96 protein-coding genes, 4 tRNA genes, 5 pseudogenes, 1 riboswitch and 1 other annotated feature (2 of these 107 running past the window's edge) are annotated in these 115,343 nt (G+C 52.6%); of the genes and pseudogenes, 42 read left to right on the forward strand and 63 right to left on the reverse strand.

Annotated elements, in window-relative coordinates:
- Both EoCCA6_RS03575 and dcuR read left to right on the forward strand, forming a co-directional pair.
- Positions 1-626, forward strand: the final stretch of a protein-coding gene (locus EoCCA6_RS03575; RefSeq protein ID WP_152081506.1) for a sensor histidine kinase. The gene continues 991 nt to the left of window position 1, outside the view; the window shows 626 of its 1,617 coding nt (coding positions 992-1,617); its start codon lies off the left edge, out of view; the stop codon is at positions 624-626.
- On the forward strand, positions 623-1,342 hold the full coding sequence (gene dcuR / locus EoCCA6_RS03580; protein WP_152081507.1) for a two-component system response regulator DcuR: 720 nt from the start codon (positions 623-625) through the stop codon (positions 1,340-1,342). The genes EoCCA6_RS03575 and dcuR overlap by 4 nt, the downstream gene beginning before the upstream one ends.
- Here the strand turns inward: dcuR and EoCCA6_RS03585 are convergent.
- Entirely contained in the window at positions 1,323-2,285 is a 963-nt protein-coding gene (locus EoCCA6_RS03585) for an FAD:protein FMN transferase (RefSeq protein WP_152081508.1), read from the reverse strand. The two genes, dcuR and EoCCA6_RS03585, sit on opposite strands and share 20 nt — an antisense overlap.
- A 65-nt stretch (positions 2,286-2,350) precedes the next feature.
- Entirely contained in the window at positions 2,351-5,131 is a 2,781-nt protein-coding gene (locus tag EoCCA6_RS03590) for a flavocytochrome c (protein WP_152081509.1), read from the reverse strand.
- Between the two features lie 609 nt (positions 5,132-5,740).
- On the opposite strand from EoCCA6_RS03590, the gene EoCCA6_RS03595 reads away from it, so the two are divergent.
- The 4 genes from EoCCA6_RS03595 to EoCCA6_RS03610 all read left to right on the forward strand — a co-directional run bounded on the left by EoCCA6_RS03595 (position 5,741) and on the right by EoCCA6_RS03610 (position 10,344).
- Complete coding sequence (locus EoCCA6_RS03595) at positions 5,741-7,249, forward strand: anion permease (protein ID WP_194163335.1); 1,509 nt, start codon at positions 5,741-5,743, stop codon at positions 7,247-7,249.
- A gap of 52 nt (positions 7,250-7,301) precedes the next feature.
- Positions 7,302-8,951, forward strand: coding sequence for a class I fumarate hydratase FumA (fumA, locus tag EoCCA6_RS03600; protein WP_152081510.1), 1,650 nt, complete (start codon positions 7,302-7,304; stop codon positions 8,949-8,951).
- 419 nt (positions 8,952-9,370) lie between these two features.
- A complete protein-coding gene (gene mtfA, locus EoCCA6_RS03605) occupies positions 9,371-10,168 on the forward strand; it encodes a DgsA anti-repressor MtfA (RefSeq protein ID WP_152081511.1) in 798 nt (265 codons plus the stop codon).
- A 100-nt stretch (positions 10,169-10,268) separates the two neighbouring features.
- A tRNA-Asn gene (locus tag EoCCA6_RS03610) sits at positions 10,269-10,344 on the forward strand.
- Positions 10,345-10,427: 83 nt separating this feature from the next.
- On the opposite strand, the gene cbl is transcribed toward EoCCA6_RS03610, so the two are convergent.
- Together cbl and nac are read right to left on the reverse strand one after the other, a co-directional pair.
- Positions 10,428-11,378 carry an HTH-type transcriptional regulator Cbl gene (gene cbl, locus EoCCA6_RS03615; protein WP_152081512.1) on the reverse strand — a complete coding sequence of 317 codons (951 nt, stop codon included), beginning with the start codon at positions 11,376-11,378 and terminating at the stop codon, positions 10,428-10,430.
- Between the two features lie 96 nt (positions 11,379-11,474).
- Complete coding sequence (nac, locus tag EoCCA6_RS03620) at positions 11,475-12,392, reverse strand: nitrogen assimilation transcriptional regulator NAC (protein ID WP_152081513.1); 918 nt, start codon at positions 12,390-12,392, stop codon at positions 11,475-11,477.
- Between the two features lie 320 nt (positions 12,393-12,712).
- On the opposite strand from nac, the gene EoCCA6_RS03625 reads away from it, so the two are divergent.
- Both EoCCA6_RS03625 and EoCCA6_RS03630 read left to right on the forward strand, forming a co-directional pair.
- A tRNA-Asn gene (locus EoCCA6_RS03625) sits at positions 12,713-12,788 on the forward strand.
- A gap of 203 nt (positions 12,789-12,991) precedes the next feature.
- Positions 12,992-13,147 (forward strand): annotated as a pseudogene (locus tag EoCCA6_RS03630) (IS630 family transposase); the annotation flags it as partial.
- Between the two features lie 19 nt (positions 13,148-13,166).
- Here EoCCA6_RS03630 and EoCCA6_RS03635 read toward each other — a convergent pair.
- The 4 genes and pseudogenes from EoCCA6_RS03635 to ldtA form a co-directional block, all read right to left on the reverse strand.
- A complete protein-coding gene (locus tag EoCCA6_RS03635) occupies positions 13,167-14,285 on the reverse strand; it encodes a hypothetical protein (RefSeq protein WP_226544155.1) in 1,119 nt (372 codons plus the stop codon).
- A gap of 134 nt (positions 14,286-14,419) precedes the next feature.
- Positions 14,420-14,551 (reverse strand): annotated as a pseudogene (locus EoCCA6_RS03645) (phage virion morphogenesis family protein); the annotation flags it as partial.
- Positions 14,500-14,934: pseudogene (locus tag EoCCA6_RS03650) on the reverse strand (helix-turn-helix domain-containing protein); the annotation flags it as partial. The pseudogenes EoCCA6_RS03645 and EoCCA6_RS03650, both read right to left, overlap by 52 nt.
- Before the next feature lie 283 nt (positions 14,935-15,217).
- A complete protein-coding gene (gene ldtA / locus EoCCA6_RS03655; protein WP_152081514.1) occupies positions 15,218-16,117 on the reverse strand; it encodes a L,D-transpeptidase in 900 nt (299 codons plus the stop codon).
- A gap of 189 nt (positions 16,118-16,306) precedes the next feature.
- Between ldtA and shiA the strand changes: the two genes are divergently transcribed.
- The 3 genes from shiA to EoCCA6_RS03670 all read left to right on the forward strand — a co-directional run bounded on the left by shiA (position 16,307) and on the right by EoCCA6_RS03670 (position 20,942).
- On the forward strand, positions 16,307-17,623 hold the full coding sequence (gene shiA / locus EoCCA6_RS03660; protein ID WP_152081515.1) for a shikimate transporter: 1,317 nt from the start codon (positions 16,307-16,309) through the stop codon (positions 17,621-17,623).
- 73 nt (positions 17,624-17,696) lie between these two features.
- Positions 17,697-19,151, forward strand: coding sequence for an AMP nucleosidase (locus EoCCA6_RS03665; protein ID WP_152081516.1), 1,455 nt, complete (start codon positions 17,697-17,699; stop codon positions 19,149-19,151).
- Between the two features lie 18 nt (positions 19,152-19,169).
- Positions 19,170-20,942, forward strand: a complete 1,773-nt coding sequence (locus EoCCA6_RS03670; RefSeq protein WP_152081517.1) for an aminopeptidase P family protein — start codon at positions 19,170-19,172, stop codon at positions 20,940-20,942.
- Between the two features lie 52 nt (positions 20,943-20,994).
- Here the strand turns inward: EoCCA6_RS03670 and EoCCA6_RS03675 are convergent.
- Together EoCCA6_RS03675 and emmdR are read right to left on the reverse strand one after the other, a co-directional pair.
- Positions 20,995-21,070 (reverse strand) — tRNA-Asn (locus tag EoCCA6_RS03675).
- Positions 21,071-21,150: 80 nt separating this feature from the next.
- The gene (gene emmdR, locus EoCCA6_RS03680; protein ID WP_338031252.1) at positions 21,151-22,593 is read right to left on the reverse strand and encodes a multidrug efflux MATE transporter EmmdR; all 1,443 of its coding nucleotides are present in this window, start codon (positions 22,591-22,593) and stop codon (positions 21,151-21,153) included.
- A gap of 225 nt (positions 22,594-22,818) precedes the next feature.
- Between emmdR and EoCCA6_RS03685 the strand changes: the two genes are divergently transcribed.
- Positions 22,819-22,894, forward strand: a tRNA-Asn gene (locus EoCCA6_RS03685).
- A gap of 105 nt (positions 22,895-22,999) precedes the next feature.
- On the opposite strand, the gene EoCCA6_RS03690 is transcribed toward EoCCA6_RS03685, so the two are convergent.
- The 4 genes from EoCCA6_RS03690 to dacD form a co-directional block, all read right to left on the reverse strand.
- Positions 23,000-23,335 (reverse strand): DUF496 family protein, encoded by a 336-nt coding sequence (locus EoCCA6_RS03690; protein ID WP_152081519.1) that lies wholly within the window; start codon positions 23,333-23,335, stop codon positions 23,000-23,002.
- A gap of 168 nt (positions 23,336-23,503) precedes the next feature.
- Positions 23,504-24,562, reverse strand: a complete 1,059-nt coding sequence (locus tag EoCCA6_RS03695) for an FUSC family protein (RefSeq protein WP_152081520.1) — start codon at positions 24,560-24,562, stop codon at positions 23,504-23,506.
- A 92-nt stretch (positions 24,563-24,654) separates the two neighbouring features.
- Entirely contained in the window at positions 24,655-25,128 is a 474-nt protein-coding gene (gene sbmC, locus EoCCA6_RS03700) for a DNA gyrase inhibitor SbmC (RefSeq protein ID WP_152081521.1), read from the reverse strand.
- 131 nt (positions 25,129-25,259) lie between these two features.
- Entirely contained in the window at positions 25,260-26,426 is a 1,167-nt protein-coding gene (dacD, locus tag EoCCA6_RS03705; RefSeq protein WP_152081522.1) for a serine-type D-Ala-D-Ala carboxypeptidase DacD, read from the reverse strand.
- 198 nt (positions 26,427-26,624) lie between these two features.
- Here dacD and sbcB point away from each other — a divergent pair, with 198 nt between their 5' ends.
- A complete protein-coding gene (sbcB, locus tag EoCCA6_RS03710; RefSeq protein ID WP_373308807.1) occupies positions 26,625-28,061 on the forward strand; it encodes an exodeoxyribonuclease I in 1,437 nt (478 codons plus the stop codon).
- Positions 28,062-28,184: 123 nt separating this feature from the next.
- Here the strand turns inward: sbcB and EoCCA6_RS03715 are convergent, their stop codons facing one another.
- From EoCCA6_RS03715 to EoCCA6_RS03730, 4 genes are all read right to left on the reverse strand, one after another.
- Positions 28,185-29,543 (reverse strand): APC family permease, encoded by a 1,359-nt coding sequence (locus EoCCA6_RS03715; protein ID WP_167515527.1) that lies wholly within the window; start codon positions 29,541-29,543, stop codon positions 28,185-28,187.
- A complete protein-coding gene (gene yoeI / locus EoCCA6_RS03720) occupies positions 29,533-29,595 on the reverse strand; it encodes a membrane protein YoeI (protein ID WP_099458931.1) in 63 nt (20 codons plus the stop codon). Before yoeI ends, EoCCA6_RS03715 begins: the two co-directional genes overlap by 11 nt.
- Positions 29,596-29,814: 219 nt before the next feature.
- Positions 29,815-30,744 carry a LysR substrate-binding domain-containing protein gene (locus tag EoCCA6_RS03725; RefSeq protein ID WP_152081525.1) on the reverse strand — a complete coding sequence of 310 codons (930 nt, stop codon included), beginning with the start codon at positions 30,742-30,744 and terminating at the stop codon, positions 29,815-29,817.
- 41 nt (positions 30,745-30,785) lie between these two features.
- Complete coding sequence (locus EoCCA6_RS03730) at positions 30,786-31,610, reverse strand: SDR family oxidoreductase (RefSeq protein WP_152081526.1); 825 nt, start codon at positions 31,608-31,610, stop codon at positions 30,786-30,788.
- Between the two features lie 175 nt (positions 31,611-31,785).
- Here EoCCA6_RS03730 and hisL point away from each other — a divergent pair, with 175 nt between their 5' ends.
- From hisL to hisIE, 9 genes are all read left to right on the forward strand, one after another.
- Positions 31,786-31,833, forward strand: coding sequence for a his operon leader peptide (gene hisL, locus EoCCA6_RS03735; RefSeq protein WP_001375657.1), 48 nt, complete (start codon positions 31,786-31,788; stop codon positions 31,831-31,833).
- Positions 31,809-31,932, forward strand: a sequence feature (His leader region). (Overlaps the previous gene by 25 nt.)
- 45 nt (positions 31,933-31,977) lie before the next feature.
- Entirely contained in the window at positions 31,978-32,877 is a 900-nt protein-coding gene (hisG, locus tag EoCCA6_RS03740) for an ATP phosphoribosyltransferase (RefSeq protein ID WP_152081527.1), read from the forward strand.
- A gap of 97 nt (positions 32,878-32,974) precedes the next feature.
- A complete protein-coding gene (gene hisD / locus EoCCA6_RS03745) occupies positions 32,975-34,279 on the forward strand; it encodes a histidinol dehydrogenase (protein ID WP_152081528.1) in 1,305 nt (434 codons plus the stop codon).
- A complete protein-coding gene (gene hisC / locus EoCCA6_RS03750) occupies positions 34,276-35,337 on the forward strand; it encodes a histidinol-phosphate transaminase (protein ID WP_152081529.1) in 1,062 nt (353 codons plus the stop codon). Before hisD ends, hisC begins: the two co-directional genes overlap by 4 nt.
- The gene (hisB, locus tag EoCCA6_RS03755) at positions 35,334-36,401 is read left to right on the forward strand and encodes a bifunctional histidinol-phosphatase/imidazoleglycerol-phosphate dehydratase HisB (RefSeq protein WP_152081530.1); all 1,068 of its coding nucleotides are present in this window, start codon (positions 35,334-35,336) and stop codon (positions 36,399-36,401) included. The genes hisC and hisB overlap by 4 nt, the downstream gene beginning before the upstream one ends.
- The gene (gene hisH / locus EoCCA6_RS03760) at positions 36,401-36,991 is read left to right on the forward strand and encodes an imidazole glycerol phosphate synthase subunit HisH (protein WP_152081531.1); all 591 of its coding nucleotides are present in this window, start codon (positions 36,401-36,403) and stop codon (positions 36,989-36,991) included. The genes hisB and hisH overlap by 1 nt, the downstream gene beginning before the upstream one ends.
- Positions 36,991-37,728 (forward strand): 1-(5-phosphoribosyl)-5-[(5-phosphoribosylamino)methylideneamino]imidazole-4-carboxamide isomerase, encoded by a 738-nt coding sequence (gene hisA, locus EoCCA6_RS03765; RefSeq protein WP_152081532.1) that lies wholly within the window; start codon positions 36,991-36,993, stop codon positions 37,726-37,728. Before hisH ends, hisA begins: the two co-directional genes overlap by 1 nt.
- Positions 37,710-38,486, forward strand: coding sequence for an imidazole glycerol phosphate synthase subunit HisF (gene hisF / locus EoCCA6_RS03770; protein ID WP_152081533.1), 777 nt, complete (start codon positions 37,710-37,712; stop codon positions 38,484-38,486). Before hisA ends, hisF begins: the two co-directional genes overlap by 19 nt.
- The gene (gene hisIE, locus EoCCA6_RS03775; RefSeq protein WP_152081534.1) at positions 38,480-39,091 is read left to right on the forward strand and encodes a bifunctional phosphoribosyl-AMP cyclohydrolase/phosphoribosyl-ATP diphosphatase HisIE; all 612 of its coding nucleotides are present in this window, start codon (positions 38,480-38,482) and stop codon (positions 39,089-39,091) included. The genes hisF and hisIE overlap by 7 nt, the downstream gene beginning before the upstream one ends.
- Before the next feature lie 39 nt (positions 39,092-39,130).
- Here hisIE and wzzB read toward each other — a convergent pair whose 3' ends face one another.
- Positions 39,131-40,111: an LPS O-antigen chain length determinant protein WzzB gene (gene wzzB / locus EoCCA6_RS03780; RefSeq protein WP_152081535.1), complete on the reverse strand. Its 981-nt coding sequence runs from the start codon at positions 40,109-40,111 to the stop codon at positions 39,131-39,133.
- A gap of 193 nt (positions 40,112-40,304) precedes the next feature.
- Between wzzB and EoCCA6_RS03785 the strand changes: the two genes are divergently transcribed.
- The gene (locus EoCCA6_RS03785) at positions 40,305-41,309 is read left to right on the forward strand and encodes an NAD-dependent epimerase (protein WP_152081536.1); all 1,005 of its coding nucleotides are present in this window, start codon (positions 40,305-40,307) and stop codon (positions 41,307-41,309) included.
- A gap of 39 nt (positions 41,310-41,348) precedes the next feature.
- Here EoCCA6_RS03785 and ugd read toward each other — a convergent pair whose 3' ends face one another.
- From ugd to EoCCA6_RS03945, 32 genes are all read right to left on the reverse strand, one after another.
- Positions 41,349-42,515, reverse strand: coding sequence for a UDP-glucose 6-dehydrogenase (gene ugd, locus EoCCA6_RS03790; protein WP_152081537.1), 1,167 nt, complete (start codon positions 42,513-42,515; stop codon positions 41,349-41,351).
- 226 nt (positions 42,516-42,741) lie between these two features.
- Positions 42,742-44,148: an NADP-dependent phosphogluconate dehydrogenase gene (gndA, locus tag EoCCA6_RS03795; RefSeq protein ID WP_152081538.1), complete on the reverse strand. Its 1,407-nt coding sequence runs from the start codon at positions 44,146-44,148 to the stop codon at positions 42,742-42,744.
- Between the two features lie 97 nt (positions 44,149-44,245).
- Positions 44,246-44,797 (reverse strand): dTDP-4-dehydrorhamnose 3,5-epimerase, encoded by a 552-nt coding sequence (gene rfbC / locus EoCCA6_RS03800; protein WP_152081539.1) that lies wholly within the window; start codon positions 44,795-44,797, stop codon positions 44,246-44,248.
- Positions 44,798-44,809: 12 nt separating this feature from the next.
- Positions 44,810-45,364, reverse strand: a complete 555-nt coding sequence (locus tag EoCCA6_RS03805; RefSeq protein WP_152081540.1) for an acyltransferase — start codon at positions 45,362-45,364, stop codon at positions 44,810-44,812.
- Positions 45,354-46,634, reverse strand: a complete 1,281-nt coding sequence (locus EoCCA6_RS03810) for a capsular polysaccharide export protein, LipB/KpsS family (RefSeq protein WP_152081541.1) — start codon at positions 46,632-46,634, stop codon at positions 45,354-45,356. Before EoCCA6_RS03810 ends, EoCCA6_RS03805 begins: the two co-directional genes overlap by 11 nt.
- A 22-nt stretch (positions 46,635-46,656) precedes the next feature.
- On the reverse strand, positions 46,657-47,652 hold the full coding sequence (locus EoCCA6_RS03815) for a WaaS/CpsH family glycosyltransferase (protein ID WP_152081542.1): 996 nt from the start codon (positions 47,650-47,652) through the stop codon (positions 46,657-46,659).
- Positions 47,652-48,740: an EpsG family protein gene (locus EoCCA6_RS03820; protein ID WP_152081543.1), complete on the reverse strand. Its 1,089-nt coding sequence runs from the start codon at positions 48,738-48,740 to the stop codon at positions 47,652-47,654. Before EoCCA6_RS03820 ends, EoCCA6_RS03815 begins: the two co-directional genes overlap by 1 nt.
- Positions 48,737-50,176: a lipopolysaccharide biosynthesis protein gene (locus tag EoCCA6_RS03825; RefSeq protein ID WP_152081544.1), complete on the reverse strand. Its 1,440-nt coding sequence runs from the start codon at positions 50,174-50,176 to the stop codon at positions 48,737-48,739. Before EoCCA6_RS03825 ends, EoCCA6_RS03820 begins: the two co-directional genes overlap by 4 nt.
- The gene (locus tag EoCCA6_RS03830) at positions 50,151-50,960 is read right to left on the reverse strand and encodes an NAD-dependent epimerase/dehydratase family protein (protein ID WP_152081545.1); all 810 of its coding nucleotides are present in this window, start codon (positions 50,958-50,960) and stop codon (positions 50,151-50,153) included. Before EoCCA6_RS03830 ends, EoCCA6_RS03825 begins: the two co-directional genes overlap by 26 nt.
- A 69-nt stretch (positions 50,961-51,029) precedes the next feature.
- Positions 51,030-51,911 (reverse strand): glucose-1-phosphate thymidylyltransferase RfbA, encoded by an 882-nt coding sequence (rfbA, locus tag EoCCA6_RS03835; protein ID WP_152084394.1) that lies wholly within the window; start codon positions 51,909-51,911, stop codon positions 51,030-51,032.
- 54 nt (positions 51,912-51,965) lie between these two features.
- Positions 51,966-53,048, reverse strand: coding sequence for a dTDP-glucose 4,6-dehydratase (gene rfbB, locus EoCCA6_RS03840; protein ID WP_152081546.1), 1,083 nt, complete (start codon positions 53,046-53,048; stop codon positions 51,966-51,968).
- Between the two features lie 378 nt (positions 53,049-53,426).
- Complete coding sequence (galF, locus tag EoCCA6_RS03845) at positions 53,427-54,323, reverse strand: GalU regulator GalF (RefSeq protein WP_152081547.1); 897 nt, start codon at positions 54,321-54,323, stop codon at positions 53,427-53,429.
- 174 nt (positions 54,324-54,497) lie between these two features.
- Positions 54,498-55,889 (reverse strand): colanic acid biosynthesis protein WcaM, encoded by a 1,392-nt coding sequence (gene wcaM, locus EoCCA6_RS03850; RefSeq protein WP_152081548.1) that lies wholly within the window; start codon positions 55,887-55,889, stop codon positions 54,498-54,500.
- A 12-nt stretch (positions 55,890-55,901) separates the two neighbouring features.
- Positions 55,902-57,122: a colanic acid biosynthesis glycosyltransferase WcaL gene (gene wcaL, locus EoCCA6_RS03855; RefSeq protein WP_152081549.1), complete on the reverse strand. Its 1,221-nt coding sequence runs from the start codon at positions 57,120-57,122 to the stop codon at positions 55,902-55,904.
- Positions 57,119-58,399 carry a colanic acid biosynthesis pyruvyl transferase WcaK gene (gene wcaK / locus EoCCA6_RS03860; protein WP_152081550.1) on the reverse strand — a complete coding sequence of 427 codons (1,281 nt, stop codon included), beginning with the start codon at positions 58,397-58,399 and terminating at the stop codon, positions 57,119-57,121. The genes wcaL and wcaK overlap by 4 nt, the downstream gene beginning before the upstream one ends.
- Before the next feature lie 17 nt (positions 58,400-58,416).
- Positions 58,417-59,895 carry a colanic acid undecaprenyl disphosphate flippase WzxC gene (gene wzxC / locus EoCCA6_RS03865; RefSeq protein ID WP_152081551.1) on the reverse strand — a complete coding sequence of 493 codons (1,479 nt, stop codon included), beginning with the start codon at positions 59,893-59,895 and terminating at the stop codon, positions 58,417-58,419.
- A gap of 1 nt (position 59,896) precedes the next feature.
- Positions 59,897-61,291, reverse strand: a complete 1,395-nt coding sequence (wcaJ, locus tag EoCCA6_RS03870; RefSeq protein ID WP_152081552.1) for an undecaprenyl-phosphate glucose phosphotransferase — start codon at positions 61,289-61,291, stop codon at positions 59,897-59,899.
- Positions 61,292-61,340: 49 nt separating this feature from the next.
- Positions 61,341-62,711: a colanic acid biosynthesis phosphomannomutase CpsG gene (gene cpsG, locus EoCCA6_RS03875; protein ID WP_152081553.1), complete on the reverse strand. Its 1,371-nt coding sequence runs from the start codon at positions 62,709-62,711 to the stop codon at positions 61,341-61,343.
- A 110-nt stretch (positions 62,712-62,821) separates the two neighbouring features.
- Complete coding sequence (cpsB, locus tag EoCCA6_RS03880) at positions 62,822-64,258, reverse strand: mannose-1-phosphate guanyltransferase (protein ID WP_152081554.1); 1,437 nt, start codon at positions 64,256-64,258, stop codon at positions 62,822-62,824.
- A 3-nt stretch (positions 64,259-64,261) separates the two neighbouring features.
- A complete protein-coding gene (gene wcaI / locus EoCCA6_RS03885) occupies positions 64,262-65,485 on the reverse strand; it encodes a colanic acid biosynthesis fucosyltransferase WcaI (RefSeq protein ID WP_152081555.1) in 1,224 nt (407 codons plus the stop codon).
- The gene (locus EoCCA6_RS03890; RefSeq protein ID WP_152084395.1) at positions 65,482-65,961 is read right to left on the reverse strand and encodes a GDP-mannose mannosyl hydrolase; all 480 of its coding nucleotides are present in this window, start codon (positions 65,959-65,961) and stop codon (positions 65,482-65,484) included. Before EoCCA6_RS03890 ends, wcaI begins: the two co-directional genes overlap by 4 nt.
- 2 nt (positions 65,962-65,963) lie before the next feature.
- Positions 65,964-66,929 carry a GDP-L-fucose synthase gene (gene fcl / locus EoCCA6_RS03895; RefSeq protein ID WP_152081556.1) on the reverse strand — a complete coding sequence of 322 codons (966 nt, stop codon included), beginning with the start codon at positions 66,927-66,929 and terminating at the stop codon, positions 65,964-65,966.
- Positions 66,930-66,931: 2 nt separating this feature from the next.
- Positions 66,932-68,053: a GDP-mannose 4,6-dehydratase gene (gmd, locus tag EoCCA6_RS03900; protein ID WP_025758730.1), complete on the reverse strand. Its 1,122-nt coding sequence runs from the start codon at positions 68,051-68,053 to the stop codon at positions 66,932-66,934.
- Between the two features lie 20 nt (positions 68,054-68,073).
- Entirely contained in the window at positions 68,074-68,628 is a 555-nt protein-coding gene (wcaF, locus tag EoCCA6_RS03905) for a colanic acid biosynthesis acetyltransferase WcaF (protein WP_152081557.1), read from the reverse strand.
- Between the two features lie 16 nt (positions 68,629-68,644).
- On the reverse strand, positions 68,645-69,391 hold the full coding sequence (gene wcaE, locus EoCCA6_RS03910; protein ID WP_152081558.1) for a colanic acid biosynthesis glycosyltransferase WcaE: 747 nt from the start codon (positions 69,389-69,391) through the stop codon (positions 68,645-68,647).
- 16 nt (positions 69,392-69,407) lie between these two features.
- Complete coding sequence (gene wcaD, locus EoCCA6_RS03915) at positions 69,408-70,628, reverse strand: colanic acid polymerase WcaD (RefSeq protein WP_152081559.1); 1,221 nt, start codon at positions 70,626-70,628, stop codon at positions 69,408-69,410.
- The gene (gene wcaC, locus EoCCA6_RS03920; protein ID WP_152081560.1) at positions 70,603-71,820 is read right to left on the reverse strand and encodes a colanic acid biosynthesis glycosyltransferase WcaC; all 1,218 of its coding nucleotides are present in this window, start codon (positions 71,818-71,820) and stop codon (positions 70,603-70,605) included. Before wcaC ends, wcaD begins: the two co-directional genes overlap by 26 nt.
- Positions 71,817-72,308 carry a colanic acid biosynthesis acetyltransferase WcaB gene (wcaB, locus tag EoCCA6_RS03925; RefSeq protein WP_152081561.1) on the reverse strand — a complete coding sequence of 164 codons (492 nt, stop codon included), beginning with the start codon at positions 72,306-72,308 and terminating at the stop codon, positions 71,817-71,819. The genes wcaC and wcaB overlap by 4 nt, the downstream gene beginning before the upstream one ends.
- On the reverse strand, positions 72,308-73,150 hold the full coding sequence (gene wcaA / locus EoCCA6_RS03930) for a colanic acid biosynthesis glycosyltransferase WcaA (protein ID WP_152081562.1): 843 nt from the start codon (positions 73,148-73,150) through the stop codon (positions 72,308-72,310). Before wcaA ends, wcaB begins: the two co-directional genes overlap by 1 nt.
- 21 nt (positions 73,151-73,171) lie before the next feature.
- Positions 73,172-75,334 carry a tyrosine-protein kinase Wzc gene (gene wzc, locus EoCCA6_RS03935; RefSeq protein ID WP_152081563.1) on the reverse strand — a complete coding sequence of 721 codons (2,163 nt, stop codon included), beginning with the start codon at positions 75,332-75,334 and terminating at the stop codon, positions 73,172-73,174.
- Positions 75,335-75,336: 2 nt separating this feature from the next.
- Positions 75,337-75,780 (reverse strand): low molecular weight protein-tyrosine-phosphatase Wzb, encoded by a 444-nt coding sequence (gene wzb / locus EoCCA6_RS03940; RefSeq protein ID WP_152081564.1) that lies wholly within the window; start codon positions 75,778-75,780, stop codon positions 75,337-75,339.
- Positions 75,781-75,786: 6 nt separating this feature from the next.
- Positions 75,787-76,923 carry a polysaccharide export protein gene (locus EoCCA6_RS03945; protein ID WP_152081565.1) on the reverse strand — a complete coding sequence of 379 codons (1,137 nt, stop codon included), beginning with the start codon at positions 76,921-76,923 and terminating at the stop codon, positions 75,787-75,789.
- A 694-nt stretch (positions 76,924-77,617) separates the two neighbouring features.
- Here EoCCA6_RS03945 and EoCCA6_RS03950 point away from each other — a divergent pair.
- The gene (locus EoCCA6_RS03950) at positions 77,618-79,201 is read left to right on the forward strand and encodes a TerC family protein (RefSeq protein ID WP_152081566.1); all 1,584 of its coding nucleotides are present in this window, start codon (positions 77,618-77,620) and stop codon (positions 79,199-79,201) included.
- An 86-nt stretch (positions 79,202-79,287) separates the two neighbouring features.
- On the opposite strand, the gene asmA is transcribed toward EoCCA6_RS03950, so the two are convergent.
- From asmA to udk, 3 genes are all read right to left on the reverse strand, one after another.
- Positions 79,288-81,138, reverse strand: coding sequence for an outer membrane assembly protein AsmA (asmA, locus tag EoCCA6_RS03955; RefSeq protein ID WP_152081567.1), 1,851 nt, complete (start codon positions 81,136-81,138; stop codon positions 79,288-79,290).
- Between the two features lie 22 nt (positions 81,139-81,160).
- Positions 81,161-81,742, reverse strand: a complete 582-nt coding sequence (gene dcd, locus EoCCA6_RS03960; RefSeq protein ID WP_152081568.1) for a dCTP deaminase — start codon at positions 81,740-81,742, stop codon at positions 81,161-81,163.
- A 91-nt stretch (positions 81,743-81,833) separates the two neighbouring features.
- On the reverse strand, positions 81,834-82,475 hold the full coding sequence (udk, locus tag EoCCA6_RS03965; protein WP_152081569.1) for a uridine kinase: 642 nt from the start codon (positions 82,473-82,475) through the stop codon (positions 81,834-81,836).
- Positions 82,476-82,817: 342 nt separating this feature from the next.
- Between udk and EoCCA6_RS03970 the strand changes: the two genes are divergently transcribed.
- Positions 82,818-86,147, forward strand: a complete 3,330-nt coding sequence (locus EoCCA6_RS03970) for a diguanylate cyclase (protein ID WP_152081570.1) — start codon at positions 82,818-82,820, stop codon at positions 86,145-86,147.
- Here the strand turns inward: EoCCA6_RS03970 and alkA are convergent.
- Complete coding sequence (gene alkA, locus EoCCA6_RS03975; protein WP_152081571.1) at positions 86,112-86,984, reverse strand: DNA-3-methyladenine glycosylase 2; 873 nt, start codon at positions 86,982-86,984, stop codon at positions 86,112-86,114. The two genes, EoCCA6_RS03970 and alkA, sit on opposite strands and share 36 nt — an antisense overlap.
- A gap of 130 nt (positions 86,985-87,114) precedes the next feature.
- Here alkA and yegD point away from each other — a divergent pair, with 130 nt between their 5' ends.
- From yegD to yidD, 10 genes are all read left to right on the forward strand, one after another.
- On the forward strand, positions 87,115-88,467 hold the full coding sequence (yegD, locus tag EoCCA6_RS03980) for a molecular chaperone (protein WP_152081572.1): 1,353 nt from the start codon (positions 87,115-87,117) through the stop codon (positions 88,465-88,467).
- A gap of 195 nt (positions 88,468-88,662) precedes the next feature.
- Positions 88,663-89,865, forward strand: a complete 1,203-nt coding sequence (locus EoCCA6_RS03985; RefSeq protein ID WP_152081573.1) for an MdtA/MuxA family multidrug efflux RND transporter periplasmic adaptor subunit — start codon at positions 88,663-88,665, stop codon at positions 89,863-89,865.
- Positions 89,865-92,987 carry an MdtB/MuxB family multidrug efflux RND transporter permease subunit gene (locus tag EoCCA6_RS03990; RefSeq protein WP_152081574.1) on the forward strand — a complete coding sequence of 1,041 codons (3,123 nt, stop codon included), beginning with the start codon at positions 89,865-89,867 and terminating at the stop codon, positions 92,985-92,987. Before EoCCA6_RS03985 ends, EoCCA6_RS03990 begins: the two co-directional genes overlap by 1 nt.
- Positions 92,988-96,065 (forward strand): multidrug efflux RND transporter permease subunit MdtC, encoded by a 3,078-nt coding sequence (gene mdtC / locus EoCCA6_RS03995; protein WP_152081575.1) that lies wholly within the window; start codon positions 92,988-92,990, stop codon positions 96,063-96,065.
- Positions 96,066-97,481 (forward strand): MFS transporter, encoded by a 1,416-nt coding sequence (gene mdtD / locus EoCCA6_RS04000; RefSeq protein ID WP_152081576.1) that lies wholly within the window; start codon positions 96,066-96,068, stop codon positions 97,479-97,481.
- Positions 97,478-98,881, forward strand: coding sequence for an envelope stress sensor histidine kinase BaeS (gene baeS, locus EoCCA6_RS04005; RefSeq protein ID WP_152081577.1), 1,404 nt, complete (start codon positions 97,478-97,480; stop codon positions 98,879-98,881). Before mdtD ends, baeS begins: the two co-directional genes overlap by 4 nt.
- Positions 98,878-99,600, forward strand: a complete 723-nt coding sequence (gene baeR, locus EoCCA6_RS04010) for an envelope stress response regulator BaeR (RefSeq protein ID WP_152081578.1) — start codon at positions 98,878-98,880, stop codon at positions 99,598-99,600. The genes baeS and baeR overlap by 4 nt, the downstream gene beginning before the upstream one ends.
- 168 nt (positions 99,601-99,768) lie before the next feature.
- Positions 99,769-101,130 carry a prephenate-dependent tRNA uridine(34) hydroxylase TrhP gene (trhP, locus tag EoCCA6_RS04015; RefSeq protein WP_152081579.1) on the forward strand — a complete coding sequence of 454 codons (1,362 nt, stop codon included), beginning with the start codon at positions 99,769-99,771 and terminating at the stop codon, positions 101,128-101,130.
- 454 nt (positions 101,131-101,584) lie between these two features.
- Entirely contained in the window at positions 101,585-101,827 is a 243-nt protein-coding gene (locus tag EoCCA6_RS04020) for a DUF4177 domain-containing protein (RefSeq protein WP_167515528.1), read from the forward strand.
- A gap of 46 nt (positions 101,828-101,873) precedes the next feature.
- Positions 101,874-102,035, forward strand: a complete 162-nt coding sequence (yidD, locus tag EoCCA6_RS21750) for a membrane protein insertion efficiency factor YidD (protein ID WP_420841610.1) — start codon at positions 101,874-101,876, stop codon at positions 102,033-102,035.
- 69 nt (positions 102,036-102,104) lie between these two features.
- Here the strand turns inward: yidD and EoCCA6_RS21630 are convergent.
- Together EoCCA6_RS21630 and EoCCA6_RS04035 are read right to left on the reverse strand one after the other, a co-directional pair.
- Positions 102,105-102,215 (reverse strand): annotated as a pseudogene (locus EoCCA6_RS21630) (2-thiouracil desulfurase family protein); the annotation flags it as partial.
- 237 nt (positions 102,216-102,452) lie between these two features.
- The gene (locus EoCCA6_RS04035; protein ID WP_152081581.1) at positions 102,453-103,697 is read right to left on the reverse strand and encodes a DNA-methyltransferase; all 1,245 of its coding nucleotides are present in this window, start codon (positions 103,695-103,697) and stop codon (positions 102,453-102,455) included.
- Positions 103,698-103,825: 128 nt separating this feature from the next.
- On the opposite strand from EoCCA6_RS04035, the gene EoCCA6_RS04040 reads away from it, so the two are divergent.
- From EoCCA6_RS04040 to EoCCA6_RS04050, 3 genes are all read left to right on the forward strand, one after another.
- Positions 103,826-104,068: a helix-turn-helix domain-containing protein gene (locus tag EoCCA6_RS04040; RefSeq protein WP_152081582.1), complete on the forward strand. Its 243-nt coding sequence runs from the start codon at positions 103,826-103,828 to the stop codon at positions 104,066-104,068.
- Positions 104,058-104,948 carry a hypothetical protein gene (locus tag EoCCA6_RS04045; RefSeq protein ID WP_152081583.1) on the forward strand — a complete coding sequence of 297 codons (891 nt, stop codon included), beginning with the start codon at positions 104,058-104,060 and terminating at the stop codon, positions 104,946-104,948. The genes EoCCA6_RS04040 and EoCCA6_RS04045 overlap by 11 nt, the downstream gene beginning before the upstream one ends.
- Before the next feature lie 239 nt (positions 104,949-105,187).
- On the forward strand, positions 105,188-105,616 hold the full coding sequence (locus EoCCA6_RS04050) for a PDDEXK family nuclease (RefSeq protein WP_232623290.1): 429 nt from the start codon (positions 105,188-105,190) through the stop codon (positions 105,614-105,616).
- A gap of 166 nt (positions 105,617-105,782) precedes the next feature.
- Here the strand turns inward: EoCCA6_RS04050 and EoCCA6_RS04055 are convergent.
- Positions 105,783-106,028, reverse strand: a pseudogene (locus EoCCA6_RS04055) (2-thiouracil desulfurase family protein); the annotation flags it as partial.
- A gap of 141 nt (positions 106,029-106,169) precedes the next feature.
- On the opposite strand from EoCCA6_RS04055, the gene yegS reads away from it, so the two are divergent.
- Positions 106,170-107,069 carry a lipid kinase YegS gene (gene yegS, locus EoCCA6_RS04060; protein WP_152081584.1) on the forward strand — a complete coding sequence of 300 codons (900 nt, stop codon included), beginning with the start codon at positions 106,170-106,172 and terminating at the stop codon, positions 107,067-107,069.
- A gap of 51 nt (positions 107,070-107,120) precedes the next feature.
- On the opposite strand, the gene fbaB is transcribed toward yegS, so the two are convergent.
- Positions 107,121-108,173, reverse strand: coding sequence for a class I fructose-bisphosphate aldolase (gene fbaB, locus EoCCA6_RS04065; RefSeq protein ID WP_010433688.1), 1,053 nt, complete (start codon positions 108,171-108,173; stop codon positions 107,121-107,123).
- Positions 108,174-108,424: 251 nt separating this feature from the next.
- Between fbaB and EoCCA6_RS04070 the strand changes: the two genes are divergently transcribed.
- The 3 genes from EoCCA6_RS04070 to EoCCA6_RS04080 are packed head-to-tail and all read left to right on the forward strand — an operon-like array spanning position 108,425 to position 111,653.
- Positions 108,425-109,702 (forward strand): nucleoside permease, encoded by a 1,278-nt coding sequence (locus EoCCA6_RS04070; RefSeq protein WP_152081585.1) that lies wholly within the window; start codon positions 108,425-108,427, stop codon positions 109,700-109,702.
- Complete coding sequence (locus EoCCA6_RS04075) at positions 109,699-110,703, forward strand: ADP-ribosylglycohydrolase family protein (RefSeq protein ID WP_152081586.1); 1,005 nt, start codon at positions 109,699-109,701, stop codon at positions 110,701-110,703. Before EoCCA6_RS04070 ends, EoCCA6_RS04075 begins: the two co-directional genes overlap by 4 nt.
- Positions 110,700-111,653, forward strand: coding sequence for a PfkB family carbohydrate kinase (locus EoCCA6_RS04080; protein ID WP_152081587.1), 954 nt, complete (start codon positions 110,700-110,702; stop codon positions 111,651-111,653). The genes EoCCA6_RS04075 and EoCCA6_RS04080 overlap by 4 nt, the downstream gene beginning before the upstream one ends.
- Here the strand turns inward: EoCCA6_RS04080 and EoCCA6_RS04085 are convergent.
- The 4 genes from EoCCA6_RS04085 to EoCCA6_RS04100 all read right to left on the reverse strand — a co-directional run.
- Positions 111,627-112,373, reverse strand: a complete 747-nt coding sequence (locus EoCCA6_RS04085; protein WP_152081588.1) for a GntR family transcriptional regulator — start codon at positions 112,371-112,373, stop codon at positions 111,627-111,629. The two genes, EoCCA6_RS04080 and EoCCA6_RS04085, sit on opposite strands and share 27 nt — an antisense overlap.
- Before the next feature lie 42 nt (positions 112,374-112,415).
- On the reverse strand, positions 112,416-113,216 hold the full coding sequence (thiD, locus tag EoCCA6_RS04090) for a bifunctional hydroxymethylpyrimidine kinase/phosphomethylpyrimidine kinase (protein WP_152081589.1): 801 nt from the start codon (positions 113,214-113,216) through the stop codon (positions 112,416-112,418).
- A complete protein-coding gene (gene thiM / locus EoCCA6_RS04095; protein ID WP_152081590.1) occupies positions 113,213-113,983 on the reverse strand; it encodes a hydroxyethylthiazole kinase in 771 nt (256 codons plus the stop codon). Before thiM ends, thiD begins: the two co-directional genes overlap by 4 nt.
- Before the next feature lie 35 nt (positions 113,984-114,018).
- Positions 114,019-114,115, reverse strand: a riboswitch (TPP riboswitch).
- 246 nt (positions 114,116-114,361) lie between these two features.
- Positions 114,362-115,343, reverse strand: a protein-coding gene (locus EoCCA6_RS04100; protein ID WP_152081591.1) for an IS3 family transposase whose coding sequence is annotated in 2 segments (ribosomal slippage) — positions 114,362-115,272 and positions 115,272-115,343 — 1,149 coding nt in all; it runs 166 nt beyond the window's last position. Because the reading frame shifts where the segments join, the coding sequence is not laid out codon by codon here.

Genomic DNA, 115,343 nt, shown 5'->3' on the forward strand with positions numbered 1-115,343 from the left:
GCATGGTCAATTACGTCGACGCCCTGCGCGCCCACACGCATGAGTTTATGAACAAACTGCATGTGATCCTGGGGCTTTTACACATGAAGCGTTACGACAAGCTGGAAGAGTACATCCTGCAAACGGCGCATCATTACCAGACCGACATTGGGATTATCCAGCGCAAAATTAAATCGCCAGTGATCGCGGGCTTTTTGCTGGGTAAAATCAATCGGGCTAAAGAAGCAGGATTCACCCTGACACTGGCTGATGAGTGTCAGTTGCCGGATACTGCCAGCGAAGAGCAGGTGGCAGTGCTGATCACCGTGCTGGGTAACCTAATAGAAAACGCGCTGGATGCAATGGAAGGCCAGCCAGAAGGTGAGATCAGCCTTCTGTTGCATTACCAGAATGGCTGGCTCAGTTGCGAAGTCAGCGATGACGGCCCCGGTATCGATCCGGTGCAACTGGAGGCTATTTTTACCAAAGGCTACTCAACAAAAGGTGAAAACCGTGGCGTTGGGCTGTTCCTTGCACGCCAGCAGATCCAGAATCTGGGCGGTGATATTACCGTCGAGTCGGAACCTGGCGTATTTACCCAATTTTTTGTTCAGATCCCCTGGGATAGCGAGAGGAATATCGCGTGATAAATGTTTTAATTGTCGATGATGACGCTATGGTAGCCGACCTCAACCGCCTGTACGTGAACCGCGTTGAGGGTTTTCGCTGCTGCGGCGTCGCCTCCACGCTCAACCAGGCCGAGGCGTTGATCAATAATCCCGACCAGCCCATTGATCTGGTGCTGCTGGATGTCTATATGCAGCAGGATAACGGCCTGGATCTGCTGGCCGTCATCCGGGCTTCAGGCCGCCCGATCGACGTGATTATGATCTCCTCGGCCTCGGATGCCACCACCATCCAGACCTCCATGCACTATGGCGTGGTGGACTATCTGATTAAGCCCTTCCAGTTTCCGCGCTTTGAAGAGGCGCTGAACGGCTGGAAGGCGAAGCACAACATGATGGGATCACACCAGTATTATGAGCAGGCCGATGTCGACAGACTGATCCACGGCGGTGCGCCGGAACTGGCAGACAGCAAGAAATTACCGAAAGGGTTAACGCCGCAAACGCTGCGCACCATTTGCCAGTGGATTGACGCGCACCCGGAAACGGAGTTTTCTACCGATGACCTGGCAAACGCGGTCAATATTTCGCGCGTCTCCTGCCGTAAATACTTAATCTGGCTGGCGCAGATTAACATTCTGTTCACCAGCATTCACTACGGTGCCACCGGGCGTCCGGTGTATCGTTACCGGCTCCAGCCGGAGCAGACAGGGCTACTCAAACAGTATTGTCAGTAACGCGATAGCGGTCATCCAGAAGCGTAAAGCGGAAGTGGTGCATCGATGAGATCACCACTTCTTTGGTTTTAGTCACAAAGATGGCTTCAATATCGGGACGGGCTCGCAACGCAGCACAGCCCTTCTCCACGCCCATGCCGTACAGCAGCGTGGTCCAGATATCACCGTCGATGGACTCTTTTGACAGAATGGTGACGCTATCCAGTTCGTTATCCAGCGGATACCCGGTGCGCGGATCGAGGATGTGGTGGTAGCGTTTGCCGTTCTGTTCGAAGTAACGCTCGTAGGTTCCCGATGTCACGACGGATCGGTTTTCTACCGTCATCGACCCAATCAGCTCATTTTCCGCGAACGGTTTTTTAAGCCCTACGTGCCAGCCCCCTTCCGGCGAGCCTAGCGTCTGAATATTACCGCCCAGGTTAATCAGGCCCAGCGTCGCACCTTCTTTACGAAGATAATCCCGCACGCGGTCGGCAATATACCCTTTAGCGATAGCCCCAAGATCAATCTCCATCCCGGCTTTTGCCAGAAACACGCTGCCGGAGGTTTCATCCAGCACCACATCTTCCGGACGGGTAATGCTAAGTAACGCGGCGATTTCATCGGCTGGCGGCACGCTGTCACCCTTAAAACCGATCTTCCAGCGCTTCACCAGCGGCCCAATCGCCAGGTTAAATGCGCTCTCTTTGAACAGGCTTGCCGCTTTTGCGCAGCGGATCAGTTCAAACACCGGGCGGCTGACGGCAACCGGGTGCTGACCGGCAGCATGGTTGATATCCATGACCTGCGAGTGGGCGCGATTGACGGTAAGCAGATCTTCATACTGCTTGATCAGGCGAAACACGCGGGAGGCGAGCGCCTCGTCATGGGAAAAGAGTTTCAGGAGGATGGGAGAGCCCATCAGGACGGCGGAATAGCTGTAAACGCGATGATCAGAAGACATGGTGCAAGCTCCCTGGTTGAAATGCCGGATACACGACGCGTATCCGGCAAACCATAACGGCTGACTTATGCTCTTTTCGCGCGCATCGCCGCCTGATGTCCGGCAAGCGTACCAAAAATAATGATGTCTGCCACTGCGTTACCGCCGATGCGGTTGCCACCGTGGATACCACCGACCACTTCACCGGCGGCAAACGCCCCTGGCAGCACGTTGTGGTTATTATCCAGCACGCAGGTTTCGGTGTTGATGGTCACGCCACCCATAGTGTGATGAACGCCCGGCGCAATCTGAATGGCGTAGAAAGGCCCTTCGTTGATCGGCGCACGCAGCGCGGTGGTACGGCCAAAGTCATCATCGTGCTGTTTTTCCACAAAACCGTTATAGCGTTCCAGCGTCGCCAGGAAGGTATGGTGATCCATCCCCAGTGCTTCAGCCAGTGCTTTTGGTGAACTGGCGCTGGTGACAAAGCCTTTGGCAATGTACTCATCCGCCGCTTTATTTTTAGTACGAACATGCTCATCAAAGACGATGTAGGCATATTTCTCTGGCAGCGCGATGATTTGCGCGGACACTTTGTCGCGGGTCGACATTTCGTTGTAGAAACGGTTCCCCTGCTGATTCACCAGAATCGCCCCGCCACCGCGGATGGATTCAGAAATCAGGTACGACGTTTTCTGCTCGACGGTCGGGTGGATCTGAATTTCACCCATATCCACGGTGCCCGCCCCGATGCGTTCCAGCAGCGCGATGCCGCCACCGGTGGCCCCTTTGTGGTTGGTGGTAACGAACCCTGCCAGATCGGGACGGTATTTCACCACCATCTGGCTGTTAGCGCTGAAGCCCCCCGTCGCCACAATCACACTTTTGGTTGCCACCGTGATGGCTTCATTCTCTTCGGTGGTCAGACGCACGCCGGTCACTTCACCGTTTTCAAAAATAATATCGCTGACCGAGGTATCAAGCATCACGTCGATGTTACGTTTGTTAACGTTACGTACCAGGCCGCTGATCAGATAGCCACCGACTGCAGAGCCGTCTTTCGGGCGGTGAGTACGGTCGATGCTCATCCCGCCGGTAGTGGTGATGTCGTTCAGCATGATACCGCGCGTTGCCAGCCACTCGATGGCCTCTGGCGCATTCTCCACGAAGCGGCGCAGCAGTTCCGGGTTGTTCTTGTTTCCGCCGCCTTGCAGCGTTTCCTGATAGAACAACTCTTTGCTGTCCTGAATGCCTTTCACACGCTGGAAGCGAGTCTCTGCCGCGTTCATCCCGGCAGATGCTTTGATAGTGTTGCCGCCGATGGTCGGCATTTTCTCGACAATCAGTACGCTCGCACCTTCATCGTGCGCCTGAATCGCTGCCGCCAGACCGGCCCCGCCGCTACCGACCACCACCACGTCCACGCTTTTGGTTTCGTTCGGGTCAACGCCCTCTTCCGCCGCCAGCGCTTTGCTGGATTTCAGCATGGCTTTTGATACCGCTTTTTTCACCGCTTCGCTCTGGCTGGTTGCGCCGGTGATGGCATCCACATGCGGCGTATTCGCATCCAGAATGCGGGTACGGATCTCTTCAAAGCTGGTAACGAACTCAACGTCTTCGCTCGGGCCAGAGGCCAGTTCGATATCGGCAATGCGGTCCGTGTCCAGGCTGACGTTAATCACCAGTTCGTTTGCGTCGTCCTGCACTTTCTCAACGAACATGCCTGGTTTGAATTTTGACTCTCCCATGCTCATGTCGCGGATCATCGCCTCCACCAGCGAGAAGCGCCACAGCGGTTCAGGAATGTTCAGTTCTTCGCGTTTGGTGCTGTCCATAAACAGCTCCAGGTTTTCACCGGCTGCAATACGGTCGGTCCAGTCTGGGTAGGCGATGGTGGCACGACCCACGGCGATCAGGTCGTAACCATGATCCAGCGCTTCATTCACATCGGCTGCATTCACCACGCCGCCCACGCCCATCACCGGAACCTGTGCCAGCGTTTCAGAACGCATTGCGCAGTATTTTTCGATAAGCGGAGTGGGATCTTGCGTGTCGACAATGGAAGGGCGCAGGGTGGCACCGACGGAGAAGTGCAGATAATCGACGCCACGCGCCGCCAGTTTTTCCAGCAGGTACATGGTGTCTTCAAAGCGAATGCCGGGAACTTCCAGCTCCTCAGGGGAGAAACGGTAGCCAATAATAAAGGCATCATCGGCGTACTGGCGCACCATTTTGTGGGTGATGTCCAGCACCGCCAGCGGGAACTTCGCACGGTTGTCGCGACTGCCGCCCCACTCGTCGTCGCGCTGGTTTGAGTTTGGCGAGTAAAACTGCTGGATCAGATAGGTGTTTGCCCCGTGGATTTCCACACCGTCGAAACCGGCCTGAATGGCACGACGCACCGCTTCACCAAACTTACCGATCATGCCCTCCACTTCTGCCGTGGTCAGGGCCACCGGCGTCGCAGCACCGTCACGCGGCGCGGCAACGGCGCTTGGGCCAACCGGCGTGCGGCCACCGATAAGTTTAGGATCAACCATTCGGCCGCCGTGGTAAATCTGCAGAAGGGCTTTTGAGCCGTTGGATTTAATAGCCTCGGCAATTTTCGCCAGCCCGGCGATTTTCTCGTCGCTATCGATACCAATCGCCCCCGGAAACGCGAGGCCGAGATCGTCCACAAAGCAGCACTCCACAATAATGGTGCCAATGCTGCCCGAACGCGCGCGATAGTACTCCACCAGCTCGCTGGTGACTGTGCCATCGTAATAGCCCGTACAGGTTGTCATGGGGGCCATTAACAAACGGTTTTTTAGTTCAGTGCCATTCGGTAATGTGAAAGGGCTTAGAATACGTTCGTTAGTGCTCATAATAGAAACTCCAAACTTTAAAATTAAGAATTCGTTATCGGGCTCAGTTTTATTTCTTTTTTTTATGCCGATGTCATGATAGTAATATAATGATTTTTTTAGTTTCCAAAGATATTACGTTAGTTAAAAAACTATTTAATCCCTGCGATAACATTAATAACACATTGGTGTTAGCAACATAGATTGCATCATTCACAACAATTTAAAATTCGTTAAAATTTTGAAGGTAAGACCAATTACAACAAGACAAATAAACACGATAAATATCAATAATATAGCAAGAAACCAATTTTATCATGTTATCACAATGATAAAAAACAAAGTCGAAAACATCTAATACCCACATACATCCGAGTGGTTATTTGAAAACGAATAAAAATACACCTCAGATTCTATTTATTTGATCGCGATCAACAGATCTGGTCTCCGAAGGCGCAATATATAAACATCATATTTTTTAATTTAGCGCATATAAAAATGCGTCAAACACTATTTACTGAAATAACAAAACCGCACGTTTAATAACTAAAAAAAGCAAAGCAACTAAATAAAGCGGATTTGTCATTTCACCGTACGAACGAATTTTTGACAACTTAAGACGTGAAAACTATGACCACAAAAACTGCTGTAACGCCTCCTGCGGCGAGTAAAGCATCAGACGGAAATGCAAAACGCCTGCTAATGATGGCGCTGCCGATTATCGTCGCCGTGCTGCTGCTGTTTGTTCCCGTTCCTGAAGGGCTGCCGCCTTATGCGTGGCATTACTTCGCCATCTTTGTCGGCGTGATCGTCGGGTTGATCTTCGAGCCGCTGCCGGGTGCCGTCATTGGCCTGACCGGCGTGGTGGCGATTGCCCTGTGCAGCCAGTGGGTGCTGTTCAGCCCGGAGCAACTGGCCGACCCGAAATTCAAGCTGGCAGGAGCCTCCTTTAAATGGGCTGTCGGTGGCTTTGGCAACTCGACTGTGTGGTTGATTTTCGGAGCCTTTATGTTCGCCGCAGGCTACGATAAAACCCGCTTCGGCCGCCGTCTGGCGCTGATTCTGGTGAAATATCTGGGCCGTCGCAGCCTGACGCTCGGTTACGCCATCACCTTCGCGGACCTGCTGCTGGCACCGTTTACCCCATCCAACACTGCACGCAGCGGCGGGACCATCTACCCGATTATCGCTAACCTGCCGCCGCTGTACGGTTCAAAACCGAACGATCCTAGCGCGCGTAAAATTGGTTCGTACCTGATGTGGGTGGCGATCACCGCAGCCTGTATCACCAGCTCGATGTTCCTCTCTGCTCTCGCGCCTAACCTGCTGGCCCTGGCGCTGGTGAAAAGCACCGTAGGGATTAACATCTCCTGGGGCACCTGGTTTATCGCCTTCCTGCCGCTCGGTGTGCTGTTGATTCTGACCATGCCGCTGCTGGCGTACTGGTTCTATCCACCCGAAGTGAAAGTGAACGACGAAGTACCGCTGTGGGCAAGCCGTGAACTGGAGAAACTGGGCAAACTGTCCCGTAACGAAATCCTTCTGCTGGTCTTCGTCTGCTGTGCCCTGCTGATGTGGATCTTCGCGGCCGCGTGGATTGAACCCGCGATGGCGGCCCTGTTGATCGTCGGCCTGATGCTGTGGACCGGCGTGCTGGAGTGGAACGACATCACCAGTAACAAAGCGGCATGGAACACCTTCGTCTGGTTCGCAACGCTGGTTGCGCTGGCAGACGGCCTCTCCTCCACCGGCTTCATCGGCTGGCTGGGTAAAGAGGGGGGCATGCTGATGAGCGGTATCTCTCCGGGTGTCGCCACCATTGTGTTGCTGCTGGCGTTTTATCTGCTGCACTATCTGTTTGCCAGCACCACCGCGCACACCACGGCGCTGCTGCCCGCGATGCTGACCATCGCCTCCACCATTCCGGGCATGAATATGGAAGTATTCGTCCTGCTGATGGTGACGTCGCTAGGTATCATGGGGATCATCACGCCTTACGGTACTGGCCCAAGCCCGATTTACTACGGTAGCGGTTATCTGCCAACCAAAGACTACTGGCGTCTGGGCACCATCTTCGGTGCCATCTTCCTGGCGGCCCTGCTGCTGATTGGTTATCCGTGGATGTCCATGATGTTCTGATTTCTGACCGCCGGGGTAACCCTCCGGCGGTTTTATTTTTGTGGAGCAAGCTATGTCAAACAAACCCTTTTACTACCAGAACCCCTTCCCTCTCGCACACGATGACACCGAATACTACCTGCTGACCAAAGAACACGTCTCCGTTGCGGAATTCGACGGTCAGGAAGTGCTGAAAGTGGAGCCGGAAGCCCTGACCCTGCTGGCACAGCAGGCCTTCCACGACGCCGCATTTATGCTGCGTCCTTCGCATCAGAAACAGGTTGCCGCCATTCTTAACGACCCGGAAGCCAGCGAAAACGACAAATACGTCGCCCTGCAGTTCCTGCGTAACTCTGACATTGCGGCGAAAGGCGTGCTGCCAACCTGTCAGGATACCGGCACGGCGATCATCATGGGTAAAAAAGGCCAGCGCGTCTGGACCGGCGGCGGTGACGAAGCGGCGCTGAGCCAGGGCGTGTATAACACTTACATCGAAGATAACCTGCGCTACTCCCAGAATGCGGCGCTGGACATGTATAAAGAGGTGAACACCGGCACCAACCTGCCTGCACAGATTGACCTCTACAGCGTCGACGGCGACGAGTATAAATTCCTGTGCATGGCCAAAGGCGGTGGGTCTGCCAACAAAACCTACCTCTATCAGGAAACCAAAGCGCTGATCACCCCGGCGAAGCTGAAAAACTACCTGGTTGAGAAGATGCGCACGCTAGGCACCGCAGCCTGCCCGCCGTACCATATTGCGTTTGTCATCGGCGGCACCTCTGCGGAAGCCACGCTGAAAACCGTCAAGCTCGCCTCGACGCGCTACTACGATGCTTTGCCAACCGAAGGCAACGAACACGGCCAGGCATTCCGCGATGTCCAGCTTGAGCAGGAACTGCTTCAGGAAGCACAAAACCTCGGCCTCGGCGCGCAGTTTGGCGGCAAATACTTCGCCCACGATATCCGCGTGATCCGCCTGCCGCGCCACGGTGCCTCCTGCCCGATCGGCATGGGTGTCTCCTGCTCGGCTGACCGCAACATCAAAGCAAAAATTAACCGTGACGGTATCTGGATCGAAAAGCTGGAACACAACCCAGGCCAGTATATTCCTGAAACCCTGCGTCAACAGGGCGAAGGCGACGTGGTCAGTATTAATCTCGATAAACCGATGAGTGAGATCCTGGCGCAGCTTTCTGCCCATCCGGTTTCTACCCGTCTGTCACTGAACGGCACCATCATCGTGGCGCGCGACATTGCGCATGCGAAGCTGAAAGAGCTGCTTGATAACGGCGAAGCGCTGCCGCAGTACGTAAAAGATCATCCGATCTATTACGCGGGCCCGGCCAAAACGCCAGAAGGTTATGCCTCCGGTTCGTTAGGCCCAACCACCGCGGGCCGTATGGACTCGTATGTGGACTTACTGCAATCCCACGGCGCGAGCATGATCATGCTGGCAAAAGGCAACCGCAGCCAGCAGGTAACGGACGCCTGTCACAAACACGGTGGTTTCTACCTCGGCAGCATCGGTGGCCCGGCGGCGGTGCTGGCGCAAAACAGCATTAAGAGCCTGGAGTGCGTGGCGTATCCTGAGCTGGGTATGGAAGCCATCTGGAAAATTGAGGTGGAAAACTTCCCGGCGTTTATCCTGGTGGATGACAAAGGCAACGACTTTTTCCAGCAGATCCAGAATAAACAGTGCAACGGATGTTCACAGCGCTGAGGTTTTCCACTGGTTGGCTGAAGATGAATGCGGCAAACCGTGATCCTGCAGGAAAAGATTCTCTGCACGTTTAGCGCGATAGCGAGAGAGTTGCGTTAGCCGCGAATATGGCCATGGATGGCTCACTGCTCAATATTCGGATCTGAACTTTCTTAATGCATTGCCCATTAATCTGATTAACACTGACAAGACAGAGAGTTGGTGTAAAGCCAGCAATGCTGAATGATTTCTCTACAGCGGTTACAAAGCAAGCTACGACTTACTTCACAAAATGAATGACATAGTGGCAAAGCACTACCTTGAGACAGAAGCGAAGTGGTAACGTGTGTGGCGAGGGTTGCTATCATGCCGGGTTGTTTGGCATGTTAACAGACCTGACCTTTCAATTTTGTTCAAGTGACGAGTTTGCGAGCAAAGCGATGATTAAGTGGCCCTGGAAATCGAATGATACTGGTCGAAATATGGCACTGCCCTGGGATGAGGCGCTGGCGATTCCTGTGCTGGCTAATCTCCAGCCGGAAGAACAGTCAAAGCTGATTCAGCTGGCCGATCGTTTTTTGCAGCAAAAACGGCTGGTTCCTCTTCAGGGCTTCGAACTGGAAGCGTTAAAAAGCACGCGTATCGCCCTGCTCTTCTGTTTACCGGTACTGGAACTCGGTATCGAGTGGCTGGATGGCTTCCACGAAGTGCTCATTTACCCGGCTCCGTTCATCGTGGACGACGAATGGGAAGATGATATTGGTCTTGTGCATAATCAGCGTGTTGTTCAGTCCGGGCAAAGCTGGCAGCAAGGGCCGATCATCCTGAACTGGCTGGATATTCAGGATTCATTCGATGCATCCGGCTTCAACCTGATTATCCATGAAGTGGCACACAAACTGGACACCCGCAATGGCGATCGTGCCAGCGGTGTGCCGCTCATTCCGCTACGTGAAGTGGCTGGCTGGGAGCATGACCTGCATGCAGCAATGGACAATATCCAGGATGAGATCGATCTCGTCGGTGAAAGCGCCGCCAGCATTGATGCCTATGCCGCAAGCGACCCGGCGGAATGTTTTGCCGTGCTGTCTGAGTATTTCTTCAGCGCCCCGGAACTTTTCGCTCCTCGTTTCCCGGCACTGTGGCAACGTTTTTGCCATTTCTATCAGCAAGATCCGCTTCAGCGTTTACGTAAAAATGATGCCCTCGGCGGTAATATAGCCACTCAGGTACACTAAAACAGCAGTTTGCATCTTAATTAACCAGTTGAATCAGCGAGTTAATTTTAGTGTTGACACACATTAGCGAGGCCATTAACATGCGCCTCGTTCACACGATTCCTCTGTAGTTCAGTCGGTAGAACGGCGGACTGTTAATCCGTATGTCACTGGTTCGAGTCCAGTCAGAGGAGCCAAATTTGAAAAGCCTGCTTTCAAAGCAGGCTTTTTGCTTTTGGTGAATAACCCGGTCAGCAGCGCCATCGGGCTTCAGCCGTGTTTAAATCTGATAATCAATCGCCACTTCTTCCGGTTCCATCACCTGGCGCTTGATATCATCGACCGATAATCCCGCATTGCATAGCTCGATAAACCGCCACACGTAGTTGCGCTGCAGTTGACCGCGTTTCAGGCCAAGCCAGACGGTATTCGCATCAAACAGGTGACGGGTATCAAGACGCACCAGTTCTCCTGACTCCTGCTCGCCACCGGATTGCTCCGCCACCAGGCCGATACCCAGCCCTAACGCTACATACGTTTTGATCACATCGGAGTCCTGAGCGCTGAGCACCACATCCGGCGTCAACCCTTTGCGGTTGAAGGCTTCGTCGATACGTGAACGCCCGGTTATACCCTGTCGATAGGTAATCAACGGCCATTTGCTGATCTCTTCAAGCGTCAGCGGTGATACCTGGTTAAGCGGGTGATCGGCTGGCAAAAGCAGGCTGTGGTACCAACGAAACCAGGGGAAAGCCACCAGCAGTGGATCGGTGCTGAGTCGTTCGCTGGCGATACCAATATCTGCTCCACCATTCTGCAACAGCACTTCAATTTCCTGCGGTGTGCCCTGGATAAGCTCCAGACGGACGTCAGGGAAAAGCTCGCGAAATGCTTTAATCACGGGCGGCAAACTGTAGCGTGCCTGCGTGTGAGTAGTGGCGATGGTCAGCACGCCCGAGGCGTCATTGGTGAAGAGATCGGCCAGACGGCGAACGTTGCTGGCCTCGTTGAGAATACGCTCAGCGATAACCAGCAATGCCTTGCCAGGCTCCGTCATCCCCAGCAGACGCTTACCGCGGCGGATGAAAATCTCAATACCGAGCTCTTCTTCCAGCTCACGAATATGGCGGCTCACGCCCGACTGCGAGGTGTAAAGCATATTGGCGACTTCAGTCAGGTTGTAATCCCGCCTGGCCGCCTCACGAATAATTTTAAGTTGCTGGAAATTCACGATTCACTCCGGCGCTTGTGACATGGCTCTATTGTTAGAGTTAGCCAGGCTGCAGAACAAATAATAAAAACCAGCATCTTATGCTTTTATGGAATATCAGCTCACAAGCTGCAGTTCGCGATTCTCCAGCGACGGCTTGCTCACCAGAGACATCAAAATCTCTTTCACCGCCTGCGCCTGTGGTGTCAGCGAGCCGCGCGCGGACATATTCAGCGACAACGGCAAACTCATGGACGGCGTCGTGATACGTGCCATCCAGCCGTTTGCTGCGCTGCATAGCGAACGTGCGGCGGATTCAGGTAATACGGTAACGCCCATTCCGCTGGCAATCGCGGCCGTCAGCGTCGAGATGGAGTCGATTTCACCGATAATTTTAGCCGTCAGGCGACGCAGCGAAAAGGCTTCATCCACGCGCACGCGCACGGCGCTGTAATCACGCGGCAGGAACAAATTCATCTCTGCAACCGCGGTCAGATCGACACTTTGCCCCGGACAGTCGCGGGTACCCACCAGATAAAGATCTTCTTTCAGCAGTGGCTGGCTGGTGATCCCGGCTACCGGAGAACGGTCGTAAAGCACGGCCATATCCAGCTGGCCGTTGAGCAGCTTGTCATTCAGCACAGAACCGCTGTTCTCATGCAGATAAACCAGCACCTCAGGCAGTTCAGATCGCACAGCCTGCAGCAGCGGCATCGTGATAGAAGAGGCAGCGGTTCCGGGAGCCAGACCAATGGAGACGTGCCCGCTTAAGGTCTGCCCTACGTTATTCACCGCCAGTTGCGCCTGTTCACACTGACGCAAAATCGTCCGGGCATGGGTATACAAAATTTTTCCTGCTTCGGTTGGCGTTACGCCGCGCTTGGTGCGAATCAACAGTTGCTGATCCATCTCACCTTCCAGCGTAGCCACCTGCTGGCTCAGGGCAGGCTGCGCAATATGCAGCACTTCTGCCGCTTGAGTCAGGCTGCCGATATCGACGATTTTTACGAAGTATTTCAGTCGTCTTAAGTTCATTTTGCCCCCTGTTGTCATGCTGTGCCGGAACCGGCTGTCATTGTTTAAACAGGTTTTGCAATATGAATGCCAGTTTTGGGAAGAGGTCTGATATGTTCGCTAACTGCCTGAAAATAAGGAAACCTAATTACTGACGCCCCTTTTATTACTGAAACAGCGGTTTATGATCTGCCCCATAAGAGGTATATCTGCACAATAACGGTGCAATCCGTTGCCAAAAAAGCCACTTTGCCTGTTTTGTCAGCAAACGAACCAAATGCGTGGTGCCACCCTTTGACAAGCCCGGCAGACGTCGATAATATGCGCCCCGTTCACACGATTCCTCTGTAGTTCAGTCGGTAGAACGGCGGACTGTTAATCCGTATGTCACTGGTTCGAGTCCAGTCAGAGGAGCCAAATTTAGAAAATCCCGCTTAAGGAAACTTACGCGGGATTTTTGTTATTAATCAACTGGCCCTGCAATTAGCCCATATGCCGACATAGCTCGCTCCATCTGTTTATCGCTGTGGCGAACGGCGTATTGCCCAACAAACAGAGATTAATTTCAGCCCCATTTCCCCTGACTGATCTCCGTGACCCGGTTATACGGGATGTTTACTGTGAACCACGTTGAGCGGTTATGACAGGCGCTACATGACACGATAACCCGGAATCATCAGTGCCGTTCAATGTGGCAGTTGCTAAAAAAAGTTCACCATTTTATGGAAACCGCCAGCCCGTTTTCCGGAGGTCAACATGGGCTGGCAAAAGAGTAGCGTTATTCCGCGCAACTATTTAGCTTTTATTTTCTCTAAGAATATCGAGGTATGAACGCTCTCTCCTATTTATCCATGTTTCTTTTATATGCTCTGACAATTGTGGAATATCGCTTTCTAGCGTAGAAGGCCATAAGCAAGGATTATAATCATAGACTCTTAACATGTGGTCTATATCAAATATAGGTGCAGTACCTTTTGCTCTGATCAAACAGACAGGTTTACTAAAGGCAATCCTCATACCTAATTCAAAAAGCACATTTGGATTGTGTTCAGTTAGATCAACTATCACAAGATCAGCAGCATCAAGATCGTTGACAATCGTAGATTGAATAACTTCACTCCCTGCTTTTTTTGCCGTCTTAGCATTAAATCCAGCCTTCACCGCAGAAGGCGTAATGAGATGTTTAAGTACTTCATCAAAATAACCATGCGGGTAGTTAGACGTTTTTTCTGAAAAAGGCATAGCAACAAATGCAATAAGTTTACTTTGCCCTTGAGATTCACCGAGCATAATGGAACTACTAGCTGTGGCAGTTTTGTCATTAACTGAGTTAGTACTAATGCTATCTTCTCTAGCGACTTTTTCTCGAACGTATTTGAGGTTTTGTTGATATAAGTTATAAAAGTCGTCTTGTAATTGATCATCTATACCGAATTCAGTTTTTAGAGTATTCTTTAAATATTCAATCTCAGGTAGGTTACCACCTTGATAGTAATCATATACTTTCTTAAATAAGTCTATATTTAAGAAGCTACTTAATATTGCATTGCCTTCTTCCTCCTGTGATTTAGGATATACTAAACTCTTCCCTAATTCCGTAAGTTCAATTTTGCTTGTGTCGCGAGTACCCACGGTTATGCCGTAATCTCGAGCAGACGCAGTCATGTAGAAAAAATTTGGCCCTTTACCTAAACCCAGTGCTTTAGCAACTTCACCTGGTGCCCATGGGTTACCGGCGTTAAATTCCTTCAGACAGTCAGCTATTTTTCTACAATCTTCTAGAGAGTATTGAGGGAAGTCACGCTTTGGTTTGGTCGCTTTTTTTCTAGGCTTCCTTACTTTAACTACAGGCGTTGTTTCAGATGCAACTTCTGGAGTGGTTTCATTTTGGGAAATTTCGTTATCTTCAGACATATAAATCCTTTTTAATACTAAGAACAAGACTACGATGAAAAATCAAATTTTACATCGTACCGATGATAGCAATGGGATATATCTCAATTAAATAAAAGCTATTGCCATCACAAAATCAAGTTATTAATTATGATTTATTCAATCTTCCCCATTGTTTCATTATTTATACCCATCAGCGGCCTGGCCTCATACCGCACATCTTCGCCCCCACGCACCAGCCGATCCCGCAACCCATAATGATGCACCCGCGCCATGCGCTGCACCCGTGTAACTGACACCCAGTTATCTCATTGATTTTTATTGCCAGAAGCTCTGAGCTCCAGCGTGATCGCTGGTAGCCAAAATCGCCGGGAGCATGTTTTACCAGCTCACGTAAAAACATGCAGATATGCTCAAAAGGCCAGCGACGGGCACACCCGGCAGGTAATGATTTCAGTCCTGCAACACCCGACAGCGTGAACCAGTTAATCCAGCGGCCGACGGAGGAACGGGCACAGCAAAGCGTTCTGGCAACGTCGCTGACGCGACAGCCGCGGTGCATCATCAGCATGGCAGTCAGCCGACGGGCATAATTTTTATCGTGCGTTTTATGGATCGCTTTCTGCATCAGGCGTCGTTCGTCACGGGGAATTGGTGCTATGATCGGCATCACTCAGTCCGGTCAGTGATATTGGTTGGTTTGGCGATGATCAGATCGCACAATCCGGGCTGAGTTCACTCAAAGTGATCTACTATTCCGCGCAGCTTTTTAGATTTATGTAACCTTCGCCTATTGGTGGTCATTTTGGTGGTCTTGACAGCATCGCAATTCAGGTTTAGCTTACTTATTAGCCACTTAAAGGCAAAAGCGATCCCAGTCAGAGGAGCCAAATTTGAAAAGCCTGCTTTTAAAGCAGGCTTTTTGCTTTTGAAACATTACCGCGCAGCAAGGCTTAAATACCGATCTTCACCGGCATTCCCGACCGGCGTTCCAGTTCCGCATCGGCTCCCTCATTTTTAAGCTGTGTCCGCAACGCGGGCGCGATGGGCAGCGGTACTTTCTCCGACGACTCAAATTCCGCACGATTGCGCGACAACGGTTCGTGAACTTCTATCCAGCGGCTGCCGTCCGGCTCCGTGGTCATTTTCAGTGGCTGATCGATAAGCTGCACGCGCGTCCCGACCGGCACATTGTCAAACAGGTATTTGATATCGCTATTGCGCAGGCGTATACAGCCCTGACTCACGCGCAGCCCAATGCCAAAATTTGAGTTTGTACCGTGAATGGCGTACAGCCTGCCAATATAAATAGCATACAGCCCCATCGGGTTATCTGGCCCAGCGGGAACGAATGCAGGCAGGGTTTTCCCCTCTTTCGCATATGCACGACGCGTATTCGGCGTTGGCGACCAGGTCGGCCCTTCCTGCTTACGCTCAACGGTCGTCACCCAGTTGCGCGGCGTTTCGCGCCCGGCCTGGCCTATGCCAATCGGCAGGATCTCAACGGTATTGCCCTCTTTTGGGTAATAGTAGAGGCGCATTTCCGCGACGTTCACCACAATCCCCTCACGTACCGTGGGGGGCAGAATGATTTGCTGGGGCACCACCAGTTGCGTACCGGCTTTAGGCAGAAACGGATCGACTCCCGGATTCGCTTCCAGCATATTGCTGAGCCCTTGCCCGTGCTGTGCAGCGAACGCTTCGAGCGGCAGCGTGTTGCCATCAGGTACGGTGATGGTTATTGGCGCACCAACGAGGCGGCTCCCTTCAGGCGGCAGAGGATAACTCACCGCCAGCACAGTTTGACTCATGAATAACGCGCTTAAACAGCCCAACAGAATATGACGACGCATAATCCCTTCCTTAGTCGCTCCCGATATTTGATAAACATAGCGTAGCCGCTTTGCATCCCCATCAGGAAATAAAATCAGTTTTCTCTCGCCTCCTGTCGCGGTAGTCTCATACGTTCCATCAATGATGGCTGCAATGTGAGTAACCTTTTCTTATACCAATAATTAAAAATCAGTACAGACAGGACAACTATGGACTCCACCCTCATCTCCGATCGTTCCCGCAAGGAGACATCTTCGCTTAACCGCGCCCGCCGCGCCGCACTGGGTAGCTTCGCTGGTGCGGTTGTCGACTGGTATGATTTTCTGCTCTATGGCATCACCGCCGCGCTGGTGTTTAACCGTGAATTTTTCCCCCAGATCAGCCCCGCGATGGGCACGCTCGCCGCGTTTGCCACCTTTGGCGTGGGCTTTCTGTTCCGCCCTCTGGGTGGGGTGATTTTCGGCCACTTTGGCGATCGGCTGGGCCGCAAACGCATGCTGATGCTCACCGTGTGGATGATGGGGATCGCCACCGCGCTTATCGGTATTTTACCGTCGTTTGCCACCATCGGCTGGTGGGCTCCGGTGCTGCTGGTCACGCTGCGCGCCATTCAGGGTTTTGCCGTGGGTGGCGAATGGGGCGGTGCGGCACTGTTGTCCGTCGAGAGCGCACCGAAAAACAAGAAGGCGTTCTACAGCAGCGGTGTGCAGGTGGGATATGGCGTCGGGCTGCTGCTCTCCACCGGGCTGGTGTCGCTGATAAGCCAGCTCACAACAGACGAACAGTTTTTGAGCTGGGGCTGGCGCATTCCGTTCATCTTCAGCATCGTGCTGGTGATCGCCGCGCTGTGGATACGCAACGGAATGGAAGAGTCTGCGGAATTTGAACAGCAGCAGCGGGAAAAGCCCGCTACCCAAAAACGGCTGCCGGTAATGGAAGCGTTGGTCCAGCACCCTGGCGCTTTTCTGAAAATTATCGCCCTGCGCCTGTGCGAGCTGCTGACGATGTATATCGTTACCGCGTTTGCCCTGAACTATTCCACGCAAAACCTCGGCTTACCACGTGAACTGTTTCTGAACATTGGTCTGGTGGTTGGTGGGATCAGTTGCCTGACCATTCCATGTTTCGCCTGGCTGGCGGACCGGTTCGGCCGTCGCCGGGTCTACATTACCGGCGCGTTAATTGGCACACTCAGCGCCTGGCCGTTCTTTATGGCGCTGGAAGCGCAGTCGGTATTCTGGATTGTCTTCTTCGCCATCATGCTGGCTAACATCGCCCATGACATGGTGGTGTGCGTACAGCAGCCGATGTTCACCGAACTGTTTGGCGCGAGCTATCGTTACAGCGGTGCAGGCGTAGGGTATCAGGTGGCAAGCGTGGTCGGTGGCGGGTTTACACCGTTTATTGCTGCCGCACTGGTGACTTTCTCCGGCGGGAACTGGCACAGCGTGGCGATTTATCTGCTGGTGGGTTGCCTGCTGTCTGCCGCCACGGCGCTGTTTATGAAAGAGACGAGCCACAGCTGATCTCACTTTTGTTTCACAAGCGTGTGACATACTATCGGGTAACGCCGCACACCTGTGGAACAAGGAGACAGACATGAATAATAAGGGCTCCAGCCTGACCCCGGCTCAGGCGCTGGAAAAACTTGACGCGCTGTACGAACAGTCCGTCAATGCACTGCGCAGCGCCATTAGTGAATACATTGAAACAGGGAAACTCCCCGACGAAAAGGCCAGAACCCAGGGCCTTTTTGTTTATCCATCGCTCTCTGTAACCTGGGACGGCAGCGCCAGCACAACGCCAAAAACCCGTGCCTATGCGCGCTTTACCCACTCCGGCTGTTACAGCACCACCGTCACCCGTCCGGCACTTTTCCGGCCTTACCTTGAAGAACAACTCACGCTGCTTTATCAGGATTACGGCGCACATATTTCCGTTGAGCCTTCGCTGCATGAGATCCCGTATCCGTACGTGATCGACGGCTCTGCGCTGACGCTCGACCGCTCCATGAGCGCGGGGCTGACGCGTCATTTCCCAACCACCGAGCTTTCGCAGATTGGCGATGAGACTGCGGATGGTATTTATCATCCGGCGGAATTCTCGCCGCTGTCGCACTTTGATGCCCGCCGTGTGGATTTTTCGCTGGCACGCCTGCGTCATTACACCGGTACGCCAGCCGAACACTTCCAGCCTTTCGTGCTGTTCACCAACTACACCCGCTATGTTGACGAGTTTGTCCGCTGGGGCTGTAGCCAAATTCTTGACCCGGACAGCCCGTACATTGCGCTCTCGTGCGCGGGTGGGATCTGGATCACCGCTGAAACCGAAGCCCCCGAGCAGGCCATTTCCGATCTGGCCTGGAAGAAACATCAAATGCCCGCCTGGCACTTGATCACTGCCGATGGTCAGGGGATCACGCTGATCAACATCGGTGTAGGTCCGTCGAACGCCAAAACCATCTGCGACCACCTCGCAGTGCTGCGTCCGGACGTCTGGCTGATGATTGGTCACTGCGGCGGCCTGCGTGAAAGCCAGCTGATTGGCGACTACGTGCTGGCTCACGCTTATCTGCGTGACGATCATGTGCTGGACGCAGTGCTTCCACCGGATATCCCGATCCCAAGCATCGCAGAAGTGCAGCGTGCGCTGTATGACGCCACGAAAGAGGTGAGCGGAATGCCAGGGGAAGAGGTTAAACAACGCCTGCGCACAGGCACCGTCGTGACCACCGATGACCGTAACTGGGAGTTACGCTACTCCGCCTCGGCGCTGCGCTTCAACCTGAGCCGCGCGGTGGCCATCGATATGGAAAGCGCCACTATTGCCGCACAGGGTTACCGTTTCCGCGTCCCTTACGGCACGCTGCTGTGCGTTTCCGATAAGCCGCTGCACGGCGAAATTAAGTTGCCAGGTCAGGCTAACCGTTTCTACGAAGGCGCTATTTCTGAGCACTTGCAAATCGGTATTCGTGCCATTGATTTACTTCGGGCAGAAGGCGACAAGCTGCACTCCCGCAAGCTGCGCACCTTCAACGAACCGCCATTCCGCTGATATCAGTAAGGAAAAGTTATGCATACCACATCACCGTTATCCGCCCTGCGTCAGTGGCTACAGGAAAACAACCTCGACGGAATGATCGTCCCGCGCTCGGACGCCTGGCAAAGCGAATACTGTGCACCGTACGACGAAAAACTGGCCTGGCTGACCGGCTTCGACGGTTCTGCCGGGCTGGCGCTGGTGCTGAAAGACAAAGCCCTGTTATTCGTCGATGGTCGCTATCAGGTTCAGGCTCGCGTACAGGTCAACATGGATGACATTGCAATTCATCATCTGCATAACGAACCGCTGGCCGAGTGGCTGTTGAAAAATGCGGAAGCAGGAATGCGGATTGGCTTTGAAGCGCTGTTGATGACCAACGCAGAATTCACGCAGCTTTCAGCCACACCGTGCGAGCTGGTGCCGCTGGACCTGTCGCCATTTGATACGCTCTGGACTGACCGCCCTGCCGCACCAGCGGGGCTTATCCGTGAAATGCCAGACGATATCAGCGGCGAAGGCAGTGCCGACAAGCGTCAACGCGTGGCTGAAATCCTGGCCGGGAAAGCGGCCGACTACCTGGCCATCACCCAGCCGGACAATATCGCCTGGCTGCTGAACGTGCGCGGCTCAGATATCTCTACCAGCCCGGTCCCGCTCTCATTTGCGCTGCTTGGCCGCGACGGGCACGTCGAGTGGTTTGTTAACGACAACAAGCTGAGCAATTTACCGGATTCGTTTCGACATACTGTCACGATTGCGCCGCAGGATGCCTTTATCGGACGCTGTCAGCAGCTTGCAAAGGGTAAGCGGGTAATGGTCGACGCCGATTCCGCCCCGGTAGCGTTGCGCTTTGCCATTGAACCCGACGGGGAAATTATCTGGCAGACCGATCCCATCACGTTGATGAAAGCCCATAAAAACCCAGTGGAGCTGGCGGGATATCGTGAGTGCCATCATCAGGACGGTGCTGCGTGGGTCAATTTCCTCGCCTGGCTGAGCCGCGAGGTGCCTAAGCGGCAGGCCGCTGGGCAGCCCCTGACGGAGCTTGAAGTACAGGCAAAGCAGCTGGCTTTCCGTCAGCAGCAACCGGGCTTTATTGAGCAGAGTTTTGCGACAATTTCCGCATCTTCCAGCAATGCGGCGATGTGCCATTACCACTCAAGCGAAGCCAGCAATAAAACCCTCGGTCACGATCATTTTTATCTCAATGATTCCGGCGGTCAGTACCACAACGGCACCACCGATGCGACGCGCACGCTGGCGTGGGGCAAGGTCGACCCGCAGCAGCGCTTACACTACACCGCGGTATTACGGGGCTTTTTGTCTCTGATTACGCTGCAGTTCCCGTCCGGCAGCCAGGGACATCAGCTCGACGCCTTTGCGCGCCGCCCGTTGTGGGAGATGGGGCTGGATTACGATCATGGCACCGGGCATGGCGTGGGACATCAACTCCTGATCCACGAAAATCCGCACCGTTTTGCGAAAAAGGTCAACCCGTGGCCGCTGATGGCAGGCAATATTATGACCATTGAGCCGGGGTATTATCTGGCCGGAAGTCACGGCATTCGCATTGAAAACCAGGTGGAAATCGTGGAAAGCCGTCCGGGATTTTGCGCGTTTGCATCGCTGACGCTGATCCCAATTGATCTAAGCCAGGCTGAGCTACACCTGTTAAACGAGCAGGAAAAACAGTGGCTGGATGAGTATCACCAGAAAGTACGTGAGGCGCTGTCGCCACTGGTGGATAGTGATGCGCGTCCGTGGCTGTTTGAAGCGACCGCGCCGATTCGTGTGAGCCGGTAATCTCTGGCGCAGAAAAGCAAAAAGCCTGCTTTAAAAGCAGGCTTTTCAAATTTGGCTCCTCTGACTGGACTCGAACCAGTGACATACGGATTAACAGTCCGCCGTTCTACCGACTGAACTACAGAGGAATCGTGTGAACGGGGCGCATATTATCGATGCTCACCCATGATGTCAAAGGCAGAATGCAGATTTCTGATCGTTTGCCGATTTATTCTCCACTTCGTGCATTTGTCAGGCATTCTGGCGTTTCAGCGGCAACAGGTTCGGGTTTTATGCGCGGGTATTTCCATAACCAGCGTCCGCTCACCATTCGCCAGTAGAACAGCGCACCGCGCACTGCCCAGTCAAGGAACATCCCCAGCCAGACGCCCACAACCCCCATTCCCAGCATGATCCCCAGCGTATAGCCCGCAACCACGCGACAGCCCCACATACCGAGCATTGATACCCACATCGCAAAACGGGCATCACGTGCCCCTTTCAGCCCGGCGGGCAGAACCCAGGACGCCGCCCAGATCGGCATAAACGCGGCGTTCAGCCAAATCAGAATTTTAACGACTTCTTTTACGTCATTCTCATGGGTATAAAACGATGCCATCAGTCCGGCAAAGGGGGCCGTTCCCCAGGCTATCGCCGTTAGCCCGATGGTCGATAACCAGAAAACATGACGCAGTTGTCGCTCCGCCTGCCCTATCTGCCCTTTCCCGAGACGTTTGCCGGTGATGATGGTGGATGCAGATCCAAGCGCGTTACCTGGCAGGTTAATCAAAGAGGCGATGGAGAAGGCAATAAAATTACCGGCGATAACGTCGGTTCCCATACCGGCAACAAACATTTGCGTCAGCAGCTTCCCTCCATTAAACAGCACCGATTCAATACTTGCCGGAATACCAATCCCCATCACTTCCCAGATAATGGCAAAATTGAGTGGACGGAAATAACTTTTCAATGTGAGGCGCAGGGATGGTGTGATGCCGGTCATCAGTACGCCTACGATTGCCGCCGCACCGATGTAGCGCGAAATGGTCAGCCCAAGCCCGGCTCCCACAAAACCCAGGCCGTCCCAGGAAAAAACACCATAGATCAAAACGCTGCTGATAATAATATTCAGGATGTTCATCCCGCCGTTGATCAGCAGCGGGATTTTGGTATTTCCTGCACCACGCAGTGCCCCGCTGCCAATTAAAGCGATAGCGGCTGCCGGATAGCTAATGACCGTCATTTCCAGATAGGTTAGCGCGAGATCTTTAACGTCATTTGTCGCTTCGCCCGCGACGATGTCGATAATTTCTTTGCCGTAGTAATGAATCACAGCCGCCAGCACGATCGAAAAAAGGGTCATGATCATCAGCGACTGCCGGGCTGCTTCGCGTGCGCGTTTCGGGTCGAGCTTGCCCAGACTGAATGCGACGACAACGGTCGTCCCGAGATCGATAGCGGCAAAGAAAGACATCACCACCATATTAAAGCTGTCCGCCAGGCCGACACCTGCCATCGCCTCCTTCCCGAGCCAGCTCACCAGAAACGTGCTCAGTACACCCATCAACAGGACGCAGGTGTTCTCCAGGAAAATAGGTACAGCAAGGGGGGTGATTTCACGCCAGAACAAAACACGATAGCTTTTACGTTTTGCATACCAGGGAGTGCGCATAATCGCCTGGCGTAGGGGGGCTGTGACGTTCAAAATGGACCTTAGCGAGAAAGTTGAAACTCCATTTCAAATGATGGGGTAGAAATGCCCATCCTGCAAAGTATTTTCCATAAAATATGTTTGGTTTTACAACAAACTGTCGACAGAAACAGCAAACAGCCGCGATTCCCAAAGATCGGGTTTGACAAAACTTTTTTCGCCGCTAAGATAAGCCTCCACAACGATTCCTCTGTAGTTCAGTCGGTAGAACGGCGGACTGTTAATCCGTATGTCACTGGTTCGAGTCCAGTCAGAGGAGCCAAATTTGAAAAGCCTGCTTTTAAAGCAGGCTTTTTGCTTTTCTGCCACCTGCAGATATAAAAAAGGCTCCCTGTCATCAGGGAGCCTTTTTCACAATGCTACGCGATTATTCGCCTTTTACTTCAGCGTTTTTGATTTCGCCCATCACTTTCAGCTTTTTGGAGATGTCGCGACGCTCTTTGGACAGCTCAGCATTCTTGATGATGTAGTCGTCAACACGGTCTTCGTAATCGCTTTTCATGCTGGCGATGATGCCCTGGATAGCCTCAACGCTCATGCCTGGCTTGATGTAGTCGCTCAGGTTGTCCAGCAGCAGAACACGTTTTTGGTTGTCACGGATCTTCTTCTCAACGTCCTGGATTTCACGCTGCAGTTTGTTTTTGCGGCGGAACAGGCGGACGAATTCCAGAACATCCTGGAACGAAGGCTTGGTAGTTTCCATTTTTACACCCCTGATAATGTGAGATTCGGATTCGTTAAAGCAACCGTTGTAACAGTAACCTTACTGACAGCGGCCGCGAATGACAATGAGTATATCGTTTAAAGCTATCATAACCCCAATTGCTGCTGAATCGAAGCAGCAGGCGTCACATATGGCAATAGCTGCTTTTTATTTGCGCAGCGCCCGGCAGATCAGATGCGACAACAGCTCTAGCTGTCGCGCCAGCTCCATGCTCAACCAGACATAACCATGAATCGGCGTTTCTGCCACGTTATCGCCCTGCCGCTCGTTAATCAGTTGTTTCAGCTCGGCGACGATTTCATTCAGACGTTCACTGTTCGCCAGGATTGGCTGTGGGTTGCCTTCATACAGCGCGTGGGCAATGGTTAGCAGCGTTTGCTGCGTCATCTGCTGCGTCTCTTTCAGCGTATGCGCGTTAAGCATTAAGAGATGGCTGGAACGGGATGCCCAGTGAGCATTGATTTGCAACTCCAGCATACAAACCAGATTACGGCTCACAGTCTGAATCGCTTCGAAAATGGCTTTCTGGATGTGGGTCTCTTTGCTGGCCGGCGTGATTAGACCGCGCATCTTAACCACATCACTGAGGATTTTTTGCAGATGTTTTTCCAGCCGCGGCCGTTCGACCAGGTTTGGCGAAAACCCCGCCTGGTAGACCCGATTAAACGCTGTGACATAGTTTGCCATCTGAATACGCCAGTGCAGGAACGCGCGCTGGGGCCAGATGCCGGTAAACAGCATTGCCAGCAGCGAGCCGAGGATAACATCCCCGCTTCGCCATAGCGCGGTCGTCATGTCTCCTGCCGGAGCACCAACAACAACAGAAAGCGTGATACCAATCAGTAAGGCCTGATACGGTTTTTTGCCCAACGCCAACCAGCCGCAGAGGAACATCGCCGCTGCGCACCACAACAGCATGACCGGGAATGAGATCAGTTCGAGTTTCAGGGCGATAAGCCCCAGCACTGAACCGAGGACAGTGCCGCCTATACGCTCAAAAGCACGCGGGACAACATTTCCCCAAAATGAGATGGGCCCCATGATGACCACCAGCGTGATCAGCGGCCATGTTCCTTCAGGGACATCCAGCAAACGGACCAGAACAAAAGTCAGAATAAACGCCAGCGCGATACGGCATCCATGTACCACGCGGTAATGTTTATACAACCGGATTTCAAAAGGCGTTAATGATTTGTCGGGACGCACACCCGCTCTCCAGCTACACGGCAAACCACAATTGTACTGTGTTTTCAGCCGGGTGGATCACACCCGGTTGAAAAACCCTGTTATTTCCAGGCCTAACCCGCTTTGTGCTCAACCGGCACAAACATTTCGATATCCCAGTAGCCATCCGCATTACCGTCGTTCAGGTAGCGTTCAAAACAGGGCTTTGGCGCGATTTGATAGTGTGTGTCTTCAAGAAGGGAATTAAAAAACTGATACCAGGGTGTGGCAAAGTCGTGGTTTTCGACACGCGCCGTTGCCACGGCATAATCCCCCGCAGCGATTTCAGTGAGCATCACCCCTTCACTGTTTTCAGGGATGACAAAATCATCAGGCACCGTGACGGCTGTATCACAGCGTAATTTTTCTGCCGGAACCTCATCGGGATTATCGTAATAAACCGCAACCCACTCCAGAGGTTGAATATGACGACCATCAACCCACATGACCAGCTGTTCGAAGCCTTGTTTGACCGTGTTTTCCCACGGTCCGACAAGGTGAAAACCCGCGATCTTACGTTTCTGTTGCTGTCTGATGCTGTAGTCCATGCTGCCTCCGTTTATTACTGTGTATTTATACACTATAAAGCAGATTTTCGCTGTTCAGCAAACAAGGAATGTTTATTATGCGAGCAGACTCGCAACCCTGCCAGTCTGCTCGTCGCGGCTCATCTGCAGCGTCAGAGTTTATGATGCAGGTAATCACCCATCCGTGAGAAAAATCCACCTTTATCAACGCTTTCCAGCGTCACCAGCGGCCAGTGCGCAACGACTTTGTCGCGGTCAAATAGCTGGATCTCCCCGACGCGCTGATGCGCGGCAATCGGTGCGTCCAGCTCTTTTTTATCCAGGACGTATTTTGCTTTGATATTGGGCACTTCCGCCTTCGGTAAGGCCAGCCAGAAATCCTGATCGGTGCCTAATTTCACCTGCTCTTTATCGCCGTACCAGATGCGCTCGGTGCCCACTTTTTTGCCATTATGCAGAATTTGCACGGTATCGAAATTCTGTTGCCCCCAGTGCAGTAGTTTGCGAGCCTGCTCTTCCCGGCCTTTCGGGCTATCCGCGCCCATAACCACGGCAATCAAACGACGCTGGCCGTCTACCGCTGAGGCGATAAGGTTAAAACCGGCACCTGAGGTATGGCCTGTTTTTAACCCGTCAACGTTCATGGTTTTATCCCATAGCAGGCCGTTGCGGTTTTGCTGGGTGATGCCGTTCCATGTAAGGCTTTTTTCGCTGTACATATGGTAGAACTCAGGCTCACCGTGAATGATCGCGCGTGAAAGTACCGCCAGGTCATAGGCAGAACTGTGTTGCCCCGGTGCATCCAGGCCATGCACGGTTTCAAAATGAGTGTCGCGCAGGTGCAGTTTTTGCACATAGTCGTTCATCATGTTCACGAATTGTGGCTGCCCTCCGGCCACATGGTCAGCCAGCGCCACGCAGGCGTCGTTGCCGGAATCAACAATCAGGCCACGGCTCAGGTCACGCACGGAGACGCGATCGCCCTCTTTCAGGAACATCAACGATGAACCGTCAAATACCGGATTACCTTTTGCCCATGCATCGCGGCCTACGGTAACAATGTCATCAGGACTAATGCGATAGCTATCAATAGCGCGATCGACGACGTAGCCAGTCATCAGCTTGGTCAGGCTTGCCGGGTTGCGCTGTTGATGTTCGTTGCCCGCCGTTAAGATTTGACCCGTGGTGTAATCCATCAGTACCCAGGAGCCAGCCTGGATGGCCGGAGGCTGCGGTGAAAAATCCAGCGGTTCGGCAGCCAGCGCAGATGAAATACTCGAAGCGAGTAAAGAAACAGCAATAAACAGACGGCGTTTCAACGGTATATCCTCAGGTCATTAAAAATCGTTGACCTTTTTACGGGAGTTCTGATGTCCTTACCTGCCTTAATTGCAAAAAAATGTGACAGGAGGCATGTTTTCCCCTGAAGTCAGCTCGCAAATTTCATTGATAAAGGCGCTTTTTATTCGGTCTGTGCATCACGATCGTTTACCATAGCAATGTCATTTTTTAACAGGATGGTATTACTGGTGTCTGACTCTGCCGCGCGCCCCACTTTTTTATTCCACGATTACGAAACCTTTGGCACCCATCCGGCGTTGGATCGCCCTGCGCAGTTTGCCGCCATTCGCACTGACGATGATTTCAATATTATTGGCGAGCCAGAAGTCTTTTACTGCAAGCCCGCCGATGACTACCTGCCACAGCCAGGCGCGGTGTTGGTCACGGGTATTACGCCTCAGGAAGCGCGTGACAAAGGCGTAAACGAGGCCGAGTTCGCCCGCCGTATCCACGACCTGTTTACCGTGCCTGATACCTGCGTGGTGGGCTACAACAACATCCGCTTTGATGATGAAGTGACGCGCAATATCTTCTACCGCAACTTCTACGATCCCTATGCCTGGAGCTGGCAGAACCGCAATTCGCGCTGGGATTTACTCGACATCATGCGCGCGTGCTATGCCCTGCGCCCGGAGGGGATCACCTGGCCGGAAAATGACGAAGGGTTAACGAGTTTCCGGCTGGAACACCTGACACGCGCTAATGGCATTGAGCACAGTAATGCCCACGACGCAATGGCCGACGTCTACGCCACCATCGCAATGGCGAAACTGGTGAAACGCGCGCAACCGCGTCTGTTCGACTATCTGCTGAGCCACCGCAGCAAACATAAACTCATCACCCTGATTGATGTCCCGCAAATGAAACCGCTGGTGCATATTTCCGGCATGTTCGGCGCATGGCGGGGAAATACAAGCTGGGTCGCTCCTCTGGCCTGGCATCCTGACAACCGGAATGCCGTCATCATGGTGGATTTGGCCGGTGATATCTCACCGCTGCTGGAACTTGACAGCGATACCCTGCGTGAGCGGCTCTATACGCCGAAAAATGAACTGGGTGACCTGCCTGCAGTACCGGTAAAACTGGTTCATATCAATAAATGCCCGGTGCTGGCGCAAGCCAATACGCTGCGTCCGGAGGATGCCGACAGACTGGGCATAAACCGCCAGCATTGCCTGGATAACCTCAAAATCCTGCGTGACAACCCTCAGGTGCGTGAAAAAGTCGTGGCGATCTTTGCTGAAGCGGAGCCGTTTGTACCGTCTGAAAATGTCGATGCGCAGCTCTATAACGGCTTCTTTAGCGATGCTGACCGTGCCGCCATGAAGATTGTTTTGCAAACCGACCCGCGCAATTTACCGGCGCTGGATATTACCTTTGCTGACAAGCGCATCGAGAAACTGATGTTTAATTATCGTGCGCGAAACTATCCCGGCACGCTGGATGAAGTGGAGCAGGAACGTTGGCTGCAGCATCGCCGTAACGTCTTTACGCCGGAATTCCTGCACGCTTATGCCCAAGAGCTGGAGATGCTTTATAGCCAGTATGAAGGGGATGCAGAGAAGCAGGCACTGCTGAAAGCGCTGTTCCAGTACGCGCAAGAGATTGTTTGAATGATGGGTACAAAAAAGCCGGAGGCGATGTCTCCGGCTTTTTTTTGCCCGGTGGCGCTGCGCTTTTACGCGTGCCTGCGGGTTTGTAGGCCGGGTAAGGCGTAGCCGCCGCCCGACATAATATTACGCAACGTCTTCGTACTGAGGCACTGGGTTGCGGAAACTTTTGGTAACGCAGGCCAGGTAAATCAGACCGATAGCGCCCCAAATCAGCCCCAGAACCATAGAGCTTTCTTCCAGGTTAATCCACAGCGCACCAACGGTAAGCGCACCACACACCGGCAGAACCAGGTAGTTAAAGTGGTCTTTCAGCGTTTTGTTGCGCTTCTCACGGATCCAGAACTGAGAGATCACGGAGAGGTTAACGAAGGTGAACGCCACCAGCGCACCAAAGTTAATCAGCGCGGTTGCGGTTACCAGGTCGAATTTAATCGCCAGCAGTGCAATTGCGCCAACCAGCAGTACGTTCCATGCCGGAGTACGCCATTTCGGATGAACGTAACCGAAGAAACGGGTCGGGAACACACCGTCGCGGCCCATCACGTACATCAGGCGAGAAACGCCGGCATGCGCCGCCATACCAGAGGCCAGAACGGTTACGCTTGAGAAGATCAGCACGCCCCACTGGAAGGTTTTACCTGCCACGTACAGCATGATTTCAGGCTGTGACGCGTCCGGATCTTTGAAGCGGGAGATGTCCGGGAAATACAGCTGCAGGAAATAAGACGCACCGATGAAGATCAGGCCGCCAATCAACGCCGTCAGGAAAATCGCTTTCGGGATCACGCGCTCCGCGTCTTTGGTCTCTTCAGACAGAGAAGAGATACCGTCGAAGCCCAGGAACGAGAAGCACAGAATGGTTGCCCCGGTGATCATCGGCACCACGTGTGCACCCTCAGACCAGAACGGACGGGTGCTGGTCAGCGTGCCAGCGCCTTCACCGTGGGATACGCCATAAATGATCAGACCCACGATAACCGCAACGATACCCATCTGCAGAATAACAATCAGGGTGTTGAAGTTAGCCACGGTCTTGATGCTGCGCAGGTTAGAGATGGTCATAAAGGCCACCAGCGCCACAACGAAGATCCACGACGGCACGGAAGGCACCAGCGCTTCGAAGTAAATTTTTGCCAGCAGAATGTTGATCATCGGCATGAACAGGTAGTCCAGCAGAGATGACCAGCCCACCATAAAGCCAACCGCCGGGCTAATGGATTTCTGAGCATAGGTGTAGGCAGAGCCTGCAGACGGGAAACGGCGAACCAGTTTACCGTAGCTCAGCGCCGTAAAGAGAATGGCGACCAGCGCAAAGGCATATGCCGTCGCAACGTGACCGTCAGTAAGGCCTGATACGATACCGAATGTATCGAACAGCGTCATTGGTTGCATATAGGCCAGGCCCATCATAACAACCGGAATCAACGTAAGCGTTTTACGTAATTCCACGCGAGAGGTGTTTGGAGTTGCGTTATGCGACATAGTTATTCTCCTTTACGGTGATAACCGCCACGTAAGCGAAAAATTGCCCCATTTCTTTATTCCTCAGCGACAACAACTGTCGGATTTTAGTAAATATCTATCCGGTACGAAGCCCGGCCTCTTGGTTTTTAGTTTCGTTTCGTACATGCAAAAAAAAATAACCGACGCCTTTTATATCGTCGATTATTCATTTGTTTGCAGCGGCGGCATTTTGCCCCACTTTGGATACAAAAGGCAATAGATTGAGAAACTCATCAATAAATTATTTTCACTAACCGTTTGATTTACCAATATCAGCCTGTGTGTAAACGGCAGCGATAGCACTATTTGCTAAAATCTCATCCCGCCACCAGGCGCTGGCGAGGCCAGCGGTTTGTTCATTCCAGCCCACCCATACCGATTCATTACTGCTTTGCGCCATAACCTGTTTCTCAACCAGCGCTCCGCTTTCAATAAACCGTTGCGCTAAATAACGGGGAAGATAACCGCAGCCCAGCCCGCTTATTTGCAGCTCCAGCTTAGTTTTGAAATCGAAAACGGTGATAGCTTCCTGTTCATCCAGCAGTTGCGAGGAGATGGCGCATTCCGGGCGAGAACTGTCACCCACGACGATAGCGCGAAATCCCTTAATAACCCGGCGATTAAGCGGTTCCGGCTCGTTTGCTAAAGGATGATGTGGGGCGACAGCAAAGATCTGCTCAAGCACGCCCAAACGGGCAAAACCAAATTCACTCAATGGGGGCGGCTCCCGCAATGCCCCCACGATAATATCTGCCCGTCCCTGCGTTAAGGCATCCCATGAACCACCCAGCACACCATTAATAAAAATCAGCCGCGTCACGCTATGGCGCTGATAGAAAGCCTCAATAAGCGGGGTCAACAGCGAGAAGGGAAACGTATCATCGACGCCAATTACCAGCTCATTTTCCCAGCCCTGATGGAGTTTCACGGCCTGCTTTTCAAGCTCGCGAACGGTGTGAAGAACGTCGCGCCCTTTTTCCAGCAACATCTGCCCGGTACGGGTAAAACGTGCGCGATGCCCGGAGCGATCGAGGATTTGGATATTAAGATCGCTTTCCAGTTTATGAACGGTATAACTCAGCGCCGAGGGCGTTTTATAGAGCTTCGCCGACGCCGCAGCAAAGCTCCCCTCTTTTTCCAGCGCATCAAGAATAACAAGAACATCCAGCAGCGGTTTCATGTTCGCCCCCTTACGGTGCGCAATCGTCCTCCGCTATGACACTATTCCATGGGCATGACCAGCGGATCGGGATACTGATACTCAAATCCCAGTTCATGGCAAATACGATTACCATCAATGATTTTGCCTTTGCTTTCACCCTGCGCGTCACCAAATACCGGCGGAGCCAGCCCAAGCTGGCGCGCCATCAGAGGGTAAAAGGTACTACGCGCCGGATGAGAAGGCGCACATATATTATAGATGTGCCCTCCTTTCGGAGCCTGTAATAGCAGCTCAATTGCGCCGATAACGTCTTCAAGATGCACAAGATTGACGCCATGTTGTCCGTCCGGAGCCGATTTACCGGCAAAGAAACGGCCGGGATGACGCCCCGGCCCTACCAGCCCTGCCAGACGCAAAATATCTACCTGGGTTCCCGGCAGATTATGCAGCCAGTCCTCCAGCTCTTTCAGCACCCGGCCGCTTGCGGTGATCGGGTGCCGTTCACTATTTTCCTTCACCGTTCCCTCAACATCACCATAGACCGATGTTGAGCTGGTAAAAATAATGCGCGGAATATGGTGCGCCAGCGCGCTATCGACAATCTCCTGCACGGCCTGCAGATAGAACGACTCACCCGGCCCGCTGCGCCGCGCCGGTAAGGTGATGATCAGCGCGTCAACGTTCATTAATTCGTCCAGCTCGTCGGCATCGCAGACAAGCTCTGGCTCAAGACGCAACTGAATACCGTCAATACCGCACATCCGCGCGGCTTCCACCCCGTCCGCCGTGGTTTTACTCCCGGTCACCTGCCAGCCTTTCGCGGCTAATGACATCGCCAGCGGCATTCCTAACCACCCTAAACCGACAATCGCGACCTTTTTCATGCGAATTCTCCAGGCTTACACACGTTTTTATTAAGGCTACGCCAGCACTGGCGAACACTCAATTCATAGAATCAATATGAAATGAATTAATGATTAAAAAAAGCCCTTGCTTTCTGCGGTGCAAGTGGTTTAGGTTAAAAGACATCAAATGAATAAGCATTCATCGAGAATTTATATGACACGCGTTCAATTTAAACACCATCATCACCATCATCCTGACTAGTCTTTCAGGCGATGTGTGCTGGAAGACGTTTGGATCTTCCAGTGGTGCATGAACGCATGAGAAAGCCCCCGGAAGATCATCTTCCGGGGGCTTTTTTTTGGACCGCATTCAGACAGGTTAAAACAGGTTAACGAGGAATAAAGAATGTTAGATAACTCACGTTTACGCATAGCTATTCAGAAATCAGGCCGTTTAAGTGACGATTCACGCGAACTGCTGGCCCGCTGCGGGATTAAAATCAACCTGCATACCCAGCGCCTGATTGCCCTTGCTGAAAATATGCCCATCGACATTCTGCGCGTACGTGATGACGACATTCCGGGCCTGGTGATGGACGGCGTGGTGGATCTGGGGATCATCGGCGAAAACGTACTGGAGGAAGAGCTTCTGACCCGCCGCGCCCAGGGCGAAGATCCTCGCTATTTTACCCTGCGTCGTCTGGACTTTGGCGGTTGCCGCTTGTCGCTGGCAACGCCGGCTGATGAAGCCTGGGACGGCCCGGCAGCGCTGAACGGCAAGCGCATTGCCACCTCTTACCCGCACCTGTTGAAGCGCTACCTGGATCAAAAAGGCGTACAGTTTAAATCCTGCCTGCTGAACGGCTCCGTTGAAGTGGCTCCACGCGCGGGTCTGGCCGATGCCATCTGTGACCTCGTCTCTACCGGTGCGACTCTTGAAGCAAACGGTTTGCGCGAAGTGGAAGTCATCTATCGCTCCAAAGCCTGCCTGATCCAGCGCGACGGCGAAATGGCCGATGCAAAACAGCAACTCATCGACAAGCTGCTGACCCGTATTCAGGGGGTAATTCAGGCACGTGAATCCAAATACATCATGATGCATGCGCCAACCGAACGTCTGGATGAAGTGATTGCCCTGCTGCCAGGTGCTGAGCGTCCAACCATTCTGCCGCTGGCGGGCGATCAGCAGCGCGTGGCGATGCACATGGTGAGCAGCGAAACCCTGTTCTGGGAAACCATGGAAAAACTGAAGGCGCTGGGGGCAAGCTCCATTCTGGTGCTGCCGATTGAGAAGATGATGGAGTAATTCCACGTATGCTGTCCGGTGGCGCTTCGCTTACCGGGCCTACAAGACCCGCAGGCCGGATAAACAACCAGCCATCCGGCAAAAAAGGAAGACGATTATGAGCTTTAATACCATCATCGACTGGAATAGCTGTATTGAAGAGCAGCAAAGTGAATTACTGATGCGCCCGGCGATTTCCGCATCTGAAAGCATCACCCGTACCGTGGCTGAGATCCTCAATAACGTCAAAGCCCGTGGCGACGATGCGCTGCGTGAATACAGTGCAAAATTTGATAAGACGGACGTCGGCGCATTACAGGTTACCGAACAGGAAATCATTGATGCCAGCAATCGTCTGGGAGATGACATCAAACAGGCGATGGCCGTGGCGGTGAAAAATATCGATACCTTCCACACCGCGCAGAAATTGCAGACCGTTGATGTGGAAACCTTGCCAGGCGTTCGCTGCCAGCAGGTAACCCGTCCGGTCGCGTCCGTGGGGCTTTATATCCCCGGCGGCTCAGCTCCGCTGTTTTCCACCGTATTAATGCTGGCGACACCAGCGCGTATCGCCGGGTGCCAGAAAGTGGTGCTTTGCTCCCCACCGCCGATTGCCGATGAAATTCTGTATGCCGCTAAGCTCTGTGGCGTACAGGCGGTATACAAAGTGGGCGGTGCGCAGGCCATCTCTGCCCTGGCGTTTGGCACCGAATCCATTCCGAAAGTAGACAAAATTTTCGGGCCAGGCAATGCGTATGTAACCGAGGCCAAGCGTCAGGTCAGCCAGCGTCTGGATGGTGCGGCCATCGATATGCCTGCCGGACCGTCTGAAGTGCTGGTAATTGCCGACAGCGGTGCCACACCGGACTTCGTGGCATCTGACTTGTTATCTCAGGCGGAACATGGCCCGGACTCACAGGTCATTTTGCTGACGCCGGATGCGGACATGGCGAAACGCGTAGGTGAAGCCGTTGAGCGTCAGTTGGCCGATCTGCCGCGTGCTGAAACGGCACGTCAGGCTCTCTCTTCCAGCCGCCTGATTGTGGCCCGCGATCTCGACCAGTGCATTGCCATCTCCAACCAGTACGGCCCGGAGCACCTGATCATTCAGACCCGCAGCGCGCGCGATCTGGTCGACAGCATCACCAGCGCAGGCTCGGTTTTCCTCGGTGACTGGTCACCGGAATCGGCGGGTGATTACGCCTCCGGCACCAACCACGTCCTGCCGACGTATGGCTACACCTCAACCTGCTCAAGCCTCGGGCTGGCGGATTTCCAGAAGCGTATGACCGTGCAGGAGCTTTCTCGTGAAGGGTTTGCATCACTGGCTTCCACCATTGAAACCCTGGCCGCTGCCGAGCGCCTGACCGCCCACAAAAACGCCGTGACGCTGCGCGTGGCAGCCCTGAAGGAGCAAGCATGAACATTGAAGAATTAGCGCGTGAGAATGTCCGTCGACTGACGCCCTATCAGTCTGCCCGCCGCCTGGGCGGTAACGGTGATGTCTGGCTGAACGCCAACGAATTCCCGACGGCGGTCGCCTTTGAGTTATCGCAGCAAACGCTGAACCGCTACCCGGAGTGTCAGCCAAAAGCGGTTATTGAAAACTACGCGCAATACGCGGGTGTAAAGCCTGAGCAGGTGTTAGTTAGCCGTGGCGCGGATGAAGGCATTGAACTGCTGATCCGCGCCTTCTGCGAGCCTGGCAAAGATGCGGTGATGTACTGCCAGCCCACTTACGGGATGTACAGCGTTAGCGCCGAAACCTTCGGCGTGGCGTGTCGTAACGTGCAGGCGCTGGACGACTGGCAGCTCGATCTGCAGGGCATTGCCGATAATCTTGACGGTGTGAAAGTGGTGTTTGTTTGTAGCCCAAACAACCCGACAGGACAAATTATCAATCCGCAGGATATCCGTACACTGCTGGAAATGACCCGCGGCAAAGCGCTGGTGGTTGCTGATGAGGCCTATATTGAGTTCTGCCCGCAAGCGACGCTGGCAGGCTGGCTTGAGGAGTATCCGCATCTGGTGGTGCTGCGCACGTTGTCCAAAGCCTTCGCCCTCGCGGGCCTGCGCTGTGGGTTTACGCTGGCCAATAAAGAAGTTATCAACCTGCTGCTGAAAGTGATCGCCCCCTACCCGCTCTCGACGCCAGTCGCCGATATTGCCGCCCAGGCACTGGCTCCGCAGGGTATCAACGCGATGCGCGAGCGCGTGGCGCAGATTCTGGTGGAACGCCAGTACCTGGTCAGCGCCCTGAAAGAGATCCCTTGCGTTGAACAGGTGTTTGACTCTGAAACCAACTACATACTGGTACGCTTCACCGCGTCCAGCGCCATATTTAAATCTTTGTGGGATCAGGGCATTATCTTACGAGACCAAAATAAACAACCATCCTTAAGCGGCTGTTTGCGGATTACCGTAGGCACCCGTGCAGAGAGCCAGCGCGTCATTGACGCCCTGAAAGCGGAGAAAGTATGAGTCAGAAGACCCTCTTTATCGATCGTGACGGCACCATTATTTCGGAGCCACCAACCGATTTTCAGGTCGATCGTTTCGACAAACTGGCCTTTGAACCCGACGTGATCCCGGTGTTGCTTAAGCTGCAGAAGGCCGGTTTTAAGCTGGTGATGATCACCAACCAGGACGGCCTGGGGACGGACAGTTTCCCGCAGGCCGACTTTGATGGTCCGCATAACCTGATGATGCAGATCCTCACCTCGCAGGGCGTGGCGTTTGATGAAGTGCTGATTTGCCCTCATCTTCCCGCCGATGAGTGCGACTGCCGTAAGCCGAAGGTGAAACTGGTTGAGCGCTACCTGGCAGAAGAGGTGCTGGATAAAGCCAACAGCTATGTCATTGGCGATCGTGTTACCGATATTACGCTTGCCGAAAACATGGGGATTTCGGGCCTGCGCTACAACCGCGACAACCTGAGCTGGGCGATGATTGGCGAGCAGCTAACCAAACGTGACCGCTACTCGCACGTTGAGCGCATCACCAAAGAGACGCAGATTGACGTGAAGGTCTGGCTGGACCGCGAAGGCGGCAGCAAGATCCACACTGGCGTCGGCTTCTTCGACCACATGCTGGACCAGATTGCCACGCACGGCGGCTTCCGCATGGAAATTACCGTTAAAGGCGACCTGTATATTGACGATCACCACACCGTTGAAGACACCGGTCTGGCGCTGGGCGAAGCGCTGAAGCTGGCGCTGGGTGACAAACGCGGCATCAACCGTTTTGGCTTTGTCCTGCCGATGGACGAGTGCCTGGCACGCTGCGCGATGGATATCTCCGGGCGTCCGCACCTGGAATATAAAGCCGACTTCACCTACCAGCGCGTGGGCGATCTCAGCACCGAAATGGTGGAACACTTTTTCCGTTCGCTCTCCTACACCATGGGGCTGACGCTGCACCTCAAAACCAAAGGCAAGAACGATCACCACCGCGTGGAGAGCCTGTTCAAAGCCTTTGGCCGTACCCTGCGTCAGGCGATCCGCGTTGAAGGTGACGCCCTTCCCTCGTCGAAAGGAGTGCTGTAATGAACGTGGTGATTCTGGACACCGGATGCGCCAACCTGAACTCCGTGAAATCGGCAATCATTCGCCACGGCTATGAGCCGGTGGTAAGCCGCGATCCCGATGTGGTATTGCGCGCGGATAAACTTTTTTTGCCGGGCGTGGGGACAGCGCAGGCGGCGATGGATCAGATCCACGAGCGTGAGCTGATTGAGCTTATCAAAGCCTGTACTCAGCCAGTGCTGGGCATTTGCTTAGGGATGCAGCTGTTAGGGCGGCGTAGCGAAGAGTCGAACGGCGTCGACCTGCTCGGGATAATTGAAGAAGACGTGCCAAAGATGGCTGACCACGGCCTCCCTCTGCCGCATATGGGCTGGAACCGTGTCTACCCGAAAGCGGGCGACCGGCTGTTTCGCGGTATCGAAGACGGCGCGTATTTTTACTTCGTCCACAGTTACGCCATGCCGGTAAATCCGTACACCATCGCCCAGTGCAATTATGGCGAGGCTTTCACCGCGGCGGTGCAGAAAGATAATTTTTACGGCGTGCAGTTTCACCCGGAACGCTCTGGTGCCGCAGGCGCACAGTTGCTGAAAAACTTCCTGGAGATGTGATGATTATTCCCGCTTTAGATTTAATTGACGGCACGGTTGTCCGCCTCCATCAGGGCGATTACGGCCAGCAGCGCGACTACGGTAACGATCCGCTGCCGCGTCTGCAGGATTATGCCGCCCAGGGCGCGGAGGTGTTGCACCTGGTCGATCTGACCGGTGCGAAAGATCCGGCGAAACGCCAGATCCCTCTGCTTAAAAAACTGGTCGCTGGCGTGGATATTCCCGTGCAGGTCGGCGGTGGCGTGCGTACGGAAGAGGATGTTGCCTCGCTGCTGGACGCTGGTGTGGCGCGTGTGGTGGTTGGCTCTACCGCCGTTAACGATCCTGAAAAGGTGAAAGGCTGGTTCCGCCGCTTTGGTGCGGATGCGCTGGTGCTGGCGCTGGATGTACGCATTGACGAGCAAGGAAATAAGCAGGTGGCGATCAGTGGCTGGCAGGAGAACTCCGGCGTGACGCTGGAAGCACTGGTGGATATGTATCAGCCCGTTGGCCTGAAGCACGTGCTGTGCACGGATATCTCCCGTGACGGGACGCTGGCGGGTTCGAACGTCTCTTTATATGAAGAAGTTTGCGCGCGTTATCCGCAGGTGGCGTTTCAGTCGTCTGGCGGCATCGGCGATTTAGCCGACATCGCAGCACTGCGCGGAACGGGTGTGCGTGGCGTGATTGTTGGTCGCGCTCTGCTGGAAGGCAAATTTACGGTAACGGAGGCGATTCAATGCTGGCAAAACGTATAATCCCCTGCCTGGACGTGCGCGATGGTCAGGTAGTGAAAGGCGTGCAGTTCCGCAACCATGAGATCATTGGTGACATTGTTCCGCTGGCAAAACGCTATGCCGATGAAGGTGCAGACGAACTGGTATTTTACGACATCACCGCCTCCAGCGATGGTCGCGTGGTGGACAAAAGCTGGGTGGCACGCGTGGCGGAAGTGATCGATATTCCGTTTTGCGTGGCGGGCGGGATTAAATCCGCCGACGATGCAGCCAAAATACTCTCTTTTGGTGCCGACAAAATTTCCATTAACTCCCCTGCTCTGGCCGATCCTGAGCTTATTACCCGCCTGGCGGATCGCTTTGGCGTGCAGTGTGTTGTGGTGGGTATTGATACCTGGTTCGACGCCGCGACGGGCAAATACCACGTCAATCAGTACACTGGCGATGAAAGCCGCACCCGCGTCACCCAGTGGGAGACACTGGACTGGGTGCAGGAAGTTCAAAAACGCGGTGCCGGTGAAATCGTACTGAACATGATGAACCAGGACGGCGTGCGTAACGGCTACGACCTTGAGCAACTGAAAAAAGTCCGGGCGGTTTGCCACGTCCCGCTGATTGCCTCCGGCGGTGCGGGAACCATGGAACACTTCCTCGAAGCGTTCCGTGATGCGAACGTCGACGGGGCGCTGGCCGCCTCCGTGTTCCACAAACAGATTATCAATATTGGTGAGTTAAAAACGTACCTGGCAGGCCAGGGCGTGGAGATCAGGGTATGTTAACAGAGCAACAACAGGCACAGCTGGACTGGGAAAAAACCGACGGATTACTGCCGGTGGTTGTACAGCATGCGGTTTCAGGCGAAGTGCTGATGCTGGGATATATGAACCAGGACGCGCTGGCAAAAACGCTCGACAGCGGTAAGGTAACCTTTTTCTCGCGCACGAAACAGCGCCTGTGGACCAAAGGGGAAACCTCCGGCCACTTCCTGAATGTGGTTAGCATTACGCCGGACTGCGATAATGACACCCTGCTGGTACTGGTCAATCCGATTGGCCCAACCTGCCACAAAGGAACCAGCAGTTGCTTCGGTGAGGCGAGTCACCAGTGGTTGTTCCTGTATCAACTGGAACAATTGCTGGCGGAGCGTAAAACGGCTGACCCAACGAGCTCATATACTGCGAAGCTGTATGCCAGCGGGACTAAGCGTATTGCGCAAAAAGTGGGTGAAGAAGGTGTTGAAACGGCGCTGGCCGCGACGGTGCATGACCGGGAAGAGCTGACTAACGAAGCGTCGGATCTGATGTATCACCTGCTGGTGCTACTGCAGGATCAGTCGCTGGATTTAACCGCGGTGATAGAGAATCTTCGCAAACGGCACAAATAAAAAAAGACCGGGGAAACCCGGTCTTTTTTTGTCTGCGAATCAGCTTCTTGGCTTGTAGTTCCGCAGTGCGTTGCGTCCTAACACGACGCCGGAACCGATAATCCCGCCGAGCATTACGGCAAGGATCAAGACAATGGCTTTTTTCGGGCTGTCCCGGCGGATTGGCAGATCCGGTTTCATCACGTAACGGTACACATGGATAGTGGCAGGGTCCACTTTAAGTTTTTCAATATCCAGCAAATTCTGTTTAGTCTGATAATACGCCGGGGAGAGAACCAGCGGGCGACTCGATTCGTTTTCAATCATCGATTTCAGCGCTTCGCTTCCCAGAAGGAACATGGTTTCCTGGGTGACATCCTGTGTTTGCTGTACCTGAGGGGTAGAAACTTTCGCCGCATCAGCGAACTTTAAGGCCTCGGAAATCTGCTTAATACGCAGATCCTTTTGCTCCTGGGCAACTTTCTCCTGGTTCTCAAGAGAGTCATTCAGTATCGTAATCTGTTGTTTGATGTTGTCCTTCAGGTCAACGCCCAACTCTTTCGCCGTCTGCTCATCCACCTGCTGAATATACTGTGCCAGTTGCTTCTGCGCAGCTTCTGCACTATCACTGGTGTATGTGATGCTTAAAGGCAAAGGTTGCCCTTTAACGGAAGGTTCAATAGACAGTTTTTCAGGAACTTCCTGATTATCCAGCGCCTGAGAAAGGGCTGAAAATGCAGAGTTGAAACGACCAATAACGCGGGTCTGAACCTCCGTCATGGAAGGCGCAGCATTGCCATACAGAATGTTGAGGGCGTTATTGTAGGTGGCAACTTGTGCAGCATCAGGCTGGGAGATGATTGCCGTTGACGTCCATTTCTCTTTTGCAATGAGCAAATACGCTCCTGCCAACACGATAGCAATGACAACAAACGTAACGATAGTCCATTTGCTGCGCCAAAGTTGCATCACTAAATCAATTAAATCAATCTGCTCTGGGTCATTGCTTCGGTCGACCACGTTATTGTTGCTCTGCGTCATACAATCCTTAAAAGACAAAAAATCGCATAATTATATTTGCTTACTAGTGTATCGCCTGTTGTGAAATTTTCTATAGGAATCCTGTTAGTTATATCGAAAAGATAGGTTTGGTAACCCTGGTACATCGCGCTATCATTAGCCCCATTCCGGTGCGTTTTCGCACCTACAGAGTAGATATATGATGAGGAAAGGTATGAAATTTCTGGTCACCGGCGCTGCAGGCTTTATCGGCTTCCACGTCAGCCAACGTCTTCTGGAAGCGGGCCACCAGGTTGTCGGGATTGATAATCTGAATGACTATTATGACGTCAACCTGAAACAAGCACGCCTTGATCTTCTGTCATCTGACAATTTCACTTTCCAGAAACTGGATTTGGCCGATCGGGAAGGTATGGCGAAACTGTTTGCTGATGAAAAATTCGATCGCGTTATCCATCTGGCGGCCCAGGCCGGGGTGCGTTACTCCCTTGAGAACCCGCATGCGTATGCGGATGCTAACCTGACGGGGCATCTCAACGTCCTTGAAGGCTGCCGTCATAATAAGGTTCAACACCTTCTGTACGCCTCTTCCAGCTCCGTTTATGGTCTTAACCGCAAGATGCCGTTCTCAACGGATGACTCAGTCGATCACCCGGTATCACTCTATGCGGCCACCAAAAAAGCAAACGAGCTGATGTCGCATACTTATTCGCATCTCTATAACCTACCGACGACGGGCCTGCGCTTCTTTACGGTTTATGGACCGTGGGGCCGCCCGGATATGGCGCTCTTTAAATTCACCAAAGCGATGATTGAAGGTAAGAGTATCGACGTCTACAACTACGGGAAGATGAAACGCGACTTTACCTATATCGATGATATCGCTGAAGCGATTATCCGCCTTCAGGATGTGATTCCGCAGGCCGATACGAACTGGACTGTCGAGACGGGCTCACCCGCTACCAGTTCCGCGCCGTATCGCGTTTATAACATTGGCAACAGCTCACCCGTTGAACTGATGGATTACATTACCGCGCTGGAAGATGCCCTGGGCAAAGAGGCAGAGAAAAACATGATGCCGATCCAGCCAGGCGATGTGCTGGAAACAAGCGCCGACACTAAAGCGCTGTATGACGTTATTGGCTTTAAACCACAAACCTCCGTAAAAGACGGGGTGAAGAACTTTGTGGACTGGTATCGTAACTTCTATAAGGTGTAATACAAAAAACCCGGCAACGACGCCGGGTTTTTTATTGTATCAGTCACTGCCGAACAGATCGCGGGTATAGACCTTATCTGCCACATCCGCCAGTTCTTCTGCCATTCGGTTAGAGATAATAACGTCGGCTTCTTTTTTAAAGGCATTCAGATCGCGAATGACGCGAGAGTGGAAAAACTCGTCTTCCTGCATCGCTGGTTCATAAATAATGACCTGAACACCTTTCGCCTTAATACGCTTCATGATCCCCTGAATGGAAGAGGCGCGGAAATTATCAGAACCGCTCTTCATGATCAGGCGATACACCCCCACAACCTTAGGCTGGCGCGCGAGGATAGAATCCGAAATGAAATCCTTGCGCGTACGGTTCGCATCGACGATGGCCGAAATCAGGTTGTTTGGTACAGCCTGGTAGTTGGCAAGCAACTGCTTGGTATCTTTAGGCAGGCAGTAACCACCGTAACCAAATGACGGGTTGTTATAGTGGTTACCGATACGTGGGTCAAGGCAGACGCCTTCAATGATCTGACGGGTATTCAGCCCCAGGCTTTCTGCGTAGCTGTCCAGTTCATTGAAGTAAGCCACGCGCATGGCCAGATAGGTGTTAGCGAAGAGTTTAATGGCCTCAGCTTCGGTGGAATCAGTAAACAGCACCGGGATATCTTGCTTAATGGCACCTTCCTGCAGCAGCGACGCAAACCGCTCTGCACGCTCAGAGCGTTCCCCGATCACAATGCGCGACGGATGCAGGTTATCGTAGAGTGCCCTCCCCTCACGCAGGAATTCAGGTGAGAAGAAAACGTTCTCAATACCCAGCTCTTCTTTGATTGATTTGGTGAATCCCACCGGAATGGTCGATTTGATGATCATTACCGCGTTTGGATTGATAGCCGTGACATCTTTGATCACAGCTTCAACACTGGAGGTATTGAAATAGTTGGTTTTCGGATCGTAATCAGTTGGCGTCGCGATGATGACATAATCCGCATCGCGGTAAGCATCTTCTTTGTCCGTCGTTGCACGGAAATTCAGCGGTTTATTCGAAAGGTAATCCTGGATTTCTTTATCAACAATCGGGGATTTCTTCTGATTAAGCATATCCACTTTGGCCTGCACGATATCCAGCGCGACCACTTCATGGTTCTGCGCAATCAGGATACCGTTTGAAAGACCAACATAACCTGTTCCGGAGATTGTTATTTTCATTCGCTAATGACTTCTGTGAGTTAACTGTACAGATGGTCATCTGACCATCGCGATAAACATAACTGTTGGGCTTTGTACCTCCTGGCCGACAGAACTGTCAAGGCGAAGCGGGACGATTCCCTGCTAATGGGGCGACATTCAGACTACTTCGAATAACAATCGTCAATTTTAGTGTAAAAAAAACCCGGAGAGATCTCCGGGTCTTGATGGCTTAAAGCAAATTAACTTAATCCAGCCATTCGGTGTGGAACACGCCTTCTTTATCAGTGCGTTTGTAGGTATGTGCACCGAAGTAGTCACGCTGCGCCTGAATCAGGTTCGCAGGCAGAACAGCAGCACGGTAGCTGTCGTAGTACGCCACAGCCGCAGAGAAGGTTGGAACCGGAATACCGTTCTGTACCGCGTAAGCTACGACATCGCGCAGTGCCTGCTGGTATTCGTCAGCAATTTTCTTGAAGTACGGTGCCAGCAGCAGGTTTGCAATGCCCGCATTTTCAGCGTAAGCATCGGTAATTTTCTGCAGGAACTGAGCGCGAATGATGCAACCTGCGCGGAAGATCTTCGCGATTTCGCCGTAGTTCAGATCCCAGTTATTTTCATCTGAAGCCGCGCGCAGCTGGGAGAAGCCTTGCGCATAAGAGACGATTTTACCCAGGTAAAGTGCGCGACGAACTTTCTCAACGAACTCGGTTTTGTCACCGGCTGGTTTAGCCTGTGGGCCAGACAGCACCTTAGATGCCGCAACACGTTGTTCTTTCAGAGAAGAGATGTAACGTGCGAATACGGATTCGGTGATCAGGGACAGTGGCTCACCCAGATCCAGAGAGCTCTGGCTGGTCCATTTACCCGTACCTTTGTTCGCCGCTTCGTCCAGAATCACATCAACCAGGTATTTACCCTCTTCATCTTTCTTCGTGAAGATGTCTTTGGTGATGTCGATCAGGTAGCTGTTCAGCTCGCCTTTGTTCCACTCGGTGAAGGTTTCAGCCAGTTCTTCATTGGACAGGTTCAGGCCGCCCTTCAGCAGGGAATAGGCTTCGGCAATGAGCTGCATGTCGCCGTATTCGATACCGTTGTGAACCATTTTCACGTAGTGACCCGCACCGTCCGGACCGATATAGGTCACACACGGCTCGCCATCTTCTGCGACAGCAGCGATTTTGGTCAGGATCGGCGCAACCAGCTCGTACGCTTCTTTCTGACCGCCAGGCATGATAGATGGCCCCTTCAGCGCCCCCTCTTCACCGCCGGATACACCGGTTCCGATGAAGTTGAAGCCCTCAGCAGACAATTCACGGTTACGACGAATAGTGTCCTGGAAGAAGGTATTACCGCCATCAATAATGATGTCGCCCTTTTCCAGGTAAGGTTTCAGGGAGTCGATGGCAGCATCTGTACCCGCACCCGCTTTCACCATTAACAGGATACGACGAGGCGTCTCCAGAGACTCAACGAACTCCTGGACCGTATAGAATGGCACCAGTTTCTTGCCTGGATTTTCGGCAATCACTTCTTCGGTTTTGTCACGGGAGCGGTTGAAAACGGAGACGGTATAACCACGGCTTTCGATGTTGAGCGCCAGGTTGCGCCCCATCACTGCCATACCGACGACGCCGATCTGTTGCTTAGACATTACATACTCCTGTCAGGTGTTTTTTACTGCACATTAATAAATTGATTGAACTCAGATCACTATCTTAACTTATCATGGTAGGAAAACATGAAATAGATTATTTAGTTTTTAGCGTTGATAAAAGCTCTTTTAGTAAAAGTCCATTAGCATCTTTTTCCGACAAGACTGGTTGCTCTGCTGGCCATGAAATGCCCACTTCAGGGTCATTCCATAACAAACAGCCTTCATCTTCAGGATGATAATAGTCGGTACATTTATATTCAAAATCAGCTATTTCAGATAACACATAGAAGCCATGCGCCAGACCCGGTGGAACCCAGAACTGTTTTTTATTGCTTTCAGAAAGGAGTATACCTTCCCATTTGCCAAAAGTAGGGGAATCCGGACGTATATCCACCGCCACGTCAAAAACCTCACCACGAACTACACGGACTAGCTTGCCTTGAGGAAACGTTTTTTGAAAATGCAATCCACGCAAAACATTTTGCCTGGAGCGAGAATAGTTATCCTGTACAAAAGAGATATCTTCTCCGAGGATTTCAGCATAGCGTTTTTTTTCAAAGACCTCTAAAAAAAAACCACGTTCATCACCGAAAACTTTGGGCTCGATAATTTTACAGCCAGCAATTGAAGTGTCATGCACCAACATATTATCTCCAGATTAAACAGGTATCCATTTATTTGTGTCAAAGTCGTATTTCTTGATAATTTTAGCCGGCATACCTGAAATCACGCAATAATCAGGAAAATCACCCTTTACCACCGAATTCGCCCCGACAATACATTGCTTTCCTAACGTCGTACCCGCCAGAATCTTTGCGCCAGCGCCAATAAAACAATTTTCACCTATGATGGTTGTTTTATTATTCATTGACTGCTGATAAATAGGCACATTAATTTCAGTATACCGATGGTCAGAATTAGTGATAAGAACGTCAGCAGATATAACCGTTCCTTTTTTAATAATAAGTTCACTTCCAACTGAAACGAGATGGAAAAACTGCCCTATAGATACGTCATCTTCAATTGTGACAGAACCAAAGTCTGAAATCTCAAACCGCCATAAAGGATAGAGCCTAAACTTATTACCTATACTGACATTCTTCAACCCTTTAAAGTAAATCGGTTTGCCAATATAACTATACAACCCAGCTTTTTTGAAGCAAAATAGCTTATATATATAATTTCTCACGAACCATAAGATTTTAATGTACATTATTACATATCCATTTCGCAATGAAACCTGGCGCTGGCCCGTTTAAATCTCGGAAATGACCAGGAATGAAATAGTGATTGAATAAATAGACCAGACATTTTTTTCTGCGCAATAATTCATCTTCTGTTGGTTCAGATGCAGCGTCGGTGAGCACCTTTTCCAAATTATCACCATTAAATTTGTAGCACAAAGGAAACTGGTCATAGTAGGCATTACCCAGTATCACCACTGGTTTACCAATTTCAATCGACTCAAGGCCTACGGTAGAGTTATTAACAACCACAACATCGGCACTGTTCATCGCATCAAAAAGATTTTTTGAACAATCAAAGTATATATTTTCATTATCATTTATATAAGAATACAGAGAAGGTTCATACAATTGTTTATACAAAGGATGTTCGCGTACAATCAAAACACTGTTATCAGGAAGAGCATGGTGAACAGCTTTGACAATTTCATAGTGGTTAGAAAAATACGGGCTGTGATATATCATATTCACATCGTCAGGAACCTGTAGTACAAGCAAATAGACTCGCTGCGTACTGCCTTCCTTTCCAGGAAAATGGCTTAAACGTAAACGCTGGTAAAGCTCAGTTTCAACAGTTTTTCGCTTAGGCCTGACATGTTCGATAGGTTGTAAAAATGGTAAAAACTTTTCAATTAATACATCGATTAAACGGTATTTTTTGTAACCACTCCATTTTATTTCTTTGTATGGTTTGATTTCATCGCTATCTTCTATACCGTTAATATCAATCGTACTTAGATTCCTGCATGAACAGTTTGCATTGACTCCATTACTATCAAGTACAGTTCGGCCCAGGGGCGCTTGCTCGAAATGCAGGATCTTAATAGAGTGCGTTTTTGCCAGAAATTGTAGTATTTCAACTGGCATTCGGGAATCACCACTAACGATTATCAGGTCAGGATCATAATCATTCAGTAACTTTTCAAAATAATTAAAGTATTTTGCTGCCTGCTGTAAAAGTTTGGTTTGGTCAATGTCTGGGTTTAGGGTTACGTGATATTGAATAAAGCGGTTTAAATCTATATTTCTTCCTTCATTTTTCTCAAACTGCAACTTAGAGGATGCTACAGGGAGGTAAACAGATCTTTGCCCATGCGCTAATGAATAAAGATATCCACTTAAATGCAGGTTTATATGAAAATATGTATAGTCAGCGGATATATTTAATGTTTCAAGTCTGATTTTATTAAAAAACCTGGAAAAATCAGCATAATAACCCACAGTAAGTATTTTCTTCATGATTAATTACATTATTCCACATTTAGTTTACTAACGAATGCACCCAAGAATTTAATTTATATTTTTCTAATATTCCGGGCGCATACGCTTTAAAAGGTGTTTCTAAAAAACTCGAGTCAAATTTTACATTGTATCGATCAATAATATAAACATTATCAGGATGATATAAATCATAGTTGATAATGTCTTTATTAGTTGTAATCAACTTAATTCCGGACGCAAGAACCTCAAAGGTTCTCATAGTTAATCCATTCTGCTTATCGTGCTCAATGTCTATAACCGCCCTGGATGACGAAAAAATATTTAAAATATCACCAACAGTCAATGACTTGAAATGAAAAGTAAAATCCTTATACTGTGAGAAATTGACATCAGTTAATCGCCTGAACCAATAAATCACTCGACTTTGGATGAAAAGGTAATAAAAGAAATTTTTCTTTTCTCGAACAGAGACATCTTTAAAATATTGGACAATCTTCATTCTTTGGCTGTGTACCGTGCCTATAAAAACAAAATCATAATCACGAGTATTTTTTAAACTTATTTTCCCATACTCATCACAATAAAAAAGTGGCAGAAAATGAAGATTATCAGCTTTATTTGCATCCGCACGGTCGAACGTAAAACACTTATTAAAATATTTTAGAACCGGCTTAATAAGTGGTTTGTTATCTATTGAATCCCACAAATATAATCTGATATCAACATCAGGGGAAACTTTCCTCAAATCCTCAAAAAAGCGTTCATTGAAACCTTCAGGGTTTACAAACAGAATTTTAGAGAAATTACCGTTACTAATAACTTCCAGTATACTGGAATGATGTTGTTTTAATCTGTCCCGAATCAGAAAGTGGAAACCAAGTCGTATTAACGACTTAGTAAGAAAAGAGTTTGAAGGTCTTGTGTCAATGAATGTTACATTCCAACCCTGAACTTCCAGTTCTTTTTGTATTTTTTTCTCATAGCCGAAGAACACTGGAGATATTAAAAGAATATTTTTACAACCTGCTTCAGCCATCAATTAACCTCGAACCCTAATACAGATTTATACGGTAGTAAGTTTTTCTCCACCCCTGTCATATAGACAGCAATGAAATAAAGTGAAAAATATAACACCAGAGCTAACAAAAATACTGTTCGCGTTCTATTATTACCACATAGTCTAACAAGGAGAGGTAATGTGAAAACCTTCGCCAATATAAAGTAATATTCGACACGAAGCATTATCCGTAATTCCAAAGCTATAGTCAGAGTGATGAGGGACAAATAGGTTATATTAAATAACACATTTTCGTTCCGGGTAATGACAACTCTTTTTTTATAGTACATCAAAACTATAATAGGTATGCTCTGGTAAACATAACTAAATATCCCTTTTGTACTTAGAGCATTAAGAAATTCGCCATCTCTAAAATTGGCGTAAGTACCGCCGTACCCTGGAATACTACCTATTACCATAAGTAGGCTATTTTTAATAAATGGAACTTCGAGGCTTAGTGTTGCGCCTAAAACAACAAAATAAATAAAGAAACTGCGCCTAATACTCAGGTTTGTTTTGATTACGAAATATAACGGAATTAGAATAAGAGCAGATTTATGGAATAAAAAACCTAAAAAGTTAAAAGCGGAATATCTAAAAAATTGCTGCCGAGTTAAATATACAATCGACAGATAGAAAAGAGCAACCGCCATATTTTGCCGTAGATAATTAAAACCGCCTTCAATTAATCCGTAAGGCATAATTATAAAGATCAACAAATTTAATACGGATAAATTCCTATAGCGGAGGAAAACGCGATAGATGCAATATATATATACAGATGTCAGAAAAAAATAAAATGCTGAAAATGGCAGATCATTTGTCCTGAACAAAAAACCTAACTGACGGAACAGGAATTCTTGAAGGAAAAAATTCTCATTTAAAGAATCATACATAAACTTATATGATTCATAATCTGGCCCCACACTGGCACTAAACGAAACAATGAACCAAATAATCAAAAATGAAAAAGAAACTAATAAGCGTTCAAATTTTTGAAAGACAGGCACTGTTGCTGCCAAAAGTAATAAAACTATGAGCAAACTAATTGCTATATAAATAATCATGCAGCAACCCTTTTATTTCTAATTAACTTTAAAACGTAACATCTTAGCTTTGGATCGCTTAACACAAATATCAGACTTGTAGCACAATAAATACCACATTTAATTAAAAATGAGTGCTCGTGGAAATAAACAGCTATAAAAACACAGAGTAAAACGCGAATGACTTCTAATGGGCCTGCAACGAGTTTCAGTACCGGTCCCTTAAACAGAATGAACAAGAATGCCATTAGCTTTGACATAAATAGCCCAGCACCAAGTGCAAGTGCAGCGCCAGTCAAGCCATACAGAGGTATGAGTATATAGCATAATACTATATTAATCACTGCGCTTAAAATAAGAAATGCGAAGTTATATTTTGCATATCCATTCATCGTCATCCATTCACTTACTGCCCCCCAACAACTAATAAGGATATAAGAAACAGACACCAATAAAAATGCAAAATCTCCTCGTATATACTCTTTACCAAATAAAGACAATATTTCTTGACTGAATGTAATGAAAAATACACCACCTAGGGTGGTAAGCGTCATGGCTAATGAGAAATTTAAGCGGTATGAAGTGTGCTTTTCCGTATGGTTGAAATATTGATACAACCGAGGCTCGAATGACTTTGATAATGCTATATAAGGGAACAAACAAACAATAGCTAAAGAAGTGACGATATCATAAATTGCAACATTCACAACAGTTGATAGTTTTCCGAGTATCAAAACATCTATTTTTCCTGCGATAGCGAGCATTATAGAGTTTACACCCAAGCTCAGAGCGTAACCAAATCGTGTGAAAAAGCTCTTTATGCCCGGAGCACTCCACTTTACAGTATAAAACAGGTAGTACAATAAGATCCCCAAAAGGAGAATCTGTGACAAAATCATACTCCATGCCAAACCAGCAAAGCCATTAAAACCTAAAACAATAAATACGAGTAAAAACGGGAATCGTAGCAATCGTTGCAAGAGGTTAGATAAAATAAAGCTGGAATTAACAAAACCTTTAACCCTTACAACTGGTGTTAAAAGATTATATGCTGCCCACAAAGGGATCATTAATAATGATAAATGATAACTTCCTTTACTAACCTGGTTACTCAATAAAACCCTGATAAAAAAATCATCAAATATGTACAGAACAATACAGCCAGCAATTATCAAGAGGAGGCCACTCATAACCTCTTCGAAGATAACACTATCTTTTTTTTCTTTTTGATAAAAATATAAAACAGAACTATCTCGCCCTAACATCAGGGCCAGAACAAGGATAGAAATTAGAGCGAAGGTTAATCGAAACTCTCCGTAAACATGTTCGCTTACATTGTTTGTTATATATATTGTGGTCAGGAACATAATAACATTTCCGACAAGATTAGTTCCTAATCCGACCACAACGTTATTAAGTTTCTCGATTTTCTCAAGCAAATTTTTTCCTGAACTCATGGATCATCTCAATTAATAGGTCTTCAACTTTTCGCGGAGAGAAATCTAGTGACTTATATTTTTCAATATTAATTACAGGGAAGATGTCTTCGCTATTAACTGGGTGCCAAATAGAAACACATTGAGTATGAGACTCAATAATTTCAACAAGTTTTTTGGCACTAACATTTTCTCCAGACGCAATATTAAACGTGCCAGTGATATGTTTCTGAACTGAATTAACTATAAATTCAACCACATCATCAATGTAGACATAATCCTTTTCATAATTTGGTGAAACGAAAAGATTTATCTCACCTTTTGTTACCGCATCACGGACTAACGATGGCAGAAAAAGGGGACTATTGAATGCTTTGCCATACACATTAGAAGGCCTGATTATCAAAAACGGCTTACTCTGCGCCGCAACAACACTCTCACCCAATAACTTAACCTGATTAAATAAGCAACGTTTATCATTAAATGATAAACGCAAAGCAGCCGTTTCTTCAGAATTATCATTGTCAAGGTAAACACGCGTAGAAGACAAATATACTATCTGAACATAATCTGCTGTGTTAACAATATTACGCAAAGCATCAACGTGAGAATAGATAACATCTTCCGTTCGCCTACAGTCACCCACACCGCAACAATAAACTACTGTACCGAGAGATTGACCGGTAAAATTTTGACACCGCCAGTCTCCTTTCTGAACAGAATATCCAGCTTTTTCAAATCCGGAATATACCGCTGTACCGATAAAACCGCCAGCCCCAAATATGGTGATCTTTTTATTATTCATTTAATGAACCTTACCAGAAAGTAAACTTAAAACTGGCTAATTGCCTGAATATTATTTCCCAGGTATTGATTACAATTCATGCTCAACCATTCGCAGCAAATAAGCACCGTAATCATTTTTACCTAATGGCTTAGCCAAAGCGCGAACCTGCTCGGCTGTAATAAATCCTTTTCGGTAGGCAATTTCTTCTGGACAAGAAACCTTGAGTCCCTGACGTGTTTCCAGTGTTCTGATGAAATTACTCGCTTCAATCAGACTCTCATGAGTACCTGTATCCAGCCATGCATATCCTCGCCCCATAAGTGCGACTGATAATTCATCCTGCTGCATATACAGATTATTAATATCCGTAATTTCCAGCTCTCCACGTGCGGATGGCTTTAATTTTTTAGCCATTTCGATCACCTGGCGATCGTAAAAATAGAGACCTGTTGCTGCATAATTACTTTTAGGCTTTACTGGTTTCTCTTCAAGAGAGATCACCTTTCCCTGTTTATCAAACTCGATAACACCATAGCGCTCAGGATCAGTCACATGATAGGCAAAAACAGTCGCCCCTGACTGACGTTGCATTGCGATTTCTAATTCTTTTGGTAAATCATGGCCATAGAAAATATTATCGCCTAAAATCAAAGCACAGCAATCATCGCCAATAAATTCTTCACCTATAATAAATGCCTGGGCAAGGCCATCCGGGTTATCCTGAACTTTATACTGGAGATTAATTCCCCACTTGCTTCCATCCCCCAACAGCTGTTGGAAGCGTGGGGTTTCAAGAGGAGTGCTAATAATTAGTATATCGCGAATGCCTGCAAGCATTAAAGTGGATAGCGGATAATAAATCATCGGCTTGTCGTACACAGGTAATAACTGCTTGCTAACAGCCATAGTAACTGGATATAAACGCGTTCCTGACCCACCCGCGAGAATGATACCTTTCCGATTTCCCATTTTCATATTCACTTAATCCGATAAATTGATGTTTAAATAACGTTAAATATGTGCTTATCTATTATCATAATTTTCTTTAACCCAATTGAGATATGCACCATTTTTAATGTTATTTACCCAATGCTGGTTGCTTAAATACCATTCAACAGTTTTACGTATCCCACTCTCAAATGTTTCTTCCGGCTTCCAGCCCAATTCCATACCGATTTTACGTGCGTCAATAGCATAACGGCGGTCGTGGCCTGGACGGTCAGCAACATACGTAATTTGGTCACGATAAGAGCCGTCTTTCGGTACGATTTCATCCAGAAGATCGCAGATGGTATGCACCACGTCCAGATTCTGCTTCTCATTGTGCCCACCGATGTTATACGTTTCACCTGGTTTACCTCTGGTGACCACGGTATAAAGCGCTCGGGCATGATCTTCAACATACAACCAATCGCGGATTTGATCGCCTTTACCATAAATCGGCAGCGCCTTACCCTCCAGCGCATTGAGGATCACAAGCGGGATTAATTTTTCCGGGAAGTGGTATGGGCCGTAGTTATTTGAACAGTTAGTTACAATGGTAGGAAAACCGTAAGTACGCAGCCATGCGCGGACAAGATGATCGCTTGATGCCTTGGAAGCGGAATAAGGGCTACTTGGAGCATATGCTGTTGTTTCGGTAAATAGCGGTAAGCCTGTAGATGCAGGACTCTCGTCCGGATGCGGCAGGTCCCCATATACCTCATCAGTCGAAATGTGGTGAAAGCGAAACGCAGCTTTTTCATCATCACTGAGCGAAGCCCAGTAGCCGCGAGCAGCTTCCAACAGAACATAAGTCCCAACAATATTAGTTTCAATAAATGCCGCTGGACCTGTGATTGAGCGATCAACGTGGCTCTCAGCTGCAAGGTGCATAACCGCATCAGGCTTATGCGCAGCGAAAATGCGATCCATCGCAGATTTGTCACAGATATCGGCTTGTTCGAATGAATAACGTGCGTTACCGCTAACTTCAGCAAGCGATTCCAGGTTACCGGCATAAGTCAATTTATCAACATTGACGACCTCATCCTGGGTATTGTTAATAATATGTCGTACCACCGCCGAACCGATAAAACCGGCACCGCCCGTAACAAGAATTTTCACGTGATCTATTCCGTCGTTAGGATATTTCGAGATATTGAAGAAGTAACACTCAGAGAAAGCTCAATAAGCACATAAAATAGGCACGCTACCGCCCCTGGCTTAACAGTTACCAGAGCACTGAGTGGAGTCTAAATAAGGTTTTTGCTGCGGTATGATTTCTGACAGAAACCGCCAGTGTGCAACCACAAAATTTGCTGTTAATTGTCATCCTAAATGGCGACAGACACAAGCACAAATCGTTACAAACCGGTCCAAAACACAGCCAGATAACCCTTTGTTATCTCAGGAATTAATAACAAAAAGCGGCAGTCATCATTCAGGTATGCTGTTACCTAACCAGAATGATCACTGCCGCTTATTCAAATCGATGGAGAAAGATCAGTCGTTAGACAGTAACTTCTCAATCCGGTCCCGGAACTTCGCCCCTTCCTTCAGGTTACGCAGCCCATAGTTCACAAATGCCTGCATATAACCCATTTTCTTACCACAATCGTAGCTGTCGCCCGTCATCAGCATTGCATCAACGGACTGTTTCTTCGCCAACGCTGCAATCGCATCGGTCAACTGAATACGTCCCCAGGCACCTGGCTCGGTTTTTTCCAGCTCGGCCCAGATATCCGCGTTCAGGACATAGCGACCAACCGCCATTAGATCGGAATCCAGCGTTTGTGGCTGATCCGGCTTTTCAATGAACTCAACGATACGGCTCACCTGCCCTTCCGTCTCCAGCGCCTCTTTGGTCTGGATAACGGAGTATTCTGACAGATCACCTTTCATGCGCTTGGCCAGTACCTGGCTACGGCCCGTTTCACTGAAACGCGCAACCATTGCCGCCAGGTTATAGCGCAGCGGATCGGCTGAGGCGGTATCAATGATGATATCCGGCAGCACGACGATGAACGGGTTATCACCCACAACCGGGCGAGCGCACAGTATGGAGTGTCCCAATCCCAGCGGCTGCGCCTGACGTACGTTCATGATGGTGACGCCAGGTGGACAAATGGACTGAACCTCAGCCAGAAGCTGACGTTTAACGCGCTGTTCAAGCAACGCTTCGAGTTCATAAGAGGTGTCGAAGTGGTTCTCTACCGCATTCTTGGAAGAGTGCGTCACCAGAACGATTTCTTTGATCCCTGCAGCAACAATCTCGTCGACGATGTATTGAATCATCGGCTTGTCGACAATCGGCAGCATCTCTTTAGGAATTGCCTTTGTGGCTGGCAGCATATGCATGCCCAGACCCGCTACCGGAATGACTGCTTTCAAATTAATCATTATATCTTCCACCTTAAAATGGTTGACGAATTATAGCTTTTAAACCTGTTTTCGCCAGCATGATTTGCCGTAATTCTGATGTGATGTTACGTTACCGCATCACAAATTACAGTAGTTGTAATCTGAATAGATCGCGATTCTGTTCCAGGAATAGTCGCAAAATGACCAACTCAGTTATCTGTGAGGCAGCGCAAAATTCAGCCGTTCCGTATTCACCACCTGCTGATCCACCCGGTCAATATCCACCGAACTTTGCCCCTTCTCATTTACCGCCTTAATGTTTGCCAGCGACAGCAGTGTCTCATCTTTAGCCATGAACTTACCGCGAACGTCCTTACGCAAATCGAAATTCATTTTCAGTGCAGGTCCAGTCGCCGCCTCCTGCATCACATTAATATTTCTTAAGAAAAGATGCTGGGGCTTGTTATGCAGCTCAAGCGTTGCGCGCTGCATCTCGACGTTGGTGATGGCGACAAACGAGGTGGCATTGCCGGATGAAATCTGTATTCCGCGTAATTTATATGCAAGCTGCCGGTTATCCAGGCGAATATCGTTGAGTTTGAAGTTCTGGGGAATCGACAGATAGTCCCCTTTAATCACGCCGTAGCCAATTAACATTCCGGCACTATTGACCATATCGACATTATCAATGACGAAATTATCACAGCCGTAAATCGCTACCGTCGCGTTGTCTATTCCCGCCTTCTTACTGAAGTCTGGTGTGATATTTTTGGCCTTTATATTACGAATAATAAAGTGTTTGCCGTTTTCAACATGGACTAACTGGCGACAGTTGCTGCCCGTAATATTCGCCACCACGAAGTTCTTTACCGTCTGTTTTTCCGGGTAGTCATTGTCGTAGGTACTCCCAGCAAGACCAATACCAATGCCCCAGTTGATCTTGCCGTTGGTGCAGTTAATGTTGTCGATCGCATGGTCAGAAATCAGAATATTGCGGTCATTGATCGCCACGTTCCACTCAATCGCATCGCCCTGCAGGTGGCTGAATTTACTGTTGGTGATACGCGCGCCGTCCACCTGGTTATGAAATCCCTGACGCAGGATGGCGTAGTTAGCCTGAGACACAGTGATGTTATCGATAAGCAGGTTCCGCATCACTCTGGGCTTCTTGCCGCCGATATAGATTTGTGTGACAGGGCCGAAGCCGCTCATCGCCAGTCCTTTAATCACGCAACCGGAACCGCGAACATCCAGCGTAATATTGTGTGTGCGCCCTTCTCCCTCACCGATGACTTTGCTGCCTTCCTGCAGCACAAACCGCCCGCGTCCGTTGCCTTTCAATGCACCACGGACCAGCAATGTTTTGCCATCGGGGATAAAAATCCCCGTATTGATGTTTTCACAGGTGAGTCCGGCAGGGACAACGACAGTATCACCTTCGCTAAACGCCTGCTTAAAGGCGGCGATCCAGTCGTTATTGTTGTAGTGGTTCACAGAAACCGTCTTGCCGGTCGTCGCCCGTGCAACGCGGGACGACAACAGAGGCATGGCTGCCAGGACGGATAAAGAAGAGACAAAACGGCGTCGGGTAATCTTTTTGAGCATACAACCTCGGCGTTACAACGTTTGCAGCAGGCTTGCTAACTGGCGATTAATCACCTGCTGGTTAAAATCTGCCTCGACTTTTTGTCGGGCATTGCGCAGCACAGGGGCCAGCGCCTGCTGGTCGATATCACTGAATGCCGCCAGACGATCGGCCAGCGCCAGGGCATTGTTTTCAGGCACCAGCCAGCCGGAATAGTCAGATTTGATCAGTTCCGGGATACCGCTGTGTAACGTGGACACCACTGGAATGCCCACCGCCATCGCCTCCATCAGCGCCACCGGAATGCCTTCCATATCGCCATCCGCACCGGTCACGGACGGCAGCAGGAAGACGTCCGCTTCATCGAGCATCGCCTTCACTTCATGGCTCGGCTTGAAGCCAGGCATTTCCACAACGTCGTCCAGTTGATACTGCTCAATAAGCGTGCGCAGGCGGCGCTCCCAGGGCCCTATCCCCAGAATGCGATAGTGGAAATCAACGCCGCGCGCTTTTAACTGACGGCAGGCTTCAATAGCCACATGCAGCCCTTTCTTTTCCGTCAGGCGCGCCACAGAGATGATCTGCAAAGGCTTTCCTGGGGCCTTTACCGGGCGCAGCGTGAAGCGCTCCATATCAACCCCCATCCGCGAGACGGTAATTTTTTCACTCGGACACCCCATCGTTTTCAGGCGTCCGGCCCACAGTTCGCTAATCGGCAGCATCATGTCGCCGCGACGGAAAAGCTGCTGATACTCCGGCGTGTAGTGGTTCAACACTTCACGGCTGGAGATATCAATGCCGTGGAAAATAGTCGCAATCTTCCCCTCAATCACGCCCAATTCACGTAACTTTGCTGCCGTTACGCCCGCCGGACCAAAATGCGCGATAAACACATCAGCGCGATACGGCTGAGCGGTCTGGCCGCAAATGGCGGAGAGGATCAGGTTGCGGGATTCCGCGCCGTAGCGGGACACATTCAGCGCCCGCCACGTTGCTGCGCGGTGAAGCCCGCGCAATGTCTGGCTGGCACGGTAGCGCAGTTTGTTCATCCGTCCGCCAGGCTCATCCTGCAGCCAGCGGGTTTTCGCTTCCAGCCCATACTGGGTATACGCCGCATGGGTGTTTTGCGTATCGCCCTTCTGCAGGGCGATAATCTCCACGTCATATCCCATATCGATAAACGCGGTGATTTGGTTCAGCACAAAGGTTTCTGACGACAGCGGAAATTTCAGTAAGAAGAAACCAACCTTCATTTCCCCTCCCCGACGCGATCGAGTACCGATTTCACCATGCCGATGCCTTTTTCGCGCTCGGCCTTCACCGCCACGGCCAGGCGTTCGTTAATGGCAGGCAGTTGTCCGAGCGTGTCGCCCACCATCGCCCCCAGAGAACCATCCAGCAGATGACGGATATCAACGGCCATTTCCGGCATACCAAGCTGCTGCATAATGCCCGCAGACTTATGCTCATAGTTAATCGCAATGGCTGGCGTGCCGAAGTTCATCGAGATAATGGCCGAGTGCAGACGCGTGCCGACGGTCAGGTCACAGGCGGAGAGCAGTTTGCCCATCTCAAGGTCGTTCAGTTCGTCCATCACCACGTGATAACGGGACGGATCGTTAACCAAATTGCGCAGGTTGAGCGCCACCATGCGGTCATCTTTGTTGTAGCTATCGATACCGGTACAGGTTGAGAGCGCCAGCACCTGGTAACCGCTGTCCAGCACGCGGTTCACCACGTCGGCGAACGCTTTCTCATAGGCCGCCTGCGTGGTGCCGAGACGTTTATCAAATGGCGCAAGCTCGCGCAGGGTAATGGCGACGGTTTTCTGTTTTGCCGCCACGTTCAGCCAGTGCTGCACCGCATAGCTCGGCTGGAAATGCTCTTCCTGGTGATCCACCAGCCAGGCGGTATCCACGCCGTGTTCCACTTTTGACGTGTCGATTTCGCTGCGCTTCATCAGATCAAGGCTCACGGATTCACGCAGGATCAGCGCATCACAATGACCAAATACGTAGTTCGCCAGTTGGTTAAACTGCGGGTCCTGGAATGGCCCCACGCTGTGACCAATCATAAACAGCGGTTTTTTCGCCATAAAGGTGCAGAGCGCATGCTCAAATTGCGGCACGCCATAGAGATCGACGAAGAACGAGCCGCCGACCTGAATAATGGCGTCATACCCCGACAACAGACGAACAAAATCAGTAAAGCCCTGGGCAATCGCGATGTTACGCAGCTTGCCGGTATCGGTCACACGGGAAAGCAGCACCTGGTGCTGGTAGCGACGACGCAACACTTTCTTCACGCGCCCCATCACGCCCGCGGCATTGTTGTGCTGTTTCATCTGGCTGTAGAGCGGGTCGCCCATCACCGGGCGGTTCAGTAACCAGGATGAGCTGACCGGGTAACGGCTCATCACATCCACTTCTGTCTCAGGCTCAAGGGTGTTAATTGCATCCAGTAAACCGCGCAGAATGGCACTGTCGCCACGGTTGCCGCAGGTATGGTTGCCAAGAATTAATAATTTCATAATGGCCTCTTAAATAACTAGCCTGCGCGAAGCAGCGTTTTCATTTTTTCGTTACGGCAAAACTGGCGCTTCATCTCCACCACCAGCGCATTGCGAGACAGCACAATCATCACGCCGAACGCCAGCGCGCCAGCGGCAACCTGCACCGCCAGCAGCGCGGCCAGCGGCAGATGCCCGCTGAGGATAATGCCCAGACCGTAGCTCACCGCCAGGGTCGGCAACGAGAGATAGAACGGCAGCCACAGGCTCAGGATGTACTGCCGATAGCTGGAGCCCAGCACCGGCTTGATCATCACGAAGTAGCTCAATACGGTGTTGATGATCTGCACCAGCAGGAAGCCGAGCGTCACGCCGATTGCCCCCGCCATATGCCCCCCGACGATAATCGCCGGAATAAACAGGAAGGTTTTGAACACATTGAATTTGAAGCTGATATCGACGCGAGCTTTTGCCATCAGCAGGGAACCAATCGGGTTACCCACGGAGCGCAGCAGCCCCACCACGCACAGCAGTTGCAGGATTGGCACAATGCTGTCCCATTTCTCACCGAACACCAGCGGCACAAAGTTACTGGAAACCACCATCAGTCCCAGCAGCACCGGGAAGTTGATGATGCCCACCACGGAGAGCAGCTTGTAGAAGTTAACGCGCAGCTTCTCGGTGTCGTCCTGGATCTTGGCGAAGGCCGGGAACAGCACGCGGGTGATAATCGGGTTCAGCTTCATCGGCGGCACGACCGCGACGTTATAGGCCAGGTTGTAGCCCCCCGCGACGCTCGCCCCCAGAATGCGCGCCAGCACCAGCGTCGAGAGGTTGGTATTGACGTAGTTAATAATGCTGTCGGCGGTCAGCCACGCGCCAAAACGCAGGTTGGATGAGACGGACGCCAGCGAGAAGTGCAGCCCCGGACGGTAAATCTTGCGGCCAAAATAGCCGAACAGCAGCGTGCGCACAGCAGAGTTCACCAGATAACCGAGGATGGCGGTCATCGCCAGCGGCCAGAAATGGGCGCTGACCACGGTGAAGGTAAAGCCAGCCAGTACCGCGCTGGTCTCAATCATGCCGATCTTGTTGAACTCCAGCTCTTTTTGCATCAGCGCGCGGAACTGTTGCCCATGCGGGATCACGACAAAGGCAAACGACAGCGTGCGCATAAGCGGCGCGAGATCCGGATTATGCAACACGCTGGCGATGGTGTCGCTCAGCAGAAACACCAGCACAAACACGAAGATGCCTAACCCGACGTTCAGCCAGTAGAGCGTGGTCAGCTCCAGATGGCTGATCTCTTTACGCTGGATAATTGAGTTGGCAATACCAAAGTCAGACAGCGTATCGGCCAGCGCGATAATCACCAGCGAAACGGTCAGCAGACCGAACTGGTGGTTATCGATAATGCGCGCCAGCACCGTCATCTGCACCAGACCGAGGCCAATGATGACGATGGTCGCCATCGCTGACCACTTCGCGCCGCTGATGGTTTTTTCACGTAAGCTCATCTTAGTACGCCGCTTTGTTCACGAAGCCTTTGAAAATGGTCAGAAAAACAATCTTGATATCGAACCAGAGGCTCCACTCGCGGATGTACTCCAGGTCGAACTCAATACGTTTTTCCATTTTTTCCAGCGTGTCGGTCTCGCCGCGCCAGCCGTTAATCTGCGCCCAGCCGGTAATCCCAGGCTTCACTTTATGGCGCAACATGTAGCCTTCAATCAGCGAGCGATACTGCTCGTTATGCGCGACGGCGTGTGGACGTGGCCCGACAATCGACATTCCACCGGTGAACACGTTAATGAACTGCGGCAGCTCATCGAGCGAAGTTCGGCGCAGGAAGTTGCCCACACGGGTTACACGCGGATCGTTCTGCGTCGCCTGAGTCACCACCTTGTCGTTTTCCATTACCTTCATGGAGCGGAATTTCCACACCATAATCGGCTTGCCATCCATGCCGTAGCGGGTCTGGCGGAAGATAACCGGGCCGGGAGAGCTGATTTTCACCGCCAGTGCAATGCAGCACAGCACCGGGGAGATCAGCAGCAGGATCAGAGAGGAGAGCACAATATCTTCGCCGCGTTTCAGCAGGCGGTTGATACCCGACAACGGCGTGTCATACAGCGGCACAACGGGGACACCGTTCACTTCTTCAATACGTGAATGAAGAATATTAAAGGTAAAGACATCCGGAATGAGGATCACCGAGCAGGTGGTGTCCGCCAGTTCGCGCATCAGTTTTTTGATGCGGGATTCATCCTTCATCTGCATGGCGATATAGACGTTGTGAATTTTTCCGGCTTTCGCGTCGTCAATCAACTGCTCGTAGTTACCCGCCCAGTCTGAAGGCACGCCGCCTGGCTTCGCATCGTGGTAGATACCCACCACTTCAAAACCCAGCCACGGCTCTTTACGGAAGCTGTCGAGCAACACCTGCCCGACCGGCAAATCACCTGCCACGGCGACGAAGCGGCGGTTATAACCGCGATTACGCAGCCAGCCAGCACCAAAGCGAATCAGGGAGCGACACACCACCATGCCGACACTGGTCAACAGATACCAGCACAGGTAGGTCACGAGGCGGTTATCAAAATCATGGCTAAACGCCACCAGCCCGGCGCTGAAAATCAGGCTTAAGGTCCAGTTTTGCAGGAGAAGCATCAGCTCGGTGGTGATTTTTACGCCGCGCCATGAGCGGTAAAAATCCGTCATCCCGCCGATCATCTGAAACACCACCAACGCTATCAACGCCATCAGCAGATGCATGTACAAGAATGATTGCCCGCTGATCCGACACACCGCCCACAATCCGCCGACCATGATGGTGATATCAGAAAAACGCTGCACCATAGAGATTAACGATGCATTCGTTCTCGCTCGCTCGCGCTTTTTTAGATTCGTCATCGTTGTTCCTGTTTTCGGTTCCCCCCTCCCAACGGGAGGGGGGCAAGATTTACTGATTCAACAGCGCCAGAATGTCTTTCGTTCGCGCTTCCATCAGCGCCGCGTCGGCACGGGATTCCACGTTCAGGCGCACCACCGGCTCGGTATTAGAGGAACGTAAATTGAAGCGCCACTGCGGGAACGCCATGCTGATGCCGTCGGTACGGTCAATCTCCAGCGCGTGGAGGGCAAAGTGCTGCTCCACGCGGGCGATAGCCTCGGCAGGTGCCGCCAGCTTGCTGTTAATTTCGCCGCTCGCCGGGAACGCCGCCATGCGGTCGCGCACCAGTTCGCCGAGGGTCTGCCCTTTCAGGCACAGCAGCTCGGTCACCAGCAGCCACGGGATCATCCCGCTGTCGCAATAGGCAAAGTCACGGAAGTAGTGGTGGGCGCTCATCTCGCCGCCGTATATCGCATCTTCTTCACGCATACGTTCTTTGATAAAGGCGTGACCGGTTTTCGACATCACCGGCTGGCCGCCAGCCGCACTCACCACGTCAACGGTGTTCCAGGAGAGGCGCGGATCGTGGATGATTTTTGCCCCTGGGTTTTTCTCAAGGAACGCTTCCGCCAGCAGGCCGACAATGTAGTAGCCTTCGATGAACTGGCCGTTCTCGTCGAACAGGAAGCAGCGGTCAAAATCGCCGTCAAAGGCGATGCCCATATCCGCACCGTGTTCGATTACCGCGTTACGGGTGTCGTCGCGGCACTCCGGCAGCAGCGGGTTAGGAATGCCGTTCGGGAAGTTACCGTCTGGCGTGTTATGGACTTTGATGAAGGAAACCGGCACGTTCAGCGCCTTAAAACGCGCTTCCAGCGCATCCACCACCGGGCCGGCGGCACCGTTACCGGAGTTAATCACCAGCTTCAGCGGCTTAAGGTTCGCCACGTTGATGTAGCCCAGCAGGTGGTCGATATACGCGCTGCGCAGGTCGATCTGCTTATAGCTGCCGCGTTTTGCGTCGTTCACTGGCGGGAAATCATTGGCCTCCGCCAGACGCTGCACGTCGCGCAGGCCGGTGTCACCGCTGATCGGACGCGCGCCCTTACGCACCAGCTTCATGCCGTTGTAGTCCATCGGATTATGGCTGGCGGTCACTTCGATACCGCCGTCCACGCCGAGGTGGAACGTCGCGAAATAGATCTCCTCGGTCCCGGAAAGGCCGATGTCCAGCACGTCCACGCCCGCGTCCTGCAGGCCTTTCGCCAGCGCCAGCTTCAGGGACTCGCTGGTCAGGCGCACGTCGCCGCCCAGTACGATAGTCTTAGGTTTTAAATATTCGCCGTACGCGCGGCCAATACGCCACGCAATGTCTTCATTCAGCTCTTCGCCCAGCTTGCCGCGAATATCGTAGGCTTTGAAACAGGTTAATTTTTCCATGATGACCCCTTTTTCAGGCAACAGTTGGCCCTGACCATGTAATGGCCTGATTTATTTTTGTCATTCGTAGGCCCGGTAAGCGCAGCGCCACCGGGCAAGATGCGTGAGCGCTACACTCGCCCGTATCGGTCCTGGAAACGGACAATATCGTCCTCTTCCAGGTACGAACCGGAGCGCACTTCAATTAAGTCGAGAGGAATTTTTCCTGGGTTTTCCAGGCAGTGCGTCGCCCCCAGCGGAATATAGACAGACTCGTTCTCACCCAGCAGTTTGACCTCACCGTCGATGGTCACTTTGGCGGTTCCCGCCACCACCACCCAGTGTTCCGCACGGTGATGATGCATCTGTACCGACAGCCCTTCGCCCGGCTTCACGGTGATGCGTTTCACCTGGTAACGCTCGCCTGCGTCGATAGAGTCATATTTGCCCCACGGACGGTACACTTCGCGGTGGATATGGTGCTCATGACGGCCATCGGCTTTGATTTGCTCAACGACTTTTTTCACGTCCTGTACGGCGTTACGGTCGGCAATCAGCACGGCGTCTTTGGTTTGTACAACCACCAGATCCTTCACGCCCACCGTGGTGACCAGGCCGGATTCAGCGTAGACGTAACTGTTTTCCGTTTTGTGGCTGATCACATCCCCATGGTGGACGTTACCCTCCGGGGTATGCGCGCTGATCTCCCACAGAGATGACCAGGAGCCCACGTCGCTCCAGCCTGCATCCATCGGCACGACCACAGCATCGGCAGTGCGCTCCATCACCGCGTAGTCAATGGACTCTTCCGGGCAGGCCAGAAACGCCTGTTCATCGACACGGATAAAGTCGAGATCCGGATCAGTCACATCCATCGCTTTTTCGCAGGCGCTTAAGATATCCGGGCGATATTTCTGTAACTCTTCCAGATAGCGCCCGGCGCGGAACAGGAACATCCCACTGTTCCAGTAATATTCACCGCTGGCGACGTAGGCCTGCGCGGTTTCAAGATTCGGTTTTTCAACAAACTGCGCCACATCAAACGCCACACTGTCACCTTCACCCGGCGTCACCGGACCACGACGAATATAGCCGTAGCCGGTTTCCGGCAGGTCCGGCACGATGCCGAAAGTCACCAGTTTGCCGCTTTCAGCGTAAGGGATCGCCGCGCGCACCGCGTCACGGAAGGCCTCTTCCTGCTGAATCACGTGGTCTGCCGCCAGCACCAGCATCAGCGGGTCGCAATCCGGGCTGCTGCGTTTTGCCGCCAGCGCCGCAAGGGCAATCGCGGGGGCGGTGTTACGTCCGGCAGGCTCCAGAATGATATTTTCTGTGAGTTTGTTCAGCTGGCGCAGCTGCTCGGCAACGATAAAGCGGTGCTGTTCGTTACAAATCACCACCGGGCTTTCACACTCCACGCCGTGCAGACGGTTGACCGTCGTTTGCAGCATGGTGAGGTCCCCTTTCAGGCAGAGGAACTGTTTTGGATAGAGCACGCGGGACAGCGGCCACAACCGGCTACCAGAGCCACCTGCCATCACAACCGGATACAAAGTGGTTTGACTCATGATTTATCCCCGTATATCTGCAATAAATTGGCTCAGCACGTTCTCTTTTTCGAGCGTGCGTTCGGCATATTCACGTGCCACCGTGTTCACTTTTGGCATGGCAAGTGCCTGTTCAATGCCGGTCACCAGTGCGGAAACCGATTCCGGCTCCACGCAAACGGCAATACCGGGATAGCTGTCGCACAGCTGGCCTAATTCCGTTTCAGGCTCGGCGGTGATCACTGCGTTACCGCCCACAGCCAGAATGTTGGTGAGCTTCGATGGCAGCACCGCATCCGCCGCGCCGCGCTTTTGCACCACCAGGTGACAGTCGCCCATCTTCAGCAGCGCAGGCAAAGCCTCGTAAGACTGAAGCGGGAAGAATTTCACGTTGGTCAGGCCGCGTTCGCTTGCCATTTTCTCCAGCCGCGCTTTCCCGCCGCCCTGCCCGACAATCACAAACATCCATGAATGTTTGCTAAGCTGTTGTGCCGCTTCAATGACGCTCTCCAGCCCCTGCTTTTCGCCGATGTTGCCTGAGTAAAGAATGATTTTTTGGTCGTCAGGCAAACCGAGCTGAGCACGTAGCGCCTGCGCGTCGCTGTCCGTCACGTCGCGAAAACGCGCCACTTCGGACCAGTTCGGGAAGAAGATCACTTTCTCCGCCGCCACGCCCTTCTCCTGGGCTTTGTTCATCATCGAGCGCGAAATGGTCGAAACGTAATCGACGTTATGCAGGCCGCTTCGCTCAAAGGCGCTGGCGAGCTTCGCCACCTTGCCGCCTTTGCTTTTACCTGCCATTCCCAGGCCGAGCATGGCGTCCACTTCATAATCCTGAATGTGCAGCAGGGTGCGCGCGCCGGAGAGTTTGCCCAGCAGGCGCATGCCTGGCGTGCAAAACAGCGTCGGCACCACGCCGATAATGCGATCCGGCTTCCAGCGACGCTGCGCCATCAGCGGGAAAAAACTGCTCAGGGCAAAGCTGCCCAGATGAATTAAACGTTTCAGCGTCGAAGGCTGCTTCGGCACGTAGAGCGGGCAACGCCATACGGTCGCGGCCCCCTCTTCACGGCGGTAGCGCCAGCTTGAGTAGCGCTCGCCCACCTTCCACTCCGGGTAGTACGGCGGCGCGGTAATGACCCGCACGTCATGTCCCTGGCTCGCCATCCACTCGACCATCTCGCCGGTGTATTTCCCGATACCGGTTAGCTCCGGCGAGTAGTTGATTCCATACACCAAAATTTTCATAAGCCCGGCACTCCGGACTGACGATCGGCCAGGAAATAGGCACGGCTGTTGTCGTGCACATTGTCACTGGCCAGCAACGCCTCTGGCCTCTGCCAGCGGTAGTCGTCATGCTGAGAATCAGGCAGACGCAGGTCTGCCTCACTCACCTTCAGGCGGAACCCCAGCACGATGTAGTGCGTGGAGAATCCGGTGCCCGAAAAGTTATCGTCATAGAAGTGCTGCCAGACCCCGTAAAACTGGCCCGCTGCCATCGGCAGTTGCAGGCCCAGTTCCGCCAGAGTGAGACGCTCAAAAGCATCGGTGAGCGTCTCATCCTTCTGCACGCGCCCGCCGGGCACGAACCAGAAGCCCTGTGCAGGACGGTTGGTTCGTTTCCCCAGCAAGAACTCGCCGCGTTCGTTCTCCACAATCAAATCAATTGAGATAAGCGGAGTGGAACGGACTACCGTGGCAAAATCTTCCTGACTTAAAAACATCATTACCCCCGGAAGCGGTGCTGGTTTTCGAGGAACCACTGCCAGGTGCTGGCCAGCCCCTGTTCCAGTGACACCTCGTGATACCAGCCCAACTGGTGCAGACGCGTCACGTCCAGCAGTTTGCGCGGCGTGCCGTCCGGTTTGGTGGCGTCAAACACCACGCGGCCTTTGTAGCCCACCACCTGCGCGATGGTTTGCGCCAGCTCGCGAATGGTGCAATCCACGCCGGTACCGACGTTAATGTGCGACAGCATCGGCTCGGTGTTCTCCTGCCACACTTCGCGATCCAGCTCCATCACGTGAATGCTGGCCGCTGCCATATCATCCACATGCAGGAATTCACGCATTGGCGTACCACTGCCCCACACCACCACATCTGGCGCGTTTTCCACAGCCGCTTCATGAAAACGACGCAGCAGCGCCGGGATCACGTGCGAGTTGCTCGGATGGAAGTTGTCGTGCGGCCCGTACAGGTTGGTCGGCATCACCGAGCGATAGTCGCGGTTATACTGACGGTTGTAGGATTCGCACAGCTTGATCCCGGCAATCTTGGCAATCGCGTAGGGTTCGTTGGTCGCTTCAAGCGTGCCCTGAAGCAGTTCGCTCTCCGCGATTGGCTGCTTCGCCATTTTCGGGTAGATACAGGATGAGCCGAGGAACAGCAGCTTGTTCACGTTGTGCAGGTGTGCCGCGTGAATGATGTTGCTCTCAATCATCATATTTTCGTAGATGAAATCTGCCGGATAGGTATTGTTAGCGACAATGCCGCCCACCTTTGCCGCCGCCAGATACACCTGGTCAATACGTTCGTTGGCAAAGAAGTCCTGTACCGCTTTGCTGTCGAGCAGGTTCAGCTCGTCGCGCGTGCGGACAATGACCTCCACGTCGCCGCGCTGCTCAAGCTGGCGAACAATCGCGGAACCCACCATTCCGCGATGACCGGCGACAAAAATACGTTGTTTTGTCATTCTTAAGACTCCAGCGCGATGGCAACCTCGTAGCCATGAGACTTAAGCAGGGAGTGTTTTTTCGCTGCTTCAAGATCTTTGGCCACCATCTCAGAAACCATCTCCTGCAGCGTGGTTTCCGGTTTCCAGCCCAGTTTCTCGTGCGCTTTGGTTGGATCGCCCAGCAGGGTTTCCACTTCCGCAGGACGGAAGTAGCGCGGATCAACCTGAACGATAACGTCGCCCGGCTTCACGCCCGGTGCGTCGTGGCCGGTCACGGACACCACAATGCCTTTTTCTTCAACACCGGTGCCTTCGAAGCGCAGTTTGATGCCCAGCTGCGCGGCAGCCATTTCCACGAACTGACGCACGGAATACTGCACGCCGGTTGCAATCACGAAGTCTTCTGGTTTGTCCTGCTGCAGCATCATCCACTGCATTTTCACGTAGTCTTTCGCATGGCCCCAGTCACGCAGGGAATCCATGTTGCCGAGGTGCAGGCAAGACTCCAGACCCTGCGCGATGTTGGCGATCGCACGGGTGATTTTACGGGTGACGAAGGTTTCACCGCGGCGTGGGGATTCGTGGTTGAACAGAATGCCGTTACAGGCGTACATGCCATAGGATTCACGGTAGTTCACGGTGATCCAGTAGGCGTACAGCTTCGCCACCGCATACGGCGAGCGCGGGTAGAACGGCGTGGTCTCTTTCTGCGGGATTTCCTGTACCAGGCCGTACAGCTCAGAGGTAGACGCCTGGTAGAAACGGGTTTTCTTCTCAAGGCCAAGGAAACGAATCGCTTCCAGCAGACGCAGCGTCCCCATGGCATCCACGTCAGCGGTATATTCCGGAGATTCGAAGGAGACCGCTACGTGGCTCATCGCACCCAGGTTGTAGACTTCATCCGGCTGCACTTCCTGCAGGATGCGGGTCAGGTTGGAGGTATCGGTCAGGTCGCCATAGTGCAGGTGGAATTTCGGGTTTGCTGCATGCGGGTCCTGGTAAATATGGTCCACACGTTCAGTGTTGAACGACGAAGCACGACGCTTAATACCGTGTACTTCATACCCTTTTTCAAGCAGCAATTCTGCCAGGTAAGAACCATCCTGTCCGGTAACGCCGGTGATGAGAGCGACTTTAGACATATTTATTTCCTCTGTACTTATCAAAGTTTTTCAGTTTCTACGCGTTCGCGTATCACCACTGCGGGGTTGCCACGGCAAATCTTATTTGCCGGTAGCGATTTAAAAACGCTGCTGCGGGCACCGACTACCGTGCCATCGCCAACAGAAACACCCGGTGCAACAAACACATCTGTTGCCAGCCAGCATTTCTCACCGATCACAACAGGCGAAGCGGTAATATCAAAATGCAGGCTCATAAAATCATGGCTGCCGGTACACAAATAACATTTCTGTGAAATCACCGAATTCGCGCCAATCGTAATATCGCCCAGGGTATATAACACCGCGTCATCCCCTACCCAGGCATAATCCCCAAGCGTTAATTTCCAGGGATACGTAATTTTGACCGATGGACGAATAACTACGTTTTTTCCGATTTTTGCGCCAAACAGACGCAATAAAAAAGCGCGCCAGCGGTAGAGTATTTGTGGCGACCAGGCAAATAATGTTGCCTGAACCGCCCACCACAACTGCACTTTAATACCGTTCCCGCCCCGAAAACCTTTCGGCACGGAGAATCCGTTTAAATCCTGCATTACGTTTCCTTATATTTCAGGCTTTGTTATATAAGGCTTTTGCTTTACCCGTCGTTTTCAGACGCAGAAAATAAGATAATTCCGCCCAGAAGCCCGGCACACGTAATATCTTACGCTGCACGTTTTTTGCATCCTGACATAATTCCAGATTATTAGAGGTTGACACACCACCCATCGAAAATTCAGACACCAGCCCTTTAATTCGACGGAACGGATAACCTGACTTGTACAAACTGGCGGCCAGCGCATAATCTGAAGAGACTTTATACTGCAAATCGTATGGCTGTTTTTTCAGGCCTTTTACCGGGAAGAAAATGGCCTGATGGCTGGCGGGCAAACTGTGGTAAATATACCAACCCGGTTTCGCGCTGCGCAGCACTTTATTCCCTTCACCAAAGTCCAGCAATGCATCACCGATAAACATGGCTTCTTCTTTCTGACGCACCAGCTGGCGGGCAAACTGTGCCACATCATCATGGAACACATCGCCGGAATTCAGGAAGATGGCATACCGCCCCTGCGCCATTGCAATGCCTTTATTCATCGCATCATAGATGCCTTTATCTTTCTCGCTGATATAACGTAAGTTGAACTCACCGTTGAGTTTTTCCAGGAACTCCGCCGTACCATCGTTCGAACCGCCGTCGACCACAATCCACTCAAAGGTGAGGCTTGGATCGCGCGCCAGGTTGCGCAGCGAGCGCCAGGTTTTTACCACCCCTTCGTAGTTACGAAAGGCGACAGTAATGACGCTAAGAAACATAAATCACCTCATTTCGTCATACGCGCGTAATATTCAGCGCTTTGCGCAAAATAAACGGACAGACAATCAAGAAAGCATATTCCGGGCTAAATATTGACCCCGTAAAGAACAACGACACTGGTGTAAAAAGATAAAGCTGAACGCGAAAATTCTGGTTGTCACCAAACGCGTTAATCATCATTTTGAAAACTTTAAACAAATACCACAGCGTCAACAGTACGGCGAACCACGAAAAATAGATAATTAACAGATACAGGCCATTGTCTATGGTTTTACCGACATCCGCACCGTTAAAGATTCCGAATGATGCAACATATTCGTAAAGTGAGCCGAATCTTACTACGCCATCTATATGGGTTAAGGAATAACCCACCATCACCAGTGGCCCAATGATTCGATAATAAGATGACGAACCTTCCGTTCCCAAATCGCCCAGACGTTCTGAGATGTACGGGAAGGCAAATATCACACCCACTAAAAATACCGTCAGGGAGATAATCGCCAGCGGCAGTTTTTTCTTAATCGCATCTTTGTTCAGGTACTGGAACGCCCACTCCAGAAGGTAAAACAGAATAAATGTCATTACCCCTGAGAACGATCCTGACAGAACGATCCCTGCAAGAATCATAGCATCTGTCTTGGGCGTTTTGATACCGAACTGTTTGATGCTGAGCCAAATTGAGATTAATGCCAGAGCAAAAAATGCCGGTTCAAAATAGAGCGCCGTTGTGCGCTTACCCCCAAACTTAATGAAGTTCAGTACATAGCTGTTACTGTAAATGAGATACTTCGAAATTATTTCCATCAGGCTGCTGCCGCCGGTCAAAATAATTTGCGCCATTTCCATCGCAGCAAGCATGACGATGAGACCGACAACAATATAAAAGAACCTAAGGATTTTCCTATAATTGTGCGGAGAAATAGTTTTAAAGCGAATACTCCAGACCATGCCAATAATGATAACAATATAAACAAACAGCATAGTCGAGGTGACGTATTTGCTGGCATCAAGCGACTGACCAAAGATGTAGTTAAATGCCGTCAGGCCGAAACCCAGCCCTAAGGCAATCATCAGCTTCTTCAGATTGATTTTGTCGACATACAGCAGTAGCAATACGGGCAAAAAGGTGACGATGGTAATCGGGAAACTTTCGCCGAGCTGGGCAATTTTGACGTTGACCAGCAGGTAGATCAGCGGCAGCAGCAGATAACTACAGATTCTGATAGAACGAGACATATTCCTCCAGCATCTGTTGTCCACTGTAGGCCTTGCGGCTGCGGTTGCGGAACGATTCCAGGTCAGTGCCAAAAACGGCCTGCGCGATCTCAGCCTTCGGTAACTGCACCAGCGGCAGCACCTCCTGCTCCGCGAACGTTTTTCCGCCCGATTTTTCCAGCACTTCGCGGGCCGCATCACTGTGGGTGGCAATCACCGGCACGCCGATAGAGAGCGCCTCGCACAGGATCAGCGGGTAGTTGTCCACGCGCGAGCTGAACACCAGCGCATCCATCCCGTTGAGGGCACTCATCAGCTTGCGCTTGTCGGTTTCAAAGCCGTGATTCACCACGTTCGCCCCGTCGAACGGGGAAAATTTGCCGAAGGTGTGCAGCTCAATCTTATCGCCCAGCGCCATGATGTCGCGCACCAGCTGCTGGTTAGTTTTGCCGTCGTAGCGCAGATCGTGCGCAACAATGGCGATTTTCGGCTTGCCTGCGGTTTCTGCTACAGGGGTCAGTTCCGCCAGAATCTCTTCTGTCGCCACGTCGATACCGTTATTGATGATTTTGCAGCGCCCTGCCCCGTACAGGCTGTTGAACGCATCTGCCACATGCTGGCTGGGAGAGATAAAGGTACAGCCGAGCGAAAGCATATCGCGGAACAGCTGGCGTTTACCGGCTACCAGCTGGTGCGCGCGGTCCACTTTAACCGGCGGATAATTAGTGAGGGTCGGGCATTTCTGACAGTTAGTCTTCCAGCCTTCACAACCGTCCGTAAACGCACAGCGTCCGGTGACGCTCCAGTGGTCGTGCAGCGTCCAGACAAAACGGGTGTCCGGCTTGTGCGCCTGCACCTTCTCGCAAAAGGCTACCACCTCTTCCAGGTTCAGCCAGTAGCTGTGCAGAACGTGAAAATGCAGCACCACCGGGCCGGACGTGCGGGTCACGGTACGGTAGAGGTTATTGAGATTACCGAACAGATCGCGGTTAAACAGGCGGAACAGGGCAATATTTGCCACCGACGTCAGACGCGGCGTCTGCTTGAGCACCTGCGGATAATTATCATGGCTGACGCTTTTCTTGCCGCCTTTGCCGTAGCCGTAGACAAAGCGCGACTGCAGCCCTTTTTGCAGCGCGCGCTGGTGCAGATCCAGCGCAACACCTGCCGCCCCGCCCTCTGCGAGGCGCACATTAAATTGCAGAATGTTCATTTGATCACCTTCACGCGGGCTTTTTCCCCGACCACCAGCGCGTTATCCGGGATGCTGTCCAGCACCACGCTGCCTGCGCCGATGGTGACGTTATTACCCACAGTAATGTCACCAATCATCACCACGTTAGCGCCCAGCTCGACGTTATTACCGATCACCGGGCAGGCCAGGCTGTCCGGCCCACGGTTGCCGATGGTCACCGCATGGCGAATGGTGAAATCATCACCCGCGACAACGAACTTGTTGATGACAACCGCATAACCGTGGTGAATGGTAAAGCGGCGGCCAATGGTGGCAGCAGCCTGAATTTCATAGCCGAAAAAGCATTCGGTGATGATGCGGTACAGCACCAGAACCGGTGCCGCCCAGAGATTGTTCAGGACGTTTTTCTTACGCCACACCGAGCAAAAGTGCGCAATGCGGTACGCCAGAACCATGCAGCACGGGCGCAGGCTCCAGCTGTTTGCGCGGCAATCTTCCAGAAACATTATTTCCCCCGAAGTCCATCAGCCAGACGCTTGCCGTTACGCACGGAGAAGAGCGTCAGCAGCGTGCGCCAGTTCATGCGCTTGTTGCGGATCTGATAGAGGGTAAAGAGCTGATATTTACGGCTGGCACGGTCGAACTTGTCCTTGTGCTTACGGTAAAAGTGGAAATAGCCCGAAAACTTCTTCGGCGAGGAGGTGATTTGCATCTCCCCGTGGTTGATGTGCAGGATCTGCGTGGCTTCTTCCACTTTCCACGGTTCGCCGTATTCCACCACCATGCGCAGGAAAATGTCGTAATCCTGCGCCGCCTTCAGTTCGGTATCGAACAGGCACTCTTTAAAGCGCCAGGCCCAGGTAAAGACCTGATTACCAATGATGTTGCGCTTGTAAAACAGGCGACGCGAGTACGGTGACTTTGGGTACAACGGCAGGCTCGCCGGCTGCGAGTACACTTCGCCCTGGCAGACATAGTCGTTGGCATACAGGAAAGCGTGCGTGACCAGTTGATGCTTGTGCGACAGGAAGGTCGACAGACGATTTGGCGTCCATTCGTCATCGTCGTCGATCCCGGTCAGGTACTGCCCTTTCGCCTGCATAATCGCCTGATTACGCACCGCGCACGCGCCGGAGTTAATCGCGTTGTGCGTATACACCACCCGCGGGTCGTTGAGATCGTCGACGAATTTTTGCAGTTGCTCGAAAGAGGAGGAACAGTCATCAACGATGATCAGCTCCCAGTTATCGTAATCCTGACGTAATACCGATTTAATCGCGCGGATCGCCAGCTGCTGACGGTTCCATGTCGGCATATAGATAGAAATCAAAGGGCGTTGTGTGGTCATGGTCTTCCCCAAAGCTCACGATTATTGACTGTCAGACTTATATTCGTACTCGTAATAGCCGTAATCCTGATAGCCGGTCGCACGACGGAAGATAGAGTTCAGAATGACCCCTTTCACCTCGATCCCGTTTTGCTCAAAGCGGCTCAGGCTGGTTTCCACTTCCTTCAGCGTGTTCACCGCGTAGCGCGCCACCATCAGGGTAGTGCCCGCGTGGCGACCTACCACGGCGGCGTCAGTGACGGCCAGGATAGGTGGCGTATCGATCAGCACCAGGTCGTAATGCTTACTCGCCCACTCAATCAACTGGGTGAAACGTTCGCTCATCAGCAGTTCCGACGGGTTCGGCGGCACCTGACCGCGTGGGATCAGGTCAAATTTCGGGATCGACGTCGGTTTCGCGCTTTCGCTGATCTCCCCTTTGCCAAGCAGGATTTCCGAGAGACCATTGACGTTGTTGGTGCCCAGCAGCTCGTGGGTGTAACCCTTACGCATATCACAGTCGATCAGCAGCACGCGTTTATTGGTCTGGCTCACGACCGCCGCAAGGTTGGCGCAGACAAAGGTCTTACCAATTGACGGGCTGACACCGGTCATCATCAGGACGTTATTTTTGGCCTGCATCATGGCGAAGTGAAGGCTGGTGCGCAGGCTACGCACCGCTTCAATAGCGAGGTCTGTCGGGTTGCCGACGGCCAGCAGCTGGCTCTGTTTGTAACGCTTAACGCCTTTAACCGTTTTGACGCTGTCACGCGATTTCTGCCACTCCGACAGCGGAATGCTGGCGTAGACGCTGATACCGTTCTCTTCCAGTACCTGCGGGCTTTCGATACCGCGGTTGAACAGGGAGCGCAGCAGCACACCCACGATGGAGAGCATCAGACCGAGGATAATGCTGCCAAGAATAATCAGCGCTTTCTTCGGCTTCAGCACGCCAGGCTGGGTGATCGCCGGGTCAACGATACGCACATCGCCCACGGTGCTGGCTTCGGTGATTTTCAGCTCCTGCTGTTTGTTCAGCAGTTGCATATAAACCTGCTGACCAGATTCCACATCGCGGGTCAGGCGCACAATTTCCTGCTGCGTCTTCGGCATGGCGGTCACACGGTTGTTCAGCCTCGCCTTCTCTTCCTCCAGCGTCTGGCGTTTTTCCAGCAGCGTGCGGTAGGCCGGGTGGCGTTTGGTGTAGAGCTTGGAGATCTCCGCTTCTTTAAAGGTCAGTTCGTTCAGTTGCGCGTCAATGTTGACCATCGAGTCGAGAACCGATTTCGCCTCCAGCGGCAGGTCGACGGAATCTTTATCCTGACGATAGGCATTCAGCTTGTTCTCGGCGGTATCCAGACGCGAGCGCACTTCCGGCAGTTGTCTGGCGAGGAAGGCCAGGCTTTTCGCCGCTTCCGCCGACTTACGCTCAACGTTCTGCTCAAGGTAGTTGCGGGTGATACTGTTGAGAATGTCGCGAATTTTGTCCTTATCTTCACCGGTAAAAGTCATGCTCAGGACACCGGTGTCCTTGCCATTTTCGGTAACGGTCAGGTTGTTTTGCAGGTTGTTGATCATCCCCAGGGTGGAGAATTTGGTGACCGTAAACTCACCGCCTTCCTGGGCATGGATCGCGCTGACCATCATGCTGACACCGTCTTTCGTCAGCATCTGCCCCACCTCACCGCGCGCACTAAAACCTGCGTCGCTGGTCAGCTGATACTGTTTCGGGCCAAGAACGGTCAGGGTGAAGGTCTGCTCAGCCCCGCCTTTCGGCAGCACAAAGTCTGTCACCTTAACGGTATCGTTGCTGCGCCCCATCAGGCGATCCCAGCCTGCACCAAATATCGGGAAGGTATTTTTGGTGACGGCGATATCAAGCCCCAGATCGTGAACGGTTTTACCCAGCACCAGGCGAGACTGGATCAGCTGAATTTCCGCTTCCGATGCGGGCGGCTTATTCGCCAACGCCGAACCGATATCCTGCACCAGTGAATTACCGGTGTTCTGCTCAATCTGCACCAGCGCATCGGCGCTGTAGATTGGCGTTGCAAAGAGCGTGTACACCACGGCCGCCAGTGCAAAGACGGCAGTGATGCCCAGCACCCACCATTTCGCCTCTACAACGGTGCCCACCAGGCGACCAATATCGATTTCATCACTGCCCGAAGTCGGGGCGGCAGAAGGTCTTGTTTTTTCTGTCATTGTTATCCCTGCTGAGCTTTCAGTGCCTGCGCCCACTGACGGGCAGACTGGTCAAGTAAGGTGTAAACCGCCTCAAATGCCTCACGGCTCTTGCGATACGGATCGGGGATTTCGCGTTCATTGTCCCAGTGACCAAACAGCATCACCTTGCCGCGCATCTCCGGCGCGATATCGCACAGTGCGTGAATGTGGCGTTTTTCCATCGCGAGGATCAGATCATATTCCCGGCACATCCGGCCGGAGACCTGACGGGCCGTGTGCCCGTCAAGGGAGATGTTGTGCTCCATTGCAACGCTTGACGCGCGCTCGTCGGCACCTTTGCCCACCAGCGCGCCAAGCCCTGCGGAGTCAACCGTTAACGCAGGCTGATAATTTTTCAGCAGCCGTTCAGCCGTCGGGGAACGGCAAATGTTCCCCACGCATACCACCAGAATTTTGTTAAACATCGCGGATTACCAGGTATGAATGTCGCGCGCCGTATCCGTCATGTAGCGAACGCCACTGATGGTTGGCAGCAACTGGTTGATCAGACGGTTCCAGCGGGCAACCGGCGCGGTAGTAACATAGACCACATCGTATGGCTGGAGACGGAACTCCGTTGCCATGACCAGCGACGTCGCATCGGACATATCCAGCTGGTAGATGTTGGCAATCTTGCCTTTCGCGCCTTCGCCTTTCAGCGGACGGATCACGAAGATACCGCTGGCGTTCGAGGAGGTCAGATCGATGCCTTCCGCGTTACCCAGCGCTTCGGTCAGCGTCATGCCGCTGAAGTCCATCTTGAGGGTGCTCTGTTTCTTCACTTCACCCATCACGAACACTTTCAGATCGTCGTTGCGCGGTACATACAGGATGTCGCCCGGATAGAGCAGACGGTTCTGGGTCAGATCGCCGTTTTGCATCAGCGCCTGCAGCGAGATTCGTTGCTCTCTGCCTTCGTGGGTCAGAACGACGTTGCGCCAGTCGGCACCATCGGTTAAACCGCCGGCGGCGTTGATGGCATCCAGAACAGTCAGCGGTACGTTGGTGATGGCCTGCTGACCAGATTTGTTCACCTGGCCGGAGATATAGGCTTTCTGTGAGCGGAATGCGGCGATATTAACGTCCACCTGCGGGTCAGCGATGTACTGCGCTAAGCGGCCGGTAATATCACTACGGATCTCGGCAAGCGTTTTGCCTGCAACATGCACTTTGCCAATGTACGGATAGAACATGGTTCCGTCAGACTGCACCCAGTTACCGGTGTCGCTTGAGCTACGGTACTGGCCCGCAGGTGTGGTCAGTTCAGGGTGATCCCAGACGGTGACGTTGATAACGTCTCCAGGCCCCACACGGTACTGGTAAGAGGCAATTTCCTGGTCCAGCGACATATTCGGCTGGGCAACATTCGGACGCGGGCGTAATTGTTCGACCAGACGCGGCGTCAATGGATACACATTCACCATTTTGTCGAGATCGAAATCAGCATCCTGTTGTTTGATCACATCCTTGCCCATTGTTGACATATTGCTGCCGGGAAAGACCGTGCAACCACTCATCAAGGTCACAGACACCAATAATGGCATCAATTTCATTTTGGATTTCATCATTGATTATTTATCACTTTGGCAGAGTAATTATCCTGTGCAATTAAATAAGCGCGGGTCGTTTTAGCATTCAGGATGCAGTTAACCAAATAGAAATATAACTGGCATCAGTCCTAAAAAAAGGCTTATTCATCCATTGGCTATTGACAGAATAATCGAGGCTGATTCACACGCTTTCAGGCACGCTACCGCCCTTGGCTTTCAGTTACCAATCCACTGACTAAACAATGTGTTATGGATATACACCCTCTTGGATAAGGTCTTCTGGAAAATATATCAGCCAGTTCTTATACCTGACTGATAATGAATTACCGTCACTAAAGACCGAGACAAAAATAGCAACAAGGATATTTAACATTTGATGCTGGAAGAATTGTTGCAGCTAACCTAATAGCAGGCAAGGAGACAACCATCCGAACCGCGGTTTTTAAGAATAATATTAAGAGCAAATTTTTAAAGTTTTAGGATTTTCTTTATATTGACAAAATGGGTATTAAAACCACTTACTGCGATATATCCTAAATATTGCCATTAATATTTAAATCCTTCTCTTAACCTTATTTACACCGTCAAAAGTATGCTCTCTTTTTTTCAGGATCTATTAAGAGAAATCTCACCCCGGCATTGCAATTTCCGCCAGCTTTATCCATGATCGAAGTGTGACATTAGTCATATAACAGAAGGTATTGCTATTACTATGGAATGGATTGCCGATCCATCAATCTGGGCCGGACTGGTCACGCTGGTCGTCATCGAATTAGTGCTCGGTATCGATAATCTGGTCTTTATCGCCATCCTCGCCGAAAAGCTGCCCCCTTCACAGCGCGACCGCGCGCGCGTCACGGGCTTATTACTGGCGATGGTGATGCGTTTGCTGCTGCTGGCCTCAATCTCCTGGCTGGTCACCCTCACCAAACCGCTGTTCGCCGTTCATGGCCTCAGCTTTAGCGCCCGCGACCTGATTATGCTTTTTGGCGGGTTGTTCCTGCTCTTCAAAGCAACGGTCGAACTGAACGAGCGGCTTGAAGGGAAAGACAGCGAAAACCCTACCCAGCGCCGGGGCGCGAAGTTCTGGCCGGTTGTGGCGCAAATCGTGGTGCTGGATGCCGTCTTTTCGCTGGACTCGGTCATCACCGCTGTCGGGATGGTGGACCATCTGGCCGTTATGATGGCCGCAGTGATCATCGCCATCACGTTGATGGTTATGGCGAGCAAGGCACTGACACGCTTTGTAAACAGCCACCCGACCATCGTTATCCTGTGTCTGAGCTTCCTGCTGATGATCGGCTTTAGCCTGGTGGCAGATGGTTTTGGCTTCCACATTCCAAAAGGCTATCTGTATGCCGCGATTGGCTTCTCGGTGATGATTGAAGCGCTCAATCAACTGGCGATTTTCAACCGCCGCCGCTTCCTCTCCGCGAATCAGACCCTTCGTCAGCGCACCGCCGACACGGTAATGCGTCTGCTAAGCGGACAAAAAGAGGATGCCGAGCTGGACGCCGAATCCTCTGCGATGCTTGCCGACCAGAGTGACAACCCGCTCTTTAACCCGCAGGAGCGGCGGATGATTGAGCGCGTGCTCAATCTGAACCAGCGCTCGGTGAGCAGCATCATGACCTCCCGACACGACATCGAACATATCGATCTGACCGCGCCGGAGGCGCAAATTCGAACCCTGCTGGATAAAAACCAGCACACCCGCGTCGTCGTAACCGGTGGTGAAGAGGAGGAAGAACTGCTGGGCGTGGTACACGTGATCGACCTGCTGCAACAGCAACTCCACGGCGAGCCGCTTAATTTGCGCGCGCTGGTGCGCCAGCCACTGGTGTTCCCGGAGGCGCTGCCGTTACTCTCCGCGCTGGAGCAGTTCCGCAACGCGCGCACGCACTTCGCTTTTGTGGTGGATGAGTTTGGTTCCGTTGAAGGGCTGGTGACGCTGAGCGACGTGATGGAAACCATCGCCGGTAACCTGCCGAATGAAGTGGACGAGATTGATGCCCGCCACGACATTCAAAAGAACGCTGACGGCACCTGGACGGCGAATGGTCATATGCCGCTTGAGGATCTGGTGCAGTACGTGCCGCTACCCCTGGATGATAAACGCGAGTATCACACGATTGCCGGTTTGTTGATGGAGTATCTGCAACGCATTCCGGAACCCGGCGAAGAAGTTCAGGTGGGGGAATATATGATTAAAACGTTACAGGTTGAGAGTCATCGCGTACAGAAGGTGCAACTGATACCGCTACGCACCGAGGATGAAATGGATTTTGAAGTGTAGGTAAAAACAAAACGGCAACCCCGTTGCCGTTTTTAGTGTTTGCACCCTCTCCCACAGGAGAGGGTATCAGGCCGCATCCCACACGCTCACAGCTTGTCTAACAGCTTCTTCACGTCTTTTCCGGTCTGGGAGTCTTTGTTGCGATCCGCCCAGTTGTTCAGCCGACGTTTTGCTTCATCCTGCAGATGCTTACGCAGGATCTGGTCTACCTGCAGACTGTAATTCAGCGCCTGCCATTTTCCATAGACGTTCAGCGGAATGGGTGTCTCTTTCAGGAAGTCCACCAGCTCACCCTCACCTTTCCAGCCGCCGAGCACGCGGACATTAAAGCGGGTATCTGCCGTCTCTTTGATGAGATCAAGCGTTCCCGTACCGGTTAATGCCAGCAGGGATGAGGTTCCCTGCATATCATCCAGAGAAAGTTGCCCTTTCTCCAGCGTCAGCTGGCTGGTAAAGCTATCAAGACGGGTTGCGCTGTCGTAATTCTCACTGGCCTTCACATTGCTGCTGCGTTCAACAGCCTGCTGCACCAGTTGCTGGAAGTTAAGCCCCTCCATGCGGGTATCTTTCAGCTCGACATGTGCCTGACCCTGCCAGTTATGACGGAACGCATCGGCATCAATCTTCATGCCGGAGAAGTCCCCTGCCAGCGTCAGTTGCCCCGTCAGTGCAATCGGGTAATTAAAGGCTTTGAGGATCGTACCAATCTCAACGTTTTCAAGACGCGGCTGGAACTCAGCGCTGGAAATATCTTTACGGACATCCAGCGTCCCCGGCAGAGACAGATGCCCTGCCCCCATCTTGCCGCTCAGTTCAGAGATAACCAGCAGACCATTGTGGTTGAACATCTGGCTGCTGACATCGGTAAAATCAATGCCACGCCAGCGAACGCTGTTGGCTTTCAGCAGAATGTCAGCCGTAAACCCGCGCAGCCCGTTGTAGTCAGGTTGTTCAAGGTTAGACGAGATAACCGGACGCGACTGCGCCATCTGGCTTTGCCCGGTCTGGGCAACATCGCTGTCAGCGGCACTGACCGGTTGAGGCGGGAGCAGGTTCTCCAGGTTCAGCTTATCGAACTGCAGATCAAAGACCCATTTCGGCTTTTCTTCGAGGGAGACGCTCGCCTGTCCTTTCAGACTGCTGTCATTGGCCTGCAGGTTGAGATTATTCAGCGCCAGCTGTTTTTGCTCTTCGCGCCACACAGCCTGCAGCGTCCCCTGGCCCACGATGCCTTTTGTCGGAAGATCGGCCCCCGACAACTGCCAGTTGAGCTGCTGGATATCCGCCGTCAGTTGATGCGGATAGTCTGAGGCGTTCACATTGGCATTCAGCGATAACGTCAGATCGCGCTGATCGCGGTTGACCCGCCCGGAGAATTCCATCGTGCCAATATGGTTCGCATCCTGCTCCATCTTCAGGTTGATGTTGCGCACGGTGATCTGCTCGTCGTCCTCATGCTGGAAGACCAGCACGCTGTCAGCGACTTTCAGGTTACCGATATCAAACGACCAGCCGGTATCAGAAGGCACATCAGGCAAGGTATTTTCGCGCGGGGCGACCGGAGCGTCCGCCTGACGGACAGCTTCCGTTTGCGGCGTAAGCTGGATCACCGCCCCTTTCAGCATCACCTGATCAACCTGCAGCTGGTGCGAGAGGAGCGGGATCAGCGCCACATCCAGACGCATGTTGTCCGCCGACACCAGCGGCTGGGATGCTCCTGGTGCAGTTAACGACATGCGGCCAGAAAGAATGCTAAGTTGAGGCCAGACATGCCAGCGCAGCGGCCCGTCCAGCTTAAGTTCATAACCACTGCGTGCTTCAACCTGCCGCACCATATACGCGCGAAAGTCATTCGGGTTAACCAGTAGCACCAACGCCGAAAGGCCAGCAACCAGCACCACCAGCAAAATCATCAGCGTTGTCAGAACTCTTCTCATGGCATCCTCAGTGGACTAACAATCAGTCTTTATCAATACGACTGGCGACCGCACCCTGCTGGTCGCGATATTTTGCGTCCTGGCGGCGGTTATAAGGCCGATCCGCTGGCCCCGTCAGGGGTTCAAAGCTCAGCGCACCAATCATCATGCCCGGACGCAGTGCCAGCGGCAGCTTACCGGCATTGAAGAACTCCAGCACAATGCGACCCGACCAACCTGGATCGATGCGGTGCGCGGTGACGTGCACCATCAGGCCCAGACGCGCCAGTGAGGAGCGGCCATCAAGCCAGCCAACCAGATCCGCAGGCAGCGTCACAGACTCAAAGGTGACAGCCAGCGCCAGCTCACCGGGATGAAGATAAAAGGCTTCGCCATCGTCGAGAACAATTTCGTCACTCATGACGCGATCCAGCGCAGCACTCACTTCATCTTTTGGCCCGCTAAGGTCAATAAACGGTGCCGTGTGGCCGCTGAACGTGCGGAATTTATTGCCCAGACGCACATCAACGGTAACGCCGTTAATGCGCTCCACGGGCGGTCGCGGGGTGATAGACAGGCGGCCTTCATCCAGCCAGGCTTCTATATCGCGGTCACAAAGACGCATGGCACTTTCTCCTTTCGTGCATCGTGCCCTGCAGCTTTACAGGCTCAGGGCAAAACCAGGTTATCTCTGAACGGTACACAATTCGCGCAGCTTATTCAAAAAACTGACTGATTTTCGCTTTTAAGATATCAATGGCGATACGGTTTTTACCGCCGCGCGGCACGATAATATCGGCGTATTGCTTGGAAGGCTCGATAAATTGCAGGAACATCGGGCGAACCGTTTTCTGGTATTGCGCCATCACCGAGTCCATAGAACGACCACGCTCGTTAACGTCGCGCTTGATGCGGCGCATCAGGCAGATATCCAGTGGCGTATCGACGAAAATCGAGAAGTTCATTGATTCGCGCAGTCGCGCGTCGGTCAGCAGCAGAATGCCTTCAAGGATAATGACCTTCTTCGGCTCAATGCGCACGGTTTCCTGAGTGCGGGTATGTTCTACATAACTGTAGACCGGCAATTCAATCGCCTGGCCGCTCTTAAGGGCTTCTAAATGCTGGAACAGCAGGCTGTGATCCATTGCATTTGGGTGGTCGTAGTTGGTTTTTACGCGCTCTTCCATCGAAAGATGGGATTGGTCTTTGTAATAGCTGTCTTCGGGAATAACGCCGATGTGCTCATCACCAACTTGTTCACGCAGTTCGCGATAAAGCGTACTGGCAATAAGACTTTTACCTGAAGCCGATGCGCCGGCGATGCCTATAATGACGCACTGATGAGACTTATCAGTCATAAATTTAGCGACCTGATTAACCTGGATGTTAAGGAAGGACGACGCCGGAGCGTCAAACGCGGCAATTATAGGGATTTCGCGGGCATGATACCAGTCGAATGCGCAGGTTATGCGAGACGCCCTGAAAAGTGGCTTTTGCTCCCTTAGCGAAATTTAAACGACCACTTTTTCAGCGTTTAACAGGATTTTTTTGCAGAGTAACTATTTAATAAGTCTATGATGTCAAATTCTGAGCAGTCGGCATATGAATTGTAAATTGTTTGTACTAGCATAAACCAAATTCTTAATTTCACGCGCCCGGACCTGGCTCCTGACGGCATGGCGTCCCTGGATAATGCGGTAATGAATAAACAATACCAGCGGGTTTTGGTTACTACCCCCCATCCTTTATTGCGACTTGTCTGCCTGGGGCTGATCACCTTCATTTTTACCCTTTTCTCGCTGGAATTAACCCGCTTTGGCACGCTGCTGGCACCGTTATGGTTCCCCACATCGATCATGATGGTGGCGTTTTACCGTCATGCGGGGAAAATGTGGCCCGGCATTGCACTGGCCTGTTCATTCGGCAATATTTTTGCTTCCTGGATGCTCTTTTCCTGGGAGTCCATCAACCTCACCTATACCTCGATAAACGTTATTGAGGCTTGTATTGGTGCGTTATTGCTACGCAAATTGCTGCCCTGGTATAACCCGCTGCAAAACCTCAACGACTGGATTCGCCTGGCAGCAGGCAGCGCCCTGATACCGCCGCTGGTGGGCGGCGTACTGGTTCATTTACTGGTTCCAAGCGCGGACCCACTGCGTAATTTCCTTGTCTGGGTGTTGTCGGAAACCATCGGTGCGCTGGCGCTGGTGCCGTTAGGCCTGCTGTTTAAACCACATTACCTGCTGCGCCATCGCAACCCAAAACTGCTGCTGGAAACCCTCGTCACCATGGCCGTGACGCTGGTGCTGTGCTGGGCGGCGATAACCTGGCTGCCGTGGCCCTTTACCTGCGTTATTGTCCTGCTGATGTGGAGCGCGGTGCGTCTGCCCCGGATGGAAGCCTTCCTGGTGTTTCTGGTCACGGTGATGATGGTGTCACTGATGATGGCGCGCAATCCTATAACCGTGACGCCGCAAAACCTTCTTGTGACGTTTAATGCTCCGTGGCTGCCATTCCTGATGATGCTGCTGCCCGCCAATATTATGACGATGGTGATGTATGCCTTCCGCGCAGAACGCAAACATATCACCGAGAGCGAAGAGCGTTTTCGTAACGCGATGGAATATTCCGCGATTGGTATGGCGCTGGTCGGCATTGATGGCCAGTGGCTGCAGGCTAACAAGGCCCTGTGTAACTTCCTCGGTTATAGCCAGGCAGAGCTACAGTCCCTCACCTTCCAGCAGCTGACCTGGCCGGAAGATTTGAACACCGATCTGGAACAGCTTGAACAACTGGTCAACGGGGATATCAACACTTACAGCCTTGAGAAGCGCTACTACACCCGCAACGGGGAAGTGGTCTGGGCGCTGCTCGCCGTCTCCGTTGTGCGCCATGCCGACGGCACTCCCCTCTATTTTATTGCTCAGATTGAAGACATTAACGACCTGAAGCACACCGAATGGGTTAACAAGCGTTTGATGGAGCGCATTACACTCGCCAACGAAGCGGGTGGGATCGGCATCTGGGAGTGGGATCTGGTGCCTGACATTATCAGCTGGGATAAGCGGATGTTTGAGCTGTATGAGATCCCGCCGCACATTAAACCCACGTGGCAGCTCTGGCACGAGGCGATAATACCGGAAGACCGGGCACATGCCGAACAGGTGCTCCGGGATTCATTGATGGCGAGGCTGCCGTTTAAGCTCGAATTTCGCATCCGCGTGAAGGAGGGCGTTCGCCATATCCGCTCGCTTGCGAATCGGGTGCTGAATAAACAGGGCGAGGTCGAACGTCTGCTCGGCATTAATATGGACATGACCGAGGTTAAGCAGCTTAACGAGGCTCTGTTCCAGGAAAAAGAGCGTCTGCACATTACCCTCGACTCCATCGGTGAAGCGGTACTCTGTACCGATATCGACATGAACGTCACCTTTATGAACCCGGTGGCCGAGAAAATGAGCGGCTGGACGCAAATCGAGGCAATGGGGCAGCCCATCCTGAAAGTGCTGCACATTACCTTTGGTGAGAAAGGCCCGCTGATGGAAAATATCCACAGCGGTGATATGTCCCGCGCTGATATCGAACAGGATGTGGTGCTCAACTGCCGCAACGGCGGGTGCTTTGACATCCATTACAGCATCACCCCGCTCAGTACGCTGGACGGGCAAAATATCGGTTCCGTTCTGGTGATTCAGGACGTCACCGAGTCACGCAAGATGCTGCGCCAGCTGAGCTACAGCGCGTCGCATGATGCTCTCACCCATCTGGCCAATCGCGTGAGCTTCGAGAGCCATCTCAAACGCCTGCTACAGACGGTTCAGGAGACGCGTCAGCGTCATGCGCTGGTGTTTATCGATCTCGACCGCTTTAAGGCTGTCAACGACACCGCAGGCCATGCTGCAGGCGATGCCCTGCTCCGTGAACTCTCCTCGCTAATGCTCACCATGCTGCGCTCCAGCGATGTGCTGGCACGTCTCGGCGGTGATGAGTTTGGCCTGCTGCTGCCGGACTGCAATATTGAAAGCGCGCGCTACATTGCGGGTCGTCTGATCCACGCCATCAACGATTATCACTTTATGTGGGAGGGTCGCCTGCACCGTATCGGTGCCAGCGCGGGTATCACCCTGATTGACGACACCAATTATCAGGCAGCAGAAGTGATGTCCCAGGCCGATATCGCCTGTTACGCCTCGAAAAACAGCGGTCGCGGCGTGGTGACGGTTTATGAACCCCAGCAGGAAAGAGTCCACAGCACGCGCAGCATGATGTCGCTTGATGAGCAGTGGCACATGATTAAAGACAACCATCTGATGATGATAGCCCGCAGCGTCGCGTCCCCTCGCATCCCGGAGAGCAGCAACTTCTGGCTGATCTCATTACGCCTGTGGACCAGCCAGGGCGAAGTTCAGGAGGAGCACGCCTTCCGCGCCGGACTGGCAGAGCCTGAACTGCTGCATGCGCTCGACAGACGTATTTTCAGTGAGTTTTTCCGCACTTATGCAACACAGGTCGCCGCGAAAGGCATGGGCGTTGCGCTTCCGCTCTCTGAAGCCGGTCTGGCCAGCGTCACGCTGGTTGATGAACTGCTGGATCTGCTGGAGAAAGGCCCATTACCGGGGCGTCTGTTGCATCTGATGATCGCCGTCGATGTGCTGAGCAACCCGGATGAAAACGTCCAGCAAAGCCTGCAAAAACTCCGGCACGCGGGCTGCCGGATAATATTGAGCCAGGTAGGGCGCGACATGAGCGTCTTTAACCACCTCAGCGCCAACATGGCCGATTATCTGATGCTGGACGCGGAAATCGTGAGTAATGTCCACGGGAATCTGATGGATGAGATGATGGTCACCATCATTCAGGGGCACGCTCGCCGCCTGGGGATGAAAACCATCGCCGGACCGGGCAATCAGCCCATTATGATGGACACGCTCTCCGGCATCGGCATCGATTTTATTTATGGTGATACCATCGCCGAACCACAGCCGCTGGAATTACTGCTGAACACCAGCTACTTCGCCATCAACTGAGGGTGACCAGCCCTCGGTGTACCAGATATGTAAAAGCGCATAAGAGCGCCACGGCTGCCAGCGTTCGGCGTAACGACGGATCTGTGCGGGCGTCATGCCGCTGAAGCGTTGTTTAATCAGGTAGTCATCCGGCAGGAAAACATCTTTCGCCTGCCAGCCGCGCAGGGCCAGATAGCTGGCGGTCCAGCGCCCTATTCCGGGACGCTGCTGTAGCGCTTTCATACCCGCGTCGATGTCCGCAGGCGGTGAAAGGGGAAATGTCCCGTCGACCACCGACTGCGCCAGATAAATCATCGACTCCGCACGTTTTACCGGCATCCCGAGTGCTTTTAACGCCAGCGGATCGGCGACAGCCAGCACCTCCGGTGCAGGGAAGCACATATAGCCCGGAGAATCCTTCACCGGTTCACCGTACAGCGCCACGACTCGCGACGTCAGTTTCGCCGCCATCGCCACACTGACCAGTTGCCCGAGTATAGCCCGCACACCCTGCTCCCAGGTATCCATTGCCCCCGGCAAACGTAAGCCAGGCCGCGCCGCGCCCAGTTCGCCCAGCGCGACTGAAATTTGTTGCGGATCGCAGGCGAGATCGAACAGCCGTTCGAGACGGGCAAGGCATGTTTCAGCGACGGGAAGTAACCCTGGGCTGAGCGTCACATTCAGCGTGCGGTTGATGATATCCGGCGTCACGCGGCATATTCCCTGATGCCCGCCAACGGCGAAACTGCGCTCGTAGTAGTCATCCGTCACGGTCTCGACCCCCGCTACCGCACGCGCGCCAAGAAAACCAAACATCCATTGCCAGTCGTAAGGGGGTTGCCAGGTCAGGGTATACATCGCTGCTCCTTCTGTGTTCTCCACAGCATAAACCGAAAGGCCTTGTTTCGCCTTGCTTTCATATTCCAGTTGTCGCCAGGCGGACATTTCGCTAAAGTCTCGCCCCTTCTCACCGGCATGGGGATGTAATGTGTTTATTGGATTCGACTACGGCACCGCAAACTGTTCGGTTGCGGTGATGCAAAACGGGCAACCGCAGCTCCTGAAAATGGAAAACGAGAGCACGCTGCTGCCGTCAATGCTCTGCGCTCCAACGCGCGAAGCGGTAAGCGAATGGCTTTTTCGCCATCATCAAATCCCGGCCACCGCAGCAGAAACCCAGGCATTGCTACGCCGGGCGGTCAGTTTTAACCGCGAGGAAGACATTGACGTCACGCCTTCCAGCGTGCAGTTCGGCCTCGCTTCGCTCGGGCACTACATTGAAGATCCGGAAGAGGTCTACTTCGTCAAATCACCGAAATCCTTCCTGGGAGCCAGCGGCCTGAAGCCACAACAGGTGGCGCTGTTTGAAGATCTGGTGTGTGCCATGATGCTGCACATCCGTAATCAGGCGCAGAGCCAGGTGCCGGAGGCGATCACGCAGGCGGTAATTGGCCGCCCGATCAACTTCCAGGGGCTGGGTGGTGACGACGCCAACCAGCAGGCACAGGGGATACTTGAGCGTGCCGCGCACCGGGCAGGCTTCCGCGACGTCGTGTTCCAGTACGAGCCGGTTGCGGCGGGGCTGGATTTTGAAGCCACCCTGACGGAAGAGAAACGGGTGCTGGTCGTGGATATCGGCGGGGGAACCACGGACTGCTCGCTGCTGCTGATGGGCCCACAATGGCACCCACGTCGCGATCGTGAAAACAGCCTGCTGGGGCACAGCGGTTGCCGCGTGGGCGGTAACGATCTGGATATCGCGCTGGCGTTCAAGAGCCTGATGCCGCTGCTCGGCATGGGCGGGCAAACCGAAAAAGGGATCGCTCTGCCGATTCTGCCGTGGTGGAACGCTATCGCCATCAACGACGTCCCGGCGCAGAGTGATTTTTACAGCACCGCCAACGGCCGCTTCCTTAACGACATGGTGCGCGATGCCCGTGACGGCGAGAAAGTCGCACTGCTGTACAAAGTGTGGCGTCAGCGTCTCAGCTACCGCGTGGTGCGTACTGCCGAAGAGAGCAAAATCGCGCTATCGGATCGTCCTGAACATGCGGTGTCGTTGCCGTTTATCAGCGATGACCTCGCCACGGCGATTTCTCAGGAAGGGCTGGAAACGGCGCTGACACAGCCACTGCAGCGCATTCTGGAGCAGGTGCAGCTGGCACTGCAGAACGGCAAAGACAAACCGGATGTCATTTACCTGACCGGCGGTAGCGCCCGTTCGCCGCTGATCAAGAAAGCGCTGGCAGAGCAGTTGCCGGGCATTCCGATTGCCGGAGGCGATGACTTTGGCTCCGTAACGGCCGGGCTGGCGCGCTGGGCGCAGGTGATGTTTGGCTAATGCCGCTGTGCCGGGTGGCGGCTTCGCCTTACCCGGCCTACAAAACCCTCGAAAGTAGGCCGGGTAAGCGAAGCGTCACCCGGCTACACTCAGACAATTCCAGACAGTCTTCCATATTTCCTCCATTTTTCTGCCGTGTTGCCTGACTAAACTAGTATCATTCCCCGAAGTGTTTCAGGATGAGAACGTATAACGATGAAAGGCAGTAACAAATCCCGCTGGGCAATCGCCGCTGGCATCATTGTGGTGGTCCTTGCCGCCGCCTGGTACTGGCACAGCCAATCCGCGAATTCCACTGCACCCGCAGGTGCCAGCAGCCCGTCACAACGCCCAACCGGGGGTGGACGTCACGGAATGCGCGGCGGTGCGCTGGCTCCGGTTCAGGCGGCGACGGCGGTGAATAAAGCCGTTCCGCGTTATCTCTCTGGTCTGGGCACCATTACCGCCGCTAATACCGTGACGGTGCGCAGCCGCGTTGACGGCCAGCTCATGGCGCTTCACTTCCAGGAAGGCCAGCAGGTTAAAGCGGGCGATCTGCTGGCGGAAATCGACCCAAGCCAGTTTAAGGTTGCCCTCGCCCAGGCACAGGGTCAGCTCGCCAAAGACAAAGCCACGCTCGCCAACGCGCAGCGTGATTTAGCACGCTATCAGCAACTGGTGAAAACCAACCTGGTGTCACGCCAGGAACTGGATACCCAGCAGTCGCTGGTCAGCGAGTCTCAGGGCACCATCAAAGCCGATGAAGCCGCCGTTGCCAGCGCGCAGTTGCAGCTCGACTGGAGCCGTATTACCGCGCCGATTGACGGCCGCGTCGGCCTGAAGCAGGTCGATATTGGCAACCAGATTTCCAGCGGCGATACCACGGGCATCGTGGTCATCACCCAGACCCACCCGATTGATTTGGTCTTTACCCTGCCGGAAAGCGAAATTGCGACGGTAGTACAGGCGCAAAAAGCCGGAAAAGGGCTGGTGGTTGAAGCCTGGGACCGCACCAACAAACAGAAACTCAGCGAAGGCTCCCTGTTGAGCCTCGATAACCAGATCGACACCACTACCGGCACCATCAAGCTGAAAGCGCGGTTTAACAATCAGGACGACGCCCTCTTCCCGAACCAGTTTGTGAATGCCCGGATGCTGGTCGCGACCGAAGAAAACGCGGTGGTGATCCCGACAGCAGCATTACAGATGGGGAGCGAAGGTAACTTCGTCTGGGTGCTGAACAGCGACGACAAAGTCAGTAAGCATCTGGTGAAAACCGGGATTCAGGACAGCCAGACGGTGGTGATCAGCGCCGGGCTTTCCGTGGGCGACCGCGTGGTGACCGACGGCATCGACCGCCTGACCGAAGGTGCCAAAGTCGAAGTGGTACAGCCTGAGAAACAGGGAGCAAAAGCCTGATGCAGGTGATGCCACCAGGCTCTACAGGTGGGCCATCACGCCTGTTTATTATGCGCCCTGTCGCCACGACGCTGTTGATGGTGGCGATCCTGCTTGCCGGGATTATCGGCTATCGCTTCCTGCCCGTCTCCGCACTGCCGGAGGTGGACTACCCAACGATTCAGGTGGTTACGCTCTATCCGGGTGCCAGCCCGGATGTGGTGACGTCCGCCATTACCGCCCCGCTGGAACGTCAGTTTGGCCAGATGTCCGGCCTTAAACAGATGTCCTCACAAAGTTCGGGCGGCGCATCGGTTGTGACGCTGCAGTTCCAGCTGACGCTGTCGCTGGACGTCGCCGAGCAGGAGGTACAGGCTGCAATCAACGCCGCCACTAACCTGCTGCCGTCTGACCTGCCTAACCCACCGGTCTACAGCAAAGTCAACCCGGCGGACCCGCCGATCATGACGCTCGCCGTCACCTCCTCCGCCATGCCGATGACGCAGGTGGAAGACATGGTCGAAACCCGCGTGGCGCAGAAGATTTCCCAGGTGACCGGCGTGGGCCTGGTGACGCTGGCGGGCGGGCAACGTCCGGCGGTTCGCGTAAAACTTAACGCCCAGGCCATTGCTGCGCTCGGCCTGACCAGCGAAACCATCCGCACCGCTATCAGCAGCGCCAACGTCAACTCGGCGAAAGGCTCGCTGGACGGCCCGACCCGCGCGGTAACGCTCTCCGCGAACGATCAAATGCAGTCTGCCGATGAATACCGTCAGCTGATTGTGGCTTATCAGAACGGCGCGCCGATCCGTCTGGGCGATGTAGCAACCGTTGAGCAAGGTGCGGAAAACAGCTGGCTGGGCGCGTGGGCCAACAAACAGCAGGCGATCGTAATGAACGTTCAGCGCCAGCCGGGCGCAAACATCATCGAAACCGCCGACAGCATTCGCACGATGCTCCCGCAACTCATTGACAGCCTGCCGAAATCGGTCAGCGTGAAGGTGCTTTCCGACCGCACCACCAATATTCGCGCCTCCGTAACCGACACCCAGTTTGAGCTGATGCTGGCGATCGCGCTGGTGGTGATGATCATCTACCTGTTCCTGCGTAACGTCCCGGCAACCATCATTCCTGCCGTCGCCGTGCCGCTTTCTCTGGTTGGCACCTTCGCGGTGATGGTGTTCCTGGATTTTTCGATCAACAACCTGACGCTGATGGCGCTCACCATCGCCACCGGGTTCGTGGTGGACGACGCCATCGTCGTGATAGAAAACATCTCGCGCTATATCGAAAAAGGTGAAAAGCCCTTAGCCGCCGCGCTGAAAGGGGCCGGAGAGATCGGCTTTACCATCATCTCCCTGACCTTCTCGCTGATCGCGGTGCTGATCCCGCTGCTATTTATGGGCGATATTGTCGGACGTCTGTTCCGCGAATTTGCCGTGACGCTTGCCGTCGCCATACTGATCTCCGCGGTTGTCTCGCTGACGCTGACGCCAATGATGTGCGCCCGCATGCTGAGCCACGAGTCTTTACGCAAGCAAAACCGCTTCTCTCGCGCTTCTGAACGGATGTTCGAACGCGTTATTGCAGCTTACGGCCACATGCTGGCGAAAGTGCTGAACCACCCGTGGGCGACGCTTGGCGTGGCGCTGGGGACGCTGGCATTAAGCGTGATGCTGTGGATTTTCATTCCGAAAGGCTTCTTCCCGATTCAGGATAACGGCATTATTCAGGGTACGCTGCAGGCACCGCAAACCGTTTCATTTGCCAGTATGGCCCAGCGTCAGCAGCAGGTATCTGAGATCATCATGAAAGATCCGGCTGTGGAGAGCCTGACCTCCTACGTGGGTGTCGATGGCACTAACCCGTCGCTGAACAGCGCACGTCTGCAGATCAACCTCAAACCGCTTGATGACCGCGACGATCGGGTGAACACGGTGATTGAACGTCTGCAACAGTCTGTGGCGCGCGTGCCGGGCATTGAGCTGTATCTGCAGCCCATTCAGGATCTCACCATTGATACGCAGGTGAGCCGTACCCAGTACCAGTTCACGCTGCAGGCCACTACCCTTGAGGCGCTCAGCACCTGGGTGCCACAACTGGTGGCGAAGCTGAACACATTGCCGCAGGTCTCCGATGTGAGTAGCGACTGGCAGGATAAAGGCCTGGCAGCGTATGTGAACGTCAACCGCGACACCGCCAGCCGTCTGGGTATTACCATGTCAGACGTCGACAACGCGTTGTATAACGCCTTTGGCCAGCGGCTGATCTCCACTATCTACACCCAGGCGAACCAGTATCGCGTGGTGCTGGAGCATAACACCGACAACACGCCAGGGCTTGCCGCGCTGGACTCGGTACGCCTGACCAGCAAAGACGGTGGTATCGTGCCGTTAAGCGCCATTGCTAATGTGGAAGAGCGTTATACGCCGCTGTCGATAAACCATCTGGATCAGTTCCCGTCCACCACCATTTCGTTCAACGTACCGGATAATTACTCGCTGGGCGAAGCGGTGGAAGCCATTCTCTCTGCTGAAAAAGATCTGAGCTTCCCGTCCGATATCCAGACCCAGTTCCAGGGCAGCACCCTGGCATTCCAGGCCGCGCTGGGTAACACCATCTGGCTGATCGTGGCGGCAGTGGTGGCGATGTACATTGTGCTCGGCGTGCTGTACGAAAGTTTTATCCACCCAATCACCATTCTCTCTACCCTGCCGACCGCAGGTGTGGGGGCGCTGTTGGCGCTGATGCTGGCGGGCAGCGAGCTGGATGTCATTGCCATTATCGGCATTATCCTGCTTATCGGGATCGTGAAGAAAAACGCCATCATGATGATCGACTTTGCCCTTGCCGCCGAGCGCGAGCAGGGCATGTCGCCGCGTGATGCCATCTTCCAGGCCTGCCTGCTGCGTTTTCGACCGATCCTGATGACCACGCTGGCCGCGCTACTAGGCGCACTGCCGCTGATGCTGAGCACTGGTGTGGGGGCTGAACTGCGCCGCCCTCTGGGGATTGGCATGGTCGGCGGCCTGCTGGTCAGCCAGGTGCTGACGCTGTTCACCACGCCGGTCATCTACCTGCTGTTTGACCGTCTTGCGTTGTGGACCAAAAGCCGCTTCCCGAAACGTGAAGAGGAGGCGTAAGTGAAGTTTTTTGCCCTCTTCATTTACCGCCCGGTGGCGACAATCTTAATCTCTGTCGCCATCACCCTGTGCGGCGTGCTGGGCTTTCGGCTGCTGCCGGTGGCCCCGCTGCCGCAGGTGGATTTCCCGGTGATCATGATCAGCGCCTCGCTGCCGGGCGCATCGCCGGAAACCATGGCATCGTCGGTCGCTACGCCGCTGGAACGCTCGCTCGGGCGAATTGCGGGCGTCAACGAGATGACCTCCAGCAGTTCGCTCGGCAGTACACGCATCATTCTGGAGTTCAGCTTCGACCGCGATATCAACGGCGCAGCGCGTGACGTGCAGGCGGCAATCAACGCCGCGCAAAGTCTGCTGCCAAGCGGGATGCCGAGCCGTCCGACCTATCGCAAGGCCAACCCGTCAGACGCGCCGGTGATGATCCTGACGCTCACCTCAGATACGTACTCTCAGGGCGAACTTTATGACTTTGCCTCCACGCAACTGGCGCAGACCATCGCCCAGATCGACGGCGTGGGCGACGTGGACGTCGGCGGCAGCTCCCTGCCCGCCGTGCGCGTGGGCTTAAACCCGCAGGCGCTGTTCAACCAGGGCGTGTCGCTGGACGACGTGCGTACCGCTATCAGCAACGCCAACGTGCGCAAGCCGCAGGGGGCGATTGAGAACAGCAGCCATCGCTGGCAGATCCAGACCAACGATGAGCTGAAAACCGCCGCCGAATATCAGCCGCTGATCATTCACTATAACAACGGCGCGGCGGTGCGCTTAAGTGACGTGGCCAGCGTCACCGATTCGGTGCAGGACGTGCGTAACGCCGGGATGACCAACGCGAAGCCGGCGATTTTGCTGATGATCCGCAAGCTGCCGGAAGCCAACATCATCCAGACGGTAAACAGCATCCGCGAACGTCTGCCGGAACTGCAGGAGACCATTCCGGCAGCGATTGATCTGCAGATTGCACAGGATCGCTCCCCCACCATTCGCGCCTCGCTCGAAGAGGTGGAGCAAACGCTGATCATCTCCGTGGCACTGGTGATCCTGGTGGTGTTCCTGTTCCTGCGTTCGGGACGAGCAACGCTGATCCCTGCCGTGGCGGTGCCGGTGTCGCTGATTGGCACTTTTGCGGCCATGTACCTGTGCGGTTTTAGCCTCAACAACCTGTCGCTAATGGCGTTAACCATCGCCACCGGCTTTGTGGTGGATGACGCCATTGTGGTGCTGGAGAATATCTCCCGCCACCTTGAAGCGGGGATAAAGCCGCTGCAGGCGGCACTTCAGGGGACGCGTGAAGTGGGCTTTACGGTGCTCTCCATGAGCCTGTCGCTGGTGGCGGTGTTCCTGCCGCTGTTGCTGATGGGTGGCCTGCCGGGCAGACTGCTGCGCGAGTTTGCGGTCACGCTCTCCGTCGCTATTGGCATTTCACTCCTGATATCCCTCACGCTGACGCCAATGATGTGCGGCTGGATGCTCAAACGCAGCAAACCGCACTCACAGCCGCGCCGTAAAGGCTTTGGGCGTCTTCTGATGGCAATGCAGGAGGGCTACGGAAAATCGCTGAAATGGGTACTGAACCACACGCGCATCGTCGGGCTGGTGCTGATCGCCACCATCGGGCTTAACGTCTGGATGTATATCACCATCCCGAAAACCTTCTTCCCGGAGCAGGATACCGGGGTACTGATGGGCGGCATTCAGGCGGATCAGAGCATCTCGTTCCAGGCAATGCGCGGCAAGCTGCAGGACTTTATGAAGATCATTCGTGAAGATCCGGCGGTGGATAACGTCACCGGCTTTACCGGCGGCTCACGCGTTAACAGTGGGATGATGTTTATTGCCCTGAAATCTCGCGACGAGCGTAACGAAACCGCGCAGCAGGTGATTGACCGCCTGCGCGTCAAGCTCGCCAAAGAGCCGGGCGCGAACCTGTTTTTGATGGCCGTTCAGGATATCCGCGTCGGTGGGCGTCAGGCTAATGCCAGCTATCAATACACCCTGCTCTCTGACGATTTGGCCGCCCTGCGCGAGTGGGAGCCGAAGATCCGTAAAGCACTGGCTGCCCTGCCGGAGCTGGCCGACGTCAACTCGGACAGCCAAAACAACGGCGCGGAGATGGCGCTGACCTACGATCGCGAAACTATGTCGCGACTGGGTATTGACGTTGCCGCAGCCAACAGCCTGCTGAATAACGCGTTTGGTCAGCGCGAAATCTCCACCATTTACCAGCCGATGAACCAGTACAAAGTGGTGATGGAAGTTGATCCGCGTTATACCCAGGACATCAGCGCGCTGGACAAAATGTTTGTGATTAACAACGACGGCAAGGCGATTCCGCTCTCGTACTTCGCCAGCTGGCAGCCGTCAAATGCGCCGCTCTCGGTGAATCACCAGGGGCTTTCGGCTGCATCGACCATTTCATTTAACCTGCCAACCGGTTCGTCGCTCTCAGAGGCCAGCGATGCGATCACCCGCGCAATGACGCAGCTCGGCGTACCGTCCACGGTGCGGGGCAGCTTTGCTGGCACGGCGCAGGTGTTTCAGGAGACGATGAACTCACAGGTGATTTTGATCCTGGCGGCGATAGCCACGGTCTATATCGTGCTCGGTGTGCTGTATGAAAGCTACGTTCACCCGCTGACGATCCTCTCGACCTTACCGTCGGCAGGCGTGGGGGCGCTGCTGGCACTGGAGCTTTTCGGTGCCCCATTCAGCCTAATCGCGCTGATTGGGATCATGCTATTAATAGGCATTGTGAAGAAAAACGCCATTATGATGGTCGACTTCGCGCTGGACGCCCAGCGTAACGGCAACCTGACGCCGGAGGAGGCAATATTCCAGGCCTGTCTGCTGCGTTTCCGCCCGATTATGATGACTACCCTGGCGGCGCTGTTCGGTGCCCTGCCGCTGGTGATTTCCGGGGGCGACGGTTCCGAACTGCGCCAGCCTCTCGGGATCACGATTGTCGGCGGGCTGGTGATGAGCCAGCTGCTGACGCTGTACACCACGCCGGTGGTCTATCTGTTCTTTGACCGCCTGCGGCTGCGTTTTTCGCGTAAAACCAGAACCACGGTGACCGAGTAAATGACCGACCTACCCAATAACGTTCGCTGGCAGCTTTGGATTGTCGCTTTCGGCTTCTTTATGCAGTCGCTGGATACGACCATCGTCAATACCGCCCTCCCCTCAATGGCGAAAAGCCTGGGGGAAAGCCCCCTGCACATGCATATGGTGATTGTCTCCTACGTGTTGACGGTCGCGGTGATGCTCCCTGCCAGCGGCTGGCTGGCGGACAAAGTGGGCGTGAGGAATATCTTCTTCACCGCCATTGTGCTGTTTACCGTTGGCTCCCTGTTTTGCGCGCAGGCCAATACGCTCGATCAACTGGTGATGGCGCGCGTATTGCAGGGGGTCGGCGGCGCAATGATGGTGCCTGTCGGCCGTCTCACGGTGATGAAAATCGTCCCGCGCGAGCAATATATGGCGGCGATGACCTTCGTCACCCTTCCCGGCCAGGTGGGGCCACTGCTTGGGCCTGCGCTGGGTGGAATCCTGGTGGAGTACGCCTCCTGGCACTGGATCTTCTTAATCAATCTGCCCGTCGGCATCGTCGGTGCCATCGCCACCATGATGCTAATGCCTAACTACAAGATGCAGACCCGGCGCTTTGATTTCTTTGGTTTTATTCTGCTGGCGGCCGGTATGGCGACGCTGACGCTGGCGCTCGACGGGCAAAAAGGGCTGGGAATTTCGTCCCTGACGCTGGGGATACTGGTCGCCCTCGGAATCACCGCCATTCTCTGGTATTTGTGGCATGCCAGAGGCAACGATAAAGCGCTGTTTAGCCTGTCACTGCTTAAAAATGCGACCTACCGACTGGGTCTGTTCGGCAGCTTTGCCGGGCGCATCGGTAGCGGCATGCTGCCGTTTATGACGCCGGTCTTTTTACAGATTGGCATGGGCTTCTCGCCGTTCCACGCGGGGTTAATGATGATCCCGATGGTGCTCGGCAGTATGGGCATGAAGCGCATCGTGGTGCAGGTGGTGAACCGTTTTGGCTATCGCCACGTGCTGGTCGCCGCCACGCTGGGCCTGGCGCTGGTCTGTCTGCTGTTTATGGCCGTGGCGCTGATGGGCTGGTATTACGTCCTGCCGCTGGTGCTGTTCTGCCAGGGCATCATCAACTCCATGCGCTTCTCGTCGATGAACACCCTGACGCTGAAAGACCTGCCGGATGAACTGGCAAGCAGCGGTAACAGCCTGCTGTCGATGGTGATGCAGCTTTCAATGAGCGTCGGCGTCACCGTTGCCGGATTACTGCTCGGCATGTACGGGCAGCATCATCTCAGCGTCGACACGCCGGTCGCGCACCAGGTCTTTTTATACACTTATCTCAGCATGGCGGTGATTATCGCCCTGCCCGCTTTCATCTTCGCCAGAGTACCGGACGATACGAGCAAGAACGTCGTTATCCGACGCGGCAAAAGGAGTGCACCATGAAATTCTGGCGTCCCGGCATTACCGGCAAACTTTTTGTTGCGATTTTCGCCACCTGTATCGTCCTGCTGATCACCATGCACTGGGCGGTGCGGGTCAGCTTCGAACGTGGTTTTATTGACTACATCAAACATGGCAACGAACAACGGTTACAGGGCTTAAGCGACGCGCTGGGCGAGCAGTACGCACTCCACGGGAACTGGCGTTTTTTGCGCAATAACGATCGCTTTGTTTTCCAGATCCTGCGATCGCTGGAGCACGATACCGATGACGATCGTCCCGGCCCCGGTATGCCGCCTCACGGCTGGCGTACCCAGTTCTGGGTGATCGACCAGGACATGCGGGTGCTGGTCGGCCCTCGTGCGCCGGTACCGCACGATGGCATGAAGCGCGCGATCACCGTGAACGGTGCCCCCGTTGGCTGGGTCATCGCCTCGCCGGTTGAGCGCCTCACGCGCAATACCGACATCAACTTTGACCGCCAGCAGCGCCAGACCAGCTGGCTGATTGTGGCGCTCTCCACGTTATTGGCAGCCCTCGCCACCTTCCCGCTGGCGCGCGGCCTGCTTGCGCCGGTCAAACGCCTGGTGGAAGGGACACACAAGCTGGCCGCCGGGGATTTCTCCACCCGCGTGGATACCCGCAGCCAGGACGAACTGGGGAAGCTGGCGCAGGACTTCAACCAGCTCGCCAGCACGCTGGAAAAAAACCAGCAGATGCGCCGTGACTTTATGGCCGACATCTCCCACGAGCTGCGCACGCCGCTGGCGGTGCTGCGCGGTGAGCTGGAGGCGATTCAGGACGGTGTGCGGCAGTTTACGCCGGAATCCGTCGCCTCTTTGCAAGCCGAAGTCGGCACGCTTACCAAACTGGTGGACGATCTGCACCAGCTCTCTATGTCCGACGAAGGGGCGCTGGCCTACCAGAAAGCCCCGGTGGATGTCATTAACATTCTGGAAGTCGCCAGCGGTGCCTTCCGCGAGCGTTTTGCCAGCCGTAACCTGAAAATCGACCTCTCCTTACCGGACCGCGCCGTGGTATTTGGTGACAGAGACCGTCTGATGCAGCTCTTTAATAACCTGCTGGAAAACAGCCTGCGCTATACCGACGGCGGCGGCGGGCTGCATATCTCAGGCAGGCAGGAAGAGGGCCGTTTTATCCTGACCTTTGCAGATTCCGCCCCCGGTGTACAGGATGCGCAGCTGGAAAAACTGTTTGAACGTTTTTATCGCACCGAGGGCTCGCGCAACCGCGCCAGTGGTGGCTCCGGGTTAGGGCTGGCGATTTGCGTCAACATCGTCGAAGCGCACAACGGCACGATCCGCGCCGCCCATTCGCCTTTTGGCGGGGTTAGCATTACAGTAGAGATACCGCTGGAACGGGATTTATCGAGAGAAGCATGACCGAGTTACCCATTGACGAAAACACGCCACGCATCCTGATCGTGGAGGACGAGCCTAAACTTGGGCAGTTACTGATCGACTATTTACGCGCGGCAAGCTACGCCCCTGTGCTGATTAATCATGGCGATCAGGTGCTGCCGTATGTGCGCCAGACGCCGCCGGATCTGATCCTGCTGGACTTAATGTTGCCGGGCACCGACGGCCTGACGCTGTGCCGGGAAATTCGTCGCTTCTCTGACGTGCCCGTCGTGATGGTGACCGCTAAAATCGAAGAGATCGACCGCCTGCTGGGGCTGGAAATTGGCGCAGACGATTACATCTGCAAACCGTATAGCCCGCGTGAAGTGGTCGCCCGCGTGAAAACCATCCTGCGCCGCTGTAAACCGCAGCGTGAACTGCAGGCGCTTGACGCGGAAAGCCCGCTTATCGTCGACGAGAGCCGCTTCCAGGCAAGCTGGCGCAGCAAACTTCTGGATCTCACACCCGCTGAGTTCCGCCTGCTGAAAACCCTCTCCCACGAGCCGGGGAAAGTCTTTTCTCGCGAACAGTTGCTGAACCACCTGTATGACGATTATCGCGTGGTCACCGACCGCACCATCGACAGCCATATCAAAAACCTGCGCCGCAAGCTGGAAGCGCTCGATGCCGACCAGTCGTTTATTCGCGCGGTGTACGGTGTGGGGTATCGGTGGGAAGCGGATGCCTGCAGGATTGCGTAGTCTGCTGCGGCTCAATTCAGGCCGGGTCGGGCGTAGCCGCCCCCCGGCACAATAACTTTACCTCCCCGCCCCGCAGCGCTACAATGCCCGCCCTTAATGTGGGGGATCTCCCCTTACCGCTGCACCAGGTGTACGCGGATCTGACCTGTCATCAGAACGAGAACAATCATGTTTAAACCGGAACTCCTTTCCCCGGCGGGAACGCTGCAAAATATGCGTTACGCTTTCGCTTATGGTGCCGACGCTGTGTACGCGGGCCAGCCGCGCTACTCACTGCGCGTGCGCAACAACGAATTCAACCACGAGAACCTGCAGCTCGGCATCAATGAAGCGCATGCCCTGGGCAAAAAATTCTACGTGGTGGTGAACATCGCGCCGCATAACGCCAAGCTGAAAACGTTTATCCGTGACCTGAAGCCGGTCGTGGAGATGGGGCCGGACGCGCTGATCATGTCGGACCCTGGTTTAATCATGCTGGTTCGGGAGCATTTCCCGGAGATGGATATTCACCTCTCCGTGCAGGCTAACGCCGTCAACTGGGCAACGGTGAAATTCTGGAAACAGATGGGGCTGACCCGCGTCATTCTGTCCCGCGAGCTTTCCCTGGAAGAGATTGAAGAGATCCGCACCCAAGTGCCGGATATGGAAATCGAAATCTTCGTCCACGGTGCGCTGTGCATGGCTTACTCCGGTCGCTGCCTGCTCTCTGGCTACATCAACAAGCGTGACCCGAACCAGGGCACCTGTACCAACGCCTGCCGCTGGGAATATAACGTCCAGGAAGGTAAAGAGGATGACATCGGGAATATCGTGCACAAACACGAGCCTATTCCGGTCACCAACGTTGAGCCTACCCTGGGTATCGGTGCGCCAACCGACAGCGTGTTTATGATCGAAGAAGCCAAACGTCCGGGCGAGTACATGACCGCCTTTGAAGACGAACACGGCACCTACATCATGAACTCGAAAGATCTGCGCGCCATCGCCCACGTTGAGCGTCTGACCCAGATGGGCGTGCACTCCCTGAAAATCGAAGGCCGCACAAAGTCTTATTACTACTGCGCGCGCACCGCACAGGTATACCGCAAAGCCATCGACGATGCCGCTGCCGGTAAACCGTTCGATACCAGCCTGCTGGAGACGCTGGAAGGTCTGGCGCATCGTGGCTATACCGAAGGCTTCCTGCGTCGTCATACTCATGATGATTATCAAAATTACGAGCACGGTTACTCGGTGTCCGAACGCCAGCAGTTTGTGGGCGACTTTACCGGAGAGCGCAAAGGCGCACTGGCCGCTGTCGCAGTGAAAAACAAATTCACCAAAGGTGACAGCCTGGAGCTGATGACCCCGCAGGGCAATATGAACTTTACGCTGGAGCATCTGGAAAACGGCAAAGGTGAAGCCATTACCGTTGCACCGGGCGACGGACATACCGTCTGGCTGCCGGTCCCGGAAGGCGTTGAACTGGATTTTGCGCTGCTGATGCGTAATTTCGACGGTGAAAGTACCCGTAATCCACACAGCAAATAGTTAAGCAGGGGAATTTTTTCGCGCTGGGATAATTCTTAGAAACGGATCACATACCGCTTCGTTCAATACGGGTATTATCCCTTCCGCTGAAAAACATAACCCATAAATGCTAGCTGTACCAGGAACCACCTCCTTAGCCTGCGTAATCTCCCTTACGCGGGCTTATTTTTTATAGATGCCACTTATTAATTAAAGGCTTAAATCCCGTAAATCAGGACTTTTTGCTATGACTCTAATTCCAGTTGCTCGCATCGTTCGATTTAGGCCACTTCCCTAACTCCCCGTGTTGTTTGAGAATTTCAGGTCCGGCTAAAAATCACTCTGACTTGTGAGTGGTTAGGTATCAGGTAAGTTTCAACGATGATCATATTACCTTGCGGCCATACCGATCCGTTTGAATGATGCGGAGTTAGGCTCTACCATCGGAATCCACCTAAACAACAAGGAGTTTTTTATGTACACGTATAAGATGGTTCAGATACCACCGAACATTTCTGTTAAGGCAAAGGACAATAAGAATGGTATTGCCGCCGCATATTTAGAGCAAGAGGTTAACGCCTGGGCCACTGAAGGTTGGAAGTTCCAGCGCGTTGATACTATCGGTATCGAAGAGCGGCCAGGGTGCTTTGGTGGAAATAAGTCAACGTTGACTCACTATTACGTCATCACCTTCAGAAAAGAAGTTACAAATGCTTAAATGGCTTAGTATACGTTTCGTGCTCATATATCGTGGTCATGCCCCGATGAGTATTCGTAATCGTTGCCGCCATACCCCTTCCTGCTCCAGATACACGCTAATCACTCTGAAGCGTTTCGGTTTTATAAAAGGATGGAAATTGGGATTGCAGAGGATTTATCGGTGTCGGCCACCTAATGGGGGTATTGATTTCCCTCCTCATAAGTAAGCCAAAAAATTAAAGGCCACCGGGTAAGCGGTGGTCTTACTTACCTTTTCATATGGCTTACAAACGCTCTTACGCTGGCTTGTTTTTTCCCACTTCTTTTTCCTCAATCCAGGTAACAAGTTCTGCAATCTGACTCTCTGAAAATACCGCTATTCCATGCTTAGCGAGTAGTGATGCCGCAGTACTATGCTATTTAAACTAACCAATTTAAATTATCAATAAAATTGCACCTCAAAAGATACTAACTTACTTATGGGATACATTTTTTAGAAGATTGAGACAATGAGTTCAGTTTGAAAAAGTTGAGAATGAACCAACTACTAAATCTCTCTCATTACCATTTCACAATTTGTAAGATAGATACAATATTTGGCAGGGAGTGAATACACTCACTGCCAAATAGTCATTCAAATGATACTAATCTTCACTTTGAAGAAAACCTAACTGTTCGCTCTTTTTTTCATCCTTCATTCTTACACTATCTACTGTCCATAACCCCCGTTTCTCCCTTTCTCTTGTTATGGCTGAAGGAAATAAAGAATTAAGCTTTCCACGAAACTCAATTAAGTGTTCCTTATCTTCAGAGATATTATTAAATCTATCTTTAATAATTTCACAATCATCTATTTCAGAACCGAGCCATTTGCGATTTTTGATTTCTGCAATAACATAAGTAGTCCCAGAGCCTCCAAATGGATCAAAAATGAGATCACCTTCTTTTGTAGCCATCTCGATTACTCTATCTAAAATCTTTATACTTAATTCATTCGCCCCATTTCTTTTCTTATATTTTTTGTGCCGGACAGGAGGAACATCATACCAAACATCGGTAAGATTAATGCCAAGTGGATTCATCTTATTTTTGTATCCACCATAATCCTTGAGATCACCAAAGCATTTTGGGCAAGTTTGTGCTGGTAATCTATCCGGTTCAAACACATTAGCTTTTTCACCTTTAATAAAATAAAGTAGAGAATAATGAGAGGGATATAATCGACCTTGAATCGGCATATTATTCTTCATATCGACAGCTATCCAATGCTTGAAATTAAGTCTCCCATGTAAAAAGTTAGCTATTTTACTGTTCCACAAAGGTAAGTTCCATAAGAATAATGAGCCTCCCGGTTTTAAAATTCGAATGCACTCATTTAACCACTGGTGTGTCCACTTGATATACTCTTCTTCTTTTAAATTATCATTCATTTTTGAAGGATAGAGCTTATCAAGATTAAAAGGAGGATCGGCAAAAATCATGTCGACAGAATCAGATTCTATTTTTTTTGAAACATCTAAACAATCGCCATTATACAATTTACCATTTTTGGTTTGCAGAGCTAATTCAACATCAGATCTTTCGATATTATTGCAATAAACATTCTTATTTGAATCTTGAATTTTTTCATGGATGAAAGATGCGTTTTCTTGAATAAGTTCCAATGTATGCATATCCATATGCCCCATTACTAATTGTAAGTAAATTGGCGACAGTTTGAATTCATCACACAGAATTGCCAGATCCGTTCCACTTGGCATAATATTCCTAAGATTATAATACTTAAGTCTATCAATCGGAATTTTTGTGCGTTTGCTAATTTCATTATAAGATTTAGTCGAAACATCAACTACCCCTAAAGCTTTAAGAAATTGATTCGAATAACTCATCTAAGATAACCACACTTTTCTGTATTCATTTGAACATAGCATCTCATAGTCGTGAGAATCTGTCACTCCCCAACTAACCATAGCCTGTTACTATCTTAGCGTAAATCGCTTACGAGGCTGATAGGTGAATGAAAATAAAAAGAAAATCTTTCGCAACTATCATAGGCAGTAGATTGCTTGTTGCAAGAGTGCAGAAGGGGTTTAGTCAAAACGATATCCAAAATGCTACTGGTATTGATAGGGCAACCTTATCACGAATTGAGAATGGCAAACAACACATTGCCCTTTATCAACTGCTCCAGATCCTGGCAGTTTTAGATATGGAAATAGAAGATTTTCTCAAAGATATAGAGGTAGATAATGATAACTAACATTGAGTTAGATGATGGTTTTTTACCATCTAGCATTGCAGGAATAGTTAAAGATAATGTTATTAACTCTTTAAATGGAATAAAAACGATCAATGATAAATTTATTATCAATGATTGTTCATTTATGAGAAAACAGAATAACAACCGGATTACACCTTGCGTCATGAATTCCGCCTCATTCATCTCCAGTAAATTCCAAAAAAATTTAAGTTTATTACCAAATTGTTTAGGTGAGAACAGTATTAATCAACAGAGGATTGATGGTCTAATCACAGCCAAATATAATGGACTAGCATATAAAATAAGAGACAAAACCAAGATCCTGGAAGTTGCATTTAAATATATAGAATCTAAAAAACTCCTTAACAATGTTATATATACCTTATTCCCAATGTTTTATGGAATGTATGTTGACAGATTATGTTTTAGCATACCAGACCTGGATGAGATAGAAAAACTTTTTGATGTTGAAGAAGTTAATTATCATTATAGAATTGGCGTTGAATTCGAAACGGGGAATGTAGCCAGCTCATTTAGAGCGATCAATAAATTAAACAATCTCTTCCATGAAGGATATATTGATGGTGGGTGCTTTATTACAAGTATAGATAAGAAAAACTCAGCAACACGAATTTGGCCTGTATCAAACAGAAATGGATCATTCCAAGAATTAAAAAATAGATCCTATATTTCTCAGATATCTTTGCCACTAATTTGTATAGGTTTTTCTCCAGATGGATTTTCTCACACGGCACCATTTTTAGGAGCCAATGGCGAACTTTATGAATTAGAGAACACTTATAAAAGAGATGATAAAACCAATTTTGAAATATTTAAAAGGAATGATGGCTTAGATTTTCTAAAAGCACCATTTAAGTGAACCCGCAAGTATTAAAATTATTGTCAAGTAGGTTTACTGGGTATTTAAGACTCAATTGGAGATTTTTAATGAAAATAAAAAATGAAACAGTTTTGATTGCAAAAGGTGATTTTGCAAACTCAACAACTGCGATGCATATAAGGGAAGACATATACAATGCAATTCACAAGTCAGTATAGCCTCTGGGTAATATTCGTTTTTCAATAAATCCTGCGCCAAAAGGAAATGGAGTAAAACCTATAAAGTTAGAATGCATGGCTCATTTGCATAGTAAACGCTGGTATTTAGAAAAAAGGCTACACATTTCTTCAGAAAGAAATGCTGGTCCAATCGATGCTGTATATCCTATAAGCAATGATATTTACTTTGCTGTGGAGTGGGAAACTGGAAATATCTCATCTTCTCATAGAGCTTTGAATAAAATTTGCTTAGGTATGTTAAACGGCTCGCTACTTGGTGGAACGTTAATTTTACCGTCCCGTGAGATGTATTCATTTCTAACGGATCGTATAGGTAATTATCAAGAATTATCTCCTTATTTCCATTTATGGAGAAATATTAATATATCCAATGGATACTTATCAGTTATAGAAGTTGAACATGACGAGATTGATGTCAATATTCCTTTGATACCTAAGGGAACTGATGGATGGGCAAAATTCATCTAACTATTTACACCAAGGGCTAATCTAGCGGAGCTATGCTTCTCAAGTTGATCTTGCTTTTTCGCCCCTTGGCTTAAAAAGAAAAACCACCCTATCAAGATAATTATTTACTATCAACCTCATAGCTTCGTTGTTTTATTGGCATTTATCACCAATTAAATATATCTATAACATCCTGCCCGGTATTTTCAATTATTCTGGCTTGCCCGTGCATCACGTCTTTGCCGTCAGCAGACATAATCTCCGCAGGGGGACGAGGTACAGACAATCCGGCTGCAAGTTCAGGGCAGTGGATAACCAGGCGTTGTTCCTGTTCCCAGCGAGCCAGTTGAGCACTCAACTGCGCTTTTTCACTGCCGTTATAACGCACCCTGAAACCCATCAGGCAAGCGCTCACCAGTATTTTATTTCTCATCGATTTCCTGGAATGTCATTTAATGCCTGTTTTCGTATTGTAACGCCCGTTTGCCGTTTTTTCCCCTTTCATCCTGTTCTTACCCGCTTTTTCCGTCTCTGCGATACACTCTTACTAACGCTAAAAAAGGGAGCAGCGCGGATGGCAACCTATCCAGACAGTTTATTGATTCTCAACGGCAAAAGTGCAGGCAACGATCTGTTGCGCCAGGCAATTACGGATCTGCGAGAAGAGGGTGCGCGTATACACGTGCGCGTAACGTGGGAAAAAGGCGACGCAGCACGCTATATCGATGAAAGCATCAGGCTGGGCGTCGACACCATTATTTCAGGCGGTGGTGATGGCACCATTAATGAAATTGCTGGCGCGCTAATCGACCTCCCCTCTTCCAGCCGCCCGGTGATGGGCATATTGCCGCTCGGCACCGCCAATGATTTCGCCACCAGCGCCGGGCTTCCGGAGGAGCTGGGGAAAGCGCTTCAACTGGCAATCCTGGGTAAAGCCACCGCTGTGGATATTGCTCAGGTGAATGACAAAACGTGTTTTATCAACATGGCAACCGGCGGCTTTGGCACGCGCATTACCAGCGAAACCCCTGAAAAACTGAAAGCGGCATTGGGTGGCGTCTCTTACCTGATCCACGGTCTGATGCGCATGGACACCCTGAAGCCTGACCGCTGCGAAATTCGCGGCGAAGGGTTTCAGTGGCAGGGCGATGCGCTGGTGATTGGTATCGGCAATGGCCGTCAGGCAGGCGGCGGGCAGCAGCTATGCCCGGAGGCGCTGATCAATGACGGGCAATTGCAGCTACGCATTTTCACCGGAGATGGCCTGCTGCCAGCGCTGTTTACCACGCTGACGCAGCCAGAACAGAGCCCGAATATCATTGACGGGAAATCCGCGTGGTTTGAAGTCAATGCTCCGCACGGGATGACGTTTAATCTCGACGGAGAACCGTTGAGTGGGACGCAGTTCCGCATTGAGGTTATCCCAGGCGCGCTACAGTGCCGGTTGCCACCGGACTGCCCGCTTCTGCGCTGAGCATTTTGCCGGGTGGCGGCTACGCCTTACCCGGCCTGTATCACAAATCCGTTACGCGATCGTCACTTTACTATCCAGATACACATCCTGAACCGCATTGATCAGCTTCACGCCGTCGGCCATCGTTTTCTTAAACGCCTTACGGCCGAGGATCAGCCCCATGCCGCCCGCACGTTTGTTGATCACCGCGGTACGTACCGCATCGGACAGGTCAGTGTCACCGCCTGCCGCACCACCGGAGTTGATCAGCCCTGCACGGCCCATATAGCAGTTCGCCAGTTGGTAACGCACCAGATCGATTGGGTTATCGCTGGTCAGCTTGCTGTAAACACGGTCGTCGGTGTAACCGAAGTTCACCGCCTTATAACCGCCGTTATTTTCAGCCATTTTCTGCTTCACAATATCCGCGCCAATCGTCGCCGCCAGATGGTTCGCCTGGCCGGTCAGATCGGCGGAGACGTGGTAATCCACGCCGTCTTTTTTGAATGCATTGTTACGCAGATACGCCCACAGCACGGTCACCATACCCAGCTCATGCGCACGCTCGAAAGCAGCAGAAATTTCTTCTATTTGACGACGCGACTGTTCAGAACCGAAATAGATGGTCGCCCCTACCGCCACCGCGCCCATGTTGAACGCCTGCTCGACGCTGGCGTACAGCGTCTGGTCGTATTCGGTTGGGTAGCTGAGGGTTTCGTTGTGGTTCAGTTTGACGAGGAACGGAATGCGATGGGCATAGCGGCGCGACACGGAGGCCAGCACGCCGTAGGTTGACGCCACACAGTTACAGCCCGCTTCAATCGCCAGCTCGACGATGTTTTTCGGATCAAAGTACAGCGGGTTGGCGGCAAAGGACGCACCCGCAGAGTGCTCAACGCCCTGGTCAACCGGCAGAATAGAGAGATACCCGGTGCCGCCCAGACGCCCGGTATTGTAAAGCGTCTGCATATTTCGCAGCACGGCAGGCGGACGGTTATTATCCACCATCACGCGGTCTACATAGTCGTGGCCAGGCAGGTAGAGCTGGTCGGCTGGAATGGTCATACAACGATGCTGTAAAAGGCTGTCGGCGTCTTTGCCAAGCAACTGCGCAATATCAGTCATAGCGATGCTCCCGTAAGTCCGACGTTAAGTCGGAGCGTGTAATCCAAACCCACATTTTTGCGGGCAGACTAAGCCTGGTACCGACTTAACAGATTTTCCACCATCTGCAACTTTTTTAAGCACAATCTGCTGGCTCGTTTCGTGTACAACAATTTTGTTACACTGATCATATATTCGCCTCAAAGGTATTTAAAAGGTATTATTGAATGGTATGTTAAAGGCGTACCCTCTCTGACATGCAGGATTAAACAATGAAAACGAAAGTCCAACTGTCGTTCATGATGTTTGTTGAATGGTTTATCTGGGGCGCGTGGTTTGTGCCGCTGTGGCTCTGGCTGAGCAAAAGCGGTTTTACCGCCGGGGAGATTGGATGGTCTTATGCCTGTACCGCCATTGCCGCCATTCTCTCGCCAATCCTGGTCGGCTCGCTGACGGACCGCTTCTTTGCTGCCCAGAAAGTGCTGGCGATACTGATGTTCGCCGGTGCCGTGCTGATGTACTTCGCCGCCCAGCAAACCCAGTTCAGTACCTTCTTCCCGCTGCTGCTGGCCTACTCCCTGACCTATATGCCGACCATCGCGCTGACCAACAGCATCGCCTTCGCCAACGTGGATGATGTGGAGGCCGATTTCCCGCGCATCCGCGTGATGGGTACCATCGGCTGGATCGCCTCCGGCCTGGCATGTGGGTTCCTGCCGCAGATGATGGGCTATAGCGATATCTCGGATACCAATATCCCACTGCTGCTGACCGCCGCCAGCTCAGCCCTGCTCGGCGTATTCGCCCTGTTCCTGCCGAATACGCCGCCGAAGAGCACCGGCAAGCTGGACTTCAAAGTCATGCTGGGGCTGGATGCGCTGATCCTGCTGCGCGACAGAAACTTCCTGGTGTTCTTCTTCTGCTCGTTCCTGTTCGCGATGCCGCTGGCGTTCTATTACATCTTCGCCAACGGCTATCTCACCGAAGTGGGGATGAAAAATGCCACCGGCTGGATGACCCTCGGCCAGTTCTCCGAAATCTTCTTTATGCTGGCGCTGCCGTTCTTCACCAAACGCTTTGGTATTAAGAAGGTCTTACTGCTTGGTCTTATCACCGCGGCAATCCGCTATGGCTTCTTTGTTTACGGCGGTGCAGACCAATACTTCACCTACGCCCTGCTGTTCCTCGGCATTCTGCTGCACGGCGTGAGCTACGACTTCTATTACGTGACCGCGTACATCTACGTGGACAAAAAAGCGCCTGCGCACATGCGTACCGCCGCGCAAGGCTTGATTACGCTGTGCTGTCAGGGCTTTGGTAGCCTGCTGGGATACCGCCTGGGCGGCGTGATGATGGAAAAAATGTTCGCTTACAAAGAGCCGGTGAATGGGCTGACCTTCAACTGGGCCGGAATGTGGACATTTGGCGGGATCATGATTGCCGTGATCGCCGTACTGTTTATGCTGTTTTTCCGCGAATCGGATAAAGAGATCACCGCAATTGAGGTGGTTGATGGCGATACCGCGCTGACACAAGGGGAAGTTAAATGAAACAAGAACGTATTCTCGGTGCGCTTTACGGGCAGGCCTTAGGGGATGCGATGGGCATGCCGTCGGAACTGTGGCCGAGAAAACGCGTGAAAGCACACTTCGGCTGGATCGACCGCTTCCTGCCCGGTCCGGCAGAGAATAACGCGGCCTGCTATTTCAATCAGGCAGAGTTCACCGACGATACTTCAATGGCGCTGTGCCTGGCCGATGCGATTATCGAGTGCGACGGACAAATTAACGCGGATGTTATCGGCAAACATATTCTGCGCTGGGCGCTCGATTTCGATGCGTTTAATAAGAACGTGCTCGGTCCGACGTCGAAAATTGCCCTCAACGCTATTCGTGACGGCAAGCCGGTGAGCGAGCTGGAGAACAACGGCGTGACCAACGGTGCGGCGATGCGTGCCTCCCCGTTAGGCTGTCTGCTGCCCGCCACTCGTCTGGAGCACTTTGTTGAGCAGGTGGCGCTGGCCTCCAGCCCGACGCATAAATCTGACCTTGCGATTGCCGGTGCGGTCGTGATTGCCTGGGCGATATCGCGCGCCATCGACGGAGAAAGCTGGCAGAACATCGTGGATGCCCTGCCGGGTATCGCCCGCTATGCGCAGGAGGCGAAAACCACCACCTTCAGCGCATCGCTGGCGGCACGCATTGAACTGGCGCTCAAAACCGTGCGGGAAGCCAACGGCATTGAATCGGCCAGCGAGCAGGTGTACCAGCTTGTTGGGGCGGGAACCAGCACCATCGAATCCGTTCCGGCGGCCATTGCGATGGTTGAACTGGCAGGCACCAACCCGAACCGCTGCGCAATATTGTGCGCTAACCTCGGCGGTGATACGGACACCATCGGCACGATGGCGACGGCGATCTGCGGCGCGCTGCACGGTGTGCAGGCCGTTGACCCGGCGCTTAAGGCGGAACTTGACGCCGTTAACTCGCTCGATTTTGGTCATTATTGCGAGAAACTGCTGCACTATCGGGAGCAACGGGAGGGCGTATGAGTTATTTTGCCGAACGCCTTGCAACATTACACGCCACACGCCCGGTGACGGTGCTGGGCGCGGCGGTGATTGACGTCATCGCCGACGCTTATGCCCTGCCGTGGCGCGGCTGTGATATCGAGCTAAAACAGCAGGGTGTGAATATCGGCGGCTGCGCGCTCAATATCGCCATCGCCCTGAAACGGCTCGGGATTGCGGCACAAAACGCCCTGCCCGTCGGCCACGGCGTGTGGGCGGATATTATCCGTAACGCAATGGCGAAGCAGGATCTGCACAGCGCCGTGGAAGCCGAAACGGGCGATAACGGCTGGTGTCTGGCGCTGGTAGAGCCTGACGGTGAGCGCACCTTTATGTCGTTCAGCGGTGTGGAAAATCAGTGGCAGCAGGGCTGGCTGGATGCGCTGAACGTCCCGGCGGAGAGCCTGGTCTATCTGTCCGGCTATCAGCTGGCATCCCCTTGCGGCGAGCTGCTGACGGCCTGGCTGGAAGGGTTGCTGGGCGTCACTGCGTTTATCGATTTCGGCCCGCGCATCGCAGATATTCCCGACGCGCTGATGGCGCGGATCATGGCCTGCAAACCGATTGTGTCGCTCAACCGCCAGGAGGCGGAGATTGCCGCGGAAAGACTGGCTGTGAATGTTGAAAACCTGGGTGCAGAGTGGCAGCAACGATTCGGCTCAGCCCTGATTGTGCGTCACGACAAAGACGGTGCCGCCTGGTATGACGGTGACGCTTCGGGTTACGTTCCGGCGTTTCCGGCAACCGTCGTCGACACTATCGGCGCTGGCGACAGCCATGCGGGCGGTACGCTGGCCGGGCTGGCGGCAGGCTGGTCACTGGCGGATGCGGTACTGCTGGGCAATGCGGTTGCTGCATGGGTGGTCAGCCACCGCGGCGGGGACTGTGCGCCTGGGCGCGAGGAACTACTCCTCGCACACAAAGACGTATAGATCGCTGCGACAGTAGCTGATGCTGTACTCAATCGGCCGGTGCTGTTGGTCAAGCGCAACCTGCTTGATCACCAGCACCGGTATTTTGTCATCCATCTTTATGTGCGCCTGGAACTCGCTGTCCGGCATACGGGCGCTGACGCGCGAACGGGTGCGCTGTGGGAAGATATTCTGGCTGCGGAAGTAATCGTACAGCGAGATGCCAATCGCGTCCGGGTCGGGGATTAAGCCTACCGGAACCCAGGACTCTTCAATCGATACGGCATCATCATCAACGTAGCGGATGCGTTTAAGCAAAAAGACGTCGCTTTCCGCCTCTATCGACAAATGGCTGGCGACCTCTTCCGGGCATTTCACTACCCGTTTGTTGACCCACAGCGTGTTAGGCTTTTGTCCGCGCAGCACCACCTGTTGAGAAAATCCGCGCGCCTCTTTCAGCGAATACTCAAAGATATTATTGATTTGCGTTCCGTAGCCGCGCGCGCGCGTCACCACGCCCTCTTTTTCCAGCGCCTGCATTGCTTTGCGCACGGTAATGCGCGACACGCCAGTTAACTGACTCAGGTCCCGCTCGCCGGGCAGAATATTCCCGTGTTCCAGCACACCGCTGCGCACCGCGTTTTTTACCGTTTCAGCAAATTTCAGGTACAGCGGCGTGTTGTCCGGCGCGGCAATCCGTTCATTCAGTAGAGCGATTAACCGGGTATGCGCTTGTTCCATCTCTGTTTTTCTCAGGCCTGATGTTTCCAGCCAGTATACGGCTTACCACCAGGCATGAAAATGGTGTACCGGTCCAATACCGTGACCAACCTCCAGAGTATCGGCTTTTGCCAGCGCGGCTGAGAGCCAGTCTTTGGCCTCGCGCACGGTATCGGCCCAGTTATCATGCCGTGGACGCAGCGCCGCCAGTGCGGCAGAGAGCGTACAGCCCGTGCCGTGGGTGTTTTTGGTCTGCACGCGCGGGGCAGTGAAACGCAGCTCGCCGTCACGGGTGAAGAGCCAGTCCGGGCTTTCCGCATCATCCAGATGACCGCCTTTCATCAGCACCGCGCCACAGCCCATCACCAGCAGCGCGTTTCCCTGCTCTTTCATTTCGCGTTCGTTTTGCGCGTGCGGCGCATCCAGCAGCGCTGCAGCTTCAGGAAGATTTGGCGTAATGAGCGCGACCTGCGGCAGCAGTTTTTTACGCAGCGTTTCAACGGCGGACGCGGATAACAGCGGATCACCACTTTTTGCCAGCATCACGGTATCAAGCACCACATTTTGCACCTGGTAACGCGTTAGCCGTTCTGCCACGGCTTCCACAATATCGGTCTCCGCCAGCATGCCGATTTTAGTGGTATCGATGCGCACATCGCTGAATACTGAGTCAAGCTGCGCGGCGACAAAGTCCGGCTCAATGCGGTAAACCGACTGCACACCACGCGTATTTTGCGCCACCAGTGCCGTAATCACAGAACAACCGTATGCGCCCAGCGCGGAGAAGGTTTTCAGATCGGCCTGAATGCCTGCCCCGCCACTTGGATCGGTGCCGGCAATAGTGAGTGCGTTAATCCGTTTCATGCCTGTTCCTCCAGGTTATAAAGCGCGTCCAAAAAAGCGCTGGCAAAACTGCCGGGGCCACGGGAGTGCGCTGTAGCAACGCTTCCGGCGCGCTTCATAAATCCACAGGCAGCAACCACGTTATCCAGCCTGTCGCCAGGCAGTGAACAGCTGGCTGCCACAACCGCCGAAAGCGCACAACCAGTGCCCACCACGCGGGTCATCAGCGGATCGCCACCCGTTACCGTGCGGGTTCGCTGCCCGTCGGTGATGTAATCCACCTCGCCAGTGACCACCACAATCGCATTCGTCTGACGTGCCAGCGCCTGGGCAGCAGGCAGCGCCGTGGCGGCGGTGTCGGCGGTGTCGACGCCACGCCCGCCCGCGCTCATCCCCGCCAGCGCGAGAATTTCAGACGCATTGCCGCGAATGGCTGCAGGTTTAAGGGAAAGAATGTGATGGCAAAAACGGGTGCGAAACGTCAGCGCGCCGACTGCAACCGGATCGAGCGTCCAGGGTTTGCCTGCCGCCACAGCGCTTTCAATCGCCCGGCGCATCGACTGGGCGCGCGGCGCGGTGAGTGTGCCGACGTTGATAAGCACCGCATCGGCAAGCGCGGCAAACTGCTCGGCTTCTTCGGCTTCAATCACCATCGCCGGGGATGCGCCAAGCGCCAGCAGAACGTTGGCCGTAAAGGTTTGCACGACATCGTTGGTCATACAGTGCGTGAGCGGGGAATGGGTTCGGAACTGATGTAAAACGTGTAAATCGAGCAGGTCAGGCTGCATGGTATCGCTCCTGCCTTGCGTGAAGAAGCGATGACCGGGAAGGCATCTGACTTCCCTACGCTGGCATTATCCAGATCAGGTAATACGGGTATTTCTCAGCCCATCAGCGATGGGGCACCCCGAGTCATGAAGATTGAATCTCTATACTTTTTGCCAGCTTAGGGGAAGTGGGTTGCTAACGCAAGCCCGCCCTTCCGGTTATCGCTTCTTCACGCTGTACCTCAGTTTGTACCCCATATCTGTATGACAAAATTTATTGATTATCTAAACGTGCTTCTAAAAACGCCTCGCGTAGAAAACGTCACTGAAGAGTTTCGTCAGTGTAGTTCCTAAGTGTTCTTTTTTTCTGGATGCGGCTGGTGAATCGCCACGGATAATCTAGACACTTCTGAGCCGTTGAAAATATTGATTTTCATATTCCGTCGGTGGCATCTGATCACTCGAACCATGCCGACGCTTACTGTTATAAAACATTTCGATGTAATCAAAAATATCGCTGCGGGCTTCTCCCCGCGTCCCGTAGGTCTTTTTCTTTATCCGTTCACGCTTCAGTAGCTGGAAAAAACTTTCTGCAACTGCGTTGTCGTGACAGTTACCACGACGGCTCATACTGCCCTCCAGTCCGTGTGATTTCAGGAACGACTGCCACGCATGGCTTGTGTACTGACTACCCTGATCAGAATGAACCAGCACCTGTTTTTGGGGGTTACGTCGCCACACGGCCATCAGAAGCGCATTCAGGACAATATCTTTGGTCATCCGGGGTTGCATTGACCAGCCGATAACTTTGCGCGAGAACAGGTCAACAACTACGGCCAGATACAGCCAGCCTTCGTGGGTTCGGATGTAAGTTATGTCCGTTACCCAACGTTCATCCGGTGCTTCCGGGTTGAACTGCCGCTGGAGTCTGTTGGGTGTCACGATACTGGCTTCATCTTTACGCGCTCGTGGGCTTCGATACCCGACCTGAGCCTTTATCCCGGCACGCTTCATTAGCCGCCAGACACGGTTAATTCCGCATTGTTGCCCGCTATCTCGCAGGTCGAGATGGATCTTGCGATAGCCATAAACGCAACCGGACTCCAGCCAGAACTGTTTGATTTGTCCTGTCAGCCTGAGATCCGCCTGATGCCGTGGTGAATGCGGCTGTTGAAGCCAGGTGTAAAACCCACTCGGATGAACATTCAGCACCCGACAGAGTAGACGAACAGGCCAATAACAGGAGTTGTCACGGATAAAGACGTACCTCAGTCGGACAGCTTTGCGAAGTACGCCGCGGCTTTTTTTAATATATCCCGTTCGTCAGTAACCCGCTTCAGCTCCTTCTGGAGTCGGCGGATCTCGGCCTGAGCATCTGACT

Source organism: Enterobacter oligotrophicus (genome assembly GCF_009176645.1).
Classification (GTDB): Bacteria; Pseudomonadota; Gammaproteobacteria; order Enterobacterales; family Enterobacteriaceae; genus Enterobacter; species Enterobacter oligotrophicus.

Bases quoted from the DNA above. Each gene is read 5' to 3' on its own strand.
- EoCCA6_RS03585 (WP_152081508.1), bottom strand. From the start codon at position 2,285: ATGTCTTCTGATCATCGCGTTTACAGCTATTCCGCCGTCCTGATGGGC.
- EoCCA6_RS03590 (WP_152081509.1), bottom strand. From the start codon at position 5,131: ATGAGCACTAACGAACGTATTCTAAGCCCTTTCACATTACCGAATGGC.
- EoCCA6_RS03595 (WP_194163335.1), top strand. From the start codon at position 5,741: ATGACCACAAAAACTGCTGTAACGCCTCCTGCGGCGAGTAAAGCATCA.
- fumA (WP_152081510.1), top strand. From the start codon at position 7,302: ATGTCAAACAAACCCTTTTACTACCAGAACCCCTTCCCTCTCGCACAC.
- mtfA (WP_152081511.1), top strand. From the start codon at position 9,371: ATGATTAAGTGGCCCTGGAAATCGAATGATACTGGTCGAAATATGGCA.
- nac (WP_152081513.1), bottom strand. From the start codon at position 12,392: ATGAACTTAAGACGACTGAAATACTTCGTAAAAATCGTCGATATCGGC.
- EoCCA6_RS03635 (WP_226544155.1), bottom strand. From the start codon at position 14,285: ATGTCTGAAGATAACGAAATTTCCCAAAATGAAACCACTCCAGAAGTT.
- ldtA (WP_152081514.1), bottom strand. From the start codon at position 16,117: ATGCGTCGTCATATTCTGTTGGGCTGTTTAAGCGCGTTATTCATGAGT.
- shiA (WP_152081515.1), top strand. From the start codon at position 16,307: ATGGACTCCACCCTCATCTCCGATCGTTCCCGCAAGGAGACATCTTCG.
- EoCCA6_RS03665 (WP_152081516.1), top strand. From the start codon at position 17,697: ATGAATAATAAGGGCTCCAGCCTGACCCCGGCTCAGGCGCTGGAAAAA.
- EoCCA6_RS03670 (WP_152081517.1), top strand. From the start codon at position 19,170: ATGCATACCACATCACCGTTATCCGCCCTGCGTCAGTGGCTACAGGAA.
- emmdR (WP_338031252.1), bottom strand. From the start codon at position 22,593: ATGCGCACTCCCTGGTATGCAAAACGTAAAAGCTATCGTGTTTTGTTC.
- EoCCA6_RS03690 (WP_152081519.1), bottom strand. From the start codon at position 23,335: ATGGAAACTACCAAGCCTTCGTTCCAGGATGTTCTGGAATTCGTCCGC.
- sbmC (WP_152081521.1), bottom strand. From the start codon at position 25,128: ATGGACTACAGCATCAGACAGCAACAGAAACGTAAGATCGCGGGTTTT.
- sbcB (WP_373308807.1), top strand. From the start codon at position 26,625: ATGGTATTACTGGTGTCTGACTCTGCCGCGCGCCCCACTTTTTTATTC.
- EoCCA6_RS03715 (WP_167515527.1), bottom strand. From the start codon at position 29,543: ATGTCGCATAACGCAACTCCAAACACCTCTCGCGTGGAATTACGTAAA.
- EoCCA6_RS03725 (WP_152081525.1), bottom strand. From the start codon at position 30,744: ATGAAACCGCTGCTGGATGTTCTTGTTATTCTTGATGCGCTGGAAAAA.
- EoCCA6_RS03730 (WP_152081526.1), bottom strand. From the start codon at position 31,610: ATGAAAAAGGTCGCGATTGTCGGTTTAGGGTGGTTAGGAATGCCGCTG.
- hisG (WP_152081527.1), top strand. From the start codon at position 31,978: ATGTTAGATAACTCACGTTTACGCATAGCTATTCAGAAATCAGGCCGT.
- hisD (WP_152081528.1), top strand. From the start codon at position 32,975: ATGAGCTTTAATACCATCATCGACTGGAATAGCTGTATTGAAGAGCAG.
- hisC (WP_152081529.1), top strand. From the start codon at position 34,276: ATGAACATTGAAGAATTAGCGCGTGAGAATGTCCGTCGACTGACGCCC.
- hisB (WP_152081530.1), top strand. From the start codon at position 35,334: ATGAGTCAGAAGACCCTCTTTATCGATCGTGACGGCACCATTATTTCG.
- hisH (WP_152081531.1), top strand. From the start codon at position 36,401: ATGAACGTGGTGATTCTGGACACCGGATGCGCCAACCTGAACTCCGTG.
- hisA (WP_152081532.1), top strand. From the start codon at position 36,991: ATGATTATTCCCGCTTTAGATTTAATTGACGGCACGGTTGTCCGCCTC.
- hisF (WP_152081533.1), top strand. From the start codon at position 37,710: ATGCTGGCAAAACGTATAATCCCCTGCCTGGACGTGCGCGATGGTCAG.
- hisIE (WP_152081534.1), top strand. From the start codon at position 38,480: ATGTTAACAGAGCAACAACAGGCACAGCTGGACTGGGAAAAAACCGAC.
- wzzB (WP_152081535.1), bottom strand. From the start codon at position 40,111: ATGACGCAGAGCAACAATAACGTGGTCGACCGAAGCAATGACCCAGAG.
- EoCCA6_RS03785 (WP_152081536.1), top strand. From the start codon at position 40,305: ATGAAATTTCTGGTCACCGGCGCTGCAGGCTTTATCGGCTTCCACGTC.
- ugd (WP_152081537.1), bottom strand. From the start codon at position 42,515: ATGAAAATAACAATCTCCGGAACAGGTTATGTTGGTCTTTCAAACGGT.
- gndA (WP_152081538.1), bottom strand. From the start codon at position 44,148: ATGTCTAAGCAACAGATCGGCGTCGTCGGTATGGCAGTGATGGGGCGC.
- rfbC (WP_152081539.1), bottom strand. From the start codon at position 44,797: ATGTTGGTGCATGACACTTCAATTGCTGGCTGTAAAATTATCGAGCCC.
- EoCCA6_RS03805 (WP_152081540.1), bottom strand. From the start codon at position 45,364: ATGTACATTAAAATCTTATGGTTCGTGAGAAATTATATATATAAGCTA.
- EoCCA6_RS03810 (WP_152081541.1), bottom strand. From the start codon at position 46,634: ATGAAGAAAATACTTACTGTGGGTTATTATGCTGATTTTTCCAGGTTT.
- EoCCA6_RS03815 (WP_152081542.1), bottom strand. From the start codon at position 47,652: ATGGCTGAAGCAGGTTGTAAAAATATTCTTTTAATATCTCCAGTGTTC.
- EoCCA6_RS03820 (WP_152081543.1), bottom strand. From the start codon at position 48,740: ATGATTATTTATATAGCAATTAGTTTGCTCATAGTTTTATTACTTTTG.
- EoCCA6_RS03825 (WP_152081544.1), bottom strand. From the start codon at position 50,176: ATGAGTTCAGGAAAAAATTTGCTTGAGAAAATCGAGAAACTTAATAAC.
- EoCCA6_RS03830 (WP_152081545.1), bottom strand. From the start codon at position 50,960: ATGAATAATAAAAAGATCACCATATTTGGGGCTGGCGGTTTTATCGGT.
- rfbA (WP_152084394.1), bottom strand. From the start codon at position 51,911: ATGGGAAATCGGAAAGGTATCATTCTCGCGGGTGGGTCAGGAACGCGT.
- galF (WP_152081547.1), bottom strand. From the start codon at position 54,323: ATGATTAATTTGAAAGCAGTCATTCCGGTAGCGGGTCTGGGCATGCAT.
- wcaM (WP_152081548.1), bottom strand. From the start codon at position 55,889: ATGCTCAAAAAGATTACCCGACGCCGTTTTGTCTCTTCTTTATCCGTC.
- wcaL (WP_152081549.1), bottom strand. From the start codon at position 57,122: ATGAAGGTTGGTTTCTTCTTACTGAAATTTCCGCTGTCGTCAGAAACC.
- wcaK (WP_152081550.1), bottom strand. From the start codon at position 58,399: ATGAAATTATTAATTCTTGGCAACCATACCTGCGGCAACCGTGGCGAC.
- wzxC (WP_152081551.1), bottom strand. From the start codon at position 59,895: ATGAGCTTACGTGAAAAAACCATCAGCGGCGCGAAGTGGTCAGCGATG.
- wcaJ (WP_152081552.1), bottom strand. From the start codon at position 61,291: ATGACGAATCTAAAAAAGCGCGAGCGAGCGAGAACGAATGCATCGTTA.
- cpsG (WP_152081553.1), bottom strand. From the start codon at position 62,711: ATGGAAAAATTAACCTGTTTCAAAGCCTACGATATTCGCGGCAAGCTG.
- cpsB (WP_152081554.1), bottom strand. From the start codon at position 64,258: ATGAGTCAAACCACTTTGTATCCGGTTGTGATGGCAGGTGGCTCTGGT.
- wcaI (WP_152081555.1), bottom strand. From the start codon at position 65,485: ATGAAAATTTTGGTGTATGGAATCAACTACTCGCCGGAGCTAACCGGT.
- EoCCA6_RS03890 (WP_152084395.1), bottom strand. From the start codon at position 65,961: ATGTTTTTAAGTCAGGAAGATTTTGCCACGGTAGTCCGTTCCACTCCG.
- fcl (WP_152081556.1), bottom strand. From the start codon at position 66,929: ATGACAAAACAACGTATTTTTGTCGCCGGTCATCGCGGAATGGTGGGT.
- gmd (WP_025758730.1), bottom strand. From the start codon at position 68,053: ATGTCTAAAGTCGCTCTCATCACCGGCGTTACCGGACAGGATGGTTCT.
- wcaF (WP_152081557.1), bottom strand. From the start codon at position 68,628: ATGCAGGATTTAAACGGATTCTCCGTGCCGAAAGGTTTTCGGGGCGGG.
- wcaE (WP_152081558.1), bottom strand. From the start codon at position 69,391: ATGTTTCTTAGCGTCATTACTGTCGCCTTTCGTAACTACGAAGGGGTG.
- wcaD (WP_152081559.1), bottom strand. From the start codon at position 70,628: ATGTCTCGTTCTATCAGAATCTGTAGTTATCTGCTGCTGCCGCTGATC.
- wcaC (WP_152081560.1), bottom strand. From the start codon at position 71,820: ATGAACATTCTGCAATTTAATGTGCGCCTCGCAGAGGGCGGGGCGGCA.
- wcaB (WP_152081561.1), bottom strand. From the start codon at position 72,308: ATGTTTCTGGAAGATTGCCGCGCAAACAGCTGGAGCCTGCGCCCGTGC.
- wcaA (WP_152081562.1), bottom strand. From the start codon at position 73,150: ATGACCACACAACGCCCTTTGATTTCTATCTATATGCCGACATGGAAC.
- wzc (WP_152081563.1), bottom strand. From the start codon at position 75,334: ATGACAGAAAAAACAAGACCTTCTGCCGCCCCGACTTCGGGCAGTGAT.
- wzb (WP_152081564.1), bottom strand. From the start codon at position 75,780: ATGTTTAACAAAATTCTGGTGGTATGCGTGGGGAACATTTGCCGTTCC.
- EoCCA6_RS03945 (WP_152081565.1), bottom strand. From the start codon at position 76,923: ATGATGAAATCCAAAATGAAATTGATGCCATTATTGGTGTCTGTGACC.
- EoCCA6_RS03950 (WP_152081566.1), top strand. From the start codon at position 77,618: ATGGAATGGATTGCCGATCCATCAATCTGGGCCGGACTGGTCACGCTG.
- asmA (WP_152081567.1), bottom strand. From the start codon at position 81,138: ATGAGAAGAGTTCTGACAACGCTGATGATTTTGCTGGTGGTGCTGGTT.
- dcd (WP_152081568.1), bottom strand. From the start codon at position 81,742: ATGCGTCTTTGTGACCGCGATATAGAAGCCTGGCTGGATGAAGGCCGC.
- udk (WP_152081569.1), bottom strand. From the start codon at position 82,475: ATGACTGATAAGTCTCATCAGTGCGTCATTATAGGCATCGCCGGCGCA.
- EoCCA6_RS03970 (WP_152081570.1), top strand. From the start codon at position 82,818: ATGAATAAACAATACCAGCGGGTTTTGGTTACTACCCCCCATCCTTTA.
- alkA (WP_152081571.1), bottom strand. From the start codon at position 86,984: ATGTATACCCTGACCTGGCAACCCCCTTACGACTGGCAATGGATGTTT.
- EoCCA6_RS03985 (WP_152081573.1), top strand. From the start codon at position 88,663: ATGAAAGGCAGTAACAAATCCCGCTGGGCAATCGCCGCTGGCATCATT.
- EoCCA6_RS03990 (WP_152081574.1), top strand. From the start codon at position 89,865: ATGCAGGTGATGCCACCAGGCTCTACAGGTGGGCCATCACGCCTGTTT.
- mdtD (WP_152081576.1), top strand. From the start codon at position 96,066: ATGACCGACCTACCCAATAACGTTCGCTGGCAGCTTTGGATTGTCGCT.
- baeS (WP_152081577.1), top strand. From the start codon at position 97,478: ATGAAATTCTGGCGTCCCGGCATTACCGGCAAACTTTTTGTTGCGATT.
- baeR (WP_152081578.1), top strand. From the start codon at position 98,878: ATGACCGAGTTACCCATTGACGAAAACACGCCACGCATCCTGATCGTG.
- trhP (WP_152081579.1), top strand. From the start codon at position 99,769: ATGTTTAAACCGGAACTCCTTTCCCCGGCGGGAACGCTGCAAAATATG.
- EoCCA6_RS04020 (WP_167515528.1), top strand. From the start codon at position 101,585: ATGTACACGTATAAGATGGTTCAGATACCACCGAACATTTCTGTTAAG.
- yidD (WP_420841610.1), top strand. From the start codon at position 101,874: ATGAGTATTCGTAATCGTTGCCGCCATACCCCTTCCTGCTCCAGATAC.
- EoCCA6_RS04035 (WP_152081581.1), bottom strand. From the start codon at position 103,697: ATGAGTTATTCGAATCAATTTCTTAAAGCTTTAGGGGTAGTTGATGTT.
- EoCCA6_RS04040 (WP_152081582.1), top strand. From the start codon at position 103,826: ATGAAAATAAAAAGAAAATCTTTCGCAACTATCATAGGCAGTAGATTG.
- EoCCA6_RS04045 (WP_152081583.1), top strand. From the start codon at position 104,058: ATGATAACTAACATTGAGTTAGATGATGGTTTTTTACCATCTAGCATT.
- yegS (WP_152081584.1), top strand. From the start codon at position 106,170: ATGGCAACCTATCCAGACAGTTTATTGATTCTCAACGGCAAAAGTGCA.
- fbaB (WP_010433688.1), bottom strand. From the start codon at position 108,173: ATGACTGATATTGCGCAGTTGCTTGGCAAAGACGCCGACAGCCTTTTA.
- EoCCA6_RS04070 (WP_152081585.1), top strand. From the start codon at position 108,425: ATGAAAACGAAAGTCCAACTGTCGTTCATGATGTTTGTTGAATGGTTT.
- EoCCA6_RS04075 (WP_152081586.1), top strand. From the start codon at position 109,699: ATGAAACAAGAACGTATTCTCGGTGCGCTTTACGGGCAGGCCTTAGGG.
- EoCCA6_RS04080 (WP_152081587.1), top strand. From the start codon at position 110,700: ATGAGTTATTTTGCCGAACGCCTTGCAACATTACACGCCACACGCCCG.
- EoCCA6_RS04085 (WP_152081588.1), bottom strand. From the start codon at position 112,373: ATGGAACAAGCGCATACCCGGTTAATCGCTCTACTGAATGAACGGATT.
- thiD (WP_152081589.1), bottom strand. From the start codon at position 113,216: ATGAAACGGATTAACGCACTCACTATTGCCGGCACCGATCCAAGTGGC.
- thiM (WP_152081590.1), bottom strand. From the start codon at position 113,983: ATGCAGCCTGACCTGCTCGATTTACACGTTTTACATCAGTTCCGAACC.